The sequence below is a fragment of the Enterobacter soli genome (genome assembly GCF_964208575.1).
GTDB classification, from domain to species: Bacteria; Pseudomonadota; Gammaproteobacteria; order Enterobacterales; family Enterobacteriaceae; genus Enterobacter; species Enterobacter soli_A.
Genome location: NZ_CAXOFU010000011.1, coordinates 56,337 through 163,661, shown reverse-complemented (window position 1 = coordinate 163,661; position 107,325 = coordinate 56,337). Strand labels below are relative to the sequence as shown.

Below are 107,325 nucleotides of genomic sequence, written 5' to 3'. Positions count from 1 at the left end.
TTCGGCGATTTTCGGCCGGAAAAAAGGCCTCGCTGGACGCGCTGATTTTGATGAAAAACCTTCATCGCGATAAACGTGATAAAGCGTCCCTCGCATTGCCCGCGAGGGTGTGATGAGAGGAAAAAAATGCGCGTTGAAACTATGCTATGATTCATCAAGTAAAAAAATCACAACAGAATGAATCACATGAATAAACTTGATGCTTTTATCCAGCACGCTGTCAGCTCTGTACCCATCAGCGGAACATCCCTTATCTCCTCGCTATACGGCGATGCGCTTTCCCATCGCGGCGGCGAAATCTGGCTCGGAAGCCTGGCGGCGCTGCTTGAAGGGATGGGCTTTGGCGAGCGCTTCGTGCGTACCGCGCTGTTTCGCCTCAACAAAGAGGGCTGGCTCGACGTGTCGCGCATTGGCCGCCGCAGCTTCTATCGGCTCAGCGATAAAGGGCTGCGCCTGACCCGCCGCGCGGAAAGCAAAATCTACCGCGCGGAGCTGCCGGCCTGGGACGGCAAATGGCTGCTGCTGCTGTCCGAAGGGCTGGACAAAACCACGCTCGCGGACGTAAAGAAACAGCTGATCTGGCAGGGGTTCGGTACCCTTGCGCCGAGCCTGATGGCCTCGCCGTCGCAGCATCTGGCGGACGTGCAGTCGCTGCTCCACGACGCGGGCGTTGCCGAAAACGTCATCTTCTTCGAAGCGCACTCTCCGCTGGCGCTCTCCCGCGCCGCGCTGCGCTCCCGGGTGGAAGAGTGCTGGCAGCTAACCGAGCAAAACGCCATGTACGAAACCTTTATCGACTCGTTCCGCCCGCTGCTGCCGCTGCTGAAAGAGGCCGAGCCGGGCGATCTCACGCCGGAACGCTGCTTCCACATTCAGCTGCTGCTGATCCATTTTTATCGTCGCGTTGTGCTCAAAGATCCGCTGCTGCCCGAGGAGCTACTCCCGGCGCACTGGGCCGGACAGAGCGCAAGGCAGCTGTGCATCAACATCTACCAGCGCGTGGCGCCGGGGGCGCTGGCGTTTGTCAGCGAGAAAGGGGAAACCTCCGTAGGCGAACTGCCCGTGCCCGGCACGCTCTATTACCAGCGCTTTGGTGGCCTGAATATCGCATAAGGAGAAGGTATGCCTGTTTATCAAATTGACGGCCTGACCCCGGTTGTGCCGGAAGAGAGTTACGTACACCCGACCGCGGTGCTGATTGGCGATGTGATCCTGGGCAAAGGGGTCTACGTTGGCCCAAACGCCAGCCTGCGCGGCGACTTTGGCCGTATCGTGGTGAAAGACGGTGCCAACATCCAGGATAACTGCGTGATGCATGGCTTCCCGGAGCAGGACACGGTGGTGGAGGAGGACGGGCATATCGGCCACAGCGCCATCCTGCACGGCTGCGTTATCCGCCGCAACGCGCTGGTGGGCATGAACGCCGTGGTGATGGACGGCGCGACGATCGGCGAAAACAGCATCGTCGGCGCGGCGGCGTTTGTGAAGGCAAAAGCGGAAATGCCCGCAAACCATTTGATTATCGGCAGCCCGGCGAAGGCGATCCGCGAGCTAAGCGCCCAGGAAATCGAATGGAAAAAGCAGGGCACACGAGAGTACCAGGTGCTGGTGGAGCGCTGTAAGCAGACTATGCATCAGGTCGAGCCGCTGCGCGAAGAAGAGCCGGGCAGAAAACGGCTGGTGTTTGATGAGAATTTGAGACCGAAATCGGCAGGGTGACGGGTTCGCAACTGCCCATGCAGCGCGCAGGGCAGTTGCGCAAAATTCACTTCTTCTTGTTCAGCATCGCCTTTAAATCCGCGAACGGGTTATAGGTCGCTTCGCCCACATCCTTCTGCGCGTCTTCCCCGGCCACCACGGTGGTGCCGTACTGGTCGGCCTCGGTGTATTTGGAGTGCTCGTGGTCGTGGCAAAACAGGCACAGCAGTTCCCAGTTGCTGCCGTCTTCCGGGTTGTTGGTATGGTCGTGATCGATATGGTGAACCGTTAATTCACGCAGGTTCGAATAGACAAACTCCCGCGAGCAGCGTCCGCACACCCACGGGTAAATTTTCAGTGCTTTTTCACGATAGCCGCTTTCCAGCCGCGCGTAGTTTTTCGGGATCAGAGCCATTGCTGTGGTTACCTGCTAAAAAAGAAAGTCGTTAAATATATCCCATTGCGAAAGGCAGGAACATCACTAAAGGCCTTCCTCTTCCTGCGCCATTGACAGCGCGCTTGCGCTGGCCGGGTCGAACAGCGACAGGCTCTCGATCTGGTTGAGCATAATCACCTTTCTGAAATCCATCGCGCTGCGGGGATCCGAATCAAGGGTAACGTCGTGCTCGTCATACCATTTACTGTAGTTATTTTCGATGCGCAGGTTCATCGTCTTTTCGTCCCGGTAGCCGCTGAGCATCGGGATCAGCACGATGTTGGCCGTCTTCTCATATTCAAGGGTGGCGGTATGGATCATCCCCACATAAATTCGTCGGGATCGCAGCGTGACCAGCGCCAGCTCGCCTTGCTCCATGCACTGATAGAGCAGCTGCTCAATCCCGCTCGACTGCGCGAGGCGCTTGTAGAGCTTCTTGCGTCCTTCGCCGTCCAGCCGGGCGCTGCCCGCCCAGTTAGAGCGGTACAGACAAAACAGAATGGCGAAGGCCAGCATCACCACGACGGGCGCCTGGATGCCGAGAAAGCTCCAGTTCATGAAGTCCATTTGCCAGTCGGCGTATTTCTGCGAGGTGATGTGGAAAGTGTTATCGGTGGTGGAAAGGATCAACAGCAGCAGCCAGAGCAGGCCGGTGGCAATCACGCCCTGCAGAACGAAAATACAGCCGTACAGTGCCACCAGAAAATAGACGTCCCAGCCGAACGAGCGCTTGATTTTGAAGCGGGTGGAGAGGTCGCGGCTGGTGTACCAGTAGCCGCACACCATCAGCACCATAAAAATCGCGGTTCCCATATTACGCCCTCTTTAGCGCGTTAACATGGCGCAGAAAATCCTGCCGCACCTCGTTGCTTTTATAGTTCACCGAGGCGCTGCCGTCCTGGTCGATGATAATGCGATCGCCATCCTCGACGGCTTCAATAATTTCCTGGTGGCTCATGACCTGCAAAAGTGATTCAGGGCTTGAGAAAAGTGACATAAAAAATCGCCTCATCGCGGAGCATCCTTATTCATCAAAAGGATAAGCCTGGACGATGAGGCGACGGTTTGCCTTAAGGTTAACCCTAAAATCCCTCTCAGAGGTCAATCAGGCCTTGTTTGCGCTGGGTTTGCTGCTGGAGTAGATGAAAAACAGCGCAATGCCCAGGCAGGCGATGGCCGCGAGCCGGCTGGTGGAAAAGGGGATCGCCGGGTTGCCCAGCCAGCCAAAATTATCAATCAGCATACTCATGGCGAGCTGGCCCAGAATCACCGCCACCGTGGCCACCGCCGTGCCGATACGCTGTACCGCGAGCACCATAATCACGATGTACGGCACGCCGCACAGGGCCCCGAGAAGCTGCCATTTAGGAACGTCCATCAGCGTGTAAGCCTGTTTGGGCTCAAAGAAAAAAATCAGCAGCGCGGTGACCAGCGCCCCGACCGAGAAGGTCAGAAACGCGCTTTTAAATACCCCAACCCGGCTGCCGAGCTGCCCGTTTATCGCCGCCTGCACGCTCAGGGTTGCGCCGCCGATCAGCGCCAGAATAATCATTATCACGGTCATGTTTTTACCCCTGTGCAACCAGAATCAGCGCGGCAATGATGAACACCAGCGCGATAATGCGTTTAACGTCAATGCGCCTGTGGGGCGTTCCCAGCAGGCCGTAGTGGTCGATGATCAGGCTTTTAAAGACCTGGCCCGCCAGAATGCCAATCATGGTCATGGCGATGCCGATCGCCGGGGTGGCGATGGTCAGAATGACCACGTAAACCGGGCCCAGCACGCCGCCGAGCAGCTGCCAGGCGGGCTGCGCGAAAAACGACGGGCTGTTGCGCGGGCTGAAAAAGAGCATCAGCAAAAACGTCAGCGCGGTGCCGACGCCGAAGATGCTGAACGTGGCCCACAAATCACCCACTTTCCCGCCCAATGGCCCGAGCAGGCCGGCCTCAACGGACAGCCCCATACCGCCCGCGATTACCAGTAAAATCAAAATCAGCTGCATAGCACTCACTCTCTTATTTTTAAGGTGAGGAAGACTACGCCTGAACACCATTGAGAAAAATGCCATAATGCAGGAAACACCTTTGCAGGAAATGCATTAATGTACGATGCCGAAAACATCAGCATCCGCTCGCTGGCGATCTTCATTGCGGTCTATGAAGCGCAGAACTTTTCCGTGGTGGCGAGGCGGGAGGGGATTTCCGCCTCGCAGGTCTCTCGGGTGATCCATCAGCTGGAGGACGCGCTCGGCCAGCAGCTTTTTTACCGCAACACGCGCGCGATTATCCCGACGGAGAGCGGCCATCTTTTTGTACGTTACGCCCGGGCGATGGCGGGCAGCCTGGAGGAGGCGCGGCGGGAGCTGGACGAGCGGGCGAGCGAACCTTCGGGAACCCTGCGCATCAACGGCCCGGTGTTCTTCGGGCAGCGCCACATCGCCCCCGGGCTGGCCGGGCTATCCGCGCGCTATCCCCGGCTCAGCATAGAGCTGGTGCTGACCGATGATTTTATCGATCCGCACCGGGACGCCGCCGATCTGATCTTTCGCATCGGCACCCTGACGGACTCGGCGTTTCACGCCCGCGTTTTCGGCGAGCAGCGCTACTATCTGGCCGCGTCGCCGGAGTACCTGCGCAAATTTGGCGCGCCCGAGCGTCCGGACGATCTTCACGCCCACAAGTGCCTGGTCTATCGGGGAGCATACGGGCCGAACCGCTGGCTGGTCAGGCAGCCGGGCAGCGCCTGGGTTCACTATCCCGTCACGCCGCTCATGACGTCGAATAATGCGGAAACGCTGCTGGTAGCCGCGCTGGGCGGGATGGGGATTGTGCTTTTCCCCGACTGGCTGGTGAGTGAACGATTGCAGCGCGGCGAGCTGGTGGCGCTGATGCCGGACTATGACTGCTCTATCCACACGGAGCCTCAGAGCATTGCGGCGATCTACCCGAACACCCGGCATCCGCCCCTTAACGTCAGGGCGGCGATCGATCACTACGTGGAACAATTCGGTACGCCGCTCTACTGGCAGGTACCGAATTCTGCGGGGAGTTAGCGGCGCAGTTCGCCGCGGATGATCTCAGCGCCTGCCGACAGGGCCTTCAGCTTGCCCTGGGCAACCTGGCGGGAGAGCGGGGCCATTCCGCAGTTGGTGGACGGGTAAAGCTTATCGGCGTCGACAAACTGCAGCGCCTTGCGCAGGGTATCCGCCACTTCTTCCGGCGTTTCCACGGCGTTGGTAGCCACGTCGATGGCGCCTGCCATCACTTTTTTACCGCGAATCAGCTCCAGCAGATCCATCGGCACGCGCGAGTTGTGGCACTCCAGCGAAATGATGTCGATGTTTGAGGTCTGCAACTTCGGGAAGGCCTCTTCGTACTGACGCCACTCGGAGCCCAGCGTCTTTTTCCAGTCGGTGTTGGCCTTGATGCCGTAGCCGTAGCAGATATGCACCGCGGTTTCGCATTTCAGCCCTTCGATGGCGCGTTCCAGCGCGGCGATGCCCCAGTCGTTCACCTCATCAAAGAAGACGTTAAAGGCCGGCTCATCGAACTGAATAATATCGACGCCCGCAGCTTCCAGCTCGCGTGCTTCCTGGTTCAGGATTTTGGCGAACTCCCACGCCAGCTTTTCGCGGCTTTTGTAGTGCGTGTCGTAGAGGGTGTCGATCATGGTCATCGGCCCCGGCAGCGCCCATTTGATCGGCTTATCCGTCAGCTGGCGCAGATACTTTGCGTCGTCCACGAAGACCGGCTTTTGTCGCGCCACGGCGTCCACCACCGTCGGCACGCTGGCGTCGTAGCGGTTACGAATGCGCACCGTCTGGCGGTTTTCAAAATCAACGCCGCTCAGGTGCTCAATAAAGGTGGTGACAAAGTGCTGGCGGGTCTGTTCGCCGTCGCTGACGATATCAATCCCCGCGCGGATCTGCTCGTCCAGCGAGAGGCGTAGCGCGTCCTGTTTACCCGCCAGCAGCTCCTGGTCCTGCAGTTTCCACGGGGACCAGAGCGTTTCGGGCTGCGCAAGCCAGGTGGGTTTCGGCAGGCTGCCAGCGGTGGATGTCGGGAGCAATGTTTTCATTATTAAAGACCTTTATGTGCAAATAATTAAAGCGAGAAGTTATGAGACCACTGCTCAAGAAGCTGTTTACAGGGCTGAATAAAGTGTTCCTGCGTGAACTTGCCCTGCTGAACGGCAAGCTGGCTACGCTCTTCGCGGTCGTAAACAATTTTGGTTAACGAATGATCCTGCTGGTTTAAATCCGGCTGATAAAATTGGCCGGCAGTGAAATTCGCGTTGTAAATTTCCGGGCGATAGATTTTCTGGAATGTCTCCATGGTGCTGATGGTCGCAATCAGCTCCAGGTTCGTATAATCCGCCAGCAGATCGCCGGAATAATAAAAGGCGAAAGGGGCCACGCTGTATTCAGGCATGAAATAGCGCACCTTCAGCCCCATTTTGCCGAAGTACTGCTCGGTCAGCGACGAGCCGTCCGGCTGATACTCAATGCCCAGCACCGGATGGGTGTTGCCGGTGCGGCGGTAGGTGTCCTTGCTGGAGACGCTCAGGCAGATAACCGGCTGCTTTTTAAAATGGCGCTTATACGCATCGGATTGCAGGAAATACTTAAAAATATTGCCGTGCAGCTCGCCGAAATTGTCCGGAATGCTGAAGTCGGCGCGGTCTTTATTATGTTCCGGCAGCAACACGCTGAAATCGTAATCGCGAATGTAGGACGAGAAATTATTCCCGACGATGCCCTCGATGCGCTCGTCAGTTTTTTTGTCGACAATCGTCGGCTGCAGAATTTCAATCGCCGGGAAGCTTTTGCCGTTGCCGACGTGCATATCAACGGAAATAATTTCAAGCTCAACCGCGTAGCGATCGGCTTTAGGATTATCCCAACGCGCAAGGGCGTTGAAGCGGTTATTCATCATCACCAGCGTATTGCGCAGGTTTTCCTGACGCTTTTCCCCGCGCGCCAGGTTGGCAAAATTGGTGGTGGTGCGCGTGTTCTCAGAAGGGTTGTAGTGCTCATCGAAGCAACTGCGCTTAAGGGTAAATGTAAAAGACTGACTCATTTTGGTTATGTATCCTAAGTTCATGTTGCTAAGAAGTTATCAATGACTCCTTTATGACTGAGCCGGCGGCGAAGGGGAAGTGACTTAATTTCAATGCAACATGAGCTATCTTCATGAACCGCTCAAATCCAGGTATAATCCCTAAAATTTCTTATCGGTTTAGACACGAACATGACAAAACTCACCCTACAAGAGCAGATGCTGAAAGCGGGCTTAGTGACCAGCAAGAAGATGGCGAAAGTCCAGCGCACGGCGAAGAAATCACGCGTGCAGGCTCGCGAGGCGAGAGAGGCGGTTGAAGAGAACAAAAAGGCCCAGATCGAGCGCGACAAGCAGCTGAGCGAGCAGCAAAAGCAGGCGGTGTTAGCCAAAGAGTTTAAGGCGCAGGTGAAGCAGCTGATTGAAATGAACCGCATCACCGTGTCCAAAGGCAACATCACCTTCAACTTCACCGACGGCAATCTCATCAAAAAGATTGAAGTGGATAAGCAGACGCAGGCGCAGCTGATCAACGGCCGTCTGGCGATTGCCCGCCTGGTGATTAACGCCAGCGGCGACTGCCAGTACGCAATTATCCCGGCGGTGGTGGCGGATAAAATTGCCCAGCGCGATGCCGAGAGCATTGTGCTTAACAGCGCATTGAGTCAGGAAGCGGAAGACGAAGACGATCCGTATGCGGACTTCAAGATCCCTGATGATTTGATGTGGTAAATCGCGCTTAAAAAGGCGCGGCGCTCCGCGCTTTCACTTCCTCACCGCTCACCGGATGAACAAAATCCAGCCCGCTGGCGTGCAGCATCAGCCGCGGGGTGTGTCCGGTTCCGGGCAACGTCAGCCCGCCGTACAAATCACAGCCTAAAATAGGGTGCCCCAGATGCTGGCAGTGAATGCGCAGCTGATGGGTGCGCCCGGTTTCCGGGGTCAGCTCAACCCGGGTAAGCGGCAGGCCATTGTCTTGAATAAACCGCTCAACGACCCGATATCGGGAGCGGGCGGGCTTGCCGGTAACGTCACATATCGACACCCGCGGAAACAGCGCCGGATCGCTGCCAATCGGCGCGTCGATGATCCCTTCGTTGTTATCGAGATGCCCGCAAAGCAGGGCGCTGTAGGCCTTCTTCACGCTGCGCTGGCTAAACTGGCGGCATATCGCGGCGTTGATCGCTTTGTTAAGCGCCACCAGCATTAACCCGGACGTGCCGAAATCCAGGCGATGCACCAGCGTGCAGCCGGGGAAAATCTTCACCAGACGATGATGTACCGAATCGAGGTTTTGCGGATTTTTGCCCGACAAACTCAGTAAACCGGACGGTTTGTTGATGAGCGCCAGGTGGTCGTCCTGAAACAGGATCTCAATCTGCGCGTCGCAGGGTGGGGCAATAAAGGTATCGACAATAACAGACATCAGGCTGCCCGGCTGGAGAGTGGGAGCGGATGATAACGAAATGCGGGGAAAAGAAAAACCCTCCCACCGGGCGGTGAGAGGGGGAAATCTTAGGCTGCAACGAAACCGTCGATAGCGGCTTTCGCGTCAGACTGCGCTTTGGTCGCGACTTCTGGACCGTAAGCGATACCTTCTGCGAACACGAAGTTCACGTCGGTGATGCCGATGAAGCCCAGGAACACGGTCAGGTACGGCGTAACCAGGTCAGTTGCGGTATCTTTATGGATGCCGCCGCGGCTGGTCAGCACTACGGCACGTTTACCTTTCACCAGACCTTCCGGGCCGCTTTCGGTGTAGCGGAAGGTGACGCCAGCGCGGGCTACCAGGTCAAAGTAATTTTTCAGCTGAGTCGGGATATTGAAGTTGTACATTGGGGCGTTGATCACGATAACGTCGTGCGCCTGCAGTTCAGCAATCAGCTCGTCGGACAGGGACAGCGCTTCCTGCTGACGCGGGCTCAGCGGTGCATCGCTAGGACGCAGCGCGCCAACCAGCTCGCCGTCCAGCACAGGGATCGGGTTAGCGGCCAGGTCACGCACGGTGATTTCGTCCGCCGGGTGCTGTTCGCGCCACTGTTCAACGAAATAGTCGGACAGCTGACCAGACTGAGAGTACCCTGCCAGAATACTGGATTTCAAAACTAATACTTTGCTCATCGGTAATTCCTGTTTTGTATTTGATTGAAGGGGGTTGCCCCGTTGCTTGTTGACACTCTATTCACAATCCTGTCGCAGGGATAGCGCAATATATCGAATTCTATGTTCGAAATTTTTGAATAAGGCGGCGAAAGCCGCGATGTGGTACTCTATATCAATCATTAAAATGAGATTTTACCCGGCAGAGCACTGCCCATTAACGCTATGACAGAACAATCAAAATTCTCCTTCCCGATGCTCCTGAAGCAGCTTGATACGGTGATGCTGCGCGATAAACAGCGTTTTGCGCGCCGTCTGCACGGGGTAAAGAAGGTTAAAAATCCTGATGCACAACAGGCCATTTTCCAGGAGATGGCGAAAGAGATTGAACAGGCGGCAGGGAAAGTCGTGCTGCGTGAAGCGGCGCGCCCGGCGATTACCTACCCGGAAAATCTGCCCGTTAGCCAGAAAAAACAGGAAATCTTCAACGCCATTCGCGATAACCAGGTGGTGATCGTGGCCGGGGAAACCGGCTCAGGTAAAACCACCCAGCTACCGAAAATCTGTATGGAGCTGGGGCGCGGCCTGAAGGGGCTGATCGGCCATACCCAGCCGCGTCGTCTGGCGGCGCGTACCGTTGCCAACCGTATTGCCGAAGAGCTGCAAACGGAGCCGGGCGGCTGCATCGGTTACAAGGTGCGATTTAGCGACCACGTCAGCGATAACACCATGGTTAAGCTGATGACCGACGGTATTCTGCTGGCGGAAATCCAGCAGGACAGGCTGCTGATGCAGTACGACACCATCATTATCGATGAAGCGCACGAGCGCAGCCTGAACATCGATTTCCTGCTCGGGTATCTGCGCGAGCTGCTGCCGCGCCGTCCCGATCTGAAAATCATCATTACCTCCGCTACCATCGATCCGGAACGCTTCTCGCGCCACTTCAACAACGCGCCGATTATCGAAGTTTCCGGACGCACCTTCCCGGTAGAAGTGCGCTATCGCCCGATTGTCGAAGAGGCGGACGACACCGAGCGCGACCAGCTGCAGGCGATTTTCGACGCGGTTGACGAACTGGGTAACGAAAGCCCGGGCGACATCCTGATCTTCATGAGCGGCGAGCGCGAAATTCGCGATACCGCCGACGCGCTCAGCAAACGCGACCTGCGCCACACCGAGATTTTGCCGCTCTACGCGCGCCTGTCGAACAGCGAACAGAACCGCGTCTTCCAGGCGCACAGCGGGCGGCGTATCGTGCTGGCGACCAACGTGGCGGAAACCTCGCTGACGGTGCCGGGCATTAAATACGTGATTGACCCGGGCACGGCGCGTATCAGCCGCTACAGCTACCGCACCAAAGTGCAGCGCCTGCCGATTGAGCCCGTTTCTCAGGCCTCGGCGAACCAGCGTAAGGGCCGCTGCGGACGCGTGTCGGAAGGTATCTGCATTCGTCTGTATTCGGAAGACGATTTCCTGTCGCGCCCGGAATTTACCGACCCGGAAATTCTGCGTACCAACCTGGCGTCCGTTATCCTGCAAATGACCGCGCTGGGGCTGGGCGATATCGCCGCGTTCCCGTTTGTAGAAGCGCCGGACAAGCGCAACATTCAGGACGGCGTGCGCCTGCTGGAAGAGCTGGGCGCCATCACCACCGACGAGCAGGCCACCGCCTACAAGCTGACCCCGATGGGGCGCCAGCTCAGCCAGCTGCCGGTTGACCCGCGTCTGGCGCGTATGGTGCTGGAGGCGCAAAAGCACGGCTGCGTGCGCGAGGCGATGATCATTACCTCGGCGCTTTCTATTCAGGATCCGCGCGAGCGTCCGATGGACAAACAGCAGGCGTCCGACGAGAAGCACCGCCGCTTCCACGATAAAGAGTCGGACTTCCTCGCCTTTGTGAACCTGTGGAACTACCTCGGCGAGCAGCAGAAGGCGCTGTCGTCCAACCAGTTCCGCCGCCAGTGCCGGGTGGATTTCCTCAACTATCTGCGCGTGCGCGAGTGGCAGGATATCTACACCCAGCTGCGTCAGGTGGTGAAAGAGCTGGGGATCCCGGTGAACAGCGAGCCGGCGGAATACCGCGAAATTCATATCGCGCTGCTGACCGGCCTGCTGTCCCATATCGGGATGAAAGACGCCGACAAGCAGGAATTTACCGGCGCGCGCAACGCCCGTTTCTCTATCTTCCCGGGTTCCGGTTTATTCAAGAAGCCGCCGAAGTGGACGATGGTGGCCGAGCTTGTCGAAACCAGCCGCCTGTGGGGGCGCATTGCCGCCCGCATCGATCCGGAGTGGGTGGAGCCGGTTGCCCAGCACCTGCTGAAACGCTCGTACAGTGAACCGCACTGGGAGCGGGCGCAGGGCGCGGTGATGGCGACGGAAAAAGTGACCGTCTACGGCCTGCCGGTCGTGGCGGCGCGTAAGGTCAACTACAGCCAGATCGATCCTGCCCTGAGCCGCGAGCTGTTTATCCGCCATGCGCTGGTGGAGGGCGACTGGCAGACCCGCCACGCGTTCTTCCGCGAAAACCTTAAGCTGCGCGCCGAAGTGGAAGAGCTTGAGCATAAAACCCGTCGCCGCGACATCCTGGTGGACGACGAGGCGCTGTTCGAGTTTTACGACCAGCGCATCAGCCACGACGTGATTTCCGCCCGCCACTTCGACAGCTGGTGGAAAAAAGTCGGAAAAGAAACGCCCGACCTGCTCAACTTCGAAAAGAGCATGCTGATCAAAGAGGGCGCGGAGCAGGTCAGCAAGCTCGACTACCCGAACTTCTGGCATCAGGGCAACCTCAAGCTGCGCCTGACCTATCAGTTTGAGCCGGGAACTGACGCCGATGGCGTGACGGTTCACATCCCGCTGCCGCTGCTCAATCAGGTGGAGGAGAGCGGCTTTGAGTGGCAAATCCCCGGCCTGCGCCGCGAGCTGGTGATTGCGCTGATTAAATCGCTGCCGAAACCGGTGCGCCGCAACTTTGTGCCTGCCCCGAACTACGCCGAGGCGTTTTTAGGCCGCGTCACGCCGCTGGAGCTGCCGCTGCTGGATGCGCTGGAACGCGAGTTCCGCCGCATGACCGGCACCACGATTGACCGCGATGACTGGAACTGGGATCAGGTGCCCGATCACCTGAAAATCAGCTTCCGCGTGGTGGATGATAAAAACAAAAAGCTGCTGGAAGGCCGCTCCCTGACGGAGCTGAAAGAGGCGCTAAAAGGTAAAGTTCAGGAAACCCTCTCAGCGGTGGCCGACGACGGTATCGAACAGAGCGGGCTGCATATCTGGAGCTTTGGACAGCTTCCGGAAAGCTACGAGCAGAAGCGCGGCAACTACAAGGTGAAGGCCTGGCCTGCGCTGGTGGACGAGCGCGACAGCGTGTCCATCAAACTGTTTGATAACCCGCAGGAACAGCAGCAGATGATGTGGCGCGGCCTGCGCCGCCTGCTGCTGCTGAACATTCCGTCGCCGATTAAATATCTGCACGAGAAGCTGCCGAACAAGGCCAAGCTGGGGCTGTACTTCAACCCTTACGGCAAAGTGCTGGAGCTTATCGACGACTGTATCGCCTGCGGCGTGGACAAGCTTATCGATGAAGCGGGCGGCCCGGTCTGGACGGAAGAGGGCTTTGCGAAGCTGCACGAGAAGGTGCGCGCCGAGCTGAACGACACGGTGGTGGAGATCGCCAAACAGGTCGAGCAGATCCTGACCGCGGTATTCAATATCAACAAACGCCTGAAAGGGCGCGTGGATATGACCATGGCGCTGGGGCTGTCGGACGTTAAAGCGCAGATGGCGGGGCTGGTGTATCGCGGCTTTGTCACCGGCAACGGCTTTAAGCGTCTGGGCGATACGCTGCGCTACCTCCAGGCGATTGAAAAACGCCTTGAGAAGCTGGCGGTGGATCCGCACCGGGATCGCGCGCAGATGCTGAAAGTGGAAAGCGTGCAGCAGGCGTGGCAGCAGTGGCTCAATAAGCTGCCGCCAGCGCGCCGTGACGATGAGGACGTGCAGGCGATCCGCTGGATGATCGAGGAGCTGCGCGTGAGCTTCTTCGCCCAGCAGCTTGGGACGCCGTATCCGATTTCGGATAAGCGTATTTTGCAGGCAATGGAACAGATCTCACTTTAACTTTTTGATTTTAATCAGCTTGTATTGATTGAGCGCCAGCAATTCGTTTCTCGTGAAGCGATAGCTGTTTATCAATAACTACAGATGCTACAGCGACACCCTGTTCCGGCCGAAAATCGCCGAAGCGTTTCCGTAAGGCCGGGGCGAGGCGCAGGGACGCGCCGAGAGGGCATAGCCTGCATGGATGCAGGCTGGTGCCCGACCCGAAAGCCTGGAGGAATAAGCTGAGGGCATCGCGAAGCGACGATTTTCTTGCCGGGAGCCAGGTTGGTCAGGGAGGCGGCGGCGAGCCTCCCTGACACGTTCACAAGTATTGTGGTAACAGAGAAGCAGGGAACGTAAGGTGAACGGAATGACCGCCAGAGCCGCATGTTCCCCTCACCCTGACCCTCTCCCGGGGGGAGAGGGGATCAAATTCACCTGTTCACTATTGCCAGCGTAAACCCATCCCACCCTTTGATCCCCACCGTTTGCAGCGCCGTTGCCGTCAGACGCGGGTTATCCCCAATCATCTCGATAAACCGGCGCACGCCCTGAACCCGCGCGTCGTCGCTCTGGCCGTTAATCACTTCGCCGTCGCGCACCACGTTATCGCCAACGATCAGCGTGCCGGGGCGGGAGTAGTGCAGCGCCCACTCAAGATAGCCGGGGTTGTTCGGCTTATCGGCATCGATAAAAATCAAATCGAACGCAGGCACCTCGCCTAGCTGTTCGAGTGAGCGCAGCGCCGGGCCTTCAATAAGCGTGATGCGTTCCGTGAGCCCCGCAAGCTGAATGTTTTTACGCGCCACCCCGGCGTGTACCGGGTCGGCTTCCAGGGTGATTAACTCCCCGTCGGCGGGCAGCGCGCGCGCCATCCAGATGGAGCTGTACGCCCCCAGGGTGCCGATTTCAAGCACGCGGCGGGCCTGGGTCATGCGCACGAAAAGCGCCAGCAGCTGCCCCTGGTTGGCGGCGACGTCATGCTCGGGCAGCCCGGCGAGCTTATTATTTTCAAGAACCTTCTGGAGCACGTCATCCTGGGGGATAAGCTGGGAAATCATGTAATTATCTACGGCAGACCATTGTTGTTGCATAGATTGACTCCTTGGGGTTATCGCCGGGTGCGCATCACAGGCGCGCCGCCCGGCCTGTTTCAGGCGCTGACCCAACCGCCGCCAAGCGCCTTGTACAAATCAATTTGCGCCAGCAGCAGATTATTTTTCACCTGCACCACGCTGGTTTGCACCGAGAACAGCGTTCGCTGCGCGTCCAGCACATCAAGATAGGAAGAGTAGCCGTTGCGGTAGCGGTTTTGCGCGATCCGCAGAGTCTCCTGCGCGACGTCCTGCTGCGCCAGCAGCTCCGCGAGCTGCTCCTGATAGCGCGCGATGGCGTCCAGGCTGTCGTTGACCTCGCCGAAGGCGTTGCGCACCGTTTTCTCATAGCTATAAAGCGCCTGATTGCGCTGGGACTGGGAAATATCCACCTGCGCGTTCAGCGCCTGGCGGTTCAGCAGCGGGGCAAGAATGCTGCCGCCCACGCTCCAGAGCTGAAGCGGGTTATCCAGCAAACCGTGCAGCGCCGGATCCTGTATCGATCCGCCCGCGGTCAGGTTGATCGACGGCAGCAGGCTGGCGCGGGACGCGGCGAGCGTGGCGTCGGCGGCAATCAGCTGCCGTTCCGCCTGTGCAACGTCCGGGCGTCGGTTAAGCAGCGTCGAGGGCAGCTGAGAAGGGAGCTTCAGCGGCGTGAGGGTATCGAAGCTGGCGCTGCGCGCGACGCTGCCGGGATTGCTCCCCAGCAGCAGGCTGAGCGCGTTTTCCTGCTGGGCGATCTGGTGCTGCAAAACGGGAACCTGCGCCCGCGTTGAGCGCAGCTCGGAATCCGACTGCATCAGTTCGAGGCGCGAGCTGTAGCCGGTCTGGAACTGCCGCTGTGCCAGGTTAAACGCCTCTTCGCGGGACTTAAGCGTCGACTGCGTGACGCGAAGCTGTTCGTCCAGCGAAAGCAGGGTAACGTACCCCGAGGCCACCGAGGATGCCACGGTCAAATCGGCGGCGGCAGCGGCGGCCTTTTGCGCCTCAAGAGAGGCTTCTGCGGCGTTCGCGGTATTGCGGTTTACGCCCCAGATATCCACGTCGTAGCTCGCCGTCAGGCTGCCTTTGTACAGCGTGCTGTAAACAGGAAGCCCGGTCGCGGCGGACTGGGCCCGGGCGCGCGTTCCGGTCACGCCCGCGTCCAGCGACGGGAACAGGCTGCCGTTTGCGGCGTAGACCCGGGCCTGGTATTCATTAACGCGCTCCCGGGCGATGAGCACGTCGCTGTTGTTTTTCAGCGCCTGATCAACGTAGCGGTTCAGATCGCTGTCGTGAAAATACCGCCACCAGAGCTGCTCTGCCGGGCTGGCCGGGCCGGTTGCGGCGCGCCACTGCGCCGGGATCTGCAGCGAAGGGCTGGCGGGGGCAACGTCAACGGACTGGCAGCCTGCCAGCAGCGCGGCAAGCAGCGCCGCCGCCATCGGGCGGAGGATCATGGCTTCGCCTCCGCGGTGTCGATGGTCACCTGCACGGACATGCCCGGCCGCAGCAGGGCGGACTCTTCCGGCTTGCCGAGCACTTCAATGCGCACCGGAATACGCTGGGCGATTTTCACAAAGTTCCCGGTGGCGTTGTCCGGGGTGATGGCGCTGAACTCCACACCTGTCGCCGGGGAGATGCTCTCCACGCGCCCCTGGTAGGCTTTGTCGTTTAAGGCATCGACGGTGAACTTCACCGGCTGGCCGACGCGCAGGTTTGCCAGCTGGGTCTCTTTGATATTGGCGATCACCCAGTGCTGCGGCGGCACCAGGGTCGTCAGGTGCGTTCCGGCGGTAACGTAGGCGCCCAGACGCACGGCGATCTGCCCGAGCTGACCGTCGCGCGGTGCCAGAATGCGGGTGTTTTGCAGGTCGATCTGCGCCAGCTCGAGGGCGGCTTTGGCATTGTCCACGTCCGCCTCCAGCGCGCCGCGGTTCACAATCACGGTTTGCAGATCCTGACGCGACATCTCAAGCGTCGCTTTCGCCTGCTCGATATCCGCGCTGCCCTGGGCGGCGCTGGCGAGGGCGGCGTCGCGCTCGCGGATGGACAGGGAGCCGTCGGCGGTCAAATCCTTCACGCGCTTCAGGTCTGCCTGGGTTTTCAGGCTCTGGGCGCGGGCGTTTTTCAGCGCCGCGTCGTTACGCAAAATCACCGCCTCGGCGCTTTTTCGCTGCTGCAGGTTGTTGTTGAGGGCGGCAATTTTCATCGCCAGCTGCGCCTCGGCCTGATGCACCCGCTGGCGGTAAATCCGGTCGTCGATTTGCAGCAGCAGGTCGCCTTTTTTGACCTGCGCGAAATCCTGCACCTTAACCTCGGTGATATAGCCGTTAACCTGCGGGCTGATAAAGGTCGTCTGACCGCGCACGTAGGCGTTGTCGGTGAACTGCGCGTCGCGGGTAAAGGGCGGCAGCTGCCAGGCGTAGAGGATCACCAGCACCCCGACAATGCCGATTGCCGCGGCGGTAAAAACGGAAACAATGCGCACGTTTTTGCGGGTGTTGGCCTGCTCTTTGGCGGCGTCCTGCTGACTCATAGCGTCTCCCAAACCTTCATTTGTCGAAATCCCTCATTTATTTATTGCCGGTGGCGTTCTTCAGGGCCATACGGGCGGTGATGCGCAGGCGCAGCAAGCGCCACAAAATCCACACCAGCGTGGCGGTGGCGATGCTGGCGGTGAGTAAATACGTATCGTTGTAGGCCAGAATCGTGGCCTCAAGGCTGCTGACCGTTTGCAGCTGGGTGACGGCCTGCGTGCCGAGGAGCGCGCTGTCGCCGATCAGGCTTTTGTACATCTGGCTGTAGGCCTGGATCCGGTCATTCACCAGCGGATTAAGCGTGGTGAGCTGCTCCGCCAGCAGGCTGGAGTGGTACTTTTCGCGCCAGGTCTGGAAGGTGCCGAGAATGGCGGAGCCGAGCAGGCCGCCGATGTTCTGGCTCATGCCAAACAGCACCGAGAAGCTGACCAGGTTGCGCGGGTCGGCAATCACGCCGCCGATGCCCGCCAGCATTGCCGGCGCCAGGAAGAAGGCGCTGCCAAAGCCGAGCAGGAACTGGCTTATCATCAGCTGGTCGGGGCGGGTCAGGTTGTTCGACTGGCTGTCGAGCAGCGAGGCGACAATCATCAGCACCAGCGAGGTGATAATCGGCCAGGCGAGCTTCGTCGGCTTAATCGTCAGGCAGCTTGCGGTAATGCCGCAGACGATCCCGGCAAAAATCGACCACGCCAGGTGGGTCATCTGCTCGTTTTGCAGGCCGACGTACTGCAGCCAGCCGATGACCCCGGTGTTCTGCTCCGCCAGCACAATGCGGATCAGCAGCATGATCAGCCCCAGCCGGACAATACTGCCGCTCGACAGCCAGCGGGTGTTGAGCAGGGGGTTGGCGCGGTTATGTTCAAAGACGATGGCAGTCACAATCAGCACCAGCGAAAGCGCCAGCGACCAGCCGATCCACGGCGCTTCAAACCACCAGTCCAGGCGGCCCAGCGACAGCACCGCGCACAGCAGCGCCATGCCCGGCGCGAGCAGGATAAAGGTGACGAAATCTTTCTTCTCAAACACTTTTCGCCGATCGCCCGGCGGCAGCTTCAGCGCCATCACGCAGGCCAGCGACACCAGCGCCAGGCCAAGCTCAAAGAAGTACAGCCCGCGCCACTCGTCAAGCTGGAGCAGTTCGGTGGAGAACAGGCGGGCGAGGGGGATGGCGAGCGACGAGCCGGTAATGCCAATCGTCAGCGCTTTGAGGCGGTGTTTCGCGGGCCAGGCCTGGATTTGGTAGTAAATCCCCAGCGAGCTTAGCGCCGCCGCCACCATACCGTGGGCGGCGCGCACCATCAGGGCGGAGCTGAGATCGTTCACAAACAGGTGGAAAAAGGTCACCAGCACATACAGCACCAAAAACCCTTCGGTAAAGGCGCGCAGACCGTACTGCTGGCGGAACTTCACCAGCAGCAGGTTGATGGAGACGTTGGTCATCACGTACACGGCGGGCAGCCAGGCGATTTCGGTAGACCAGGCCGCAAAGGTCCCCTGTAAGTTTTGCAGGTTGGCGGTGACCACCGCGTTGCCCAGCGCCCCGGTCAGGCAGACCAGTAAACCCACTACGCCATAGGCGATACGCTTGGGCGTGCTGTGGATCGGCGTTGAGGGAGAACCCAGCAGGGCGGGTTTCTCGTGTGGCTGCCACTCGCGAGGAGCATAAGGATCGCGTTGAGGCAGGCGCATAACGTCGGTTACCTTTGGAAAAGTTGAATAGTTAGACGGCTAATGATTCTAAGTCTGACGCAAATGATAATTCAAGCGAATATGATTATGCATGTTAACCAGGTGTTTAGCACAATGGTATGGAAAAAAGCGCGACCCGGGGGACGGGTCGCGAAGCGTTTAGCGTTCGTTTGGCTGCGCGTGTAGCGCGGGCGTGCGCTTCACGCGGCTGGCGCAGAAGATGGCGACCAGCGAAATCGCCACGGTGACCGCCAGATACCAGGCCACCGGAACCCAGTCGCCGTCGTACTTCGCCAGCAGGCCGGTGGCGATAAGCGGCGCGGTGCCGCCAGCCAGCGCGGCGCCCAGCTGATACCCCAGCGTGATCCCGGTGTAGCGCACGTTGGCGCTGAAAATTTCAGAGCACAGGGTACCGAGTACCGCGGTGACCGGCGCCCACAGCACCCCGAAGGCAATCACCGTGGCAAGGACAATCCCCCACGTGGTGCCGGTGTTGAGCAGCATAAACCACGGCACGATAAACAGGCCGAGCACAAACACGCTCACGGCGTACATCCGCTGGCGGCCGACTTTGTCGGACAGCAGCCCCATCAGCGGGATCATAATCGTTGCCACCAGCGCGCCGAGGGTCACCGCCTCCAGCGCCTGGGATTTCTGGTAGGCGAGGGTGGTGGTGGCGTAGCTCACCACAAAGGTCGAGAAGATATAGAACGGCGCGGTTTCCACCACCTTCAGCCCGGCGGCGATCAGCACTTCGCGCCAGTGGTGTTTGAGGGTATCGCGCAGCGGGGCTTTGGCAACCTGGCCGGATTTTTTCACCTTTTTAAAATCAGGCGTTTCGTCGATGTCCTTACGGATCCACAGGCCAAGCAGCACCAGCACGGAGCTCAACAGGAACGGAATGCGCCAGCCCCAGGAGAGGAAATCCTCCTCGCTGAACAGGGTCATCAGCGACACGATAAAGGTCGCCATCAGCATCCCGATGGTCACGCCCGCCTGCGGAATGCTGCCGAAGAAGCCTTTGCGTTTTTCCGGCGCATATTCATAGGCCAGCAGCAGCGCGCCGCCCCATTCGCCGCCGATCCCCATGCCCTGGATCACGCGCATCAGGATCAGCAGGGCGGGCGCCCACATCCCAATCATGTCATAGGTCGGCAGCAGGCCAATCATGACGGTTGCACCCCCCATCAGCGACAGGGTTAACACCAGCGTTTTTTTGCGCCCGATACGGTCCCCGATGTGGGCGAAGAGTACCCCGCCAATAGGCCGGATGAAAAAGGTTAACGAGAACGACAGATAGGAGAGAATCAAACCAATGACCGGGTCGACCATCGGGAAGAAAATCTTGTTAAACACCAGCGCGGCGGCGGTGCCATAGAGAAAATAGTCAAACCATTCAATCGCGCTGCCGGTGAGGCTCGCAATGAGCACCTTCTTGTTTTTTCGTAATACCGTCGTCGTACTTTCATGTTGTGTCATGCCAATTAACCCCGCCACGTAGATGATGAAAGAGGTGTCACCCGGCGCGCTTCAGGTGCAACCTGCGAAATGTAAAAGGTTGTGAAATTGTTAAGCAACTTAGGGTTGGATGTTGATTTTGGCAAGCGGTCGGGGGGCGGGACTGGTCAGATCACGCTGAAATAAGCAGCGGTGGGTGCTTTTCTGGGTGCGATGAGTGGCATGATGTTTTGTGCGGTCAGGCATTAAAAGCATAAAATGCAGGTGCAACCCGCCGATTTTTGGATGTTTCTGGTTATTTCAGAAAGATGACGAAAAGCGCGCGTTTTTCGTGTCCTGGCTTTCAGAGTGCGCCTCTGTGTCGTCGGGTAAAAAAGGCTATCCTGAAGAGTACAGGCTAAGGAGAACACTATGACCCAGGCTAACTTTCCGAGTTTGCCGGACGTCACCCTCGCCGCCGTGAACACCGTGGGTCACTGGCTGGCGCAGGACGATCTCGGCGCGGGCGAAGCGGCACAGAACATCGATTTTGTCGTGCTGGCGGGAAATGCGGTGATCCCGACCATCGACGCCGCCTGCCGTTTCGCCTCAACACAACAGGTTCCGCTGCTGATAAGCGGCGGTATCGGCCACTCCACGGGCTACCTTTATGCCGCCGTTGCCCAACATCCGCGCTATCACCCCATCGCGACGGCGGGCAGAGCGGAGGCGAGCATTCTCGCCGACGTGGCGCGCCAGTTCTGGCAAATCCCGGAGCAGCACGTCTGGGTAGAGGATCAGTCCACCAACTGCGGGGAAAATGCCCGCTTTAGCTGGAACATGATGAAGCAGCGCCACGCTCGGGCAGAGCGCGTGCTGGTGGTGCAGGACGCCACTATGCAGCGGCGAACCGTGGCGACCTTTGCCCGGGTGTGCCGCGACGAGCGCGTTTCGCCCCGGTGGATAGCCCATCCGGGCGTCATCCCTGAATTGCAAAACAGCGATAAGGGGCTGGTATTTAGCGGCGGCGGAGAAGGGCTGTGGCCCGTCGATCGCTATCTGTCGCTGGTGCTGGGCGAGCTGCCGCGCCTGTACGACGACGTGAACGGATACGGCCCCGCCGGGCGCGACTTCATTAATCACGTCGAATTTCCCGCTGAGGTACTCGCCGCGTGGGAGGTGCTCCGGGGCGACGCTATCCTCACCGACGCCCTGACCAGCCGTTCACTTCTTTGATCCGCTGCCCGTTTGCGCAGGCTTTGGCGCAAACGGGCAAATAATGTTGCCGGGATGTAACGCCAAAAAGCGGCTGACCCGATTCTTTTATGAGATATCTCACAAAAACAGCGCCATAGGGTAGGCAACCTCGCCTGCGATTGTAGTTTTTAACAATAAATTTACTTGTTAAAAACAGTGCAATTACAGGAGCAGGACATGACAGTACCCGTACAACATCCTATGTATATCGATGGTCAGTTTGTTACCTGGCAGGGCGAGGCCTGGATTGATGTAATCAACCCGGCTACCGAAGAGGTCATATCCCGCATCCCCGACGGTCGCGCGGAAGATGCGCGCAAGGCGATTGAGGCAGCCGAGCGCGCCCAGGCCGACTGGGAAGCGCTTCCGGCGATCCAGCGCGCGGGCTGGCTGCGTAAAATCGCCGCCGGGATCCGCGAGCGCGCCAGCGAAATCAGCGCCCTGATCGTCGCCGAGGGCGGCAAAATCCAGCAGCTGGCGGACGTCGAAGTGGCCTTCACCGCCGACTACATCGACTACATGGCCGAGTGGGCGCGCCGCTACGAGGGCGAAATTATTCAGAGCGACCGCCCGGGCGAGAACATACTGGTCTTTAAGCGTGCCCTGGGCGTCACGACCGGCATTTTGCCGTGGAACTTTCCGTTCTTCCTGATTGCCCGCAAGCTCTCGCCCGCGCTGCTGACAGGGAATACCATCGTGATCAAACCGAGCGAATTTACCCCGAACAACGCCATCGCGTTTGCCAAAATCGTGGACGCGATCGGCCTGCCGAAAGGGGTGTTTAACCTGGTGCTGGGGCGCGGCGAAACCGTCGGCCAGGAGCTGGCGGGCAACCCGAAAGTGGCGATGGTCAGCATGACCGGCAGCGTGGGCGCGGGTGAGAAAATCATGGCCGCCGCCGCGAAGAACATCACTAAAGTGGGGCTGGAGCTGGGCGGTAAAGCGCCGGCTATCGTGATGGACGATGCGGATCTGGAGCTGGCGGTAAAAGCGATCGTCGATTCCCGCGTCATTAACACCGGGCAGGTGTGTAACTGCGCAGAGCGCGTGTACGTGCAAAAAGGGATTTACGACCGTTTCGTCAACCGTCTGGGCGAGGCGATGAAGGCGGTGCAGTTTGGCAACCCGGCAGAGCGCACGGACATTGCGATGGGGCCGCTGATCAACGCCGCGGCGCTGGAGCGCGTCGAGCAGAAGGTGGCCCGCGCGGTGCAGGAGGGGGCGAAAGTGGTGCTGGGCGGCAAGGCGGTTGAGGGCAAAGGCTACTACTACCCGCCAACGCTGCTGCTGGACGTGCGCCAGGAGATGGCCATCATGCACGAAGAGACCTTCGGCCCGGTGCTCCCGGTGGTGGTCTTCGACACCCTGGAAGAGGCGTTGAAGATGGCGAACGACAGCGACTACGGCTTAACCTCGTCGATTTATACCCAGGATTTGAACGTGGCGATGAAGGCGATTAAGGGGCTGAAGTTCGGCGAAACCTACATCAACCGCGAGAACTTCGAAGCGATGCAGGGCTTCCACGCGGGCTGGCGTAAATCCGGGATTGGCGGAGCGGACGGCAAACACGGCCTGAACGAGTATCTGCAAACCCAGGTGGTGTATTTGCAGTCGTAAAAAATATCTCGCACGAGCCGTGGGCGGTGAGGGGAATGATGATCCGAGTGGTTTGTTCCCCTCACCCTAACCCTCTCCCCGGAGGGGAGAGGGGATTGTAACGTGCGAACATGGTTATCTCGGGATCCCTCTTCCCGAAGGGGAGAGGGGATCCCATTTACAGCGCCGCGTATTTATCCAGCGTCCGCACCAGCTGCGTCACAAACCCATACTCGTTATCGTACCAGGCGACGGTTTTCACCAGCTGCACATCCCCTGCATCGGTCACTTCGGTTTGGGTGGCGTCAAACACCGAGCCAAAATGCGAGCCGATCACGTCCGACGAGACAATCTCTTCGTCGGTGTAGCCGAACGACTCGTTGTTCGCCGTGGCCTGTTTCAGCGCCTGGTGGATCTCTTCGACGGTGACCTTTTTATCCAGAATCGACACCAGTTCGGTCACCGAGCCGGTTTTGACCGGCACGCGCTGGGCGTGGCCTTTCAGCTTGCCGCTCAGCGCCGGGATCACCAGCCCGATGGCCTTTGCCGCCCCGGTGGTGTGCGGAATGATGTTTTCCGCCGCCGCGCGCGAGGCGCGCAGATCTTTGCCGCGCGGGCCGTCGACCAGCGCCTGAGTGCCGGTGTAGGCGTGAATGGTGGTCATGGTGCCGACCTTAATCCCGAAGGCGTCGTTCAGGGCTTTTGCCAGCGGTGCCAGGCAGTTGGTGGTGCAGGACGCCACGGAAATAATGGTGTCGCTGGCGTCAATGGTGTCGTCGTTGACGTTGAACACAATGGTTTTCATCTCACCCGCGGGGGCAGAAATCAGCACTTTTTTCGCGCCAGCCTCAAGGTGGGCTTTTGATTTCTCTTCAGAGGTATAAAAACCGGTGCATTCCACGACCAGATCCACGCCCGCGGCTTTCCACGGAATGTGCTTCGCCTCTTTTTCGGCGTAAACCGAAATGGATTTACCGTCGACAATCAGCGAATCTTCCGTGAAATCCACGCTCCACGGGAAGCCGCCATAGTTAGAGTCGTGTTTGAGCAAATAGGCCAGCACCTTCGGCGAAGTGAGATCGTTAATGGCGACCACGGTGTTGCTGTCCTGGGTTTCAAGAAGGCGGCGCAGTACAAGGCGTCCTATGCGACCAAATCCGTTAATACCAATTTTACTCATGGTTATCTCCTGGTTTGCTGTCGAAGCGACAGGGTGAACTCATCCAGGCTTAGACCATGACGCCCGCACAGGCAATTGAAGATGCTTCATGCGCAGGGAAGCAATTGAAAAACCGCGCAGAAAAGTTAATGAATTTTTAAGGAAAGCTGGTTATGTTGACGCGATACACGTTTTTACTCGGAAAATCCTATGCGTACAAAATATACGGGCCTGCAAATTGGCATTCACTGGCTGGTGTTTCTGTTGGTCATTGTGGCCTATTGCGCCATGGAGTTCAGGGGCTTTTTCCCGCGCACCGACCGTCCGCTTATCAATATGATCCACGTCTCCTGCGGGATCTCGATTCTGGTGCTGATGGTGGCGCGCCTGCTGGTGCGCCTGAAATATCCGGCCCCGCCGATCCAGCCCAAACCGAAGGCGATGATTACCGGGCTGTCTCACCTAGGGCATCTGCTGGTGTATCTGCTGTTTATTGCGCTGCCGATTATCGGCCTGACGATGATGTACTACCGCGGTAACGACTGGTACTCCTTCGGCATGGTGATGCCGCACGCCGCCGAAGCCAATTTTGACCGCGTCGATATGCTCAAGGAGTGGCACGGTTTTCTGGCGAACCTGGGCTATTTCCTGATCGGCATTCACGCCTTCGCCGCCCTGGCCCATCACTATTTCTGGAAAGACAACACGCTGCTGCGCATGATGCCCAACAAGCGTCGCTAGCGGGCATCCCGTGCGTCACCTGCGCAAGGTTCTGCTCGCCACCGGAACGGGGCATTTCGTCGAGTGGTTCGACTTTGGCCTTTACGGCACCCTGGCGGGCATTATCGGCCTGCATTTCTTCCACGCTGAAAACCCGACGATGGCCCTGCTGTCATCGTTCGCGGTGTTTGGCGCGGGCTTCATTATGCGTCCGTTCGGCGGGCTCTATTTCGGCTCGCTCGGGGATCGCATCGGCAGGCAGAAGGTACTGGCGACGGTTATTCTGCTCACCTCCGGCGCCACCTTTGTGATGGGGCTGTTGCCCGGCTATTCGCAGCTGGGCGTGACCGCCACGCTGCTGCTGGTGCTCACCCGGCTGGTGCAGGGGTTTGCTGCCGGGGGCGAGAGCGCAGGCGCCACCGCGTTTCTCGCCGAGTATGCCCCCGCGCACCGCCGGGGCTACTTTACCTGCTGGGTGGATAGCTTCGGCTTTATGGCGTTTGTTGCCGGCTCCGGGCTGGTGTTTCTGCTCACCGCCTGGCTGGGGGAGCGGGCGATGGCCGACTGGGGCTGGCGCATTCCGTTTCTGCTTGCCGCGCCGCTCGGGCTGGTGGGGCTCTATCTGCGAACCCGGCTGCAGGACACCCCTGAGTTCCTCGACGCGCTGAGAAGCGGCAGCACCGACGCCTCGCCGATTAAATCGGTGGTGACTCAGGCCAGAGCGCCGCTGCTGTTCTGCACCGGGTTTGTGCTGGTCAAGGCCGTCGGCCACTGGTCGCTTCAGACCTTTATTCCCCATTATCTGGTCAGCGAAATGGCCCATTCGCGCCTCAGCGCCTACGCCATCACCACGATGGGGCTGTTTGCCATTGCTGTGCTGGTGCCGCTGATGGGCTGTCTGTCGGATCGGGTGGGGCGTAAACCGCTGATGCTGGCGGGATGCGCCGGGCTTATCCTTTTTTCCTGGCCCGCGATGGTGCTGATGGCGCGGGGCGATATGGCCTCTGCGGTGCTGGCGATGGTCATTCTGGGCGTATGTATTGCGGCGTTTGACGGGGCGAGCAATGCGGCAATGGCGGAGCTGTTCCCCACGCGCGTGCGCTTTGGCGGAATGGCGATAGCCTGGAATCTGGCGGTGGCGTTTTTCGGCGGCATTACGCCCTGGTTTTCGGCGTATCTGATCGCGACAACCGGCAACCCGTTTTCCCCGGCGTGGTATGTGATGGGCGCTGCGCTGATCACCTTCCTGACGGTGCTTCGCGCCAGAGAAACGGCGGGCAAACCCTTACCACGCTAGGTGCCGGGCCAGCGGCGCTCCGCAGGCCCGGCTTCTTTTATTGCAGGTGCGCCAGCTCGGCGGCGGTCAGCGCCAGCGGCTGGGCCGACCCCGTTTCCGAGGCGGTCACGGCGGCTTCCAGCACCGCCATCACCGCCAGGGCTTCAACCGGGTGAACCGGGTTCTCAATGTCGCCGTTCAGCGCGTCGCGCACGTTAATGTAGTACTGACGCTGATCGCCTTTCGGCGTGTTAACCGGCTGCGGCTCGCCGCTGGCGTTGAACAGCACCATGTCATCGCTGTCTTCGCCCCAGCTTTCGCTGCCCGGAATAACGCCTGCCAGAAGCTGCGCCTCCTGCTGGTCGATGCGGGCTTTCACCACGCTCGCCTTATCGCCGTGCACGGTAAAGCGTGACGAGCCCCCGGCAACCAGCATGCTGCAGTGCAGAATGACCTTATGCTGCGGATAGTTGAGGACCACGTGCGCCCAGTCGTTGATCTCCGCGCCGTCGCGCAGGGTGGCGATGTTGCCCTGAACGGACTGCGGCAGGCCGAACAGCTGCAGCGTCTGGTCAATCAGGTGTGGCCCGAGATCGAACCACAGGCCGCTGCCCGGCACGTTTTGCTCTCTCCAGCGCACGCGCACTTCCGGGCGGAAGCGGTCGATGTGCGACTCAAAATGCTTCACCTTGCCGATCAGCCCCTGCTCGATAACCTGCTTAATGCCGAGGAAATCGCTGTCCCAGCGGCGGTTGTGGAACACCGAAAGCAGGCGCTGCTTCTCTTCGGCCAGCGCGATCAGGTCGCGGGCTTCCTGCATGTCGAGGGTGAACGGCTTATCGACAACCACGTGTTTACCCGCGTTCAGCGCCAGCGTCGCCAGCGGCGCGTGGGTAGCGTTAGGGGAGGCGATCACCACCAGATCGATGTCCGGGTGCTGAATGGCCTCTTCCGGCGTGGCGACGACGATAGCGTCCGGCAGATCGCGCTTCACTTTTTCCTCATCGCGGGAAGACACCACCGCCAGCTTCAGGCCGTCGACGGACTGGATCAGCGGGGCGTGGAAGGTTTTCCCCACAAATCCATAGCCGATCAGCGCAACGTTGATTGTCTTACCGTTTCGAGCGACAACTTTATTCATGACCATCTCCACATTATTGAGCGTCTGCAAGGGTGATATGCAGCGCGCCGGTGTCCCCAAGCTCGGCCCAGGGACGATCTAAAAACAATTGATGAATGTCGGCCAGGCCGGACACCAGATAGGGCTCGCACTGGTTGAGCTTCATGTGGTCGGCCACGATCCAGCCTTCGTTGCTTGCCGCCAGCATCGCCCGTTTGACTTCGGCATCGGCTTCTTTACTGGCGCTTAGCCCCAGCTGCGGGTGAATGGCGCAGGCGCCGAGAATGGCGATATCGGCCCGGTAGCGGGACAGCAGCGACAGGGTGGCGCTCCCGGCAAACAGGCGCTGCTTCTGGTCCCACCTGCCGCCGAGCAGGATCAGCTCGATGTCCGAACGATCGCTAAAGTGCTGGGCGATATCCAGCGAGGTTGTGATCACCGTCAGCGGCCCCTGGAGGAAAGTGGCCACCGCCATCACCGTGCTGCCCGCGTCGAGGAACAGCGTCGAACCGGCGGGCACGCATTGCGCGACCTTTTGACCCAGCAGTTGCTTGGTTTTGGGCAGAAGGGTGTTTCGGCTGTGGCGATTCATGGCAGAAAGATCGAGCGCGATGGCGCCGCCGTGATTCTTTTGCGCTAAGCCCTGATTTTCGAGGTCGGTAAGATCCCGGCGGATGGTGTCCGCAGAAACCCGCAGCTTTTCTGCAAGCTCGGTGATGCTGGCCTGACCTTGTTCAGTAATAATATCAAGGACATATTTTTGACGGGCGGTTTTGTGCATGGGAATGAATCCTGCAAAATGTTGCAATAGTTTGCATATTACAGCATTTTGCAGGGAAAGGAATCCCTCTCGTCTGGCTTAAACGAGAACGGAAGGGGCTGCGTGGCGTCGGGGTCGGGAGGGGTTGGCGGTCTCTCAGAGATCGTCGCGGGTGAAACCAACGACAATTTCCAGCGTGTTGCGGATCACGTCGCAGGCTTCTGGCTCCTGGGTGATTTCCAGGGCGTGGATCAGCTGCAGGATGATCTCTTTGTTAGAGAGATTATCGCCGGTAAGCAGAATACAGCGGATGGCGGAGCCTAACACTTCCACTTCGCCGCTCATGTGTTTGCCCGCGTTGAGAAAATGCTCCGCCAGTCCTTTGTCATGCAGTGCTTCGAATTGATACGTCTGCTGCCTCATTGCTTTGCCCATGCTGTTCACCGTGTGTGTAGGAATTAATGTTTCTTTATCGAGGTTGTCAGGCTGTCTTTTTTGAAAAGAGAGCGGATCCTGCCAACGTCGTAATCGCCAATGACGCTTCCCCGGTCATGCGAAACGTGGGTGACCTTTTCACGCACCTCGTTTTCTGCCGCGATCAGCGCTTTTTTACGTTCATCGTTTGTTTCAACGTTCGCCATTACGTGCAAGCGTTCTGCCAGGGATGCAAAGGTGATCGGCCCTTCCTCCTTGAGGATGGATAAAACCGCTTCACCAATTAAGTCATCTTTAAGTCGTTCAAATAGCGTTCTATGCATAGCGTTACTCTCACTCCGCTACCCGAAAGGGCATAGCCAGTAAGTTAAAATTCACGTCCGCTTCATCGCTCGAAGAAAAGGGCGATAAGGCCGTTGTAGTGGGCCACCTGTTCCTCGCATGAGGACTCTTCGATACGGCGCAACAGTTTTGTACAAATTGTCATTCTGCTCAGTTGTACATTTTCTTTCAAGATTTCACCCACGATTAACCCGAGCGTTTCCTGCTGGGTGGGAATGTTGTTCCTGTTAAAATACAGAGCAATAGCGCCTTCTGCTGTGGATGCTGCGTTGTTGCGTTTCATCATTTCCCACCGTTAAAAAACATTTTAGTAACATCGATGCAAATGAATTTATACCAGGAAGATAAATCTGTACAGCAAAAATGTACAAGTTTTTACTTTGCTCGAAACTTACCCCTGCTTCGCTATCCCTTTTCCAGATCTCTGCAATACTTAATCCATGCCAAAGAGGAGGGTATGCCATGCAGGACGGTTACTACTGGATAAAGTTTCGGGGCATTGTGCAAAAAGCCCGGTATTCAGACATTCTGATTAACGATGTTGAGAACGGCGGGACGTCGCGCGGCGTCTGGCATCTGATGGGGGAGGATATCGACGTCTGTTCGTCGGAGGAGGCGGTGGTGTTGTCCGGGATCATTTCCCCCGGACAAACGGGGCTGTAGCGGCAAAAATAAAGGCCCCGAAGGACCTTATTTTTATTTTCGACCCAGTAACAGGCCTAAAACAATACCGACCGCACCCGCTGCGACAAGGCCTGACAGGGGGTTGTTACGTACCACTTCCGCGACGTCAGAAACGGCATCGCTGGCCTGGGCCGCATATTTTTTTGCTGTGCCTTTCACCTGATGCTTCGGTGAATCAACAAAATCGCCGAACTGCTGCTGCGCGGAGCCAGCCAGTTCATCAAGTTTGTTTTTCGCTTTCTCGCCTGCGTATTCTGCATTTTTATCGGTGTCGAAATCAGACATTATTTCCTCCTTTGTTGATGATTTAAGGATAGACACAAAACGGGCCCCGCAGGGCATTTTAAGAGTTGTCTCTATCCCTGATGCGCGGCGGCTGGCAGGAAATAGGGGAGTGGGCGATTTAAGATTTGCATCAACTGTGCCGCTTTAAAGCGGCACATTTATGTTTATGGATTACTGGATGAAAATCTACACATACTGGGTGGATCGCGATAAAAGCGGCATGCCGGAATATATAAAACTCTGTATGCATACCTGGGCGTTAGCCATCCCGGGCGTCAGCATCGAAATTATTAATCACAAGAACATTCACGACTATCTTCCAGAAACGCTTCTCACGCCCTCTTTTTATGCCCTTTCACTTGCGATGCAATCTGATGTTGTTTCCGTCTGGGTATTGCTGTCGCGCGGTGGGGTATTTATGGATGCGGATACCATCATGACAAAAAATCCGTTCAGCGAAGGCGTTTTCCCTCAAAATACATTTTCTGCCTTTGGTTACCCGCAAAAAAAGAGTATTCACCTTGCGGTGATCGCTTCCCCACAGCAGAATAATCCCGTTCTCGCTCAGTGGGCATCGGAAATTACCCGACGACTGGCAAAGCCGCTTCCTGAACCGCTTCCCTGGCACTACGTCGGCAACGGTATTATTGATGAATTGCTGAAAAACGATCGATACGCATCCAGCGCGCATATTATCGACGCCGCCTCCAGCGGCAATATTATCGAGATCGACAGCCCTTATGAGCATCCACACCATCGCTACCTGGATTTTTATTTCACGGCCCCAAAAAAGACGGTGAGCGAAATTGTAGGAAAAGCCAGATGCGGATTAATTTCACTCCACAACTCATGGACTCCCGAGGCTTATCGGAAAGCGAGCCTCGCGGAGATTATGCAGTCGAAAAATAATATCCTGTTATCTCATCTGCTGATTAATCTCTGCCTGCCCCGGTAGCGATATACCGGGCGCTTTCGCAGCGCCGCGCTTCGACACCTGTACAGGCGATAACCCCACAAAACGTAACGTTTACAGGCAGGCGCATTAACAGATACCATACCCCCCTATAGTATATTCAGGAGGGCGTATGCCGCATTCCCCCGCAGATAAAAAACGAATTCTTACTCGCGTCCGGCGTATCCGTGGGCAGGTAGACGCCCTTGAACGCGCGCTGGAGTCCGGCGAACCCTGTCTTGCCATTCTGCAGCAAATCGCCGCCGTGCGCGGTGCGGCGAACGGCCTGATGGGCGAAATGGTCGAAATTCACCTCAAAGACGAGCTGGTTACGGGGGAAACAACTCCGGATCAGCGGGCAGCCAGAATGGCCGAAGTCGGCCATTTGCTGCGCTCTTATCTAAAATAAATTCACCGTCCTCACTAAAAGGGAAGTCAATATGAAATCTCGTGCAGCCGTTGCATTTGGTCCTGGCCAGCCGCTGAAAATTGTTGAAATTGACGTTGCGCCGCCGAAAAAGGGCGAAGTGCTGATCAAAATTACCCACACCGGCGTGTGCCACACGGATGCATTCACTCTGTCAGGTGACGATCCGGAAGGCGTCTTCCCGGCGGTGCTCGGCCATGAAGGCGGCGGCATCGTGGTTGAAGTGGGCGAAGGCGTTACCAGCCTCAAGCCGGGCGACCACGTGATCCCGCTGTACACCGCAGAGTGCGGCGAGTGTAAGTTCTGTAAATCCGGCAAAACCAACCTGTGTCAGGCGGTTCGCGCCACCCAGGGTAAAGGGCTGATGCCGGACGGCACCACGCGTTTTTCCTATAACGGCGAGCCGATTTATCACTACATGGGCACCAGCACCTTCAGCGAATACACCGTTTGCGCGGAAATCTCGCTGGCGAAGGTAAACCCGCAGGCGCCGCTGGATAAGGTTTGTCTGCTCGGCTGCGGCGTGACCACCGGTATCGGCGCGGTTCACAACACCGCGAAGGTCAAAGAGGGTGATACCGTGGCGGTGTTTGGCCTGGGCGGGATCGGTCTGGCGGTTATCCAGGGCGCGGTGCAGGCGAAAGCGGGCCGCATCATTGCGGTGGATACCAACCCGGAAAAATTCACCCTGGCGGGCGAAATGGGCGCCACCGATTTCATCAACCCGAAAGACTACGATAAGCCGGTTCAGGATGTGATTGTTGAACTGACCGACGGCGGTGTGGACTTCAGCTTTGAGTGTATCGGCAACGTTAACGTGATGCGCTCCGCGCTTGAGTGCTGCCACAAAGGCTGGGGCGAGAGCATCATTATTGGCGTGGCGGGAGCGGGCCAGGAGATCAAAACCCGTCCGTTCCAGCTGGTGACCGGGCGCGTGTGGCGCGGTTCGGCGTTTGGCGGCGTGAAAGGGCGCACCCAGCTGCCGGGGATGGTTGAAGATGCGATGCACGGCAAAATTCAGCTCGATCCGTTCATCACCCACCGTCTGCCGCTCGCTCAGATCAACGAAGCCTTTGACCTGATGCACGAAGGGAAATCCATTCGTACCGTCATACATTTCGGCGACAACTAATTATTCTGCCAGCGGTTTTTGCCGCTGGCGTTTCTTTAATAATCTTCTCTAAAGTGTGACCTGTCCGGCGCTTTTAGCCGTAATCTAATTTCCCGCCGTGCCGATGACTATTTTACAGGCGTGTTTTTACGCATCTTACCTATAAGAGAGTCGACGGTCATGGACAACACAACTTCGATGCAGGCGCAGCACAAGCTGAGCTTCTTGCATCACATCAGGCTGGTTCCGCTGTTTTCCTCCATTCTCGGTGGCATTATTCTTCTGTTTGCCTTGAGCTCAGGCCTTGCGGGGTATTTCCTGCTGCAGGCCGACAACGATCAGCAGGATGTGACGGCTGAAATTCAGGTGCGTATGGGGCTGTCGAACAGCTCAAACCATCTGCGAACCGCGCGTATCAATCTGATCCACGCGGGTGCGGCAAGCCGTATCGCGGAGATGGATGCGATGAAGCAGAACATCACCGAGGCGGAAACGCGTATTAAGCAGTCCCAGGAGAGCTTTACCGCCTACATGGACCGTGCGGTGCGTACCGCCGAGGGGCAGGCGCTGGATGCGGAGCTCAAGGCGCGCTACGACGCCTATATTGCGGGCATGCAGCCGATGGTGAAATTTGCCAAAAACGGTATGTTCGAGGCGATCATCAACCACGAAAACGAAACGGCGCGCCCGCTGGATGACGCCTACAACGCCGTTCTGCTGAAGGCGATTAAGATCCGCACCGACCGAGCCAATGCCCTGACGGCGCAGGCGCACGACCGCACGCGGCTGGGCCTGATGTTTATGGTGGGCGCGTTTGCGCTGGCGCTGGTGCTGACGGCGATGACCTTCGTTGTGCTGCGCCGCACGGTGATCCATCCGCTCCAGCGCGCGGCATCGCGTATCGAGAAGATCGCGAAGGGCGACCTGACGATGGCGGACGACGCAACGGGGCGCAGCGAGATTGGCCGCCTGACCCGCGATTTGCAAACCATGCAGCATTCTCTGGTGACCACCGTAGGCACCGTTCGCCAGGGCGCGGAGGAGATCTATCGCGGCACCAGCGAGATTTCTGCGGGCAACACCGATCTCTCGTCCCGTACCGAACAGCAGGCCGCGGCCATCGAGCAAACGGCGGCCAGCATGGAGCAGTTAACCGCCACCGTGAAGCAGAACGCCGATAACGCGCACCACGCCAGCAAGCTGGCAGAAGATGCCTCCGGCAAAGCCAGCCGCGGCGGCCAGATGGTCTCCGGCGTGGTGAAAACGATGGGCAATATCTCCACCAGCTCGAAGAAAATCTCCGAAATCACCGCGGTGATTAACAGCATCGCGTTCCAGACCAACATCCTGGCGCTGAACGCCGCGGTAGAAGCCGCGCGCGCGGGCGAGCAGGGCCGCGGGTTTGCGGTGGTGGCGAGCGAAGTGCGTACCCTGGCAAGCCGCAGCGCCAACGCCGCGAAAGAGATTGAAGGCCTGATTAACGAGTCCGTAACCCTGATTGACCAGGGCTCTGGCGAAGTGGTCGCGGCGGGGAACACCATGAATGAGATCGTCGAGGCGGTTAAGCGCGTCACCGATATCATGCTGGAGATCGCGGCGGCGTCGGACGAGCAGAGCCGCGGCATTGTGCAGGTCAGCCAGGCGATTTCCGAGATGGACAAAGTGACCCAGCAGAACGCCTCGCTGGTGGAAGAAGCCTCTGCGGCGGCGGCGTCCCTTGAGGAGCAGGGCGCGCGTCTGACCGAGGCGGTCGGGGCGTTTCGTCTGAACGGGGCGACGGCAAGCCGTGCGGTGGCGTCTTCGCCTGAGGTTAAGAGCGCGCCATTGCGCCCGGCTGCGGCGACGTCCGGGGATAACTGGGAAACGTTCTGAGTTGCCAGCAGCGCCGGGTGGCGCTTCGCTTACCCGACCTACCTGAACCTGTAGGCGGGCAAAAAAAAGGGACCTTTCGGTCCCTTTTTTCATCCGTTACTTCTTATCCGGTAACGCGTAGGCAATCACGTAATCACCACGATCCGGCGACTGACGCGCGCCGCCCGCGTTGATGATGATGTACTGCTTGCCGGTCTTCGGCGACACGTAGGTCATCGGGCCAGACTGGCTGCCCACCGGCAGGCGATCTTTCCAAATCTCTTTACCCGTGGCGGTATCAAACGCGCGCAGGTAGAAGTCCTGAGTACCCGCAAAGAACAGCAGGCCAGACTGGGTAGAGAGCGATGCCCCAAGCGTTGGCATCCCGATTGGGATCGGCATGTGCATACGGATGCCCAGCGGGCCGGTGTCTTCCACGGTGCCGACCGGAACCTGCCACACCAGCTTGCCGGTTTTCAGGTCAACCGCAGACATGGTGCCAAACGGCGGCTTCTGGCACGGAATGCCCAGCGGAGACAGGAAGCGTTCGCGCATCGCGCCGAACGGCGTACCGTCCATTGGCACAATACCCATTTCGATGCCGCTGGCGTTTTTCGCCACGTTAGCGCGCGGAACCATGTAGTTGGCCAGGCCCAGGCGCATATCGTTCACGAACATCAGGCTGTTGTTCGGGTCAACGGACACGCTGCCCCAGTTCATTCCGCCGAGGGAGCCAGGGAACTGGAGGGAGCGGTCGATACCCGGCGGGGTGAAGATCCCCTGATGGCGCATCTCTTTAAACTGGATGCGGCACAGCAGCATATCGACAGGGGTTGCGCCCCACATGTCGGACTCCGTCAGGGTCTGGTTGCCGATCATCGGCATGCCAACGGAATACGGCTGGGTAGGCGAGTAGCGTTCGCCCTCAACGTTACCGGCAGGCACCGGACGCTCTTCCACCTTGGCGACCGGTTTACCCGTTTCGCGGTTCAGCATGAAGATCATGCCCTGCTTGCTGGTCTGCACCAGAACAGGCGTCGTACCGCCTTTACCGTCCGGCAGATCGTACAGTAGCGGCTGGGAAGGCAGGTCAAAGTCCCACAGGTCGTGGTGAGTGGTCTGGAAGTGCCAGCGCACCTGTCCGGTGGTGGCATCGACCGCCACGATAGACGAGCTGTATTTATCGTCCAGCGCGGTACGTTCACCCGCCCAGAAGTCCGGCGTGGCGTTGCCGGTTGGCAGATAGATCAGGTTCAGTTTGGCGTCGTAAGACATCGCCGACCAGACGTTTGGCGTACCGCGGGTATAGGTCTGGCCTTCCGGCGGCTCGCCGGTCAGGTTCGGATTACCCGGATCCCACGCCCACGCCAGCTTGCCGGTGTGAACATCATAGGCGCGCACTACGCCCGGCGGTTCGCCCGTGGAGTAGTTGTCCGCGATGCGTCCGCCGACCACCACCACGTTCCCCGCCACCAGCGGCGTAGAGGTCTGCTGATAATAGCCCGGCTTCACTTCACCCATGCCCACGCTCAGATCGACAGTGCCATGGTCACCAAAGTCTTCGCAGACTTTACCGCTATCGGCGTTGATGGCGATCAGGCGCGCATCGGTGGTTGGCAGGAACAGGCGGCGAGAGCAGGCCGCAGGCTGCGCTGCGTTTTGTGACGCTGTCACGCTTGCGTGGTCTTCAAAATAGCCCAGACCGCGGCAGCGCTGCCAGTTTGGCGCGGTGGCTTTGGAGTCGTAGCGCCATTTTTCTTTACCAGAATCGACGTCCAGCGCCAGCACTTTGCTGTACGGGGTACAGACGTACAGGGTGTCGCCAACCTGAAGCGGGGTGTTCTGGTCTTCCGCGCCGGAGCCGTTGCTCTGCGGGATATCGCCCGTATGGGCAACCCAGGCCACTTTCAGATCGCTCACGTTCTGCTTGTTGATCTGGTCAAGCGCGGCAAAGCGGTCGCCGTGGGTGGTGTTACCCCAGTGCTCCCAGTTCTTTTGCTGCTCGCCGGGGGCGACGGGCTTAACCGGAACCGGCTCGTTGGCCGCGACCAGCGTTTGCGGCTTAAACATCCAGCCTAAGCTTGCCAGCATGGCTACGGCGAGCACGGCGGCGACGCCAAACGCCGGGCCTTTTTTCACGTCCGCGCTGCTATTTGCCGCGCGCAGGAATGGCCAGACAACGGCACACAGGAATGCCAGCACGGCGAAGGTGAACAGGCGAGAGAAAAGCGGCCAGAAGTCCCAGCCCGCGTCGCTCACCGCCCAGAACAGGGACGCGATAAACGCGATGGCGTAGAGGATAATCCCGCTGATACGGTTGATGAAAATCAGGATGGCGGCCACCACCATCACGACGCCCATGATCAGGAAGTACCACGTTCCACCCACTGTGGCGAGCTTAAAGCCCAACCCGCCAACCGCCAGACCGATGAGTGCCATCAGTCCGGCAAGGAGCCACTGGAGGATACGGGGTATCCCTCGCGGCGCGCTGCCTAAAGCCATTTCTGTCTCCTTAAATACGCCCGTCTTTTTCAGTTCCGTGCTGTGCGGCATCTGTACCAAATGGATAAATTCAAACGGGGATAATGATGTTTTTAACGGTTGACACCGTGTTAATTGCGTTGAAATTCACCTGATAAGATGTCAAATGAACCATTTGGTGAATTCGTGGCTATGATAAATCTGTTAAATTGTTTTGCGCAATTGTTAATGAATGATTTCGCATTATTTGATTAATGGCGATAAAAAACCCGCCATCGGGCGGGTGGGTAAGTAGAGAAGCGTGCGGCTTATCAGCCGGGCATGGATTTCCGAATGGCGCTCAACAGCGTCTGGGCGCCGGTCGACAGCGGCGTATCGACGCGGGTCAGAATCCCGATAGGCTCTCCGGCGCCCGGCGACGTCACCGGAAGCGCGGTCAGGGTGCCGTGACGCAAATCGTCCTTCACCGCGCCCGAAGGCACGAACCAGACGTAGTCAAAATCCACCGTGAGCTGGCGCGAAAGGGAGGCCGACAGGGTTTCGATACAGCCGGAAGGCAGCGTACAACCCTGCATTTGCAGCAAGGCTTCGGCGTTCTGGCGCGGAATGGTGCCTTTGGGAGACACCACCACGGGCCACTCCATCACGCGGCTTAAGGTCACGGTGTCATGCAGCAGCGGGTGATTGGGCCGCACCACCAGCTTGAGCGATTCCAGGAACAGCAGCTCATAGTTCAGCCCGGTCATCAGTTCGGGGTCGGACATCCGGCCAATCCCCAGATCCAGCTCGCCCGACTTTAGTCCCGCCAGCAGCATGGTGTTATTCATCGTCGCCACCTGGAGGGTGGTGTGCTTTTGCTGCTTGTGAAACTGGCCGATAACGGCGGGCAGAATGCCGAGCGCCGCGGTAGGCAGGGCGCCCACGCGAACGATGTCGTTAACCTGCTCCTCTTTTCGGTTAAGCGCCTGTCCGGCGGTATTGAGGGCATCCAGAACTTTCACGGCGTGGGTCAGGAACTGTTCGCCCACCAGGGTGAGCTGGGCGCCCAGGCGTCCGCGGTCGAACAGGCGGGTTCCGGTAAGCTGTTCCAGCTCGTTTAGCGTTTTAGACAGTGCTGGCTGACTCAGGTTGAGGGTTTCAGCCGCTCGCCCCAGCGTTCCCTGTTGAGCGACGGCTACAAATGTATGCAAATGGCGCAAGCGTATGCGCTGACTGAACAGACCGTTTTTTTCCATAGGCGATGTTAAAAACAGAGCGATGCGGGTGACAAGTTAAGTTGTTTAATTTTGATAACCAGATAGCAAAATATTTTTAACATTTGATCTGTTTGAGTTACAAGATTTTTTTGGAAATGCGGGGTGCGTCACTGCATCCAATTTATTGTATTCATTCCAGAAAGCGCAGCCTTTAACCACTCGCCTGTCCAGATCACAATTCGTAAATTCTTCCTGCCGACCTAAAAGAGCTTCTCTACACTCCAGGTAATATTCACTGGAGACATGACACCATGGCGAACAACATCACGGCTGATGATATTCGGGAACACTTTTCGCAGGCTATGTCGGCGATGTACCAGCAGGAAGTTCCGCAGTACGGCACCTTACTGGAGCTGGTGGCGGACGTTAATCTGGCCGTTCTGGAAAATAATCCCCTGTTACATGAACAACTGGCGAACGCAGACGAACTCGCGCGTCTGAACGTTGAACGCCACGGCGCGATCCGCGTAGGCACGGCTTTAGAGCTGTCGACCCTGCGCCGCATGTTTGCCATCATGGGGATGTTCCCGGTCAGCTATTACGATCTTTCCCAGGCGGGGGTGCCCGTCCACTCAACGGCGTTCCGCCCGATTGACGATGCGGCGCTGTGCCGTAATCCGTTTCGCATTTTTACCTCGCTGCTGCGCCTTGAGCTGATTGAAAACGTGGCGCTGCGCGAGCGCGCCGCCGCGATCCTCGCCCGCCGCAACATCTTTACGCCGCGCTGCCTCGAGCTTATCGACCTGTATGAGAGCGAAGGGCGCTTTACCGACGCCCAGGCGCGCGAGTTCGTGAAGGAAGCGCTGGAAACCTTCCGCTGGCATCGTCACGCCACCGTGGATCGGGAAACCTATCTGGCGCTGGCGAACGAACACCGCCTGATTGCCGACGTGGTCTGCTTCCCGGGCTGCCACATCAACCACCTGACGCCGCGCACGCTGGATATCGACCGGGCGCAGGAGCTGATGCCGAAATACGGCATCGAGCCGAAGATCCTGATTGAAGGGCCGCCGCGCCGCGAGGTGCCGATCCTGCTGCGTCAGACCAGCTTTAAGGCGCTTGAGGAGCCGGTGCTGTTTTCCGGTGAACATCTGGGCACCCACACCGCACGCTTTGGCGAGATTGAACAGCGCGGCGTGGCGCTGACCCCGAAAGGGCGCGCGCTGTACGACTCCCTGCTGGGGCAGGCGGGCACCGGCAAAGACAACCTCACGCACCAGCTTCACCTGCGCGACGTATTCAGCGCCTTCCCGGACAGCGAAATGTTCCTGCGCCGTCAGGAGCTGGCCTATTTCCGCTATCGCCTGACGCCTGCGGGCGAGGCGCATCGCCAGGCGTTTCGACCGGGCGACGATCCGCAGCCGCTGATTGAACGCGGCTGGGTGGTGGCGCAGCCGATCATCTACGAAGACTTCCTGCCCGTAAGCGCAGCGGGGATTTTCCAGTCAAACCTCGGCAACGAAACCCAGGCGCGCACCCACGGCAACGCCAGCCGCGATGCGTTTGAGGCCGCCCTTGGCTGTCCGGTGTACGACGAGTTCACGCTCTATCAGGAGGCGGAAGCGCGCAGCAAACAACGTTGCGGTTTGCTCTGAAAACGGTACTCTGCCGGGGTGTGATGGAAAAAGAAGGCCGGTATGCAAAATCCCTCCGCCCCTGTGGTTGAAACGCGCCAGGGCGCACTCGTAGGTTATACACAAGATAATGTTCACGTCTGGAGCGGCATTCCCTATGCCGCGCCGCCCGTTGGCAAATGGCGCTGGCGCTCACCGCAGCCGCCCGCCGCCTGGGAAGGGCTGCGCCAGGCCACGGCGTTTTCGCCCTCAAGCTGGCAAAGCAGCGAATACTGTCAGGAGCTGGGCGGCGGCGATCCCGGCCAGTTCTCGGAAGATTGTCTCTACCTTAACGTCTGGTCGCCCGCCGCGCGCGCCGCACCGCTTCCGGTGATGGTCTGGCTGCACGGCGGAGGCTTTACCATTGGCGCGGGCGGCCTGCCTCCCTACCACGGCGGGGCGCTTGCCCGGCGGGACGTGGTGGTTGTTACCCTGAATTACCGCCTGGGGCATCTGGGCTTTTTCGCCCATCCGGCGCTTGAGGGGGAAGAGGATCGCGTGGTGCACAACTTCGCGCTGCTCGATCAGATTGCCGCCCTGAACTGGGTGCGGGAGAACATCGCGGCCTTCGGCGGCGACCCGGACAACATCACCCTGTTTGGCGAATCCGCCGGGGCGCGCAGCGTGCTGTCGCTGCTGGCCTCACCGCTGGCGGGCGGCTTATTCCACAAAGCGATTGTGCAAAGCGGCTACACCCTGCCGGACACCCCGCGCGAACAGGCGCTGCAAAAGGGGCAAATGCTGGCGCGCCATTTTGGGCTGGAAAACGCCACCGCCGAGCAGCTTCGCGAAATCCCGCCGGACGCCTTCTGGCCCCTTGAGTCGCCGCTCAACGTAGCGCCCGCCCCGATCGTGGGCGACTGCGTATTACCGGAAGCGATGCTCGACGTCTTCTTCGCCGCCCGTCAGCATCCGGTGCCGGTGATGATTGGCTCGAACAGCGACGAGGCCAGCGTGATGGCGGTGTTCGGTATCGATCTCGCCGGGCAAATACAGAAGCTGCGCCGGGAGCGGCGATTTGGCCTCGGGCTCATCAAGCTGCTCTATCCGGGCGTGAAGGGGGACGAAGAGCTGGGCAGGCAGGTCTGTCGCGATATGGCCTTCACCACGATGGGCTTTGTGGTAATGCAGGCCCAGCAGCGGGCGGGGGCGCCGTGCTGGCGCTACTGGTTCGACTACGTTGCCGAGGCGGAGCACGCCACCTACGTCAACGGCGCGTGGCACGGGAACGAAGTGCCTTACGTGTTTGATACCCTCTGGCAGGTGGAGCCTTCCCGCCATTACGTGAACGAGCGCGATCTGGCGTTCGCCGCGCAGGTGGCTGACTACTGGGTGAATTTTGCCCGCCACGCCGGGGGCAGTCGCGACGCGCTTCAGGGGCCGACAAACTGGCCCGCCTGCCGCAAAGGGCGGGACGTATTGTTACGTATCGGAGTGAATAAACATGCAGGTTTCAGGCTCGAAAACCGCTTCATGCGCGCCCGGATGAGCCTCTTTAAGCGGGTGATGAAGCACCACGTTAGCCTCGACTGAGCAGGCAGGCGCGAAACGCCGCCAGCGCGCTGTCCTGGTCATGCGATTCACGCATCACCAGGCGGTAGCTCGCCCCGGTCCTGATGCTGGTATCATAAGGCCGCATCAGCCTTCCGGTGCGGATATCCTCCTCCACCAGCGTTTCGTCCGCGATGGCGATCCCAAGCCCCTGAATGGCGGCGGTGATCGCCAGATCCATCGTATCGAAGTGTTGATTTTTGAGCATGGCTTCCGGCGACAGGGGCTGCCGGGTCAGCCACAGCGACCAGTCGGTCTTGTCGCGGGTAGGGTGCAGAAAGGTCAACGACTCCAGCGCCGCACCCGCACGGAGCGGGCTGATAACCGGGGTTAGCGCCTCTTCAAACAATAAATCTCCGGCGCTCATGTGGGTGCCAAACACGATAGCCGCGTCGTAGGATTCGGTTTTGAAATTGACGTTGTGATCGGTGGTGGTGGTCAGGGCGATTTGCAGGTCGGGCTGGTCGCGCTCCACCTCCAGCAGGCGCGGGATCAGCCAGCGCATCGCGCAGGTTGGCGCCTTCAGGCGCACCACGGTCTGCTGGGCGCGGCCGTGCTCGGCAACCGTCAGCAGATGTTCAAACGCCGACTGCAATTCCGGAAGCAGGGCGCTGCCCTGAGGCGAAAGCCGCAGCCCGCGGGCGTGGCGCTCGAATAGCGGGAAGCCAAACCAGCTTTCCAGCGCGGCAATTTTACGGCTCACCGCGCCCTGAGTCAGGCACAGCTCCTTTGCCGCGTGGGTCAGGTTAAGGTGGCGGGCGGTTTTCAAAAACGCGTCAACGGCATTCAGCGGAAAGGTACGGCGCGACATCACAACACCTCAGGTATGCAATTTTCTCATGGCTATTATGACAACAATTCGTTTGTCGCCACAACCGACTTATTGTTTGAATAGTTATGCAATATTCATGAGAAGGGAAAAACGATGACTTTGAGAACCCCGGTGCAAACCCGTTCAAAATTGCCCGACGTTGGTACCACCATTTTTACCGTGATTGGTCAGCTTTCCGCCCAGCATAACGCCATCAACCTTTCTCAGGGCGCGCCGAATTTCTCCTGCGATCCTGCGCTGGTGGCGGGCGTGACCCGCGCCATGGAGGCCGGACATAACCAGTATGCCTCCATGACCGGGCTGCAGGCGCTGAAAGAGCGCATTGCCGAGAAAATTGCCACCCTCTACGGCACGCAATACGATCCCGGCCGCGAAGTGCTGGTCACCGCCAGCGCCAGCGAAGGGCTGTACTCCGCCATCAGCGGCCTGGTGCATCCCGGCGACGAAGTTATCTATTTTGAACCCTCTTTCGACAGCTATGCGCCCATCGTGCGCCTGCAGGGAGCGACGCCAGTCGCCATCAAACTGACCGTGCCGGATTTCGCCGTGAACTGGGATGAAGTGCGCGCCGCCATCACCCCCAAAACCCGGATGATCATCGTCAACACGCCGCACAACCCCAGCGGGCAGGTGTTCTCTGCGAATGACCTCCAGCAGCTGGCAGCGCTGACCCGCAATACCGACATCATTATTTTGTCTGACGAAGTGTACGAACACGTCGTTTTTGACGGGCAGCCGCATCACGGTATGGCAACGCACCCGCAGCTGGCGGAGCGTAGCGTGATTATTTCATCTTTCGGAAAAACCTATCACGTCACCGGCTGGCGCGTAGGCTACTGTGTTGCTCCCGCGGTGCTGATGGACGAGATCTGCAAAGTGCATCAATTTTTGATGTTCTCTGCCGATACCCCAATGCAGCACGCGTTTGCAGAACACATGACCGACCCGCAAACCTGGCTGTCGCTGGCGGCGTTTTATCAGCGCAAGCGGGATCTGCTGCAAACCCTGCTGGCCGAATCCCCGTTCCGCCTGCTGCCGAGCGCGGGGTCGTTCTTCCTGCTGGCGGACTACAGCCAGTTCAGTGACGAAAGCGACGCTGAGATGGTGAAGCGCTTGATCACCGAATGCGGTGTTGCCACCATTCCGCTGTCGGCGTTTTATGCCGACGGCACGGATAATAAATTGATTCGCCTCTCTTTTGCGAAAGATGAAGCGACGCTACGGGCAGGTGCTCAGGCCCTGTGTCGGGTTAAACCACGCTAAGGAATAAAACATGAAATTACGCGCGTTAGTTGTCGGCCTGGGTTTGCTGAGTACGTTCTCCACGTTTGCGGCCACGGAGCTGCGTTATGGCGTAGAAGCGGAATATCCGCCGTTTGAAAGCCGTAACGCCTCCGGCGAGCTGGTAGGCTTCGACATTGAGCTGGGAAACGCCATTTGCAAAGCCGCAGAGCTGCAGTGCAAGTGGGTCGAAACCTCGTTTGATGCCTTGATCCCAGGGCTGGTGGCGAAGAAGTTCGATGCCATTAACTCGGCGATGAACATCACCGATCAGCGCCGCAAGAGCATTGATTTCACCCAGCCGATCTACCGCATTCCGTCGCAGCTGGTAGGCAAAGCGGGCAGCGCGGTAGACGCCACGCCGGAAGGGCTGAAGGGCAAAACTATTGGCGTCTTGCAGGGTTCCATTCAGGAAACCTACGCCAAAGAGCACTGGGAGAAGCACGGTGTCACCGTGGTGTCTTATAAAGATCAGAATATGGCCTGGGGTGACCTGCTGAATGGCCGCATCGACGCCACGCTGGTGATGTCCGCAGCCGGGCAGGCAGGTTTCCTGAGCAAGCCGCAGGGCAAAGGGTTTGGCTTTATCGGCAAACCGGTGTCTGACGACACTATCCTCGGCAGTGGTATCGGCTTTGGGCTGCGTAAGGGTGATGACGCGACCCAGAAGCAGCTGAACGCCGCAATTGATAAAGTACGTGCCGACGGCACGATCGCTAAACTCGCTGATAAGTACTTCCCGGGTATCGATGTCAGCGTAAAATAACCGCCTCGCTTTGCCCCGGTAATCGATGTCTTACCGGGGTTTTTTATACATAACTTTACCCCTTTTTCGGGCCGTTCTGGTCGACAGAAAATATTTCTCAGTTTGTTCATATAATCACCTGCCAACAATTGGATTCTTAACCGTTTTTGTTTAGGCTGTGCGTTCTTTCTTGCCGTCATTTCGCCGAGCGCGAAACTCATTCACACGACCATAAGGACGTTTTCCCAGGCATGAATCGCAGACGTTTTTTAAAAGGCTCCCTGGCAATGGCTGCCCTGAGCGGGACTTCTGGCCTTGCTTCCCTGTTTTCCCAGGCAGCGTTTGCTGCGGACTCCGATATTGCTGATGGCCAGAGCCGTCGCTTCGACTTCACCGTACTGCAATCTATGGCGCACGACCTGGCGAAAACCCCGTGGGGCGGCGCACCGCGTCCTCTGCCGGACACGCTGGCCACCATGACGCCGCAGGCGTACAACGCCATTCGCTACGATGAAAAGCAGTCGCTGTGGAATAACATTGAGGGCCGTCAGCTTGACGTCCAGTTCTTCCATATGGGGATGGGGTTCCGCCGTCGTGTGCGCATGTTCTCGCTGGATCAAACCACGTCCCAGGCGCGTGAAATTCACTTCCGCCCGGAGCTGTTTAGCTACGGCGATACCGGAGTGGATACCAAACAGCTGGAAGGGCAAAGCGATCTCGGCTTCGCCGGGTTCCGCGCCTTCAAAGCGCCAGAGCTGGCGCGTCGCGATATCGTGTCGTTCCTCGGCGCGAGCTATTTCCGCGCGGTGGATGATACCTACCAGTACGGGCTGTCCGCCCGCGGTCTGGCGATCGATACCTTCACCGACACGCCGGAAGAGTTCCCGGACTTTACCGCCTTCTGGTTTGAAACGGTCAAGCCTGGCGACACCACCTTTACCGTCTATACGCTGCTGGACAGCCCAAGCATCACCGGGGCGTATAAGTTTGTGATCCACTGCGAGAAGAGCCAGGTGATCATGGAGGTGGAAAACCATCTCTATGCCCGCAAGGACATCAAGCAGCTCGGCATCGCCCCGATGACCAGCATGTTCAGCTGCGGCAACAACGAACGCCGCATGTGCGACACCATTCACCCGCAAATCCACGACTCCGACCGCCTGGCGATGTGGCGCGGAAACGGCGAGTGGATCTGCCGTCCGCTGAACAACCCGCAGAAGCTGCAGTTCAATGCCTACATGGACAAGAACCCGAAAGGCTTCGGTCTGCTGCAGCTGGATCGCGATTTCTCCCACTATCAGGACATCATGGGCTGGTATAACAAGCGTCCAAGCCTGTGGGTCGAGCCGCGCAACGACTGGGGCAAAGGCGCCGTCGGGCTGATGGAGATCCCAACCACCGGGGAAACCCTCGATAACGTGGTTTGCTTCTGGCAGCCGGAGAAAGCGGTGGAAGCGGGGGACGAGCTGGAGTTCAAATACCGCCTGTACTGGAGCGCACAGCCTCCGGTGCGTTCGCCGCTGGCAAATGTCTACGCGACCCGCACCGGCATGGGCGGCTTCCCGGAAGGCTGGGCGCCGGGGGAAAACTACCCGAAAGTATGGGCGCGTCGTTTCGCCATTGATTTTGTTGGCGGCGACCTGAAAGCGGCGGCACCGAAAGGTATCGAGCCGGTGATCACGCTCTCCAGCGGCGAGGCGAAGCAGATAGAAATCCTCTACGTCGAGCCGTTTGACGGCTATCGCATTCTGTTCGACTGGTATCCTACGTCGGACTCCACCGAGCCGGTGGATATGCGCATGTTCCTGCGCTGTCAGGGCGATGCCATCAGCGAAACCTGGCTGTACCAGTACTTCCCGCCGGCCGCGGATAAACGTAACTACGTTGATGACCGCATCATGCGCTAGCGATTATGCCGGGTAGCGCGTTCGCCTTACCCGGTCTGCAAATACGGTTTTACACGCCCGGTAAGCCACGCGCTGCCGGGCAAACCCGAGGCGCTATGACTTCTGAGATTATCCCCGTTTCACCCGACATCGAGCTGCGCGCGGTTGAAGAGCGCTACGCCGCCGAACTGCATCACCTCGTCATCAAAAACAGAGCCTGGCTGCAAACCGCCTTCGACTGGATCCAGCATACGGGGACGGAGGAAGACACGCGGCGCAACGTGCAGAGCAACCAGATGCTGCACCAGCGCGGGTACGCCAAAATGTTCCTGATTTTTCAGAACGACGAGCTGGTGGGCGTGCTGTCGTTCAACGCCATTGAACCGGCGAACAAAACGGGCTACATCGGCTACTGGCTGGACGAGGCGCATCAGGGGCAGGGCATTATTTCCCGCTCGCTACAGGCCTTTATGCGCTACTACGTAGACGCCGGAACGATTCGCCGCTTCGTCATTAAGTGCCGGATGCAGAACTCCAGCAGCAACCGGGTGGCGGTCCGCAACGGCTTTACCCTCGAAGGGTGCCTGCGCGAAGCGGAGTATCTCAACGGCCGCTTTGACGATGTGAATATGTACGCCAGAATCTTTTCCCTATAGCGCGCCGAGCAGGGGCGTGCGGGTTATCCGCTGAGTGCCGTTGATCACCTTTTCACCGCGCAGATGGATGTTCTCGCCGCCGAAGGCTTCGACAACCGCATCGTCGGTTATCTCGATACGATGCTCGATCAGCACATCTCCGCTGATCTGCGCCCGCCCCTGAATCACCACCCGATCGTCAATCAGAATTGGCCCGCCGCGCAGCCAGGCTCTGCCGCCAATCAGCACGTGGTGCTTGATCACGCAGTTGCCTTCGATAACGGCGTTCTCCGCCACCTGCGAACTGTAGCGCAGGGTCGGGATGGCATCGTCGTCGTGCCCGGCGATCAGGCGGGCGCTGCCGTACACTTTTGCGCAGTCGCAAACCCAGACGTTGTTAAGGTCGTTGCCTTCCAGAATGGCGTTGTCAAACACCTCGGCGCGGTGCTCGATAAACGCGAAGCTCACCAGCGCGTCGCCGTAGATTTGCGCCTGATGCACCACCCGCGACTGGCTGACCGTGGCGTTGCCGTAAATCTGCAAAATCTGCTCGCGATCCGGCGTTAGCCCCTTGGCGGCAATCACCTGGCTCTGGTGCAGCACCCGCGCGTTGCCGAAGATATGGCACTCGCCGCGGATATCCGAACGCTGCACGGTGACGTTGTCACTTATCCGTGCACCGTGGCTGATCTGCGCGCCGTCAATCCAGCAGCTGTCGCCAATCCAGGCGCGATGGCTAATTACACAGGGCTGGGTGAGCCGCGCGTTGCCCCGCACCTGCGCACCGGCAAACACCACGCTGTTTTCATCGTAGATCCAGCAGTCGCCCTCCTGCGACAGGGCGTTTTCATCCTCAACCCAGCCGCCGCGGGTGCCGCTGACGATATCGCTAAAGTCGGACGTAGCGATAATCTGGCGCAGCGACGCGGTGCATTTGCTCTCACCGTTTTGCCAGTGCCACAGGCGGGTTTCGTCACCAAGCCGATACTTTTTCATCGTTTTCTCTCTGATAGGCGTCTTACTAAACGTAGCAAACTTTGGCTTTTTCGAAACGCTGGCGCTCGGCAAAGAAAGTCCTTAAAATGGCATTTAAAATACATTTTAAAATTTCAAATAAATGGAATGCCTTAAGCTTCCTGAGGAAAACCAATGACCGCTGACGAAAACTACTTCACCGAGAAATATGGCCTGACCCGTACCCACTCTGAGGTGCTGTACAGCGCAGGGATTGTGAAGCCGGGGAAAACGCTGGATCTCGGCTGCGGCAACGGCCGTAACAGCCTCTATCTGGCGGCGAACGGTTTTGACGTCACCGCGTGGGATAAAAACCCGATGAGCATTGATAACATCGAGCGCATCAAGGCGGCGGAAGGGCTGTCGAACCTGCGCACGGCGATTAAGGATCTCAATAGCCTGAGTTTCGACGGCGAGTACGATTTTATTCTCTCTACCGTGGTGCTGATGTTCTTGGAGGCGAAAACCATCCCTGGTCTTATTGCCAACATGCAGCGCTGCACGACGCCGGGCGGCTACAACCTGATCGTGGCGGCGATGGATACCCCGGACTATCCGTGCACCGTTGGCTTCCCGTTTGCCTTTAAGCCGAACGAGCTGAGCAACTACTACGAAGGCTGGGACTTGCTCAAATACAACGAAGAGGTCGGTGAGCTGCACCGCACCGACGCCAGCGGAAATCGCATCAAGCTGCGCTTCGCCACCCTGCTGGCACGCAAGCCGGCTTAACGCGCGGCCAGCAGGCAGAGCTGCAGGGCGGTGTTGTAGGAGGCCTCGAACGACGACAGCGGTAAGAACTCAAACTTCGAATGGAAGTTGTGCGCGCCGGTGAAGAAGTTCGGGGTCAGCAGCCCTTTCGCCGACAGCGCCGCGCCGTCCGTGCCCCCGCGCATTGGCGTTGGTTTCGGGGTGATGCCGAGCGATTCCATCGCCTCAAACATCAGATCGATAGCGCGGCGATCGTCGCCAATCGCGTTGCTGATGTTGCTGTAGGTATCTTCGATGTGAAACGCCACCTTCGCCGTAGGGTGCTGTGCGGCAATCAGCTTCGCCACGTCGGCAATCTGCTGTTTGCGGGCGGCAAAATTCTCTTTATCGAAATCGCGGATGTTGGCCTTCAGCACCGCTTCGTTTTGCCCGGCCTGAATGCCGTTAAACCAGATATAGCCTTCGCGTCCTTCGGTGCATTCCGGCGTTTGCTGCCGGTCAAAGTGGCTGATAAAGTCGGTTGCCATTAATAGCGGGTTCACCAGCACGCCTTTGGCGGACATCGGGTGTGCCGTCACGCCGGTAAAGCGGATCTCTGCCGCCGCGGCGTTAAAGTTCTCATAAACAATTTCGCCCAGCTCGCAGCAGTCGATGGTCCAGGCAAAGTCGACGTCGAAGCGCTTAAGATCCAGCGCTTTGGCACCGTTCAGGCCGATCTCTTCGTCAGGCACAAACGCCACCACGATATCGCCATGCTGATGCTCCGCCGTCAGGTTTTCCAGCACCGTCATCACCACCGTTACCGCAGATTTATTATCGGCGCCTAATACGCTGGTCCCGTCGCTGAAAATAATCTCCTCGTTCGGATAAGCCTGAATTTCCGGGTGCTCTTTCACCCGCAGCCAGATCTCTTTTTCTTTATTCAGACAGAGATCTTCACCGGTAAAGGTTAATATTTGTGGATGAATATCCGGTGATAATCCCACGTCCACGGTATCAATATGGGTAATAAAACCGATGCGCGGCGCGCCCGGCACGTTGCCTTTTTTCACCGCCGTCACCGTGGCGAATTCATCAATCACGATGTCGTCTAAACCCAGCTGCTTCAGCTCCTGCGCCAGCTCGCGCGCCATGTCGTGCTGCCCCGGCGTGGAGGGCAGAGTTTTGACCTTAGGATCGCTCTGGCTGGTGATGGCGAGATAGCGGAAAAAGCGTTGGGTTAATTGTCTGGAAAGATCTGTAGCCATAGTGATTCCTTCTTTATTCGTGTTATCAGGTGTTTGCAATATCACTTTAATGTTATTTATGAATCGGCAAAAGTTTTAATTAGCCGTCGAATTAAAAAGACAGGAATAAATAATGAAAAGCAAACTCACAACATTAACGCTGGCGATTGCCGCGCTGACGGTCAGCTCCGCCGTGGGTGCCAAAACGCTGGTGTATTGCTCCGAGGGATCGCCTGAGAACTTCAATCCTCAGCTGTACACGTCCGGCACCAGCGTGGACGCCAGCGCGGTGCCGGTTTACAACCGCCTGGTGGCCTTCAAGCCCGGCACCACCGAGCTGGTGCCGAGCCTGGCGGAGCGCTGGGACGTCAGCGAAGACGGCAAGGTCTACACCTTCCACCTGCGCAAAGGGGTGAAGTTCCAGAGCAACAAATCGTTCAAGCCCACGCGCGACTTCAACGCCGATGACGTGATCTTCTCGTTCATGCGCCAGAAGGACGTGAATCACCCGTACCACAATGTCTCTAACGGCAGCTATTCCAACTTCGAAAGCCTGGAGTTTGGCAGCCTGATTACCGCGATAGATAAAGTGGATGACCATACCGTTCGCTTTACGCTGGCGCACCCGGAGGCGCCGTTTGTGGCGGATCTGGCGTGGTATTTCGCCTCGATCCTGTCAGCGGAATATGCCGACGCGATGCTCAAAGCCGGCACGCCGGAGAAGGTGGACATGGAGCCCATCGGCACCGGGCCGTTCAGGCTGGCGCAGTACCAGAAGGATTCGCGCATCCTGTTTACCGCCTTCCCGGACTACTGGCAGGGCAAGTCAAAGCTGGATCGTCTGGTGTTTACCATTACCCCGGACGCGTCGGTGCGCTTTGCGAAGGTTGAGAAAAACGAGTGCCAGGTGATGCCGTTCCCGAACCCGGCGGATCTGCCGCGCATGAAGGCCAACAAAGACATCAACCTGATGAGCAAAGCGGGGCTGAACACCGGCTTCCTGGCGTTCAACACGCAAAAGCCGCCGCTGAATAACGTGAAGGTGCGTCAGGCGCTGGCGATGGCGATCAACAAGCCGGCGATTATCGATGCGGTGTTCCACGGCACGGGCACGGCGGCGAAGAATCTGCTGCCGCCGGGCGTGTGGAGCGCGGACAGCGAGCTGAAGGATTACGACTATTCGCCGCAAAAAGCCAAAGCGCTGCTGAAAGAGGCCGGTTTTGCCAACGGCGTGAGCATCGATTTGTGGGCCATGCCGGTGCAGCGTCCGTACAACCCGAACGCGAAGCGCATGGCGGAGATGATTCAGGCCGACTGGGCGAAAATCGGCGTACAGACCAAAATCGTTACCTACGAATGGGGTGAATACCTCAAGCGCGTGAAGGGGGGCGAACACCAGGCGGCGCTGATGGGCTGGACCACGGCAACGGGCGACCCGGATAACTTCTTCGGCCCGCTGTTTACCTGTACCTCCGCGAACGGCGGGTCGAACTCGGCGAAATGGTGCTATAAGCCGTTTGATGACATTATCGCCGAGGCCAAATCGATAACCGATCGTGATAAACGCGTGGCGCTCTATAAAGAGGCACAGCAGATGATGCACGATCAAATGCCGGCGGTCATGATCGCGCACTCAACCATATTTGAACCGGTGCGTAAAGAGGTTACAGGGTACGAAATCGATCCCTTTGGCAAACATCTCTTCTGGCAAGTTGATATTAAAGAGTAACTTTTCACTGCCCGAAGCCGTTCGGGCAGTCTTTTCGCAATTTGTGCTCTCAACGTCATTTTTTGTCTCACCAGACACTTCAATCTTTTGCTATAACTTCAACTGCATACTTGCAGATAACATGGAAATTCCATCATGCGTACTCACACTTTATTTAAAGTTGCAGTGCTTTCTGGTCTGTTGGCGTTGGCGGGTTGCTCATCTAAAGTAGCGGCCCCCGAACAATACTCAGGCTTTTTAAAAGATTATTCTGGCTTGCAACAAACCACCTCCGCGACGGGCAAACCGACGCTGCGTTGGGTAGATCCTTCTTATAACGAAGCGAATTACGACAGCATTCTCTGGACACCGATTACCTATTATCCAACGCCTAAACCAACGACCCAGATTGGTCAAAGAACGCTTGATGAACTGCTGAACTACACCAACACCAAAATGAAAACGGCGATTGGTCAGCGTAAACCCGTCGTGACGACCCCGGGCAAACACAGCCTGATCTTCCGCGGGGCGATCACCGGCGTGAGCTCACAGAAAGAGGGGCTGCAGTTCTATGAAGTGGTGCCCGTTGCGCTGGTCGTCGCGGGTACGCAGATGGCAACCGGACACCGCACCATGGATACCCACCTGTACTTTGAAGGTGAACTGATTGACGCGGCGACCAACAAGCCGGTGATGAAAGTGGTGCGTAAAGGCGAAGGTAAAGAGCTGAATAACGAAAGCACGCCGATGACGTTTGCAACGCTGAAGCAGGTTGTTGACGACATGGCGACGGACGCCACGATGTTTGATGTACACAAGACGGCGAAGTAACGTCTTTCGGCCTTCATAAAAGGCAAAAGGGGGCCATCGCGGCCCCCTTTTTTAATTCCTGCTTCTACGCCGTGCGCAGTCTGCGGAACCAGGTCTCCGGCTTCATAAACATCACCATGTTGCCCCCCAGGATCAGAATCAGCCCGACAACCCCGTTCAGATGCCACACGTAGCCTTCGTACACCGTTGAAATCGACAGCGCCACCAGCGGGAACAGCAGCGTGCTGTATGCCGCTTTACCCGCGCCGATGCGACCGACCAGCGTGAAGTAGGCCCCAAAGGCAATCACCGAGCCAAACAGCGCCAGATAAAGCAGTGCGCCGATGTAGCTCACCGTCCACTCCGGCATAAAGCTATCGCCCCGGAACAGCGCGATGCAGCCCATCACCAGCGTGCCGTACAGCATCGCCCAGGCGTTGGTGGTCATGGTCTCCAGCCCGCTGCGCTGGTGGCGGATGCTGATCATATTGCCCAGCGAGAACCCGTAGGTGCCCAGCGCAGAAAGGCCAATGCCCGTCAGCAGCGATGCGCTCCAGCCGCTCGCCAGCAGATCGTCCCAGAACAGGGTGACGATGCCGATCAGGCCCAGCGCCGCCGCCGTCCAGAAACGCGCCGGAGGACGCTGCCCGAAGAAGATAAAGCTGTTGATGGCGTTATACAGCACCGCCATGCTGAAGATCACCGACTCCAGCCCGGTGTTGATATGCGAGGCGGCGGTGTAGAAGCACCAGAAGTTGAAGCAAAACACGCAGCAGCCCTGAAGGAGACAAAACAGGTGGTCGCGCAGCGCCAGCCTGCGCAGGCGGCGCAGGGCGATGAGCACAATCATCATGATGGCGCAGGCGACGGCGAAGCGCCAAAAAATCGACACCGGCGCGGGAACGGAGCCCTGCTGCAAAAAAATCGCGATCCAGGTCGTGCCCCAGATAACCACCACCAGCCCGTATAACAATGCGTTCATGTTTTCTCTCTTCTTAAAGCGCGGAAGCCGTCAGTGTGCCGACATCCCCGCAGGCGGGCTTTCACAGGCTTGCGGCAGACTTGCAAATTCTTGCGCTTTTTTCTCGCGCGGAGGCTGGCAACCGGGGACAACAATTCTTAGACTGAGGGTCTGATAAATCACTCGCTAACGGTTATGTCCCACGCTTACGACACCTTCGAAACACTTAGCCAACAAAATGCCGTGCTGCGGGAAACCGTCGCGCTCAACTCCGGTATTCAGCTGGCGGCCTGGTACAACAAGCACGACACCATCACCGTTAAAAGCAACCATCACACCCTTAGCCTGTACGTGGCCGACGGCTACGAGAGCTATCAAAAAACGCCGGGCGGCTGGAAGAACGGCGGCGGGCCGGATCGTTTCTGCCTGATGCCGAAAGAGAGTGAGTCGACGTGGGATATCCGCGACGATCTGTCGTTTGTGCATCTTTACTGCACCGACGAACACCTGCGTGACGTGGGGGAGAAAATCTGGGATCGCCGTCCGCTCTCGTTAACGCTCGACGAGAAAATCTTCGGCAGCGACCCCAAAATCACCGCCCTTTACCGCCAGTTTTTGCTGGGCTGCGACTGGCAGCAAAAAGCGAACCAGCTGACGCTGAGCACCGCCTCGACGCTGCTGCTGACGCACCTGCTGCAAAACTACTCGAACGTGCAGTGGAAGCTGCCGGTAGTGACCGGGGGATTGTCGCCGTTTGTGCTGCGCAACGTGCTGGCCTTCATTGAAGAGAACCTCTCGCAGCCCCTGACGCTCGCGGAGCTTGCCGCCCAGGCCGCGCTCAGCGAATACCACTTTGCCAGGATGTTCCGCCAGTCTATGCAGCAGGCGCCGCACCAGTACGTGATGCAGCGCCGGATGGAAAAGGCCAAAAACCTGGTGATGCATACCCGCCAGCCGCTCACCGATATCGCGCTGGCCTGCGGGTTTAACTCTGCCAGCCACTTCAGCAACCGCTTTCGCAGCGTGATGGGCGTGACGCCTTCTCAGCTACGCGCGGCGGGCGCGTAACAGCACCGTATAGCAAATCCCCCCGGCGACCAGCCCCCAGAACGCGGAACCAATGCCCAGGATCGTCACGCCGCTGGCGGTCATCAGGAAGGTGACAATCGCCGCGTCGCGCTCGGCCTCATGATTCAGCGCCTGATACAGGCTGCCGCTGATAGTCCCGAGCAGCGCCAGCCCCGCCAGCGTCTGGATCCAGCTGAGCGGCAGGGCGGCCATCAGCCCGGAGATTGAGCCGCCAAACAGACCCGCCAGCAGGTAAAAGATCCCCGCCGCGGCTGCCGCCAGCCAGCGTTTACTGGAATCCGGGTGCGCGTCCGGGCTTTGGCAAATCGCGGCGGTAATGGCGGCAATGCAGATGGAATAGACCCCGAACGGGGAAAACAGCAGCGCCAGCCCCCCGGTGGCGACAATCAGCGGCGACACCGCCAGCGGATAGCCGGAGGCCTTCATGGTGGCGAAGCCCGGCGCGTTCTGCGACGCCATCGTGACCAGGAAGAAGGGCAAGCCGATGCTGATCAGGCTCGTGAGCGTGAATTCAGGGGCGATAAACGTCGGTATCACAATCGAAAGGGTGACGTTATTCGTGACAACGTCACCGCCAAGCCAGGCCACCAGGCTGCCCACCAGCAGGGTGGCGACAATGGCGTAGCGCGGGGCCAGCGCTTTGGCGACCAGCCACGCGGCGATCATGCTGGCGCAGAGAACAAAGTGGCCGTCGAGATGGGTGAAAGCCTGTAAACCAAAGCGCAGCAGCACTCCCGCCAGCATGGCGGCGGCGAGGGAGTGCGGGATCAGCTTCATCAGACGGGCAAACAGCCCGGTCACGCCGCAGAGCAAAATAAGCGCGTTGGCAAACACGAAAATGCCGACGGTTTCGGCGAGGGTGACGTCGTGCAGGCTGGTGGCAAGCAGCGCGGCGCCGGGCGTCGACCAGGCGGTCAGCACCGGAGCTTTATACCGCCAGGAGAGCGCAAGGGTGCTGACGCCCATCCCCAGGCCGAGCGCGGTCATCCAGCCCGCAATTTGCTGGGCGTTTGCGCCCGCGGCGGCGGCAGCCTGCCAGACGATCGCCGCCGAGCTGGCGTAGCCCACCAGCACGGCGACAAAGCCGGCCAGCGCGGCGGGGAAAAGGTGTGTTGAACTGCGCATGAAAACTCCCTTGTGCGTTATAGCGTCCGCTGCAATGTAACACTGTGCGCTATAGCGTACAAGTGGTACACTTCGCTGCAACGGGAGGATTATCATGGACATTACTCAACACCTTGCATCCACGCTCAAAACCCTGCGCCAGGCGCGAGGCTGGAGCCTGTCTAAGCTCGCGGAAGAGACCGGCGTGTCGAAAGCGATGCTCGGGCAAATCGAGCGCAACGAATCCAGCCCGACGGTGTCGACGCTGTGGAAAATTGCCACCGGGCTTAACGAGCCGTTTTCCGCCTTTATCACCCCGGCGGCCAGCCCGGAAGCGGTGTTTGACCCGCAGCAGCAGGCGATGGTGGTTAAACCCTTGTTCCCCTGGGATGAGGCGCTGAAGTTCGATCATTTCTCGATAACGCTCGCGCCCGGGGCGATGAGTGAATCCACGCCCCACGAGGACGGGGTAATTGAGCACGTGGTGGTGATTAGCGGCGAGCTGGAGATGAATATCGACGGCGAATGGCGCACCGTGCAGGCGGATTCCGGCGTGAAATTTGCGGGCGACAAACCCCACGCGTACCGCAACAGCAGCGACCGGACGGTACACTTTCACTCCCTGATCCATTATCCCCGCTGAAGGCTCGCAAAACTGTTTCGCTGGCGCATACTTCTGACTACAATAGCCGCCATTTTGACCATAACGGATAACGACGAAGTATGCGCCTGCAATCCCATCATCTTGAACTTTTAAGCCCGGCCCGCGACGCCGCCATTGCCCGTGAAGCGATCCTTCACGGTGCCGATGCCGTCTACATCGGCGGCCCTGGCTTCGGTGCCCGCCATAACGCCAGCAACAGCCTGAGCGACATTGCCGAGCTGGTGCCGTTCGCCCACCGCTACGGGGCGAAAGTGTTCGTGACCCTGAACACCATTCTTCATGATGATGAGCTGGAGCCTGCGCAGCGTCTGATTACCGATCTCTACCAGACCGGCGTCGATGCCCTGATCGTTCAAGACATGGGCGTGCTGGAGCTGGATATTCCACCTATCGAGCTGCACGCCAGTACCCAGTGCGATATCCGCACCGTGGAAAAAGCGAAGTTCCTCTCGGACGTGGGCTTCTCCCAGATCGTGCTGGCGCGCGAGCTGAACCTGAACCAGATCCGCGACATCCACCAGGCTACCGACGCCACCATCGAATTCTTTATCCACGGGGCGCTATGCGTGGCCTATTCCGGCCAGTGCAACATCTCCCACGCCCAGACCGGGCGCAGCGCCAACCGCGGCGACTGCTCGCAGGCGTGCCGTCTGCCGTACACCCTGAAAGACGATCAGGGCCGCGTGGTGGCCTTCGAAAAACACCTGCTGTCCATGAAGGACAACGATCAGACCGCCAACCTGGGCGCGCTGATCGACGCGGGCGTGCGTTCCTTCAAGATTGAAGGGCGCTACAAAGACATGAGCTACGTGAAGAACATCACCGCGCACTACCGCCAGATGCTGGACGCCATCATTGAAGATCGCGGCGACCTGGCGCGCGCCTCCGCCGGGCGCACCGAGCACTTCTTTATTCCGTCGACCGACAAAACCTTCCATCGCGGCAGCACCGACTATTTCGTGAACGCGCGTAAGGGCGATATCGGGGCCTTTGACTCCCCGAAATTTATCGGCCTTCCTGTGGGAGAAGTGCTGAAAGTGGCGAAAGATCACCTCGACGTGGAAGCGACCGAGCCGCTGGCGAACGGTGATGGTCTGAACGTGATGATCAAGCGTGAAGTGGTCGGCTTCCGCGCCAACACCGTGGAGAAAACCGGAGAAAATCGCTATCGCGTCTGGCCTAACGAAATGCCGGCCGATCTCTACAAAGCGCGTCCTAACGCGCCGCTGAACCGCAACCTCGACCACAACTGGCAGCAGGCGCTGCTGAAAACCTCAAGCGAGCGCCGCATCGCGGTGGACATTGAGCTGGGCGGTTGGGAAGAGCAGCTGATCCTGACCATGACCAGCGAAGACGGCACCAGCGTAACGCATACCCTGGACGGTCTGTTTGAAGTGGCGAACAACGCTGAAAAAGCGCTCAACAGCCTGAAGGACGGCGTGGCGAAGCTTGGGCAGACTATCTATTACGCGCGCAGCGTTGAGGTGAATCTGCCCGACGCGCTGTTTGTGCCGAACAGCCTGCTGAACCAGTTCCGTCGCGAAACCGCCGAAATGCTGGACGCAGCCCGCCTGGCGAACTATCCGCGCGGTAGCCGCAAAGCGGTAGCCGTCCCTGCGCCGGTCTATCCGGATACGCATCTGTCGTTCCTGGCGAACGTCTACAACCACAAGGCGCGAGCGTTTTATCATCGCTATGGCGTGCAGCTGATTGATGCCGCTTATGAAGCGCACGAAGAGAAGGGCGATGTGCCGGTGATGATCACCAAACACTGCCTGCGCTTTGCGTTCAACCTCTGTCCCAAGCAGGCGAAGGGCAGCATCAAGAGCTGGAAGGCCACGCCGATGCAGCTGGTGAACGGTGACGAGGTGCTGACCCTGAAATTCGACTGCCGTCCGTGCGAAATGCACGTTATCGGCAAGATGAAGAACCACATCTTCAAAATGCCGCAGCCGGGCAGCGTGGTGGCATCGGTCAGCCCTGAAGATCTGATGAAAACCCTGCCAAAACGCAAAGGCAGCTAATTAGCGAAAGTGGGTCTCCGGTTTGCGCGACTTCTGCCATGCGTGGTGCTCGCGCAAACCTTCCGCCGCCTCCTCGGCAATCGTTCGTAATTCGTCGCTGTCCGCCTCGTGCCGAAGCTGATGGTCGACGCTCTTCACCCATAAATATTCATGCCCTTTATGTCCTGCCATGAGCTGACCCGAGAACAGCGCGCAGGTCAGTAAAATGATGGATAACCCTTTTTTAACCATTGTGTCACCACTGAATAATATTCACGGCAATAATGGCGATAATTTCTTTTGGTTATTATTCAAGAATTCAAATTCTGGAAAAGGAATTGTCAATCTCTGTGGGGCGGTGTGTCAGAACATAATCCGCGTCGCAACTGGGATTAATCTGAAATTATCATCAGCCCTTTCCGGGAATAGACGCCGCCGCGAGCGCCGGCTCTGGCGTAGGGCAGCCCAGCTGCGGCCCCGCAGGTCAAGTCTATATTTCCACCTAAAAATAGTAAGCAAAGATAAATATGATTCCAAGATTATTCTTATATAATGAGAACTTTCTGGCTAAGGACTGAAATTACTCAAAATGAAAAAAAAGATATCTGTAACTGTTGCAGTAATAGCTCTGGCGGTAACCGCGTGCGTCAACTATGCCTACAACGACAAGCCTGAGTTTATGGAGTCTGCAGAGTCGCGTGTGGGATCGTACCTGACGAGCGATTACGGAAAAGTCGCCTGCACCAGTACCAAAATTAACGAACAACGCTGGGAGCTGGACTGTCTGAATCAAAAACGCGGCAAGAGTTTCCAGTACGCCGTATATCCGGCTGAGCAAGCCCCTTACGACGTGTCGCGCTCTTTCTATCTGGAAGCGATTAACGACGACGCGAAGCAGAGCGCCGATCAGGGATTAATGCGTTATCTGCAAATTAATACCCAGGCCGCCGCCACGCAATCCTGATAATAAGCGTGGTTTATAGAATTGTTTACCCTTCGTTAAGTTTACGAATGGTAGGGTGGTATCAGTCCACATCCTGTCACGGACTGACGGGAACGTAGATACCAAAATACAAATCTATCCATGCAAGCATTTACCGCCATTATATGGCGGTTTTTTTTGCCTTAAATTCGGCAAACTGCCTGCGGTACTGCGCCGGAGAGAGGGAATAGTGCAGGCGGAAATGGTGGCGCAGCGTGGCGGACTGGCTAAACCCGGTCTGCTCCGCAATGCTGTCGATGCTGAGGCGGCTGTTTTCCAGATAATCCTTCGCCCGCAGCAGCCGTTCATTGAGCAGCCAGCGCGCAGGCGTGGTGCCGGTCGCATCCTGAAAGCGGCGCAGAAAGGTGCGCTCGCTCATGCCCACGCGGCGGGCGAGCGTTTCAACGCTGTGGGGCTGCGCCAGGTTCTGATGCAGAAAATCGAACAGCTGCCCCATGCGCTGGCTTTCCCGAAGCTGGGCCACCGGGCGGCTCAACTGCTGGGTTTGCGAACCATCCCGGTGCGGAGGAATGACCAGACGCCGCGCAACCTGGTTCGCCGCCTCCGTGCCGTAGTCCCGGCGAATCACGTGCAGGCATAAATCTATCCCCGCCGCGCTGCCCGCAGAGGTCAGCACGTCCCCCTCATCCTGATACAGCACATCTTCCACCACCTCGACCGCAGCAAAGCGCTGCTTCAGGGCGTCGATATAGCGCCAGTGCGTGGTCGCCCGCCGTCCGTCGAGCAGGCCGGCAGCCGCCAGCACGAACACGCCGGAACAGATAGAGAGCACCCGGCAGCCCCGGGCGTTGGCCTGACGCAGCGCCTCGCAGAGCGCGTCGGGAACCGGGGCGTCCAGGCCTCGCCAGCCGGGAACGACGATCAGGTCGGCCCGTTCGAGCAGGCTCAGATCGCCGTCGGTCAGGATGCGGATCCCGCCCGTGGCGCGCAGTTCGCCCTCATCAACCGACGCGACCGCGAACCGATACCAGTTTTCGCCCATTTCCGGGCGCGGAAGGCCGAAGATCTCAACCGCGACGCCAAACTCGAAGGTGCATAAACCGTCATACGCCAGCACCACCACCTGCGGGCGGGAACCCTGTCTTAAGTTTGTCATCATTTTGCGGTTTTCTGGCATGAGTCGATGCATTCAGTGGATGAATTTGTGAATAGAGTAGTGTTAACACAAACGCCAAACTGGAGAAAGAGTCATGAGCTATGTTACTGAATTTCCTGCCGCTGAGCCGCAGGAGGCCGTTGCCCATTTTCTACGCCGCCTGAGCGTGGAGACCGACTGCGCCGACGTCCACCACGCGCTGGTGAATCAGCAGCAGGACTTCGTGCTGCTGCACGTTGTCGGTAAAGCCGAGCAGTTTGCCCGCCGCCACGTGCCGGGGGCGATACACCTGCCGTGGAGCCAGATGAGCGCCGAGAGAATGGCGCAGTGGCCAGCCGATACGCTGTTCGTGGTTTACTGCGCCGGGCCGCACTGTAACGGTGCCGACCGCGCCGCGCTGAAGCTGGCCCGCCTAGGGCGCCCGGTGAAAATTATGCTCGGCGGCATTACCGGCTGGGAAGATGAAAACTTTGCCTTTGCCGGGGAGTGGGCCGCCGTCGCAGGCTGAACATGAATTTTTTTCAACACCCATGAAAATTTCTCGTTTGTCGCGACGCGGCGGGTATGACATCTTTTTTGGACATTTAGACATCCAGAAGTCTAAAGATTCAAATAATGAATTATCACTGCCGGCAATTATCGCCAGCAGATACAGGAGATTTTCATGCAACGACAACACGCCCCGTACCGCGCCGACGTAGTAGGCAGTTTTTTACGCCCGGATGCCATTAAGCAGGCTCGCCAGAAATTTGCCAGCGGCGAGATTGACGCCGGGCAGCTTCGCGCCGTCGAGGACGAGGCGATTCGCCATGTTGTCGAACAGCAGTGCGCCTGCGGCCTGCACGTCGTGACCGACGGCGAATTCCGCCGCGCCTGGTGGCACTTCGATTTCTTCGACGGTTTGCAGGGCGTGGAGCGCTACGACGCCAGCCAGGGCATTCAGTTCAACGGCGTGCAGACCAAAGCCCACGGCGTGCGCGTGACCGGCAAGCTTGGCTTTGGCGATCACCCGATGCTGGAAGATTTCCGCTATCTGAAAAGCATCAGCGGCAGCGCCCAGCCTAAAATGACCATTCCAAGCCCGAGCGTGCTGCATTTCCGCGGCGGGCGTAAGGACATCGACGCCACCGTCTACCCGGATCTGGATGCCTACTTCGACGATCTGGCCACCACCTGGCGCGACGCCATTCAGGCGTTTTACGCGGCCGGCTGCCGCTATCTGCAGCTGGATGACACCGTCTGGGCGTACCTCTGCTCCGACGACCAGCGCCGTCAGATCCGCGAGCGCGGCGATGACGCCGACGACCTGGCGCGCACCTATGCCCGCGTGCTGAACAAAGCGCTGGAAGGCAAGCCGGACGATCTCACCGTGGGGCTGCACGTTTGTCGCGGCAACTTCCGCTCCACCTGGATCTCGGAAGGCGGCTACGAGCCGGTCGCGGAAGTGCTGTTCGGCACGGTGAACGTCGACGCCTTCTTCCTGGAGTATGACAACGACCGCAGCGGTGATTTTGCGCCCCTGCGCTTCGTGCGCCCGGGCAAGCAGCAGGTGGTGCTTGGCCTTATCACCACCAAAAACGGTGAGCTGGAAAACCCGGAAGGCGTGAAGGCGCGTCTGGAAGAGGCGGCGAAGTACGTGGCGAAAGAGCAGATCTGCCTCAGCCCGCAGTGCGGCTTTGCCTCTACCGAAGAGGGCAACACCCTGAGCGAAAGCCAGCAGTGGGACAAAGTGCGTCTGGTCACGCAGATCGCCAGCGAAGTCTGGTAACCCCTCATGCACGGCGCTGCATTATTACGGTGCAGCGCTGTGCCATTCTGAGTCGTTTTCTCCCCGCACCGTTTTCTCCTCCCCGAAAACCCGCCGTTCTCATCCTGGCATCCTTTTTGCTCTGCTAAAGCTGACACCTTTTTCTGCGTCCCCGCCGTACCGGACGTTTTCGCACAGCTTTCTTTTCAGGAGTGAAAATATGCACCGTCGTACCTTGTTAAAAGCTTTTGCACTGTCGGCCTCCGCGATCGCCATGGGAGTGAGTTTCAGCGTACAGGCTGCCGATACCATCAAAGTGGGGATCATGCACTCTCTGTCCGGCACGATGGCGATTTCCGAAACGCCGCTGAAAGACGTCGCGCTGATGACCATCGACGAGATCAACGCTAAGGGCGGGGTGCTGGGGAAAAAGCTGGAGCCGGTCGTCGTTGACCCGGCCTCCAACTGGCCGCTGTTTGCCGAAAAGGCCCGCCAGCTGCTGAGCCAGGATAAGGCCGCCGTGGTGTTTGGCTGCTGGACGTCGGTGTCGCGTAAATCGGTGCTGCCGGTGTTCGAAGAGCTGAACGGGCTGCTGTTCTACCCGGTGCAGTACGAGGGCGAAGAGATGTCGCCGAACGTTTTCTACACCGGGGCCGCGCCTAACCAGCAGGCGATCCCGGCGGTGGAGTATCTGATGAGCGAAGACGGCGGCGGCGCCAAACGCTTCTTCCTGCTCGGCACCGACTACGTCTATCCGCGCACCACCAACAAGATCCTGCGCGCCTTCCTGCACTCTAAAGGCGTGGAGGATAAAGATATCGAAGAGGTCTACACGCCGTTCGGCCACAGCGATTACCAGACCATCGTCGCCAATATCAAGAAATTCTCCGCGGGCGGTAAAACGGCGGTGGTCTCCACCATCAACGGCGATTCCAACGTTCCGTTCTATAAAGAGCTGGCCAACCAGGGGCTGAAGGCGACCGACGTGCCGGTGGTGGCGTTCTCGGTGGGCGAAGAGGAGCTGCGCGGGATCGACACCAAACCGCTGGTGGGTAACCTGGCGGCGTGGAACTATTTTGAATCCGTGGATAACCCAACCAACAAGGCCTTTGTGGCGGATTACCGCGCCTATGCCAAAGCGCACAAGCTGCCGAACGCCGACACCGTGGTGACCAACGATCCGATGGAAGCCACCTACGTGGGCATTCATATGTGGGCGCAGGCGGTTGAAAAAGCGGGTACCACCGACGTGGACAAAGTGCGCGCGGCGATGGCGGGGCAATCCTTTAAGGCGCCGTCGGGCTTTACGCTGACCATGGACGCCACCAACCACCATCTGCACAAGCCGGTGATGATTGGCGAAATCGAAGGCAACGGCCAGTTCAACGTAGTGTGGCAGACCGAGGAGCCGGTTCGCGCCCAGCCGTGGAGTCCGTACATTGCCGGGAATGACAAAAAGCCGGATCAGCCGATGAAAACCGCCAGCAACTAAGCCACAGCCCTCAGGAGTAAAGCCATGAACGCCATGCGCATTTTCATCGCTATCATGTGGCTTGCCGGACTGCTGCCAGGGATGGCGCAGGCATCGGATGCCGATAACTTTGTCACCGCCAGCCGCAGCCAGCAGGCAACGATGCTGGCGCAGTGGGCCGCCTCGCCGGATCCGGCCCGGCTGCCGCTGCTGCGGGCCCTGCAAAAGGAGAGCCTGTTTGTTGACGGGCAAAAGCACGCCTTTATGCGCTCCGGCGATTCTCTGACCGCGCTGGGCGACGCCAGCGCCGCATCGGGGCAACCCAAAGCCGTTCGTCTGACCAACCGTCTGCGCGTTCTCGCGGCAACGGCGCTGGCGACGCACCAGCTTGTGAGTGACAGTGTCACGGAAAGGCGCGCCGCCGCCAGACAGCTTCAGCGTGACGTGCAGCCCGACATGGGCGATTTTCTGCAAAAGCGCCTGAACGGCGAAACGGACGACGTGGTGCGCCAGTCGCTGACGCTGGCGCTGGCGAACCTCCAGCTTGCCAGCCCGCAGGCGGACGTGCGCCGCAGCGCGGTGGAACGGCTGGGCCAGTCGGACGATCCCGACGTGCAGGCCAGGCTGACCCCCTTCACCCAGGCGCAAACCGAGCCGGATGCCGGCGTGCGCGCCGCCGCGCAGCAGAGCCTGGAAAGCATCCAGCACCGCCTGATGTGGGGGGATTTGCTCGGGCAGGCGTTTATGGGGCTGTCGCTCGGCTCCGTGCTGCTGCTGGCGGCGCTGGGGCTGGCGATCACCTACGGTCTGCTGGGCGTAATCAATATGGCCCACGGCGAAATGCTGATGCTGGGGGCCTATGCCACCTGGATGGTGCAGCAGGCGATGGCGCAGCTTGCCCCGCAGTGGCTGGCGCTCTATCCGGTGGTGGCGCTTCCGGTGGCTTTTGTGCTGACCGCGTCGGTCGGGATGCTGCTTGAGCGCACGGTGATCCGCCATCTGTACGGCCGACCGCTGGAAACCCTGCTCGCGACCTGGGGTATCAGCCTGATGATAATTCAGCTGGTGCGTATGACCTTCGGGGCGCAGAACCTCGAAGTGGCAAACCCGGCCTGGCTCTCCGGCGGGGTGCAGGTTTTCGCCAACCTGACGCTGCCGTGGAACCGCATCGTGGTGCTGGGCTTTGTCCTGCTGGTGCTGTTCTTCACCTGGCTCATCCTCAATAAAACCCGCCTGGGGCTGAACGTGCGCGCGGTGACGCAAAACCGCAGCATGGCGGCCTGCTGCGGCGTGCCCACCGGGCGCGTGGATATGCTGGCCTTCGGCCTGGGCTCGGGCATTGCCGGGCTGGGCGGCGTGGCGCTCTCGCAGCTGGGGAACGTTGGGCCGGAGCTGGGCCAGGGCTATATCATCGACTCGTTCCTCGTGGTGGTGCTCGGCGGCGTCGGGCAGCTGGCGGGCAGCGTGGCGGCGGCGTTTGGGCTGGGCATTTTCAACAAGATCCTGGAGCCGCAGATGGGCGCGGTGCTGGGCAAAATCCTGATTCTGGTGGCGATCATTCTGTTTATTCAGAAGCGTCCTCAGGGGCTGTTCGCACTCAAAGGGAGGGTTATTGACTGATGAGCCAGCCGCTTACCTTAACGCTGGCGCGTAAAGCGCCGCGAACCACGCAAATTATCGGAAGCCTGGTGATCGCCATCCTGCTGGTGCTGCCGTTTCTGGCCCTGTTGCCCGCCACGCATCCGCTGGCGCTGTCGACGTGGATGCTGACCCTGATCGGCAAAATCCTCTGCTACGCCATCGTCGCCGTGGCGCTCGATCTGGTCTGGGGCTACGCCGGGATGCTGTCGCTGGGCCACGGCATCTTTTTCGCCCTCGGCGGCTACGCGATGGGAATGTACCTGATGCGTCAGGCGGCGGGCGACGGTCTGCCCGCGTTTATGTCGTTCTTATCCTGGAGCGAGCTGCCCTGGTTTTGGTGGGGCACCCAGCACTTCGCCTGGGCGCTGGTGCTGATTGTGGCGATCCCCGGTCTGCTGGCGCTGGTGTTCGGCTGGTTTGCGTTTCGCTCGAAAATTAAGGGGGTCTATTTCTCGATCATGACCCAGGCGCTGACCTACGCGGGGATGCTGCTGTTCTTTCGCAATGAAACCGGCTTTGGCGGCAACAACGGCTTTACCGGCTTCACCACGCTGCTCGGCTTTTCCGTTACGGCGACGTCCACGCGCATCGCGCTGTTTTTAGCCACCGTGGCGCTGCTGCTTCTGGCGCTGGGGGCGGGCTTTGCGCTGGCAAAAAGCAAGTTTGGCCGCATTCTGACGGCGGTGCGCGACGCGGAAAACCGACTGACGTTTTGCGGCTACGATCCGCGCGGCTTCAAGCTGCTGGTGTGGACGCTCTCCGCGGTGCTGTGCGGGCTGGCGGGGGCGCTGTATGTCCCGCAGGTCGGCATTATCAACCCCGGCGAAATGTCGCCGACCAACTCCATTGAAGCCGCTATCTGGGTCGCGCTCGGCGGGCGCGGCACGCTGGTCGGCCCGGTGATTGGCGCGGCGCTGGTGAACGGCGCGAAAAGCGTCTTCACGGTGGCGATGCCGGAGTACTGGCAGCTGTTTCTGGGGCTGATTTTTATCGCCGTGACGCTGTTCTTACCGCGCGGCGTCTACGGTCTGTTTCGTAAGGGAGAGAAATAATGCAGCCAGCCGAAGGATTATTTACCCGCCAGCTTCCCGGCGATCGCTACCGGGATCAAACCGACCCGGTATTGCAGCTCGAGGCCATCAACGTCAATTTCGACGGCTTTCAGGCGCTGACCGATCTCTCGCTGAACATCGGCGTCGGGGAGCTGCGCTGCGTGATTGGGCCGAACGGCGCGGGGAAAACCACGCTGATGGACGTGATCACCGGCAAAACGCGGCCCCAGAGCGGGCGGGCGATTTACGATCAGACCGTCGATCTCACCGGCCTGGATCCTGCCGCCATCGCCCGCCAGGGGATCGGGCGTAAGTTTCAGAAGCCGACGGTGTTTGAAGCGCTCACGGTGTGGGAGAACCTCGAGCTGGCGATGAAGTGCGACAAGTCCGTGTGGGCGAGCCTGCGGGCCAAACTTACCGGCGAGCAGGCCGACCGCATCGATGACATGCTGGTGCTGTTACGCCTGAGCGCCGAGCGCGACCGCCGCGCCGGGCTGCTGTCCCACGGGCAGAAGCAGTTTCTGGAGATCGGCATGCTGCTGGTGCAGGATCCGCATCTGCTGCTGCTCGACGAGCCCGCCGCAGGCATGACCGATGCCGAAACCGAGTACACCGCCGAGCTGTTTCGCACCCTGGCGGGCAAGCACTCCCTGATGGTGGTGGAGCACGACATGGGCTTTGTCGAAACCATTGCCGACCACGTGACCGTGCTGCATCAGGGGCGCGTGCTGGCGGAAGGTTCGCTGCGCGAGGTGCAGGCGAACGAGCAGGTGATTGAAGTCTATCTGGGACGCTAAGGAGCCTTGATGCTACAGGTTAACGAACTGAATCAGTATTACGGCGGCAGCCATATTCTGCGCGGCGTGAGCTTTGAGGCGCAGACCGGAGAGGTCACCTGCCTTCTGGGGCGCAACGGCGTGGGCAAAACCACGCTGCTGAAATGCCTGATGGGGCTGATCCCGGTGAAAACAGGGGACGTCACCTGGCAGGGGAAAAAGATCACCCACAGTAAGCCGCACCAGCGGGTGCAGTCCGGCGTGGCCTACGTGCCGCAGGGGCGCGAAATTTTTCCGCGCTTAACGGTGGAAGAGAACCTGCTGCTGGGGCTGTCGCGCTTTTCCGCCCGCGAGTCGAAAAGCGTTCCCGACGATATCTGGCAGCTTTTCCCGGTGCTAAAAGAGATGAAGCACCGGCGCGGCGGGGATCTCTCCGGCGGACAGCAGCAGCAGCTGGCGATTGGCCGCGCGCTGGCGAGCCGCCCGCAGCTGCTGATCCTCGATGAGCCCACCGAAGGTATTCAGCCGTCGGTGATCAAAGAGATTGGCCTGGTGATACGCCAGCTTGCCAACCGGGGCGACATGGCGATTCTGCTGGTGGAGCAGTTTTACGATTTCGCCGCAGAGCTTGCCGACAGCTATCTGCTGATGTCGCGCGGCACCATCATTCAGCGCGGGCGCGGAGAAAACATGGAGCAGGAGGGCGTTCGCGGATTGGTTGCGATCTAAAATGTTATAATATAACATCCTCATTCTCATAAAACGGAGTGAGGGTTTTGTTTTGGCTACACATATTGGGAAATTTGCAATGACTCTGGGGGCGCTGCTGGTCAGCGGCCAGCTGTTCGCCCATTCACACGGCCACCAGATGACGGAAGCCGAACAGAAAGCGGCAAACGGCGTGTTCGAGGATAAAGACGTGAATGACCGCAGCCTGTCCGACTGGGACGGGGTCTGGCAGTCGGTGTATCCGTTCCTGCTGGACGGTTCGCTCGATCCGGTATTCAAACAGAAAGCGGAGAAGGACAAGAAGAAGTCCTTCGACGAGATCAAAGCCTATTACCGCAAAGGGTACGCCACCGACGTGGACACCATCGGCATTGAAAACAACGTGATGGAATTCCACAAGGGCAAGGCGGTGAGCAGCTGCCGCTATGACTACAGCGGCTACAAGATCCTGACCTACGCATCGGGCAAGAAGGGCGTGCGCTACCTGTTCGAATGTAAGGACGCGACGAGCGCGGCGCCGAAGTTTGTGCAGTTCAGCGACCATACCATCGGGCCGAAGGCGTCGTCACATTTCCACATCTTTATGGGCAACACCTCCCACGAGGCGCTGCTGAAAGAGATGGATAACTGGCCGACCTATTATCCAAACGAGATGTATAAAAAGCAGGTGGTGGAGGAGATGCTGCACCACTGAGCGGCCTGAGGAGCCGGGGGCGCTGCGCCGCCCGGCTCCTGGCGTCACGCCGTTTTGACCGATTCGCTCCACGCCGTTACGCTCATGCCGCGCAAAATCATCAGCCAGGCTGCCAGTATCGCCGCCATCATAATCACAAACAGCGACCAGTGCGGAAGATGGGTCAGAATGATCCCGGTGATCATCGGGTTCGCGGCGGCGCCGAGCCACCCCAGCGCCTGGGCGGAGAAATAGCTGGCCTTCATTCCCGGCGGGGCAATGTTGTCGATCAGCATGTATTCGCCCGGTGCATAAATAATCTCACCAATGGTAAAGATCGCGGCGGCCAGGCCCCAGTAGATCAGGTTCTCGCCGGAGAACATAAAGCCGCCGAGTCCCAGAATGAAGAACAGCGTGGCCACCGTCATTAACGGGCGAATGTTGCTGGCGGAGATCTTGCGCCCGAGGGCGTATTGCAGCGTCACCACCACCGCGGCGTTCACCGGTAGCACCACGGCGACCACCCTCTGGGCAAAATCGCTGTCGGCGTGGGCGGCCAGCACGTACTGGGAAATACAGCTGGCAAACGAGCCGCCGACGTAGGAGGCGAGCAGGCCGGAAAGGGTGAACCAGAACAGCGCCCGGTCTTTAAGCAGTATCGACGGTTGCCAGGGCGCCGTTTCCTGCGCGGTGTCCGAGGCGATGCTTTTCTGCACGTAGAACTGAATAAACACCAGCGGCAGCGCGGCGCAGAAGGCCGCCAGCCAGAACGGAAGCTGCAGGCTGTACATCACAAGCCAGGTGCCGATCGGCGGGCCCACCGTCCAGCCGATGTTGAGGAAGCTGTAGTTCAGGGAGAACACGCGCGCCTTTTCGCTGGAGGTCAGCACGTCCGAGAACCAGGCCTTCAGCACGGTCGAAAACACCGAATAGGCGCAGTTGATCAGCGAGAAGAACAGCACCACCAGCGTGACGCTGTCCACCAGCGGGATGGCGATAAAGCCGAGAATAAAGGCCGAAATGGAGAGAAGCATATAGCGCTTCTTATCAAACTTGTCGGCCAGAATGCCAAACCCCAGGCTGAACACCACGCCAATCGTCAGCGCGATGGTCAGCGCATAGCCGATATTTTCCACGCTCATGGAATATTCACGCGTCAAATAAATGGTCATAAACGGCAAGGTCGCCCCGCGACCAATTGTTAATAACAATGACGATGCCAGCAGCGCTGCGGTAGAGCGCCTGAGAGTTGGTTTCATTTTCCTGCCCGACAGTTGCTTATGATTTTTTGTAATGTCTTATCAGGATTATCACGCCATAAGGGGGCTTGTATAGCACCTAATTTATCCATCAGTGCTTCCATTGACTGCCAGAATTAATGATCTTTTCCTCAGTGCTTTTTTTCGTTACCTTGAATCTGTTTACAAAAATTTAATAATTGGGGATGGCGTATGACGCGGAAAGACGGGCTGCTGGCGCTGCTGGTGGTCGTAGTGTGGGGACTTAATTTTGTGGTGATCAAAGTCGGCTTGCACAGCATGCCGCCGCTGATGCTGGCGGGGCTGCGCTTTATGCTGGTGGCGTTCCCGGCGCTGTTTTTCGTTGCCCGTCCCAAAATCCCGTTTCGCCTGCTGCTGGGCTACGGCCTGACCATCAGCTTCGGTCAGTTCGCCTTCCTGTTCTGCGCAATCAAATTCGGTATGCCCGCCGGGCTGGCCTCGCTGGTGCTGCAGGCGCAGGCCTTCTTCACCATCATCCTCGGGGCGTTTGTCTTTGGCGAGCGTTTGCAGGGCAAACAGCTGGCGGGCATTACGCTGGCGGTCTTTGGCGTGTTGGTACTGGTGGAAGCGAGCCTCAACGGGCAGCACGTGGCGCTGCTGGGCTTTATGCTGACGCTGGCGGCGGGGCTGAGCTGGGCCTGCGGCAACATCTTCAACAAGCTGATTATGCAGCACGAGGCGCGACCGGCGGTGATGTCGCTGGTGGTCTGGAGCGCGCTGATCCCGATCGTACCCTTTATGGTGGCGTCCTTTATCTTCGACGGCCCGGCGCTGATGTTCGAGAGCCTGGTGAATATCGATCTGACGACCATTCTGTCGCTGGTCTATCTGGCGTTTGTCGCCACCATTATCGGCTACGGCATCTGGGGTTCGCTGCTCGGGCGCTACGAAACCTGGCGCGTGGCGCCGCTGTCGCTGCTGGTGCCGGTGGTGGGCATTGCCAGCGCGGCGCTGCTGCTCGGTGAAAAGCTCAGTTCGCTACAGCTGCTGGGGGCGGTGCTGATCATGGCCGGGCTGTACATCAACGTGTTTGGGTTACGCTTTCGCCGGACGGCGCAGGTGAGAAATTAAGGCATAAAAAAGCCCCGCATCCGCGGGGCAAAAACGAATCAGAGGTCGTGGTTGTAGTACGGCACGCCTAATTCGTCGGATTTGTCGCTACCAGCACCCATATGGTTAAAGTCGAACGGTGACTGGTTATTGGCAGACGGCAGCATCATCGTGTCGCGATTATTTTGCTGCGCTGCAACAGGGGTTTGCTCCGCAAATGTCTGGCCGGAGACCAGCACCAGTAAGGTGAGGGCGGCGGAGGCGGTAAATTTCATGATTTCCTCGGTTACGTCTATACAGGCGATGATTAACTACAGTGTTTTAGCGGATAAAGGTATCGGGATTCTCCCGGCATACTGGTAATTCGATACTTATGAGGCGGCACGTCGAAGTAGTTCTTAAACGTACGCGTTAAGGTCTGCTGTGATTCAAACCCGTATCGTTCCGCCAGATAAAGGATCGGTTCATTGCTTTCTTTGAGCTTCTGGGCAATTTCCGTCAGCTTGCGGCTGCGAATGTATTGTCCTAATGAATGACCGGTCTCTTTTTTAAACATCCGTTGCAGGTGCCATTTTGAGTAACCTGAACGCTCTGACACCTTTTCAAGGGAGAGCGGCGATTCCAGGTTATCTTCGATCCAGTCCAAAATGCTATGAATGGTGATAGCGTCAGTATTGCGTCTGGACATCGTCATACCTCTTTCTGTTTACGGCAGTATTTTCTTAAGCAAGTGCTCAAGCGTTGCCACTTCATCTGCCGTTAAGTTTTTTGTTAGTTCCTGGTGCAGTGTTTGTCCTACTAATTGATGACATTGCTCACACATCGCTGCGCCGTCGCTGGTGAGCTTCACCAGTACGCCGCGTTTGTCATTCGGGTTAGGGCTTCGTTCTATCCATCCTTTGCAGACGAGCCGATCCAGCATGCGAGTCAGGGCGCCGAGATCGACAGAAAGGACCTTTTTCAGCTCAACGGGCGTGATACACACTTCGCAGCGAATGGAACACAGCACTTTGAACTGTGTTGCGGTGATATCAAGCGGTGACAGGTACTCGTTGAGCAGACGGTCTTTTTTCTGATTAACCATGTGGATAAGACGACCCAGTGGGATTATGTCGTTAAAGAGATCACTGGTGCTTTTCACAATGGTTGCCCTGGCAAGTAGTTTAGTCACGGCAGATATTATTGCTCAGGCAAGTATAAGTCAACTGAATGGATCAGCCGATGCCACGAATTGCTAAAACGTTTCATGAACTTTTTTTAGTTGCTTTCAAATCAAAAACATAACTAACCGTTATCGTTCCCAGGTGAAAATAATGGTTACGTTGTGGCAATGGCTGAAACGCCGCGTTTCCCCCTATAATTGCGAGGATGAATATGGATAAGGACGACGACGCACTATGTTGGATTTGATTAAAGCAATAGGTCTCGGGCTGGTGGTGCTGCTGCCCCTGGCTAACCCGTTAACCACGGTTGCGCTGTTTTTAGGGCTGGCAGGGAACATGAACAGCAAAGAGCGCAATCAGCAGTCGATGATGGCCTCGGTGTACGTTTTCGCCATCATGATGGTGGCCTATTACGCCGGACAGCTGGTGATGAACACCTTCGGGATTTCTATTCCGGGCCTGCGTATTGCGGGCGGGCTGATTGTCGCGTTTATCGGCTTCCGGATGCTGTTCCCGGCGCAGAAGGCGCATGAATCGCCGGAAGCCAAAAGCAAATCCGAAGAACTGGAGACCGAACCTTCCGCCAATATCGCCTTTGTGCCGTTAGCCATGCCAAGCACGGCGGGGCCGGGGACGATCGCGATGATCATCAGCTCCGCCTCTACGGTGCGCGACGGCTCCACCTTCCCGGACTGGGTCGTGACGGTCGCGCCGCCGATCATCTTTGCCCTGATCGGCATTATCGTCTGGGGTTCGCTGCGCAGCTCCGGGGCGATTATGCGCTGGGTGGGCAAGGGCGGGATTGAGGCGATCTCCCGCCTGATGGGCTTCCTGCTGGTCTGTATGGGCGTGCAGTTTATTATTAACGGCGTGCTGGAAATTATTAAGACCTACCATTAAAACTGCGCCCGGCGGCGCTACGCTTGCACGGGCCTACGGGTTTTGTAGGCCGGGTAAGCGCAGCGCCACCCGGCACAATCCCGCAAAATGGTCACCCGTGCTGGCCCTGTTCCTCCATCGCTACCGGCCATTTGCGGAAAATCAGCACCGACCAGATAAACGCCGCCAGCGCCGGGATCGCACCGATGTAGCCAATCGATGCCATCGAGAAGTGGAGGCTGATCTGATTCCCTAACAGCGCACCCGCGCCGATGCCGATATTGAAAATCCCCGAGAAAAGCGCCATTGCCACGTCGGTCGCGTCCGGCGCGAGCGCCAGCACTTTCACCTGCATTCCCAGACCGATAATCATGATCGCCACGCCCCAGAAGAGGCTCAGCGTCGCCAGAGACATTTCGCTCTGCGCGGCGGGCATCAGCAGCACCAGACACGCCACCAGCAGGCCAATCGCGGTGCTCACCAGCAGCGAGGCGTGCTGGTTGCCAAGCTTGCCGAACAGCACGCTGCCGATAATCCCCGCGCCGCCCAGCACCAGCAGCAGAAGGGTGGCGAAGTTGGCGCTAAAGCCCGCGACCGTCTGCACGAACGGCTCAATATAGCTGTACGCCGTGTAGTGCGCGGTCACCACCACCACGGTGAGCAGATAGATGCTCATCAGCGCAGGGCGGCGGAACAGCAGCGGCAGGCTTTTCAGCGAGCCGGAGTGTTCGCTCGGAAGCGTCGGCAGCAGCTTCACCAGACACACCAGAGTAATGAGCGCGCCTGCGCCGATGGCGAAGAAGGTGGTACGCCAGCCAAAGTACTGGCCGACCACGCGGCCAATCGGCAGGCCGAGTACCATCGCCAGCGCCGTGCCGGTGGCGATCAGGCTCAGCGCCTGGGCGCGCTTGCCCGCCGGGGCAAGGCGGATCGCCAGCGAAGCGGTTATTGACCAGAACACCGCGTGGGCAAAGGCGATACCGATTCGGCTGATCACAAGCACCGTGAAGTTCCAGGCCATAAACGACAGCACGTGGCTGGCGATGAACAGCGCGAACAGCCCAATCAGCAGCTTGCGCCGCTCCATCTGGCTGGTCAGCAGCATAAACGGCAGCGACATCAGACCCACCACCCAGGCGTAGATGGTCAGCATGATCCCCACCTGCGCGGTTTCCATGTGGAAACTGTCGGCAATGTCAGACAACAGCCCAACGGGAACAAATTCAGTGGTATTAAAAATAAACGCGGCAATGGCCAGCGTGACCACTCGTAGCCACGCGACCTTGCGGGAAACTGTGTTTGTTGTCATAGGGATGTCTGGGATTCGTTGCTTGAAAGATGAGAAGAGGATCTTAAAGCGTTAAACGGCTAAAACTCAATCATTATGTGACGCAGATCTCAATATTTACCTTATGGCGGCGGTAGCGGCGCGCGCTGTTTTCCGTGAATATAAAGCACAACACAATAAAAACAGGCGGTAAGACAATGCAGGAGATTGATTTTTATCTGGTTGATGCGTTCAGCGAAACCTCGTTTGGCGGTAACCCGGCGGCGATATGCCCACTGAAGGCCTGGCTGCCGGACGAGACTCTGCTCAGGATGGCGCAGCAGCACAACCAGTCGGAAACCGCGTTTTTTGTCTGCCACAAGGGCGGCATCGAGCTGCGCTGGTTTACCACGCTGACGGAGGTCAATCTCTGCGGCCACGCCACGCTTGCCGCCGCCTGGGTGCTGTTCAACGAGCTGGACTACCCGGACTCGCGCATTCATTTTGACACCGCCTCCGGCAGATTAACCGTCAGCCGCGAGGGGGAGTGGATGACCCTCGACTTCCCGGCCTGTCCGACCGAGCCGCAGACGCCGCCAAAGGCATTGCTTTCTGCGCTGGGGATCGACCAGTATGTTGAGGCCCGCAAAGGGCGCGCCTGGGTCGTGGTGCTGGAAAACCGGCAGCAGGTCGAGGCGGTGACGCCGGATATTTCGGCGATGACCCCCGGCGAGCACAAGGTGGCCATCACCGCGCCAGGCGGCGACGGCTACGATTTTGTCAGCCGCTTCTTCTCGCCGGGCGTCGCGGTCTGGGAGGATCCGGTGACCGGATCGTCGCACACCATGCTGATCCCGTACTGGAGCGAAAAGCTGGGAAAAACCACCATGTTTGCCCGCCAGGTATCGGCCCGGGGCGGCGACGTGCGCTGTGAACTGAACGGTAATCGCGTGCTGATGAGCGGCAAGGCGTCGCTCTATCTCAAGGGCACCGTATTTTTGCGCTAAAGACGTATAACAACAGGGGAAAAGACAATGCAGGAAATTGATTTTTATCTGGTCGATGCGTTCAGCGACAAGACCTTTGGCGGCAACGCGGCGGCGGTATGCCCGCTGGAAGAGTGGCTGCCGGACGACATCTTGCTCAAAATGGCGCATCAGCACAACCAGTCCGAAACCGCGTTTTTCGTGCGAACCGATGCGGGCTTTGAGCTGCGCTGGTTCACCACGCTGCACGAAATCAACCTTTGCGGCCACGCCACGCTCGCGGCAGCGCATATCATTTTTGAATATCTTGACTATCCGCACACGGAAATCACCTTCTCGACGCGCTTCGTCGGCGATCTGACCGTCAAACGCAGCGGCGACTGGCTGACCCTGAACTTCCCGGCGTGGCAAACCGAGGCGGTGGAGAACCCGCCCGCGCTGCTGCTGAGCAGTCTGGGCCTTCGCGAGGCGAAAGAGGTTCGCGTCGGGCGCGATTATATGGTGGTGCTGGACAATCAGCAGCAGGTGGAAGCCATCGCCCCGAACATCGCGGCAATGATCCCGCTTGGAAAAATGGTCTGCGTGACGGCGCCGGGAGAGGAGTATGACTTCGTCAGCCGCTTCTTCTGCCCGGGCGAGGGCGTGCCGGAAGACCCGGTCACCGGGTCTACCCACAGCATGCTGATTCCGTACTGGAGCGACAGGCTCGGCAAAACGCAGCTGAACGCCCGTCAGGTGTCCTACCGGGGCGGCGATCTGCGCTGCGAATACCTCGGCGACCGGGTACTGATTGGCGGTAAGGCGACGCTGTACATGAAAGGCAAAATCTACCTGCGCGGGTAGGTTGTCGGGTGGCGGAGCGGCTCCGCCACCTCTCCATAAGTTAATACTATGAAATTCCCCGAAATGGCTGCGCTATGTTGAAGAAAAACAAGACAAGGAGCCTGCCATGTATTCCATTTCCTCTGAATCTGCACGTCACCCGGACATCCTGAAGCTGATTGCGGCGCTCGACCGCTATCAGAGCGAGCTTTACCCTGCGGAAAGCAACCATCTGCTCGATTTAAGCGAGCTGCCGCAAGAAACCCTGATCCTGATGATTATCCGCGACCCGCAGCTCACCGCCGTCGGCTGTGGCGCTGTGGTGCTGAACGGCGACGGCACGGGGGAAATGAAGCGGGTCTATATCGACCCGACCCACCGCGGGCAGCATCTGGGCGAGAAGCTGCTCGCGGCGCTGGAGGACGAGGCACTGAGCCGCCACTGTCATACCCTGCGCCTGGAAACGGGCATTAAGCAACACGCCGCCGTGCGTCTGTACGAGCGCTGCGGGTACGAGCTGCGTCCGGCGTTTGCCCCGTACAGCGAGGATCCGCTAAGCCTGTTTATGGAGAAGGCGCTGGTTGAGGACGTCCGTTTAGCAGCGCTATAAAGGCTTCGAGCTGGCGGGTCATCGCGCCGCGCCGCCACACCAGCCAGGTGGTGAGCCAGCGCCAGTTTTCCGCCAGCGGCCAGGCCTCAACCTGATGATGCCCCGGCATACTCTCCAGCATCGAGCGGGGCATCAGGGCAATCCCCGCGCCGGCAATCACGCAGGCGAGCATACCGTGATACGACTCCATCTCATGAATACGCCCCGGCGTGGCGCGGTCCGCGTGGAACCAGCTTTCCAGATGCCGACGGTACGAACAGTTGGCGCGAAAGGCGTACACGTCGCTGCCGCTCACGTCCGCGGCGCGGGTCACCGCCGCGTGTCCGGCGGCGGTAACCAGCATCATCTCTTCCCGGTAGACCGGCATCCCGTCCAGCTCCGGGTGCGACAGCGGCCCGTCAACGAAGGCGGCGCTGAGCGTGCCCTCCAGCACGCCATCGATCATCGTCCCGGACGGCCCGGTGGAGAGGGCAAACTGGATGCGCGGATAGCGCTGGTTAAACTGCGCCAGGCTTTCCGGAATGCGTACCGCCGCGGTGCTTTCCAGCGCCCCCAGCGCAAACAGCCCCTGCGGTTCATCGCCCGCCACCACCATCCGCGCCTCGTCAACCAGCGCCAGGATCTGCCTGCTGTAGCGCAAAAAGTTATGCCCGGCGGGCGAAAGCCGCAGGCGCTGGTTCTCGCGGATAAACAGCTCAACGCCGAGATCCGCCTCAAGCTGGCGAATGCGGGTGGTGAGGTTCGACGGCACGCGGTGCACCTTCTGCGCCGCCTGGGTAATGCTGCCGGTCTGGGCGACCGCGTTAAACATCTCAAGCTGAGTTAAGTCCATGCCATTCTCGATTCGTGAACAAGGTGGTCATTATTATTCATTTTTAAGAAATAGCAGAGTGGGCCACAATTAATCAACCGTTACCGCATGGAGATAATCATGAGCCATTCACCCGACACGCACGCACTGTCCGTTAATCCCGCCACCGGTGAAACCCTGGCGGCTTACCCGTGGGCGAGCGCCGACGATGTAGCGCACGCCGTTGCGCAGGCCGATGCCGGCTTCCGCCAGTGGCGTCGCGAGAGCGTTCAGCACCGGGCGCAGAAGCTGCGCGATCTGGGCGCCGCGCTGCGCAGCCGCGCCGAAGAGATGGCGCAGATGATGTCCCGGGAAATGGGCAAGCCGATTGCCCAGGCGCGCGGGGAAGTGACGAAATCCGCCAACCTGTGTGACTGGTATGCCGAACATGGCCCGTCGATGCTGCAAGCCGAGCCAACCCTGGTTGAAAATCACAACGCGGTGATTGAATACCGTCCGCTGGGGCCGATCCTGGCGGTCATGCCGTGGAACTTCCCGCTGTGGCAGGTGCTGCGCGGCGCGGTGCCGATTTTGCTGGCCGGGAACAGCTACCTGCTCAAGCACGCCCCGAATGTGCTCGGCTCGGCGTCGCTTATCGCCGATATTTTTGCCGATGCGCAGTTCCCGCAGGGGGTGTTTGGCTGGGTAAACGCCACCAACGAGGGCGTCAGCCAGGCCATTAACGACCGCCGTATTGCCGCGGTCACCGTGACCGGCAGCGTGCGCGCCGGCGCGGCGATTGGCGCCCAGGCGGGTGCCGCTTTGAAAAAATGCGTGCTGGAGCTGGGCGGGTCGGATCCGTTTATCGTGCTGAACGACGCGGATCTGGATCTGGCGGTGAAAGCCGCCGTCGCCGGACGCTACCAGAACACCGGGCAGGTGTGCGCCGCCGCGAAGCGCTTTATTCTGGAAGAGGGCATTGCCGAACGCTTCACCCGCCGCTTCGTGGACGCCGTTGCCGCGCTGAAGATGGGCGCGCCGGACGACGAAGAGAATTACGTTGGCCCGATGGCGCGCTTTGACCTGCGCGACGAGCTTCACCAGCAGGTGCAGGCTACCCTTGCCGAAGGCGCAACGCTGCTGCTCGGCGGCGAGAAGCTTGCCGGAGAGGGCAACTACTACGCCCCGACGGTGCTGGGGAATGTGACCCCGGAGATGACCGCGTTCCGCCAGGAGCTGTTTGGCCCGGTGGCGGCCATTACGGTGGCGAAGGATGCCGGACACGCTCTGGAGCTGGCAAACGACAGCGATTTTGGCCTGTCGGCAACGGTCTTTACCGGGAGCGACGCGCTGGCCGATAAATTCTCCCGCGAGCTGGAGTGCGGCGGGGTGTTTATCAACGGCTACAGCGCCAGCGACGCCCGCGTTGCCTTTGGCGGGGTGAAGAAGAGCGGCTTTGGCCGCGAGCTGTCGCACTTCGGCCTGCACGAGTTCTGCAACGTGCAGACGGTGTGGAAAGATCGCCTGTAATAGTCCGGCCGGGCAGCCAACGCCGCTGCCCGGCCATCTTCCCCCCGCGTCATGTTTCTGCAATGGTTCTGTCATTTTCGGTGCGTAGACTCCCTCGCGTCTAACGTATTGTTACAGAAGAAAATTATGAACCTAACGCAAATTTTCCGCCGTATTTGGCGGCGCATCATTCCCCGTCAGTTCGGCCTGCTGGCGGGGATCTTTTGCATTATCGGCCTGTTCTCCGCGCTGCAGCTCTCCTCGTCATTTCTCCTTACCGCCTCGCTGCGGGAGGCCCAGCGTAACGAACGGCTTAGCCAGCTGGCGTACCAGCAGCAGGGCAGGCTCGACAGGGCCCGCGTTTCGCTGCTGGCGGCAAGCGATCTGCTCAACCGCGCCGGCGTTTACTTTATGCAGGATAAAGAGACCGGCTCCGACGGCAGCTGGCACAGCCTGATGGACGACGCGCAAAAGGCGCTGGAGGCATCGCAGCAGGCCTGGAGCGCCTGGCTTGCCTTAAGTCCGCCGAAGGACGAGGCGCTGGTCAACAGCTATCAGCTGTTCTACGGGGCAATCAAAGAGCAGGCGGAAGGGCTGGTCAAAACCAACGCCATCGACGCCTTCTTTGCCGTCCCCGCCCAGGCTTTTCAGACCGACTTCAACGATAACTACGCCCGCTACCAGCAGATGAGTGAACGGCAGGCCGCGCAGGGGCGACAGTCGCTGATGGCGCAGCTTTCCGGGCTGCAAACCCTGTTCCTGCTTGCGCCGCTGGTGCTGCTGGCCATTGCCGTGGCGGTCTGGTTTGGCATGGCGAAATGGGTGATTGCGCCGCTGCGCCGCTTGATTCGCCATATTGACCGGCTGGCGGCGGGCGACCTGTCGGCGCATCCGCCCGCCGTGAAGCGCTTTAACCGGGAAATCGGCCAGCTTAGCGACAGCATTTCGACCATGCAGGGCGGGCTGCGTCAGCTGGTCACCCAGGTGAGCGACGCCACAACCTCGATGGTGGAGAACATTGGCGCCCTGGCGCAGGGAAATCAAAAGCTGTATCAGCAGTCGGTGCGCCAGGCGAAAGAGCTGGAAGACGTGACGGCGCATATCGCCGCGCTGGAAACCCACGTCGAGGGCAACACCGGCTACGCGAAGCTCGCCAGCTCCCGGGCGGACGAAGCGCGGCAGGCGGCGGCGGGGGGCGACCAGATGATGTCCAGGGTAAACGCCTCGATGCAGGCGATCGTCGAGCGATCGTCCGAGATGCGTGGGATCGTATCGATGATCGACAGCGTGGCGTTTCAGACCAACATTCTGGCGCTCAACGCCGCTATTGAAGCGGCCCATGCGGGCAACCAGGGGCGCGGCTTTGCGGTGGTTGCCCGGGAGGTGGGGCTGCTGGCGCGTAAGAGCAGTCATTCCACCCAAACCATTCAGGAGCTGATTAATTACTCCCTGCAAGGGATCGAGGACGGCTCTAAAGCGGTGAATCGTCTGGAGGATAATTTGCAGCAGGTGACCGGGCTGGTGGCGCACTTAAGCAGTCTGCTGAATGATATCTCCGCCGCCACCCTGAGCCAGGGGGAGAGCATTCATCAGATGACCCGCCAGCTTCATGCCCTGAACCAGGTTTCCCGCCAGACGGACGCGCTGGTTTCCGGGGCATCGCAAGCCTCCGAGCGTCTGCATCAGGCGTCCGGCGAACTACTTCAGGCGGTCTCCCGTTTTCGTCTTCCTGCCTGACGCAATACATAAGCCTCTGTTATACTCGCAGCCCGTTTTAGCCTGAGGGCAAGGAGCAAAGTGTGGCTGCGGTCATCCATAATGAGATGCTGGACGAAATTCTGGCGCAGGTACGCCCGTTACTGGGGCAGGGTAAGGTTGCCGATTATATTCCGGCGCTGGCCTCGGTCAGCGGCAACAAGCTTGGGATTGCCATCTGTACCGTAGACGGGCAGCGCTATCAGGCCGGGGATGCCGCCGAGCGGTTCTCCATTCAGTCGATTTCCAAAGTGCTGAGCCTGGTCGCGGCGATGCGCCAGTACGAGGAGGACGAGATCTGGCAGCGCGTGGGCAAAGATCCGTCCGGCCAGCCGTTTAACTCACTGCTTCAGCTTGAAATCGAACAGGGCAAGCCGCGCAACCCCTTTATTAACGCCGGGGCGCTGGTGGTGTGCGACATGCTGCAAAGCCGCCTGAGCGCGCCGCGCCAGCGGATGCTGGAGATCGTGCGTCAGCTGAGCGGCGTTCAGGACATCGCCTACGATCCGGTGGTGGCGCGCTCGGAGTTTGAACACTCGGCGCGCAACGCGGCGATTGCCTGGCTGATGAAGTCCTTCGGCAATTTCCACAACGACGTTGCCACCGTGCTGCAAAACTACTTCCACTACTGCGCGCTGAAAATGAACTGCGTCGAGCTGGCGCAGACCTTCCTGTTTCTTGCGCACCAGGGCCACGCGCCGCATCTCGATCAGGAGGTGGTTACGCCGATGCAGGCGCGGCAGATCAACGCCCTGATGGCGACCAGCGGCATGTATCAGAATGCCGGGGAGTTCGCCTGGCGCGTGGGGCTGCCGGCGAAATCCGGCGTGGGCGGCGGGGTGGTAGCCATCGTGCCGCACGAGATGGCGATTGCCGTCTGGAGCCCGGAGCTGGACGAGACCGGGAACTCGCTTGCGGGCGTGGCGGCGCTGGAGCAGCTGACCCACCGTTTAGGGCGTTCCGTTTACTGATGTCCACGTTCGATCCGTTATTCACCCGGCTGGCGCGTTCAACCTTTCGTTCGCGCTTTCGCCTCGGGCCCAAAGAGCGGCAATACTGCTGGGATAAAGGGGCAGACACCATCGACCAGCACGCCGCCGACTTTGTTTCCAAAAGGCTTGCCCCCGCGCAGCCTGCCAACGACGGCAAGCAAACCCCGATGCGCGGTCATCCGGTGTTTATCGCCCAACACGCCACTGCCACCTGCTGCCGGGGATGTCTGGCGAAGTGGCACAATATCCCGCAAGGTGTAACACTTGATGCACAGCAGCAGCGGTATATCGTCAGCGTGATCCACCACTGGCTGGTTTTGCAAATGAACTGCCAAAAATGACGAGTTATGCTTCTGCCGTATATGTGTTATAGATGCAGATCTGGTTATCCCGGCGCCTGCTGACCCCCGAAAATAATTGCGATAAGCGATTATATGGATCGATATTTCATGCCTTCTGCTCTCACGTCGTTCAAGCTTTTCCTGCCTGATAACCCTCTGCGAAACGCGGCGGGGATCTTCGTGCTTACCACCTTGTTTTATTTCGTGGGGGCGGAGCTGCGTCTGGTGGAAGCGTTATCCCTCTTCTGGCCGCTGAACGGCGTGATGGCGGGCGTCTTTGCCCGGTATGCGTATCTTAATCGTCTGCACTACTACGCGGTTTCATACGTGGCGATGCTGGTTTACGACGCGGTCACGACCAGCTGGGGCGTCGCCTCGCTGATTATTAATCTGTCGAACATGGTCTTTATCGTCACCGTCGCGCTGCTGGTTATCCGCGATAAACAGCTAATGAAGGGCAGGCCGGATCCCATTAACGCGCTGCGGCTGTTTAACTACTGCCTGGTTGCCGCCTTGCTCTGCGCGCTGCTGGGGGCGTTTGGCTCCGTGGGGATCGACAGTAATACCTTCTGGCCGCTGTTTGCCGACTGGTTTAGCGAGCAGTTCTCCACCGGCGTACTGATTGTGCCGTGCATGCTGACGGTGAAAATGCCCGGCGCGTGGTCACTGCCAAAACCGCATCTGGAAAAATGGCTTCCGGTGCTGGCGCTGATTGTCTCCGTCGTCGCCTCGGTGGTGATTGGCGGGGCCGGGAGCCTGGCCTTCCCGCTGCCTGCGCTGATCTGGTGCGCCGTGCGCTATTCGCTGCCCGCCACCTGTCTGCTGACCTTTATGACCGGGGCGGTGGAGGTGATCCTCGTGGCAAACTCCATTATTAACATTGCCGTGGCTGCGCCGCTCTCCACGCCGATGATGTTTTCTGCCCGTCTGGGGATCGCCACGATGGCGATTTGCCCGGTGATGGTGTCCGTGAGCGTGGCGGCGATTAACGCCCTGATCAAGCAGGTCTCCCTGCGCGCCGACTATGACTTTCTGACCCACGTCTATTCCCGTTCGGGCCTGTATGAGGCGCTGAAGCAGGAGGAAAGCCATCCCCATTCCCGCTTCCTGACGGTAATGCTGCTCGATATCGACTATTTCAAAAGCATCAACGACAGCTACGGTCACGAATGCGGGGACAGCGTGCTCGCTACCTTCGCCAGGCAGGTGCAGAAGGTGGTCGGGGAAGATGGGCTGGTGGCGCGTATGGGCGGGGAGGAGTTCGCGGTGGTGATCGGCTCCGCCGACTCTCGTCAGGGCTTTGATCTGGCTGAACGTATCAGGGTGTCTGTCGCAAATCATCCTTTCGTCTGGCGCGACCGGACGCTCTTTTTAACGGTGAGTATCGGTTTAGGCAGTGGAAACGCCGAGTCGCGGCGGCTGACCGAGGTGTTTAATAAGCTGATGGCGGAAGCGGACGACTATTTGTATCGTTCGAAAAAAGCTGGTCGAAACCGTACCAGCGCCCGTTTGCCGGACGAAATCATGGTGGCTGAACCCGAGCGTGGCGCATAGCGGGTGTAAACGTCACCATCCCAGGCAGAATGCGGCATGCGTGTTAACAAATTACTGATAAATTGCTTGCTACACATTTTTAAGGTCAATAAGATACAGCAAGAAATATATCGGAAAAATCTTAGTATGAACGGAACTGACTCACTCAGTAAACACGGTCGCTTACCAGGCAGTCGGTTCGTCAAGCGTATGTATCTGATGCGTATCCTCGGTACGTTTCTCTGCTTTATTCCCATTCTCTCGGTGTTGATTGAGCACCAGCGTTCAGTCTGGCTAATGCTTTTGCTGGCGGCGAACGCCTTTGTCTGGCCGACCTTCGCCTGGCTTCGCGCCCGCCGCGCGCCGGTGCCGCTGGCGACAGAGCATCAGAACCTGGTTATTGACGCGGGGGCGGGCGGCTTCTGGATCGCGATGATGGCGGTGAACCCGCTGCCGTCGGTGGTGATCGCCTCGATCCTGCTCGCAGACAGGCTGGCGGCGGGCGGCTACGTGCTGATGCGCAAAGCCGCCGTCACCCTGCTGGTGGTGTTTCTCATTACCTGGCTGACGCAGGGGATGGCGGCGGATATGGCCGTTTCTCAGCGCACCATGTTTGCCACCCTGCCGCTGGTGGCGATCTACCTGATTGCCCTCAGCGCGTTGACCGACAGCATCGCCCTGCGCCTGCGCGTTAAAAGCCGCGAGCTTGAGCGCATAGCGATGATGGATCCGCTGCTGGATATCGCCAACCGTCGCCTGCTGGAAAAGCGTATCGATCGCGAGCTGAAGAGACTCCGCCAGTCGTGCCGCGAGTCGGCGCTGATGTTTATCGATATCGACAACTTTAAGGACGTGAACGACAGGTTCGGGCACAAGGTGGGCGATGCGATGCTCGCCACCGTGTCGCAGATTTTGCATCTCGCCACGCGCCCGTCGGACACGCCGGCGCGTCTGGGGGGCGACGAGTTCGTGATCCTGCTGCCGGATACCACCCTTGACGAGGCCCACGTCGTGGCGACGCGCATTATGGATGCCGCTGCGGTAATGAAGGATGTGGCCCAGGAAGCGGTGCACTGCACGCTCAGCATCGGTATTGCGAGCGCCACCCGGGAGATGGAAAACGTAACCGACTGGCTGCAGGCCGCCGATAATGCCCTGTACCGGGCCAAGCGCGACGGCAAGAACAGGATATTCGCACACTGACAATGTCTCTGTTTAGGCTACGCTTTTAAGAAAACCAAGACGCCTCTGGAGACAGCATGAAAGCACCTGACATCCCTGCAAATGAAACGGATCGACTCAACTCTCTGCGCGAGTCCGGGCTGCTCGACATCGACAGTTCAGCGGCTTTTGACCGACTCACCCGGCTGGCGAAGCGCTTTTTTCAGGTTCCTCTCGCCATGGTCAACGTGGTGGAGGAGCACGAGCTGATCGCGCGGTCGATTGACGGCGAGGCCAGCAGCACCTATCCGCGCAATATCTCGTTTTGCGGCCACACCATTTTGAATGCCGCTCCGCTGGTGATCTCCGACACCCGGCAGGACGATCGCTTTGTCGATAACCCGCTGGTAACCGGGCAGCCGGGCATTCGGTTCTACGCCGGGATGCCGCTGCGCTTGCGCGATGGCGCAAGCGTGGGCTCCCTGTGTCTTATCGATTATTCACCGCGTGAATTCACGGCGGCGGATCTGTCGGTGTTAAGCGATCTTGGCGCGCTGGTGGAGGACGAATTCGCCGCCGTTAGCGCCGCGACAACCGACGAGCTGACGGGGCTGTTTAACCGGCGCGGCTTTAATCAGTTTGTGAACTTCGCCCTGTCCGTTGCCCGGCGCCGCGCCGAGCCGCTGACCCTGGGCTGGATCGATCTCGACAAGTTCAAGCTTATCAACGACACCTGGGGCCACGACGAGGGCGATAAAGCCCTGAAAGCGATGGCCGACCTGATGCGGGCCTCCTTCCGCGAGGCCGACCTGCTGGTGCGCTTCGGCGGCGACGAGTTCGCGGTGCTGTTTGCCGATACGGATGAGAAGGGGGCGTGGATCGCCATGCACTATCTGAGCGAGCAGGTCGCGCTATACAACGACCGCAGGCTTCACCCGTGGGCTTTGCAGTTTTCATGGGGTGTCAGCGAGTTCGACCACGCTCAGAACGATCTGCAGCAGTGGCAGAAAGAGGCCGATGAGAAGATGTACGCCATGAAGCGGGAGCACGGTGCGTCCCGTTAACATACAAAAAACCTATCGCTATCGATATTGCGTTAAATAATTGTTAATCGCAAAGTAAGGGGGATACCACATAAGGACAAACCATGACCCCCTCACTGCACATACACACTCTCTCCCGGGAAGAGATCCTCACCCACGTTGACGCGCTGGCCGACATTCTCGAAAACTGCGTCAACGGCGGCGCGTCCGTGAGCTTTATGCTGCCTTACTCGCACGAGAAGGCCCGCGCGTTCTGGCTGAACATCGCTGAAAGCGCGGGGCGCCAGGAGCGCACTGTGCTGGCCTGTCGCGACGAGCGCGGCGAAATCATTGGCACCGTTCAGCTCATTACCGACCAGCCAGAAAACCAGCCGCACCGCGCGGACGTCGCCAAGCTTCTGGTGCATGATAAAGCCCGGCGCAAAGGCGCCGCGATGGCGCTTATGGAAGCGCTGGAGGCGCAAGCGCGCAGGCAGGGGAAATCGGTGCTGGTTCTGGATACGTCCACCGGCAGCGGCGCGGAGGTGTTCTACCAGCGCGCGGGCTGGCAAAAGGTGGGCGAGATCCCGCGCTACGCCCTGATGCCCGACGGCGAAATGACGGCCACGTCGGTGTTCTATAAGTTCCTGTGATTTCTTTTCACAATGACGTTATGAATTGATCAAAACAGGGGTCTTGGTCGAAAAGTTTTGATAAGTTATTACACCAATCTTATCAGGCTGTATGACTAATCATAAAAGGACCCCATTGTGAACACACTCAACCGTCGTGATTTCCCCGGAGCTCTCTACCCAGAACGTATCATCCAGTTTGGTGAAGGCAACTTTTTACGGGCGTTCGTAGACTGGCAAATCGACCTGCTGAACGAACATACCGACCTGAACGCCGGCGTGGTGATTGTACGCCCGATCAAGAGCGATTTCCCGCCGTCGCTGAGCACGCAGGATGGCCTCTACACCACCGTTATTCGCGGCCTCAACGAGCAGGGTGACGCGGTGAGCGATGCGCGTCTTATCCGCTCCGTTAACCGTGAAATCAGCGTTTACGACCAGTACGACGCGTTCCTGGCGCTGGCACACAATCCGGACATGCGCTTTGTCTTCTCCAACACCACCGAAGCGGGCATCAGCTACCACGCGGGCGACAAATTCGACGATGCGCCGGCGGTAAGCTACCCGGCGAAGCTGACCCGTCTGCTGTTCGAGCGTTACACCCACTTTAACGGCGCAGCGGATAAAGGCTGGATCGTCATTCCGTGTGAGCTGATTGATTACAACGGCGAAGCGCTGCGCGAGCTGGTGCTGCGTTACGCGCAGGAGTGGGCGCTTCCGGCGGCCTTTATCCAGTGGCTGAACGAGGCGAACAGCTTCTGTTCAACGCTGGTCGACCGTATCGTCACCGGATATCCGCGCGATGAAGTGGCCGCGCTGGAAGCGGAGCTGGGCTATCACGACGGCTTCCTCGATACCGCCGAACACTTCTATCTGTTTGTGATTCAGGGGCCAAAATCCCTGGCCAGCGAGCTGCGCCTGGATAAATTCCCGCTCAACGTGCTGATTGTCGACGACATCAAGCCGTACAAAGAGCGCAAGGTTGCCATCCTGAACGGGGCGCACACGGCGCTGGTGCCGGTGGCGTTCCAGGCGGGGCTCGATACCGTGGGCGAAGCCATGAACGACGCCCAGGTGTGCGCGTTTGTGGAAAAAGCGATTTACGACGAGATTATCCCGGTGCTGGATCTGCCGCGCGACGAGCTGGAATCCTTTGCCAGCGCGGTAACCGGGCGCTTCCGCAATCCGTACATCAAGCACCAGCTGCTGTCGATTGCGCTTAACGGCATGACCAAGTTCCGCACGCGTATCCTGCCGCAGCTGCTGGCAGGGCAGAAGGCAACGGGTAAACTGCCGGCCCGCCTGACCTTTGCGCTGGCGGCGCTGATTGCCTTCTACCGCGGGGAGCGTAACGGGGAAAGCTATCCGGTGCAGGACAACGCGCACTGGCTCGAACGCTATCAGCAGCTGTGGACGCAGCATCACGACAAGCAAATCACTACAACCGAACTGGTGACCGCCGTTCTGAGCGTAACCGAGCACTGGGAGCAAGATCTGACTCAGGTTGACGGATTGGTACAACAGGTTGCGCGCGATCTGGATGCGATTATGCAAAAAGGGATGCGCGATGCGGTAACACCGCTCTGCTAACGCACGTCGGGGAACGGCCTGAAAGGGCCTTCCCCTGTTTTTTAGAAACTCATTAGTTACAACATACTATGTGCTCTTTTTTTAAAAAGAGGTCTTCGGCACCGTGCGGTTTAGGCTCAACAGGTCAGAAAAAGCAATGTTCCGTTAACAAGCTTGCAACTGTGAGAGGGATCACGTTTAATACCCGCGCGCTTTCCCTTTATGACACTGACTATGATCGTTCGCCCTAAACAGCACTGGCTACAGCTTATTTTCGTCTGGCACGGTTCGGTGCTGCCAAAGATTTACACCCGACTGCTGCTTAACTTCCTGCTTTCTATCGCCGTTATCCTGATGCTGCCGTGGTACACGTCGCTCGGCATCAAATTTACCGTCGCGCCGTTCAGCATTCTGGGCGTGGCGATCGCGATATTCCTCGGTTTCAGAAATAACGCCTGCTATTCGCGCTACGTCGAAGCTCGCCAGCTTTGGGGACAGCTGATGATAGCGGCACGCTCGCTGTTTCGCGAGGTAAAAAACACCTTGCCTGACGATCCGCACCTCGGCGAGTTTGTGCGTTTGCAAATTGCCTTCGCCCACTGCCTGCGCATGACGCTGCGCCGCGTGCCGATGGAGCAAAAGCTGGCGGAGTATTTGCCAGCTGACGATCTGCGCAAGGTGATGGCGTCAAATTCGCCCGCCAACCGCATTCTGCTGATCATGGGGGAGTGGCTTGCCGTCAGACGCCGGGAAGGGCAGCTTTCCGATATCCTGTTTCACAGCCTGAATAACCGTCTGAACGACATGTCGGTCGTGCTGTCGGGCTGCGAGCGTATTGCCACCACGCCCGTCCCGTTTGCCTACACGCTGATTTTGCACCGCACGGTCTACCTGTTCTGCATTATGCTGCCGTTCGCGCTGGTGACCGATCTGCACTACATGACCCCGTTCGTGTCGGCGCTGATTTCCTACACCTTTATTTCCCTGGATACGCTGGCCGAAGAGCTTGAAGATCCGTTCGGCACCGAGGACAACGACCTGCCGCTGGACGCCATCTGCAACGCCATGGAGCGCGACCTCCTGCAAATGAACGACGAACAGGATCTCCCGGAGCGGGTGACGCCGGACAGGCACTATCAGCTGACCTGACGGGCGTTCCACTCCTCGCGGGTGATCTCCCAAAGTTCGGAGTCGAGCAGGCCGCTGACGTAGGCTTTCTTTTCCGTCCTGATTAACCTCATGCCGCTGCTGGATGAGATGCGCTGAGAGCGGGTATTGTCTGCCGCTTTTGGCGCCCGCAGCACCGGTTTGTTTAGGGTGTTAAACCAGAAGTCCGTTGCGGCAATGCTGGCTTCGCGCATATAACCTTTTCCCTGCCATGCCGGCGCCAGCCAGAATCCCCGGTTGTTATCCTCCACGTCGTACAGGCAGATAAGCCCGATAAGATCGTCCGGCGCTTCACGGCGGCGTATCGTCCAGAACCAGGCAACCCCTTTTTCCACATCCGGCAGCGCCACGTTATTCACGTAATGTTCTGCGCCGTTGTCCGGGTAGGGCCAGGGAACCGTCGCCACCATATAGCGAACAATCTCCCAGCGCGGATACAGCTTTTGGATCTGCGGGGCATCTGCAGGGGTGAGCGGCGTAAGCAGCAAACGTTCGGTGGTTAACGTGGGAGTGGGCATCGGCAGATCTCCTTATTTAAGCGTTATGCTTTTGTTTGCCTTCTGGTATTTTCATGATTATCACAATCAGGACCGGTGCGCCGTAATTCCTTCACTACAAAAAGAGGTAGCCATGACGCTGAGACAGGCAAAACCGCAAGAGGCCGAAATACTCTGGGACGTTCGCAATCAGGCGATTCGCTCCGGCTGCAAAACCAGCTATGACGCGGACGTCATCGCCCGCTGGACGCCCGACTCGATGCCTGAAGCCTATCGGCAAATGGTGAAGGAGAACCCGTTTTACGTTGTGGAAGACGAAAAGGGCGACATCGCCGCGACGGGCTATCTCGATCTGAACACCCACAGCCTCGAAGCGATTTTCACCGTGCCCGCCGCGTCGGGAAAAGGGCTGGCGAAACAAATTATCAACGCCCTGAAAGCCGAGGCCAAAGTCCGCGGCATCACGCGCATCACGCTCTCTTCAACGCCTAACGCCCATACGTTTTACCAAAAGCAGGGCTTTATCACGAGTGGGGAGAATGTCCACTTCTCGCGGATGGCCCGCGCCGAGCTGCGCTGTTTCGATATGTATTTAGATCTGTAACGTGAGGGAAATATGGCAGTCACAGTAAGAGCATTACGTGAGGATGATTATGCCCAGTGGCGTCCGCTCTGGGACGGTTACACGCGGTTTTATGACTGCGTGCTCGACGAGTCGGTTACCGCTGCAACTTGGGAAAGGGCGCTAAATCCCGACTCTGCGATGTTCTGCCGGGTGGCAGAAAGCGAGGGGCGCGTGATTGGCTTCGCGCTCTGCATACTGCACGACGGCACCTGGTCGACGGCGCCCATTTGCTATCTTGAAGATCTTTTCGTCGATGAAAACGTTCGCGGTGCGGGCACCGGACAGGCGCTGATCGCGGCGCTGATGGAGGAAGGCAAGCGCGAAGGGTGGTCAAAACTCTACTGGGTCACGCGGGAAAATAACCCGGCGCGCAAACTCTACGATCGCTTCGGCGAAGCCGATGACTACGTTCGCTACCGTATTTCGCTCTAACCCCGCCTGAAAATAGCCTGTGTTTGTATCACACTGTATCTGAACCCGCGATACATACATTGGCTTGCAAAATGGCCGCATTCGAACATATCCGCCATACAAAAGCGTGTTGGTATAGACCCGTAAATTGACCTCAACCGGAGATACCAACATGTTTAATAAACTCGCTTACTCAGCCCTGGCGTTAACCGTTTCTCTCGGCACCGTGATGTCCTGTCAGGCTGAAGCCGCAGGGCAGGATTTCGCGGCGGCATTCAATCAGATCCACCAGATTAACGCCGGCGATCTCAACGTCGGCTATGTCGATATCGGCCCGAAAGACGGTCAACCCGTTATCCTGCTGCACGGCTGGCCGTACGACATTCACAGCTATGCGGAAGTCGCCCCCGCGCTGGCGGCGAAGGGCTACCGAGTGATTGTTCCGTCCCTGCGCGGCTACGGCACCACGCGCTTTCTCTCCGCGAAAACCCCGCGCAACGGCCAGCCGTCGGCGCTGGCAAAAGATATTGTGAACCTGATGGACGCGCTGAACATCAAACGGGCCGATTTTGCCGGATACGACTGGGGCGCCCGCACGGCGGATATCGTCGCGGCGCTGTGGCCGGAGCGCGTGAAGTCGCTGGTCTCGGTCAGCGGATATCTGATAGGCAGCCAGGCACTGGGCAAACAGCCGCTGCCGCCGAAAGCGGAGCAGCAGTGGTGGTATCAGTTCTACTTTGCCACGGCGCGCGGCGCGCAGGGCTACGCGAAAAACACCCATGATTTCGCCCGCCTGATCTGGACGCAGGCCTCTCCGGACTGGAAATTCAGCGATGAAACCTTCAACGCCAGCGCCAGGTCGCTGGATAACCCGGACCATGTTGCGGTCACCCTCAGCAACTACCGCTGGCGTTTAGGCCTGGAAAAAGGTGAACGCAAATACGATCGCTACGAGCAAAAGCTGGCGACGCTGCCGACCATCAGCGTGCCGACCATCACCATCGAAGGCGGCAACAACGGCGCGCCGCATCCGGCGCCTGAAGCCTACGCCGCGAAATTTACCGGCAAATACGAGCACCGCACCTTTGGCGCAACCGTAGGGCATAACCCGCCGCAGGAAGCGCCGCTGGATTTCGTCAAGGCGGTGGTGGACGCGGATAAGCTCTGATATGTGCTATTTTCAATACGTTATCCCTCTTTCAGGAGCGTGCGGTGGAGCATATTGATCATATCCTTGTCGTCGATGACGACAGGGATATTCGCGAGTTAGTGGTCGACTATCTGGTGAAATCCGGTTACCACGCCTCTGGCGCCGCCAACGGCAAAGAGATGCGCATGGTGCTGGAGAAACAGCACGTCGATTTGGTGGTGCTGGACGTGATGATGCCCGGCGACGACGGGCTCACGCTCTGCCGCCAGCTGCGCAGCGGTAAGCATAAAGATCTGCCGATTTTAATGCTCACCGCGCGCAGCGAAGATACCGACCGGATCCTCGGGCTGGAGATGGGCGCGGATGATTACCTGGTGAAACCCTTCGTGGCCCGGGAGCTGCTGGCGCGAATCAAAGCCATTCTGCGCCGCTTTCGCACCATGCCGCCGAACCTGCAGGTGACAGAAGCAGGGCGGCTCGTTGTTTTCGGCGACTGGCAGCTCGATACCGTCGCCCGGCACTTGATTGACGGCGAGGGCATGGTGGTGGCGCTCAGCGGGGCGGAATACCGGCTTTTGCGCGTCTTTGTCGATCATCCCCAGCGCGTGCTTACGCGAGATCAGCTGCTGAACCTGACCCAGGGACGCGACGCCGAGCTGTTTGAACGCTCTATCGATCTGCTGGTCAGCCGCGTGCGCCAGCGTCTGAACGAAGACGCGCGCAGCCCGGCGTATATCAAAACCGTGCGCAGCGAAGGCTACGTCTTTACCATGCCGGTCACCATCGTCGAGGCCAATGAATGAGGCTCTGGCCGCGCTCGCTGCTTGCGCGTCTGCTGGTCATCGTGTTTATCGGCCTGCTGCTGGCGAACGCCCTCAGCCTGACGCTGGTCATGTACGAGCGGATGCGCAGCGCCCGCGCGGTGATGCTCGGCAATCTGGAAAACGACGTAGCCACCAGCGTGGCGATCCTCGACAGGCTCCCGGCCAGCGAGCGCCAGGCCTGGCTTCCCCGGCTCGATCGCGGTAATTACCGCTATATCCTCAGCAACGGTGAACCGGGCGCGGCTCCGCAGGACAAACGCTCGCAGGACGCAATCCGCACGCTCAAGGCCACGCTTGAGGGACAGTATCCGCTGCGGTTTACCGCCGTTGCGGGGCCGATTTCCCATATACAGGCGCACCTGACCCTGCGCGACGGATCCCCGCTCACGATCGACCTGATCCCGCGGATGCCGCCCGTTGCCAGCTGGCTGCCGATAGTGCTTCTTCTCCAGCTGCTGCTGGTCGCCCTCTGTTCGTGGATAGCGGTGCGTCAGGTGGTGCAGCCGCTGTCGCGCTTCACCCGCGCGGTTGATACGCTCGACCCGGCGGCGAACACGCCGATGGCCGAGCGGGGGCCGGTGGAAGTTCACCGCGCCGCGCACGCCTTTAACGCCATGCAGTCGCGTATTCAGACCCACCTGCGCGAGCGGACGCAAATTCTGGCCTCTATTTCTCACGATTTACAAACCCCCATCACCCGCATGAAGCTGCGGGTAGAAATGGCGGAGCAGCCGGCGCTGCGCGATAAGCTGCTGAATGATTTAGACGCGATGTCGCGTCTGGTGCGGGAGGGCATAGCCTATGCCCGGTCATCAGAACCCCTGGAGGAAACGTCGCTAAAGCTGGAGCTGAACGCCTGGATAAACAGCATCGTCTGCGATTATCAGGATATCGGTAAAAACGTGCAGTTTCAGGCATCCGGTACGCGCCTGCCGCTCACCACGCGCCCGCAGGCGCTGCGCCGCGTCATGACCAACCTGCTGGATAACGCCCTGAAGTATGGCGATACGGCGGCGGTTGAGGTTCACCAGCCGGATGAAAAGCACGTCGCTATTCGCATCATCGATAGCGGGCCGGGCATTCCGGAGGCTGAACTTGAGGCGGTTCTGCAGCCGTTTTACCGGGTTGAAACGTCGCGCAACCGCGATACCGGCGGCACGGGACTGGGGCTGGCGATTGCCGCCCAGCTCACCGCGCAGCTTAACGGCACGCTGCAACTCGCCAACCGCCCGGCAGGCGGGCTGGAGGTCACGATCACCTTGCCCCGCGGCTAATTGTACGGCTTTGTATCCGGCAGGACGTGCGATACAGAGCCTGACAAATCCCGTCTTTTAGCACACATCCCCAACACATCCGCACGCTGAAATGACCTCACTGCAACGTCGCAGAGACTTAGTCATGTGAGGTCATTATGTTTCTGATAATCGCTTTTCTCGGCGGGATGGTGAGCCTGCTTAGCCCCTGTACGCTGCCCGTTATTCCGCTGCTGTTTGCCGGATTTCAGGGGCAGCGCCGCCATATGCTCGCGCTTTTTGCCGGGATGATCGTGATGTTTACCCTGGTGGCGATGCTGGTTACCGCCGCAGGGGAATGGATTGTAAGCGCCACCCAGATTGGCCGCTGGGCCGCGCTGGTTATTCTTGCCGCCGCGGCGCTGGGGCTGATCTTCCCGAACGTCGCGCAGCGAATCGCCGGGCCTGCGGTCAGGGCCGGTAATCTGCTGAACCAGCGCAGCATCGGGATGCGCGGGATGCCCGCCGCGTTTCTGGCGGGGCTGGCGGTCGGGTTGCTCTGGTCACCCTGCGCCGGGCCGATCCTGGGCGCAATTTTCAGTCTGAATATTGCCGGGCATTCGGCGTTTACCACGGGCGCGCTGCTGGCGGCCTACGGCGCCGGATGCGCCGCGATGCTGGGGCTACTCGGCGTGGGAGGGCGCAAGCTGATGGCGCCGCTGCGGGCAAAATCCGCGCTTATGGCGCGGCTGCGTCAGGGCGCGGGCGCGGTAATGCTGGCCGCCGTGGTCTTTAGCGCGACCGGGCTCACCTCCGCGCTGCAAGGGGCGAACGGCGTGGCGGACAGGCTGGAGCACTCCCTGCTCAGCCTGGCGAAACCCTCGCCCGTGAAGCTGCAGCCCGCCGTCGAGCAGGTGCCGAGCAGCCAGCTCCCTTCGCTGAGCGGCGGCACCGGATGGATAAACGGTGACCCTGTCACGCCGGAATCACTGAAGGGCAAAGTGGTGCTGATTGATTTCTGGACGTGGGACTGCATCAACTGCCAGCACACGCTGCCGTACGTGCGCGAGTGGGCGAACAAATACGCATCGCAGGGACTGGTGGTCATCGGCGTGCACACGCCGGAATACCCGTGGGAAAAACCGCTCTCCTCGGTGAAGGATGCGGTCAACAAGTGGCAACTTCCGTACCGCGTGGTGGCGGATAACAACTATCAAATCTGGAATGCGTTCGGCAACCAGTACTGGCCAGCGCATTATTACTTTGATACCAAAGGACAATTGCGCTACACCTCCTTTGGCGAGGGGAATTACGGCAAGCAGGAGCAGGTTATTCAGCAGCTTCTCAAAGAGGCCCGTTCATAATCCCGGGCGGCGTCGTCTTAATATCTTTTTTTAAGACGACCCGCCTTCACAATATGTGCTTTTAAAAATGTGTCTTTATTTCATGCATTCTTTGCGATTTGTGCGCTAATAATTTATTTGTTTTACATGTTTTTACAAGGATGGTAACTATATTGCCCGACCACTGCCTCAGGCGGTGCGAAAATATAATAAATGCATATGACAGGGTATATATAAAATGAAAATTACGCATCTGAGCATGCTCATTAGCGCAGCATTGCTCTGCACAACCGCGCACGCAGCAGAAATTTATAATAAGGACGGCAATAAGCTGGATCTGTATGGCCTGGTTTCCGCCGAGCATTATTTCTCAGATAATAGCAGCAGCGACTGGGATGGCGACCAGACCTATATGCGCCTGGGCTTTCGCGGCGAAACGCAAATTAACGACCAGGTTGTCGGCTACGGTCAGTGGCAGATGCATATCAACGCCAACGGCGCGGAATCTGAATCAAATAATCCCCGCACCCGCTACGCGTTCGCTGGCCTGAAGGTCAACGATTATGGCTCTATCGACTATGGGCGTAACAAGGGCGTGCTGTACGATTCGCTCGGCTTTACCGACATGCAGCCCGAGTTCGACGGCATGACCTATGGCTCTGACCAGTTCATGTTCAGCCGCAGCAACGGCCTGCTGACCTATCGCAACACGGACTTCTTCGGCGCCGTGGAAGGGCTTGATTTTGCGCTGCAATATCAGGGTAAAAATGACGGCGGCGGCGAGCCGGGCGTGCGTGACGTATTACGTCAAAACGGCGACGGTTTTGGCGCGTCCGTGACTTACGATATTGGCGCAGGCTTTAGTATTGCCGGATCCATGATGAGCGCCGACCGTTCAAATGAGCAGAATAATACCGCCGGTATTATGGGGCAGGGTAAACGCGCGGAAGCTTATTCCGGCGCAATTAAATATGATGCCAATAATATCTATCTGGCGGCTATGTTCACCCAGGCATATAACGCCTCGCGTTTTGGTTCGCATTCCAGCGACAGCGCATACGGCTATGCGAATAAATCGCAAATCATGGAATTCTACGCGGGATATCAATTTGATTTCGGCCTGCAACCTTTTGTCGCCTATGACGTGCTGAAAGGGAAAAAACTGGGCAAAGCCGCCACGGGAAATACCTATGGCGATGAAGATCTGATCAAATATGTTGATTTCGGCGCCACCTATAACTTAAACAAGAACATTAACGTATTTGTTGATTATATGGTTAACCTCGTCGATGAAGATAAATTCACCCGTGAAGCCGGGATCAACACCGACGATGTGGTCGCGGTAGGCGTGGTTTATCAGTTCTGATAAACGCCTTACGGCTCACGTCTGGCGACGATAAACAGTCGCGGAAACGCCAGCAGTATCTGCCCGTTTTCCTGGAGCGGATACTGCTCTTCCAGAAGCTGATGATAGCGCTTCAAAAAATTCTTCTGCTCACTCTCGTTTAACTCCTGCAGCCACGGACGCAATCCCGTTGCGCTCACCCAGTCGATAATGGCCTGGTGGGAACGCATCTTGTGGTAATAGGTGGTTCGCCAGATATCCACGTCGCATCCCGCGTCGGTCAAAATATCGTAATAGGCATGAACGCCCGGCAATGCCTCGCGCCCGCGATCCGGATAACCTTGCTCATAGGCCACCTCGCGCATCGCCACGTGCGTCGGCTCCAGCCAGTTGTCCGGCATCTGTATCGCCAGCACGCCGCTTAAGCGCAGAAGCGACACCAGGTGGGGCAGTAAATCGTAATGGTCGGGAACCCACTGCAGCGAAGCGTTGGCATAGAGAAGATCCAGCGGCTGCGAGGGCTTAAATTGTCGGATGTCGGACTCAACAAAGTGACAGTCCGGCAGGGCGGCGCGGGCTTCTTCCAGCATGGCCGGGGAGTTATCCACGCCGGTGACCTCTGCCGACGGCCAGCGGTGTTTTAACAGCGCCGTGCTGTTGCCGGGCCCGCAGCCGAGATCGGCGATTGACGACACCTCATCAAGCGGGACTCTGGCGAGCAGCTCAGCGGCGGGGCGCGTGCGTTCGGCGCCGTATTGCAGGTAAAGCGATGGATTCCAGTCGGCCATTTTGCGCATCTCCTGTTCGATTATTCAGCAAGAATAGCACAGGCAGATACCTGCGCCGCGGCAGGTATCTGACGGCAGATGTTACAAAATGCCTTTCAGGGCAACATGATAGAGCAGCATGATGGTTTTACCGTCGACGATAAGCCCGGTTTCAATGCCGCGTAGCGCCTCCTCAAGCGTCATCTCCAGCACTTCGATATCTTCCCCCTCCGCCTTGATTCCGCCGCCTTCACCGGCCCGGTCGCGCGGGTGATATTCCGCCAGATAGAAATAGAGCTTTTCGGTTACCGAGCCCGGGCTCATGTAGGCCTCGAACACCTTTTCGACGCTCGACACGCGAAAGCCGGTTTCCTCTTCCGCTTCGGCCCTGATGCGGCTCTCAGGATCCATGTTGTCCAGCAGGCCCGCCGCAGATTCAATAAGGTAGCCGCTATGGCCGTTGACGAACACCGGGAAACGGAACTGGCGGGTGAGAATGACCGTTTTTTTCTCGCGGTTGTAGAGCAGGATCGTCGCGCCGTTGCCCCGGTCGTAGACTTCGCGCTCCTGACGCTGCCATTCCCCGTCATGGCGCTGCAGGTCGAAGGTGTATTTCTTCAGGATGTACCAGTTATCGGAAAGGGTTTTGCTGTCGATGATGCGTATTTCTGCATGTTTGCACTGCATGATTGTCTCTCCATACGATGAGCTGTTATCATAATCAGCATGTTCGTGCATTTTCAAGATAAAACATGCAATATCAGGAAAACCGAGATGCTGACCAGTCAACGAAAGCAATTGATCCTTGAAAAGCTCGCCGCGCAGGGGCAGGTTCTCTCCCGGGAGCTGAGCGTGCAGTTTGACGTATCCGAAGACACTATTCGCCGGGACCTGCGCGAGCTGGCGGCAGAAGGGCGTTTACAGCGGGTTCACGGCGGCGCGCTGCCGTCTTCATCGGCGGTTGCTCCCTTTGCCGAACGTAAATCCGTCAAGCCAGACGCCAAGAAAAACGTGGCCCGCGCGGGGGCGCGGCTGATTTCCGAAGGTCAGGTGGTGATCGTGGACGGCGGGACGACCACCGCTGAACTGCTGACGTTTTTACCGCAGGATTTGCGCATTACCGTGGTAACCCACAGCCCGGGCATCGCGCTTGGGCTGGTCGAGCATCCGACAATTGAGGTTATCCTGATTGGCGGACGGTTATATAAACACTCGGTTGTGGCGGTGGGCGCAGCGGCCATTGAAGGTATCAACAACATCCACGCCGATATTTTCTTTATGGGCGTCACCGGCATTCACCCGGATGCCGGGTTAACCACCGGCGATTACGAAGAAGCGTGCATCAAACGTGCATTTTCCGGCAGAGCGGCGGAAACCATCGTGCTGGCCTCGCCGGAGAAAATTAACGCCGCATCGCCGTTTGCCATTGGCGACCTGTCGCTTATCAACACCGTAGTGGTTGAGCGCGACACCGATCCGGCCTGGGTGAAGGCGGTGCGGGAGAAGGGCGTTTCGGTGGTGACGACCTGAGATCGTGAGGCAGAGTTCGCCAGCAACCGATGACGTTTTGTTGCTGGCGGCAGCCAGGCGATCGTGAAAATGAATCGCGATAGCATTGTAATCCATTGAAAATAAAGCCATTTAAATTCAGCCCAAATCTTTCCCACCGTTAACACCATCGTACATCTGTGATTCACCTCTTATTTACATCATTTAAACCAATCGTTAACTGGATAAAAACGCCGCAGCCTCGTTATAGTAGTTTTGTAAAATAAAACTTAGTTGTACACAGTGCAACAACAGTGAGGCGGTTGACGATATCCGAATCTCAGGGCATCGCGTTCTCTCATTTATTTCATCTCTACATCGTTTTCCTGATAAACATAATGAAACCCTGCGAGGAAACAATGACCGATCAATTAACGAACTGCGCGAGCGATAACGACGCGCTGGAAAAAGAGACCATGCGGCGGGTTATCTGGCGCATTCTGCCTTTCCTCATAGTGAGCTACCTGGTGTCGATTATTGACCGGGGCAATATTGGTATGGCCGCGCTGCAGATGAACCAGGATCTGGGCCTGAGTAAGGCGGCTTTTGGGTTCGCCAGCAGCCTCTATTTTGTGGCCTATTTTATCTTTGAAGTGCCCAGCAACCTGGCGATGCAGAGAGTAGGGGCACGGCTGTGGCTCCCGCGCATTATGATCAGCTGGGGTCTGGTATCAATGTGTATGGCGCTGGTTCAGGATACAACCTCGCTGTATATCGTCCGTTTCCTGCTGGGTGCCGCCGAAGCGGGCTTTTTCCCGGGCGTGGTGCTTTATCTGACCTGGTGGATCCCGTCGCGCTACCGTGCGCGCATCATTGCCTCCTTTATGGTGGCCATTCCGCTGGCTAACTTTATCGGCTCGCCGCTTTCAGGGCTGATCCTTACGCTTGACGGCTGGCTGGGCCTGCGTGGCTGGCATTTGTTGTTTATTATTGAAGGGCTACCGGCGGTGCTGTTGGGGATAGCGGCATTTTTCGTCCTGCGCGACCGCCCGCATCAGGCTGCCTGGCTGAGCGATCGGCAGAAAGCGTGGCTGGAAAATACGCTTGAGTCAGAGCGCCAGCAGCAGAAACATATCGGGCACATCAGCACGTGGAAGCTGTTAAAGCATCGCCAAATCTGGCTGATGGCGCTGATTTACGCCGGCGCATCGTCTGCCGGCACCACGCTTAGCGTCTGGTCGCCGCAGCTGCTGAAGTCTTTCCATCTTGATAACCTGACCACCGGCCTGCTTAACGCCATACCTTATGGCCTGGCCTCCGTGCTGATGATCGTCTGGGGGCGCAGTTCGGACCGCACCAACGAGCGTCGCTGGCACACCGCATTGACCCTGTTTATGATTGCGGCGGGCGTCTTCGCGGCGTTTATTAATCTTTCGCTGCCGGCCACCATTATCATCCTCAGCACCATTCTGGTTGGCGCTTATTCCGCGAAGGGGCCGTTCTGGGCGCTGGCGTCTGGCTGGCTGAGCAGCACGTCGGCCGCCGCAGGGCTGGCGGCAATTGGCGCGATCGCCAACCTGATCGGCGGTGCCGTGATGGTGAATGCCTACGGCATTATTGATGAACGGACAGGAAGTCATACTCTGGCGATGTTGCCGCTTGCAGCTCTGTGTCTGGCGGGGGGCATTGCGGTGCTGGCAATGGGGCGCCGTTATTCGCGGCCAGCCAGCCAGGAAAAACAGGTCAGCCATTAATGCGCAAAGGCGGGATTATCCCGCCTTTTTTGATCATTCCTTCAGGCCGTAAAACGCTTCGCAGAAGGGCTTGCTGGCCCCTAATTTGAGCGACAGACGGTTGGCTGTTTCATACATCAGCTGGCGGATGCCGCTCTCTTTGCGATCTTCCGTCAAACGCGATGACGGCCCGGTCAGGGCCAGCGCCGCGATCATTTTATCGTGGACGCCAAACACCGGCATCGCGAAGGCCGAGGTATGCGGATCGCGCGCGCCGGAGGTGTAAAACGGCAGCGCTGAATCGTCCTCCTGCAACGCTTCGCCCATTCCCCAGTGCCGTAAAACCTTGCTGATAGCGGAGCCATCCAGCGGGAACTGGCTGCCGGGCAGGTTGCTGTGGCGTAATCCGTGCGACGCTTCGGCGCGGAACAGGCACAGGCGCTGTCCGCTCTCAATCACGTACCAGCTCGCGCTTTCGCTGGACGCCTGCGATAGCGTCTGCAATTCCGGCTGCACGATCCTGCCAAGCTGGAAAGATTGTTCATAGAGCTTGCCGAGATAGAGCAGCCGATGGCCGAGCGTATAGGTGCCATCGTCATGCCGGATGATGTAATTCATACGCTCAAGCGAATTCATCAGGCGATACACGGTTGTTTTGTGATATCCCGAAAGCTGGGCCAGCTCAGTCAGCGTCAGGCTGTCATTACCGGGATGGAAGCAATCAAGTAAAGCCAGCGCCTTTTCAACAGCAATTACGCCTTCATTCCCCATCGTTTTCTCCTTTTTGCCGAACAAAATTGTACCTGAATTTTGTGAGTAACTTCGTGTTTACATCACAAACAACTTCGCAACGCTGGCTAAAAGCGAAGCAATGCCCGTATAGTTGTTTTACATAGTACACGTTAGTTGTATCTAGTAAAACAAATGGAGAATACCCATGCCTGCATCCCAACAGAAACTGATAAATGTCGATATTGAACGCGTTGCCCCAGAAGAGGTCCGTCAGGCCGCCGAATTCCAGGCGGCCATTCTCGCTGACGTAGCCGGGCGCCGTGGCACATTACACGGTCGTATCAAGCCGCTTGCGCCACATATGTCGGTTGCCGGACCGGCTATTACCGTAGAGGTTCGTCCGGGCGATAACCTGGCAATTCACGCCGCGATGGCCATCGCCAAACCGGGTGACGTATTAGTGATCGACGGAAAAGGGGATTTGTCCTGCGCGCTGCTGGGAGAGATCATGGCAACCCAGGCGCAGGCCAGCGGTATCGCAGGTATCATCATCGACGGCGCCGTTCGCGACGCGGAAACCTTAAGCAAACAAAACTTTCCCGTTTTCGCCGCCGGCCTGAACCCGTGTGGCCCAACCAAGTTCATACCGGGCAGGGTGAATCATTCTATTTCCGTGGGTGGCGCAGCGGTGCAGGCAGGGGATTTGGTCGTCGGGGATATTGACGGCGTGGTCGTCATCCCGCGCGATGAGGTTCGCACCATTATCGATCTGGCAAAAGGGAAGCTGGAGATGGAATCAAAACGTCTGGTTGCCATCCGCGAGGGCGAACTTCGTCCGCACTGGCTGGAGAGCGCGCTGCGTCAGGCGGGAATGCTGAGCGCCGGGGAGACACTGCCATGAAGACTAAAGAAGTCGTACTGGTTACCGGCAGCGATTTGGCGGATGCGGCGCTCAGCATGCTGGAAGATTACGAGCTGGTATTTGCTGGCCGCCAGCCAACGGAAGAGCAGCTGATAGCCTTGTGCCAACAGCACAATCCGGTGGCGATACTGGTTCGCTACGGCAAAATCACGGCTTCGGTGATGGACGCCGCGCCGGCATTAAAGGTGATTTCCAAGCACGGCAGCGGCATTGATGTCATCGACGTGGAGGCGGCGACGGCGCGCGGAATTCAGGTTCGCGCCGCGCCTGGCGCCAACGCCGCTGCGGTTTCCGAGCACACCTGGGCGTTAATTCTGGCCTGCGCGAAGTCGCTCATTCCGCTTGACCGCCGCATGCGCGAAGGTTACTGGGACAAATCAACGCATAAATCCCTCGAGCTTGAAGGCCGAACGCTGGGGCTGATTGGCCTGGGCGCCATTGGCAGCCGCGTGGCGAAAATCGCCAGCGCCTTTGGAATGAAGGTTCAGGCATACGATCCCTATGCAAAATCGTTCCCGTCTGGATGTGAGCGCGTGGATGAGCTTAACGACCTGATCGGCCAGGCCGATATTTTGTCGCTACATTGTCCGTTGACGCAGCAAAACAGGGGAATGATCAACGCCGCTACGCTGGCGCTGTGCAAGCCGGGCGCCATACTGGTCAACACGGCGCGAGGCGGATTGATCGACGACGCGGCGCTGGCCGCGGCATTAAAAGCAGGAACCCTGAGCTGGGCGGCTCTCGACAGTTTTCATGTTGAACCATTAACTGCGCCGCACATTTGGGAGGAGATCGACAACGTCATTTTGTCGCCGCACGTTGGCGGCGTGAGCGACGCGTCTTACGTGAAAATGGGAACAGCAGCTGCGGGCAACATTTTGCAGGTGCTGCAGGATTCCGCGCAGACGGAAACGGCGTACTAAAACTGGAGCAGCTCCGGGGTGAACGGGGCTGCTGTGTTTTTGGTGGGGGCATTAGCGTGGTGGTCGGAGAAGATGCTGATTTGGTTAACGTCGTACAAAGTGGAAACTTTGCCACATGAGGCGCTATCAGAATCCTTTGATCTTGAGAGTAGACTTGACGTGCCGGATGTCGTAACTGGGACTAAAGATAACATTGGTGCGCATAATGTATATTATGTTAAATGATATAAATCGTGGTCACGTGCATGAGCACCTCTCTTTCAGATCGCTGAATCAGTTCGCTTGCTAAAGTTCAGTTGTGGCGGCACATCGCTAAGTTCAAGGCTTTCATTTATCTGGAAGCAACCAAAGAACTCATCTCATGGCTGATCAGACGACAAGAGGGACTCAAAGCCCCTCTTCTGTTCATTGTGCCTTAACGATAGACAAGCGTGCATGTCAGAGGTAACGGTCAGCGAAAATCTCGTACTCGTGGTTTACTTGTTCTTCGTCGATATCAGGACGGTTTTTTATCTCTACTTTTAGCTGCCGGAACATACCAACCCTGGCATAGTCCCGAGCTGCTCGATTGATTGCTTCAATATGATAATCGTCAACGACAAAATCGCCCTCCCGAACTGAATAGATAAGAAGAGGTCTGACTTTTTTATGTGGCTTACACGCGATTAACCATTCCGTACGAATACTTATTGCTTTGCAGTCAGCATTCAAATTGCTGGCGCGTAAGTAGGTTTCTATCAACCTGCCGGCCCGCTTGATATACATTGGCACGTTCGCTTCTACAAGTACCACCTCATCATCGTCGCAGCCGGTAGCACCGAGTATTAAGAGTAATAAGAACGCGTATTTGATAATTTTCATTTCGACCCCTCTCAAAAAAAGAGAGCTCCGCCCTCTTTCCAAATAAAAATTGACCGTTGTTAGTTTTTTTCTTTTGATGTGTATGAAGCCCGCGTTTGCGGGCTTTTTTTATAGCGGGTAACGTAAAATCGCGTGTAGGTCCGCACCAGATGGCAGATCTTCGCCGCGCACGGCTAACACCCTGGCTCCGGTAGCAATCGCCCTTTTAGCGATCTCGTCGATAATTCCGTAACCGTTTTCTCCCTCATCCAGCGAGAGCAAGCCGTCCTTGTTAATGGTCCCTTTTAACGAGCTTTCGATGTTAATTAAAAGCAGCTCTATAGCCCCGAAAGTTGCGGCGCGGGCGGCCTCCGAAAGTTCCTGAGTTACTCGCCGTTCACCTGCGCGGATTTCGAAACGTGTTTTAAGGGCATCTAACTGCGCCCGATAGTAGTTATCCAGTAACGGGCGAACCTGAGATACCAGGTCTGTCAGACCGATATGTTCGGCGTTGGTGAACAACGTTTCGTCGGTAAGGTTCGAGAGTGTATTCGTGGCACGATAGATAGAGGCCAGGGGTTCGGCAGCAACTAAAAAAAGCGGGTGATTGTTGATGGCTAACAGCGGGCGCAGGGCTTGATCTACTTTCCGGGTGTATTGCGCGAGCCGCACCTTATGATGCACAGCCCCATGATGATGATCGTTTAACACGGCTTCAGTCATTGCGTCGCGTCTGCATGTTGGCATGTTTGGCACTTCCACCTCTGCCGGCGGGACATCCGCAAAAAACTCGATCAGCCGTGCTTCGTTCACTGATAGCGCCAGAATATACGCTGAGTGCGGGAACGTGAGCGCGCGTAAAAGCGGCTTAAGGTAAAAGCGTTCGCTGACTTCAAGCTGATTAAGTAAGTTGTTCGCTAAGCGGTAAGTAGTGATACTTTCCGGTGTCGCCAGAATGGCAAGGCTTCGGGCGTGGCAATCCCAAAATTCAACATCTTCCAGTACCGAATAGAGTTCCTCTTCAAGCATGGCTAAACGGCGCTTATCAAGCCCTTTTTCTTCGACCTGCTGCAAAGCAGATTTTATGAAATTGCCTAACTGAATTTTGCTGGCCTCCAAATTCTGCCGGATCGGGGAGGTTTCGAGGTAAATAGAGATACAGGCATCAGAACGAATATCGGATAAACGAGAAAACTCGTCATGGCCAGGAATATCAACGTATAACATAATATGCCTCAAGAAATTTAATATTTAGATAATTGCCTCATCCATTTTGAGAGTAAGGTGATCTCAAATGGAGAAGTCATATATAAGTTAAGGGTTGTTATCATTTTCATTGAGCATGTTACTAAGGTAAAAAATCTAAATGTTGCGTAACTCCTTGATAAAATAATGTGGGAACAATTTTATCGAACAACAAGCACAGAGCATTCTGCGTGTCTTACTACTGCAGCGGTCGTAGAACCGAGCAGATATTTTGTAAATTTATCGCGCCGCGAGCTAATGATTATCAGGTCGGCTGAAAGCCTGGACGCCATTTCGAGAATTTGATCTTTCGGGGAGCCTGATGTTACATGAATGAAGGTTTTCACATCAGGTAACTCGAAGTTTCTTACTGTTTTTTCGAGAGTTTTTTTGGCTGTATTAACAAGTTCATCGATCGATGGGATATGGATTGAGTGACGCCCTCCCAGTGCGGGGTAGTAAGGAAAGGGTTGTACTACAGATAAAAAATGAATCTCACTGGTATTAAAACGTGATTCATTTTGCGTATGGGTAATAATAGTGTGAGCTAAATCACTCTCGGTTACATCAACAGGAACGAGTAATTTTCTGGTCATAAATCCTCCGTTCTTTATAACTTTTCAATTTATTTATCACATGTTGGGAAAACGATAATCTATATAGTCGCCTCTACGAGAGACGACTACATATTGCACGCTAAAAATAGACCTTTTTGGGTTAATTTAACTTAAACAGTTCTTAAACAAGGGAGAGAAAGATAATAAAGCGCGAAATAGATAAGTGTATTTCAAGTGATAGCTTTTGTTAGCATGATTTATATCAAATTAGGCAGGTTATTTTTATAATATGGGCACGTGAGTCAAAATTATAAAAAGTGTGATACGGATCGGGTGTTAATTAATAAGACTGGAAACAGGTGTATGGCAACACGAACTCATGGTCGCAGTTGCGGTGCCTCATACCAGGTGGCTGGTCGTCGATGCGGCTCTCCAGGCTCAGCTTGACGGCCTCGATGCTTTCAGACATGGCAAGAATGACCGTGTTTCACTCAACTGCCTGCTGGCTTGCCCCCTTCTCGCACCAGGCCTTCCGCAGCAGCGCCTGCGGAAAACATCAAACAATCCGATTTGTCGTTGCTGTTCAGCACTCTGACGGGATACCATATGAACATTCATAATGAAATACACCATTAATCTGTTGTTATAAAAAACATTATTAGCAAAAACATATTAAAAATGTAAGGTATCATCATAAAATGGATTTAGCTTTAGAAACTAAGACAAAAATTCAGGCCGCAAAGAAGTATAGAGATGACATTGATGGACTCCGTGCTGTTGCCGTGATGCTTGTTATATTATTTCATGCTGGCTTGTCATTTTTTCCATCTGGATTTATCGGAGTAGATATTTTCTTCACTATATCTGGATTCCTTATCACTGGAAAAGTTATTAGTGAAATTGAAAAGAAAACCTTTTCAGCTTCAGGATTTATCTCTGGTCGATTATGGCGATTGCAGCCTGCTCTTATCACAGTTATGCTGGCGACTATTGTCGTAGCATCATACTGCTACATTCCTGAGGATTATCTAGCCTTTACTAAAAGCGCTAAATATACGTCTTTGTTTTTATCAAATCAGTATTTTGATAAACTAAGTGCGACCTATGCATCTCCCGACGCGGACTATTTTCTTCTTTTACACACATGGTCTCTGGCGATTGAATGGCAATGGTATCTTTTATTTGCGCTCTTTGCGGCCATCCTTACCATAGCAATCAACAAGGCTAAAATTAGAATTACGCCGAAAACAATGCTTTATGGATGGCTGACACTAACTGTTATTGCAACTGTTGCCGTGATTATAATATCTCATTTTAATCACAAACAACATTATTACTCGCTAGCAATGCGTGCATTTGAGTTTCTTATTGGTGGTAGCGCAGCGCTTTTAAAGAATCGAATTCCTGCTTTTAATAAAACTTTAAATAATATACTTGCCGCGGGAGCTATTATTGCCATCGGTTGGGTTTCGGCAATAAACATTCCCGTTTCATTATATCCAAATGCATGGACCCTGCTTGTCTGTGCCGCTTCTTCGCTTTTGTTTTTAAGTCAAGGCTCGTTTGTAAGTCGTGTTTTACAGATGACCCCAGTTAACTACACAGGGAAGATATCTTACTCATTGTATCTATGGCATTGGCCAGTATTTGCAACGTTTAATTATCTTGGGCACCCTCTTTCTGGTTCTTCATTATATCTTGCGTTACTCATTACACTGGGTATGGCAATACTTTGCTATCATGGAATTGAAAACAAATTCCGTAGAGTGAAAATGCCTTTTCTGAAGAGCCTCGTCCTGCTGGTCGTTGCACCACTCGTGGTTTGCGTCACGCTGTATTCTGTCACTGAAAAATCTAATGGCCTACCGCAGCGTTTTAACGCTGAATATAATCATTCCTTCCAGCTACTCCATGATGCTTCAGACAAGGCCGCTTTAAGAACTGATTGTCACGGTGGAAAACAGATCCTGGCCGACTGCCATTTCGGCGATAATGACGGCTCTAAAAAGGTCTTTTTAATCGGCGATTCAAATGCTAACCATTTTTGGGGTTTTTATGACGTTTTAGGAAAAGATGCAAATGTGAAAATGTACTCTCTTTCCACATCTTCCTGTCTCGCTTTACCAGGCATATATCAATTCGACTGGTGGCAGTACAAAGATGTGAAATATGAGAAATGTCATGATAATACTAAAAAATATTATGACTATATAAAATCAAATCACTATGATTACGTGATTATTGGCCAGGTATGGAAAAATTATTTCGGCACCCACTTGATCAATAAAGATG

At 57.9% G+C, this 107,325-nt stretch carries 105 protein-coding genes (1 of these 105 cut by a window edge); 62 read left to right on the top strand and 43 right to left on the bottom strand.

The window, feature by feature from the left end:
- Nucleotides 1-177 precede the first annotated feature (177 nt).
- Complete coding sequence (gene paaX / locus AB6V08_RS13550; RefSeq protein WP_368543375.1) at nucleotides 178-1,113, top strand: phenylacetic acid degradation operon negative regulatory protein PaaX; 936 nt, start codon at nucleotides 178-180, stop codon at nucleotides 1,111-1,113.
- A gap of 9 nt (nucleotides 1,114-1,122) precedes the next feature.
- A complete protein-coding gene (gene paaY / locus AB6V08_RS13545) occupies nucleotides 1,123-1,719 on the top strand; it encodes a phenylacetic acid degradation protein PaaY (RefSeq protein ID WP_368543374.1) in 597 nt (198 codons plus the stop codon).
- Between the two features lie 46 nt (nucleotides 1,720-1,765).
- Here the strand turns inward: paaY and yajD are convergent, their stop codons facing one another.
- The 5 genes from yajD to AB6V08_RS13520 all read right to left on the bottom strand — a co-directional run bounded on the left by yajD (nucleotide 1,766) and on the right by AB6V08_RS13520 (nucleotide 4,137).
- Nucleotides 1,766-2,113 (bottom strand): HNH nuclease YajD, encoded by a 348-nt coding sequence (gene yajD / locus AB6V08_RS13540; protein WP_014070216.1) that lies wholly within the window; start codon nucleotides 2,111-2,113, stop codon nucleotides 1,766-1,768.
- Nucleotides 2,114-2,179: 66 nt separating this feature from the next.
- The gene (locus tag AB6V08_RS13535) at nucleotides 2,180-2,947 is read right to left on the bottom strand and encodes a hypothetical protein (protein ID WP_368543373.1); all 768 of its coding nucleotides are present in this window, start codon (nucleotides 2,945-2,947) and stop codon (nucleotides 2,180-2,182) included.
- A 1-nt stretch (nucleotide 2,948) separates the two neighbouring features.
- Nucleotides 2,949-3,146 (bottom strand): hypothetical protein, encoded by a 198-nt coding sequence (locus AB6V08_RS13530; protein WP_368543372.1) that lies wholly within the window; start codon nucleotides 3,144-3,146, stop codon nucleotides 2,949-2,951.
- A 93-nt stretch (nucleotides 3,147-3,239) separates the two neighbouring features.
- A complete protein-coding gene (locus AB6V08_RS13525) occupies nucleotides 3,240-3,698 on the bottom strand; it encodes a DMT family transporter (RefSeq protein WP_368543371.1) in 459 nt (152 codons plus the stop codon).
- A 4-nt stretch (nucleotides 3,699-3,702) separates the two neighbouring features.
- Entirely contained in the window at nucleotides 3,703-4,137 is a 435-nt protein-coding gene (locus AB6V08_RS13520; RefSeq protein WP_368543370.1) for a DMT family transporter, read from the bottom strand.
- Between the two features lie 99 nt (nucleotides 4,138-4,236).
- Between AB6V08_RS13520 and AB6V08_RS13515 the strand changes: the two genes are divergently transcribed.
- Complete coding sequence (locus AB6V08_RS13515) at nucleotides 4,237-5,187, top strand: LysR family transcriptional regulator (RefSeq protein ID WP_368543369.1); 951 nt, start codon at nucleotides 4,237-4,239, stop codon at nucleotides 5,185-5,187.
- Here AB6V08_RS13515 and AB6V08_RS13510 read toward each other — a convergent pair.
- Together AB6V08_RS13510 and AB6V08_RS13505 are read right to left on the bottom strand one after the other, a co-directional pair.
- The gene (locus AB6V08_RS13510) at nucleotides 5,184-6,212 is read right to left on the bottom strand and encodes a methionine synthase (protein ID WP_368543368.1); all 1,029 of its coding nucleotides are present in this window, start codon (nucleotides 6,210-6,212) and stop codon (nucleotides 5,184-5,186) included. The two genes, AB6V08_RS13515 and AB6V08_RS13510, sit on opposite strands and share 4 nt — an antisense overlap.
- A gap of 26 nt (nucleotides 6,213-6,238) precedes the next feature.
- On the bottom strand, nucleotides 6,239-7,213 hold the full coding sequence (locus AB6V08_RS13505) for a DUF1852 domain-containing protein (protein WP_368543367.1): 975 nt from the start codon (nucleotides 7,211-7,213) through the stop codon (nucleotides 6,239-6,241).
- Nucleotides 7,214-7,384: 171 nt separating this feature from the next.
- On the opposite strand from AB6V08_RS13505, the gene AB6V08_RS13500 reads away from it, so the two are divergent.
- Entirely contained in the window at nucleotides 7,385-7,924 is a 540-nt protein-coding gene (locus AB6V08_RS13500; RefSeq protein ID WP_368543366.1) for a DUF2058 domain-containing protein, read from the top strand.
- A gap of 7 nt (nucleotides 7,925-7,931) precedes the next feature.
- On the opposite strand, the gene AB6V08_RS13495 is transcribed toward AB6V08_RS13500, so the two are convergent.
- Both AB6V08_RS13495 and azoR read right to left on the bottom strand, forming a co-directional pair.
- Nucleotides 7,932-8,618: an RluA family pseudouridine synthase gene (locus AB6V08_RS13495; RefSeq protein ID WP_368543365.1), complete on the bottom strand. Its 687-nt coding sequence runs from the start codon at nucleotides 8,616-8,618 to the stop codon at nucleotides 7,932-7,934.
- An 89-nt stretch (nucleotides 8,619-8,707) separates the two neighbouring features.
- The gene (azoR, locus tag AB6V08_RS13490; protein ID WP_368543364.1) at nucleotides 8,708-9,313 is read right to left on the bottom strand and encodes an FMN-dependent NADH-azoreductase; all 606 of its coding nucleotides are present in this window, start codon (nucleotides 9,311-9,313) and stop codon (nucleotides 8,708-8,710) included.
- A 204-nt stretch (nucleotides 9,314-9,517) separates the two neighbouring features.
- On the opposite strand from azoR, the gene hrpA reads away from it, so the two are divergent.
- Nucleotides 9,518-13,420 carry an ATP-dependent RNA helicase HrpA gene (hrpA, locus tag AB6V08_RS13485; protein ID WP_368543363.1) on the top strand — a complete coding sequence of 1,301 codons (3,903 nt, stop codon included), beginning with the start codon at nucleotides 9,518-9,520 and terminating at the stop codon, nucleotides 13,418-13,420.
- A gap of 416 nt (nucleotides 13,421-13,836) precedes the next feature.
- Here hrpA and AB6V08_RS13480 read toward each other — a convergent pair whose 3' ends face one another.
- The 5 genes from AB6V08_RS13480 to AB6V08_RS13460 form a co-directional block, all read right to left on the bottom strand.
- Nucleotides 13,837-14,496, bottom strand: a complete 660-nt coding sequence (locus tag AB6V08_RS13480) for an O-methyltransferase (RefSeq protein ID WP_368543362.1) — start codon at nucleotides 14,494-14,496, stop codon at nucleotides 13,837-13,839.
- Nucleotides 14,497-14,555: 59 nt separating this feature from the next.
- A complete protein-coding gene (locus AB6V08_RS13475; RefSeq protein WP_368543361.1) occupies nucleotides 14,556-15,935 on the bottom strand; it encodes an efflux transporter outer membrane subunit in 1,380 nt (459 codons plus the stop codon).
- A complete protein-coding gene (locus AB6V08_RS13470; RefSeq protein WP_368543360.1) occupies nucleotides 15,932-17,014 on the bottom strand; it encodes an HlyD family secretion protein in 1,083 nt (360 codons plus the stop codon). The genes AB6V08_RS13475 and AB6V08_RS13470 overlap by 4 nt, the downstream gene beginning before the upstream one ends.
- A 37-nt stretch (nucleotides 17,015-17,051) precedes the next feature.
- Nucleotides 17,052-18,704: an MFS transporter gene (locus tag AB6V08_RS13465; protein WP_439649883.1), complete on the bottom strand. Its 1,653-nt coding sequence runs from the start codon at nucleotides 18,702-18,704 to the stop codon at nucleotides 17,052-17,054.
- Nucleotides 18,705-18,863: 159 nt separating this feature from the next.
- On the bottom strand, nucleotides 18,864-20,183 hold the full coding sequence (locus tag AB6V08_RS13460; RefSeq protein ID WP_368543358.1) for an MFS transporter: 1,320 nt from the start codon (nucleotides 20,181-20,183) through the stop codon (nucleotides 18,864-18,866).
- 390 nt (nucleotides 20,184-20,573) lie between these two features.
- Between AB6V08_RS13460 and AB6V08_RS13455 the strand changes: the two genes are divergently transcribed.
- Entirely contained in the window at nucleotides 20,574-21,377 is an 804-nt protein-coding gene (locus AB6V08_RS13455; RefSeq protein ID WP_368543356.1) for a YdcF family protein, read from the top strand.
- Nucleotides 21,378-21,575: 198 nt separating this feature from the next.
- Nucleotides 21,576-23,015 (top strand): aldehyde dehydrogenase, encoded by a 1,440-nt coding sequence (aldA, locus tag AB6V08_RS13450; RefSeq protein ID WP_368543354.1) that lies wholly within the window; start codon nucleotides 21,576-21,578, stop codon nucleotides 23,013-23,015.
- A gap of 157 nt (nucleotides 23,016-23,172) precedes the next feature.
- On the opposite strand, the gene gap is transcribed toward aldA, so the two are convergent.
- Nucleotides 23,173-24,174 carry a type I glyceraldehyde-3-phosphate dehydrogenase gene (gene gap / locus AB6V08_RS13445; protein ID WP_368543352.1) on the bottom strand — a complete coding sequence of 334 codons (1,002 nt, stop codon included), beginning with the start codon at nucleotides 24,172-24,174 and terminating at the stop codon, nucleotides 23,173-23,175.
- A 189-nt stretch (nucleotides 24,175-24,363) separates the two neighbouring features.
- Between gap and cybB the strand changes: the two genes are divergently transcribed.
- Together cybB and AB6V08_RS13435 are read left to right on the top strand one after the other, a co-directional pair.
- Nucleotides 24,364-24,894 carry a cytochrome b561 gene (cybB, locus tag AB6V08_RS13440; protein ID WP_368543350.1) on the top strand — a complete coding sequence of 177 codons (531 nt, stop codon included), beginning with the start codon at nucleotides 24,364-24,366 and terminating at the stop codon, nucleotides 24,892-24,894.
- A gap of 10 nt (nucleotides 24,895-24,904) precedes the next feature.
- A complete protein-coding gene (locus AB6V08_RS13435) occupies nucleotides 24,905-26,170 on the top strand; it encodes an MFS transporter (protein ID WP_368543348.1) in 1,266 nt (421 codons plus the stop codon).
- Nucleotides 26,171-26,207: 37 nt separating this feature from the next.
- Here AB6V08_RS13435 and AB6V08_RS13430 read toward each other — a convergent pair whose 3' ends face one another.
- From AB6V08_RS13430 to ycgZ, 5 genes are all read right to left on the bottom strand, one after another.
- Complete coding sequence (locus tag AB6V08_RS13430; RefSeq protein WP_368543346.1) at nucleotides 26,208-27,290, bottom strand: oxidoreductase; 1,083 nt, start codon at nucleotides 27,288-27,290, stop codon at nucleotides 26,208-26,210.
- A gap of 13 nt (nucleotides 27,291-27,303) precedes the next feature.
- Complete coding sequence (locus AB6V08_RS13425; protein ID WP_368543344.1) at nucleotides 27,304-28,050, bottom strand: DeoR/GlpR family DNA-binding transcription regulator; 747 nt, start codon at nucleotides 28,048-28,050, stop codon at nucleotides 27,304-27,306.
- Between the two features lie 135 nt (nucleotides 28,051-28,185).
- Nucleotides 28,186-28,464 (bottom strand): biofilm development regulator YmgB/AriR family protein, encoded by a 279-nt coding sequence (locus AB6V08_RS13420; RefSeq protein ID WP_368543342.1) that lies wholly within the window; start codon nucleotides 28,462-28,464, stop codon nucleotides 28,186-28,188.
- A gap of 23 nt (nucleotides 28,465-28,487) precedes the next feature.
- Nucleotides 28,488-28,787 carry a hypothetical protein gene (locus AB6V08_RS13415; protein ID WP_368543340.1) on the bottom strand — a complete coding sequence of 100 codons (300 nt, stop codon included), beginning with the start codon at nucleotides 28,785-28,787 and terminating at the stop codon, nucleotides 28,488-28,490.
- Between the two features lie 62 nt (nucleotides 28,788-28,849).
- Nucleotides 28,850-29,089: a regulatory protein YcgZ gene (ycgZ, locus tag AB6V08_RS13410; RefSeq protein ID WP_368543338.1), complete on the bottom strand. Its 240-nt coding sequence runs from the start codon at nucleotides 29,087-29,089 to the stop codon at nucleotides 28,850-28,852.
- 179 nt (nucleotides 29,090-29,268) lie between these two features.
- Between ycgZ and AB6V08_RS13405 the strand changes: the two genes are divergently transcribed.
- Entirely contained in the window at nucleotides 29,269-29,469 is a 201-nt protein-coding gene (locus tag AB6V08_RS13405; protein WP_368543336.1) for a hypothetical protein, read from the top strand.
- A 33-nt stretch (nucleotides 29,470-29,502) separates the two neighbouring features.
- Here the strand turns inward: AB6V08_RS13405 and AB6V08_RS13400 are convergent, their stop codons facing one another.
- Nucleotides 29,503-29,775, bottom strand: coding sequence for a YqjD family protein (locus tag AB6V08_RS13400; RefSeq protein WP_368543334.1), 273 nt, complete (start codon nucleotides 29,773-29,775; stop codon nucleotides 29,503-29,505).
- Between the two features lie 178 nt (nucleotides 29,776-29,953).
- Here AB6V08_RS13400 and AB6V08_RS13395 point away from each other — a divergent pair, with 178 nt between their 5' ends.
- From AB6V08_RS13395 to AB6V08_RS13380, 4 genes are all read left to right on the top strand, one after another.
- Nucleotides 29,954-30,730: a capsular polysaccharide synthesis protein gene (locus tag AB6V08_RS13395; RefSeq protein ID WP_368543332.1), complete on the top strand. Its 777-nt coding sequence runs from the start codon at nucleotides 29,954-29,956 to the stop codon at nucleotides 30,728-30,730.
- Between the two features lie 130 nt (nucleotides 30,731-30,860).
- Nucleotides 30,861-31,136 (top strand): metal/formaldehyde-sensitive transcriptional repressor, encoded by a 276-nt coding sequence (locus tag AB6V08_RS13390; protein WP_368543330.1) that lies wholly within the window; start codon nucleotides 30,861-30,863, stop codon nucleotides 31,134-31,136.
- A gap of 31 nt (nucleotides 31,137-31,167) precedes the next feature.
- The gene (locus AB6V08_RS13385; protein WP_368543328.1) at nucleotides 31,168-32,286 is read left to right on the top strand and encodes an S-(hydroxymethyl)glutathione dehydrogenase/class III alcohol dehydrogenase; all 1,119 of its coding nucleotides are present in this window, start codon (nucleotides 31,168-31,170) and stop codon (nucleotides 32,284-32,286) included.
- 159 nt (nucleotides 32,287-32,445) lie between these two features.
- A complete protein-coding gene (locus AB6V08_RS13380; RefSeq protein ID WP_368543326.1) occupies nucleotides 32,446-34,137 on the top strand; it encodes a methyl-accepting chemotaxis protein in 1,692 nt (563 codons plus the stop codon).
- 96 nt (nucleotides 34,138-34,233) lie between these two features.
- Here AB6V08_RS13380 and AB6V08_RS13375 read toward each other — a convergent pair whose 3' ends face one another.
- Together AB6V08_RS13375 and AB6V08_RS13370 are read right to left on the bottom strand one after the other, a co-directional pair.
- A complete protein-coding gene (locus AB6V08_RS13375) occupies nucleotides 34,234-36,618 on the bottom strand; it encodes a glucose/quinate/shikimate family membrane-bound PQQ-dependent dehydrogenase (protein ID WP_368543324.1) in 2,385 nt (794 codons plus the stop codon).
- A 290-nt stretch (nucleotides 36,619-36,908) separates the two neighbouring features.
- Nucleotides 36,909-37,832: a LysR substrate-binding domain-containing protein gene (locus tag AB6V08_RS13370; protein ID WP_368543322.1), complete on the bottom strand. Its 924-nt coding sequence runs from the start codon at nucleotides 37,830-37,832 to the stop codon at nucleotides 36,909-36,911.
- Nucleotides 37,833-38,104: 272 nt separating this feature from the next.
- Between AB6V08_RS13370 and hglS the strand changes: the two genes are divergently transcribed.
- Nucleotides 38,105-39,448, top strand: coding sequence for a 2-oxoadipate dioxygenase/decarboxylase HglS (gene hglS / locus AB6V08_RS13365; protein WP_368543320.1), 1,344 nt, complete (start codon nucleotides 38,105-38,107; stop codon nucleotides 39,446-39,448).
- 42 nt (nucleotides 39,449-39,490) lie between these two features.
- Nucleotides 39,491-40,999 (top strand): carboxylesterase/lipase family protein, encoded by a 1,509-nt coding sequence (locus tag AB6V08_RS13360; RefSeq protein ID WP_368543318.1) that lies wholly within the window; start codon nucleotides 39,491-39,493, stop codon nucleotides 40,997-40,999.
- Here the strand turns inward: AB6V08_RS13360 and AB6V08_RS13355 are convergent.
- Nucleotides 40,986-41,828: a LysR family transcriptional regulator gene (locus tag AB6V08_RS13355; RefSeq protein WP_368543316.1), complete on the bottom strand. Its 843-nt coding sequence runs from the start codon at nucleotides 41,826-41,828 to the stop codon at nucleotides 40,986-40,988. The genes AB6V08_RS13360 and AB6V08_RS13355 overlap by 14 nt on opposite strands.
- 114 nt (nucleotides 41,829-41,942) lie before the next feature.
- On the opposite strand from AB6V08_RS13355, the gene AB6V08_RS13350 reads away from it, so the two are divergent.
- From AB6V08_RS13350 to rimL, 4 genes are all read left to right on the top strand, one after another.
- Entirely contained in the window at nucleotides 41,943-43,112 is a 1,170-nt protein-coding gene (locus AB6V08_RS13350) for a pyridoxal phosphate-dependent aminotransferase (protein ID WP_368543314.1), read from the top strand.
- A gap of 10 nt (nucleotides 43,113-43,122) precedes the next feature.
- Nucleotides 43,123-43,896 (top strand): ABC transporter substrate-binding protein, encoded by a 774-nt coding sequence (locus AB6V08_RS13345; protein ID WP_368543312.1) that lies wholly within the window; start codon nucleotides 43,123-43,125, stop codon nucleotides 43,894-43,896.
- Between the two features lie 230 nt (nucleotides 43,897-44,126).
- Nucleotides 44,127-45,782: a glucan biosynthesis protein D gene (locus tag AB6V08_RS13340; RefSeq protein ID WP_368543310.1), complete on the top strand. Its 1,656-nt coding sequence runs from the start codon at nucleotides 44,127-44,129 to the stop codon at nucleotides 45,780-45,782.
- Between the two features lie 95 nt (nucleotides 45,783-45,877).
- Nucleotides 45,878-46,417: a 50S ribosomal protein L7/L12-serine acetyltransferase gene (gene rimL, locus AB6V08_RS13335; protein ID WP_368543308.1), complete on the top strand. Its 540-nt coding sequence runs from the start codon at nucleotides 45,878-45,880 to the stop codon at nucleotides 46,415-46,417.
- Here the strand turns inward: rimL and ydcK are convergent.
- Nucleotides 46,412-47,392: a YdcK family protein gene (ydcK, locus tag AB6V08_RS13330; protein ID WP_368543306.1), complete on the bottom strand. Its 981-nt coding sequence runs from the start codon at nucleotides 47,390-47,392 to the stop codon at nucleotides 46,412-46,414. The two genes, rimL and ydcK, sit on opposite strands and share 6 nt — an antisense overlap.
- A 153-nt stretch (nucleotides 47,393-47,545) precedes the next feature.
- On the opposite strand from ydcK, the gene tehB reads away from it, so the two are divergent.
- On the top strand, nucleotides 47,546-48,139 hold the full coding sequence (gene tehB, locus AB6V08_RS13325; protein WP_368543304.1) for a tellurite resistance methyltransferase TehB: 594 nt from the start codon (nucleotides 47,546-47,548) through the stop codon (nucleotides 48,137-48,139).
- On the opposite strand, the gene pepT is transcribed toward tehB, so the two are convergent.
- Nucleotides 48,136-49,365 carry a peptidase T gene (pepT, locus tag AB6V08_RS13320; RefSeq protein WP_368543302.1) on the bottom strand — a complete coding sequence of 410 codons (1,230 nt, stop codon included), beginning with the start codon at nucleotides 49,363-49,365 and terminating at the stop codon, nucleotides 48,136-48,138. The two genes, tehB and pepT, sit on opposite strands and share 4 nt — an antisense overlap.
- Nucleotides 49,366-49,477: 112 nt before the next feature.
- Between pepT and AB6V08_RS13315 the strand changes: the two genes are divergently transcribed.
- Both AB6V08_RS13315 and AB6V08_RS13310 read left to right on the top strand, forming a co-directional pair.
- Nucleotides 49,478-51,073, top strand: a complete 1,596-nt coding sequence (locus AB6V08_RS13315; RefSeq protein WP_368543300.1) for an ABC transporter substrate-binding protein — start codon at nucleotides 49,478-49,480, stop codon at nucleotides 51,071-51,073.
- Nucleotides 51,074-51,208: 135 nt separating this feature from the next.
- Nucleotides 51,209-51,883 carry a DUF3313 domain-containing protein gene (locus tag AB6V08_RS13310; RefSeq protein WP_368543298.1) on the top strand — a complete coding sequence of 225 codons (675 nt, stop codon included), beginning with the start codon at nucleotides 51,209-51,211 and terminating at the stop codon, nucleotides 51,881-51,883.
- A gap of 64 nt (nucleotides 51,884-51,947) precedes the next feature.
- Here the strand turns inward: AB6V08_RS13310 and AB6V08_RS13305 are convergent, their stop codons facing one another.
- Nucleotides 51,948-52,844 (bottom strand): DMT family transporter, encoded by an 897-nt coding sequence (locus AB6V08_RS13305; protein WP_368543296.1) that lies wholly within the window; start codon nucleotides 52,842-52,844, stop codon nucleotides 51,948-51,950.
- 174 nt (nucleotides 52,845-53,018) lie between these two features.
- Here AB6V08_RS13305 and AB6V08_RS13300 point away from each other — a divergent pair, with 174 nt between their 5' ends.
- Nucleotides 53,019-53,891 carry a helix-turn-helix transcriptional regulator gene (locus AB6V08_RS13300; RefSeq protein ID WP_368543294.1) on the top strand — a complete coding sequence of 291 codons (873 nt, stop codon included), beginning with the start codon at nucleotides 53,019-53,021 and terminating at the stop codon, nucleotides 53,889-53,891.
- On the opposite strand, the gene AB6V08_RS13295 is transcribed toward AB6V08_RS13300, so the two are convergent.
- Complete coding sequence (locus AB6V08_RS13295; RefSeq protein ID WP_368543380.1) at nucleotides 53,871-55,133, bottom strand: benzoate/H(+) symporter BenE family transporter; 1,263 nt, start codon at nucleotides 55,131-55,133, stop codon at nucleotides 53,871-53,873. The two genes, AB6V08_RS13300 and AB6V08_RS13295, sit on opposite strands and share 21 nt — an antisense overlap.
- On the opposite strand from AB6V08_RS13295, the gene AB6V08_RS13290 reads away from it, so the two are divergent.
- The gene (locus AB6V08_RS13290) at nucleotides 55,132-55,659 is read left to right on the top strand and encodes a helix-turn-helix domain-containing protein (protein WP_368543292.1); all 528 of its coding nucleotides are present in this window, start codon (nucleotides 55,132-55,134) and stop codon (nucleotides 55,657-55,659) included. The two genes, AB6V08_RS13295 and AB6V08_RS13290, sit on opposite strands and share 2 nt — an antisense overlap.
- An 80-nt stretch (nucleotides 55,660-55,739) precedes the next feature.
- Entirely contained in the window at nucleotides 55,740-57,704 is a 1,965-nt protein-coding gene (locus AB6V08_RS13285; protein ID WP_368543290.1) for a U32 family peptidase, read from the top strand.
- Here the strand turns inward: AB6V08_RS13285 and AB6V08_RS13280 are convergent, their stop codons facing one another.
- The gene (locus tag AB6V08_RS13280; protein WP_368543288.1) at nucleotides 57,705-57,935 is read right to left on the bottom strand and encodes a DUF2554 family protein; all 231 of its coding nucleotides are present in this window, start codon (nucleotides 57,933-57,935) and stop codon (nucleotides 57,705-57,707) included.
- A gap of 337 nt (nucleotides 57,936-58,272) precedes the next feature.
- Here AB6V08_RS13280 and AB6V08_RS13275 point away from each other — a divergent pair, with 337 nt between their 5' ends.
- Nucleotides 58,273-58,647 carry a hypothetical protein gene (locus AB6V08_RS13275; RefSeq protein WP_368543286.1) on the top strand — a complete coding sequence of 125 codons (375 nt, stop codon included), beginning with the start codon at nucleotides 58,273-58,275 and terminating at the stop codon, nucleotides 58,645-58,647.
- 139 nt (nucleotides 58,648-58,786) lie between these two features.
- Here AB6V08_RS13275 and ftrA read toward each other — a convergent pair whose 3' ends face one another.
- The gene (ftrA, locus tag AB6V08_RS13270) at nucleotides 58,787-59,803 is read right to left on the bottom strand and encodes a transcriptional regulator FtrA (protein ID WP_368543284.1); all 1,017 of its coding nucleotides are present in this window, start codon (nucleotides 59,801-59,803) and stop codon (nucleotides 58,787-58,789) included.
- 73 nt (nucleotides 59,804-59,876) lie between these two features.
- Between ftrA and AB6V08_RS13265 the strand changes: the two genes are divergently transcribed.
- The 8 genes from AB6V08_RS13265 (at nucleotide 59,877) to zinT (ending at nucleotide 67,892) form a co-directional block, all read left to right on the top strand.
- Nucleotides 59,877-60,290 carry a rhodanese-like domain-containing protein gene (locus AB6V08_RS13265; RefSeq protein ID WP_368543282.1) on the top strand — a complete coding sequence of 138 codons (414 nt, stop codon included), beginning with the start codon at nucleotides 59,877-59,879 and terminating at the stop codon, nucleotides 60,288-60,290.
- 156 nt (nucleotides 60,291-60,446) lie between these two features.
- Nucleotides 60,447-61,550, top strand: a complete 1,104-nt coding sequence (locus tag AB6V08_RS13260; protein ID WP_368543280.1) for a cobalamin-independent methionine synthase II family protein — start codon at nucleotides 60,447-60,449, stop codon at nucleotides 61,548-61,550.
- Nucleotides 61,551-61,749: 199 nt separating this feature from the next.
- The gene (gene urtA / locus AB6V08_RS13255; protein WP_368543278.1) at nucleotides 61,750-63,021 is read left to right on the top strand and encodes an urea ABC transporter substrate-binding protein; all 1,272 of its coding nucleotides are present in this window, start codon (nucleotides 61,750-61,752) and stop codon (nucleotides 63,019-63,021) included.
- Nucleotides 63,022-63,045: 24 nt separating this feature from the next.
- Entirely contained in the window at nucleotides 63,046-64,620 is a 1,575-nt protein-coding gene (urtB, locus tag AB6V08_RS13250; protein ID WP_368543276.1) for an urea ABC transporter permease subunit UrtB, read from the top strand.
- The gene (urtC, locus tag AB6V08_RS13245) at nucleotides 64,620-65,693 is read left to right on the top strand and encodes an urea ABC transporter permease subunit UrtC (RefSeq protein WP_368543274.1); all 1,074 of its coding nucleotides are present in this window, start codon (nucleotides 64,620-64,622) and stop codon (nucleotides 65,691-65,693) included. Before urtB ends, urtC begins: the two co-directional genes overlap by 1 nt.
- A complete protein-coding gene (gene urtD, locus AB6V08_RS13240) occupies nucleotides 65,693-66,490 on the top strand; it encodes an urea ABC transporter ATP-binding protein UrtD (RefSeq protein ID WP_368543272.1) in 798 nt (265 codons plus the stop codon). The genes urtC and urtD overlap by 1 nt, the downstream gene beginning before the upstream one ends.
- Nucleotides 66,491-66,499: 9 nt before the next feature.
- Nucleotides 66,500-67,198, top strand: a complete 699-nt coding sequence (gene urtE / locus AB6V08_RS13235) for an urea ABC transporter ATP-binding subunit UrtE (RefSeq protein WP_368543270.1) — start codon at nucleotides 66,500-66,502, stop codon at nucleotides 67,196-67,198.
- Between the two features lie 52 nt (nucleotides 67,199-67,250).
- Complete coding sequence (zinT, locus tag AB6V08_RS13230) at nucleotides 67,251-67,892, top strand: metal-binding protein ZinT (RefSeq protein WP_368543268.1); 642 nt, start codon at nucleotides 67,251-67,253, stop codon at nucleotides 67,890-67,892.
- Between the two features lie 44 nt (nucleotides 67,893-67,936).
- Here zinT and ydeE read toward each other — a convergent pair whose 3' ends face one another.
- A complete protein-coding gene (gene ydeE, locus AB6V08_RS13225; RefSeq protein ID WP_368543266.1) occupies nucleotides 67,937-69,130 on the bottom strand; it encodes an efflux MFS transporter YdeE in 1,194 nt (397 codons plus the stop codon).
- A 192-nt stretch (nucleotides 69,131-69,322) separates the two neighbouring features.
- Here ydeE and eamA point away from each other — a divergent pair, with 192 nt between their 5' ends.
- Nucleotides 69,323-70,222 (top strand): O-acetylserine/cysteine exporter, encoded by a 900-nt coding sequence (gene eamA, locus AB6V08_RS13220; protein ID WP_368543264.1) that lies wholly within the window; start codon nucleotides 69,323-69,325, stop codon nucleotides 70,220-70,222.
- 38 nt (nucleotides 70,223-70,260) lie between these two features.
- On the opposite strand, the gene marB is transcribed toward eamA, so the two are convergent.
- Genes marB through marR form a run of 3 tightly spaced genes read right to left on the bottom strand, consistent with a single transcriptional unit; the run spans nucleotide 70,261 to nucleotide 71,342 of the window.
- Entirely contained in the window at nucleotides 70,261-70,476 is a 216-nt protein-coding gene (gene marB / locus AB6V08_RS13215) for a multiple antibiotic resistance protein MarB (RefSeq protein WP_368543262.1), read from the bottom strand.
- Between the two features lie 32 nt (nucleotides 70,477-70,508).
- Entirely contained in the window at nucleotides 70,509-70,889 is a 381-nt protein-coding gene (gene marA, locus AB6V08_RS13210; RefSeq protein ID WP_001303241.1) for an MDR efflux pump AcrAB transcriptional activator MarA, read from the bottom strand.
- 18 nt (nucleotides 70,890-70,907) lie between these two features.
- A complete protein-coding gene (gene marR, locus AB6V08_RS13205; RefSeq protein ID WP_368543260.1) occupies nucleotides 70,908-71,342 on the bottom strand; it encodes a multiple antibiotic resistance transcriptional regulator MarR in 435 nt (144 codons plus the stop codon).
- A 256-nt stretch (nucleotides 71,343-71,598) separates the two neighbouring features.
- On the opposite strand from marR, the gene AB6V08_RS13200 reads away from it, so the two are divergent.
- Entirely contained in the window at nucleotides 71,599-72,264 is a 666-nt protein-coding gene (locus tag AB6V08_RS13200) for a MarC family NAAT transporter (RefSeq protein WP_368543258.1), read from the top strand.
- A 91-nt stretch (nucleotides 72,265-72,355) separates the two neighbouring features.
- Here the strand turns inward: AB6V08_RS13200 and AB6V08_RS13195 are convergent, their stop codons facing one another.
- On the bottom strand, nucleotides 72,356-73,552 hold the full coding sequence (locus AB6V08_RS13195; RefSeq protein ID WP_368543256.1) for a sugar transporter: 1,197 nt from the start codon (nucleotides 73,550-73,552) through the stop codon (nucleotides 72,356-72,358).
- A gap of 176 nt (nucleotides 73,553-73,728) precedes the next feature.
- Here AB6V08_RS13195 and AB6V08_RS13190 point away from each other — a divergent pair, with 176 nt between their 5' ends.
- The 3 genes from AB6V08_RS13190 to AB6V08_RS13180 all read left to right on the top strand — a co-directional run bounded on the left by AB6V08_RS13190 (nucleotide 73,729) and on the right by AB6V08_RS13180 (nucleotide 75,928).
- Nucleotides 73,729-74,517 (top strand): PhzF family phenazine biosynthesis protein, encoded by a 789-nt coding sequence (locus AB6V08_RS13190; protein ID WP_368543254.1) that lies wholly within the window; start codon nucleotides 73,729-73,731, stop codon nucleotides 74,515-74,517.
- A 27-nt stretch (nucleotides 74,518-74,544) separates the two neighbouring features.
- Entirely contained in the window at nucleotides 74,545-75,339 is a 795-nt protein-coding gene (locus AB6V08_RS13185) for a PhzF family phenazine biosynthesis protein (protein ID WP_368543252.1), read from the top strand.
- A 106-nt stretch (nucleotides 75,340-75,445) separates the two neighbouring features.
- Complete coding sequence (locus AB6V08_RS13180) at nucleotides 75,446-75,928, top strand: GNAT family N-acetyltransferase (RefSeq protein ID WP_368543250.1); 483 nt, start codon at nucleotides 75,446-75,448, stop codon at nucleotides 75,926-75,928.
- Here AB6V08_RS13180 and ptrR read toward each other — a convergent pair.
- Nucleotides 75,882-76,760 (bottom strand): putrescine utilization regulator PtrR, encoded by an 879-nt coding sequence (gene ptrR / locus AB6V08_RS13175; protein ID WP_368543248.1) that lies wholly within the window; start codon nucleotides 76,758-76,760, stop codon nucleotides 75,882-75,884. The two genes, AB6V08_RS13180 and ptrR, sit on opposite strands and share 47 nt — an antisense overlap.
- A 99-nt stretch (nucleotides 76,761-76,859) precedes the next feature.
- Between ptrR and sad the strand changes: the two genes are divergently transcribed.
- The 10 genes from sad (at nucleotide 76,860) to AB6V08_RS13125 (ending at nucleotide 88,381) form a co-directional block, all read left to right on the top strand.
- Nucleotides 76,860-78,248, top strand: coding sequence for a succinate-semialdehyde dehydrogenase (sad, locus tag AB6V08_RS13170; RefSeq protein ID WP_368543246.1), 1,389 nt, complete (start codon nucleotides 76,860-76,862; stop codon nucleotides 78,246-78,248).
- A 126-nt stretch (nucleotides 78,249-78,374) separates the two neighbouring features.
- Entirely contained in the window at nucleotides 78,375-79,964 is a 1,590-nt protein-coding gene (locus AB6V08_RS13165) for a methyl-accepting chemotaxis protein (RefSeq protein ID WP_368543244.1), read from the top strand.
- Nucleotides 79,965-80,026: 62 nt separating this feature from the next.
- Entirely contained in the window at nucleotides 80,027-80,953 is a 927-nt protein-coding gene (glsB, locus tag AB6V08_RS13160) for a glutaminase B (protein WP_368543242.1), read from the top strand.
- On the top strand, nucleotides 80,953-81,315 hold the full coding sequence (locus AB6V08_RS13155; RefSeq protein ID WP_368543240.1) for a DUF4186 domain-containing protein: 363 nt from the start codon (nucleotides 80,953-80,955) through the stop codon (nucleotides 81,313-81,315). The genes glsB and AB6V08_RS13155 overlap by 1 nt, the downstream gene beginning before the upstream one ends.
- A gap of 108 nt (nucleotides 81,316-81,423) precedes the next feature.
- On the top strand, nucleotides 81,424-82,869 hold the full coding sequence (locus tag AB6V08_RS13150) for a GGDEF domain-containing protein (protein ID WP_368543238.1): 1,446 nt from the start codon (nucleotides 81,424-81,426) through the stop codon (nucleotides 82,867-82,869).
- Between the two features lie 189 nt (nucleotides 82,870-83,058).
- The gene (locus tag AB6V08_RS13145) at nucleotides 83,059-84,051 is read left to right on the top strand and encodes a diguanylate cyclase (protein WP_368543236.1); all 993 of its coding nucleotides are present in this window, start codon (nucleotides 83,059-83,061) and stop codon (nucleotides 84,049-84,051) included.
- Nucleotides 84,052-84,107: 56 nt separating this feature from the next.
- Complete coding sequence (locus AB6V08_RS13140) at nucleotides 84,108-85,073, top strand: sensor domain-containing diguanylate cyclase (RefSeq protein WP_368543234.1); 966 nt, start codon at nucleotides 84,108-84,110, stop codon at nucleotides 85,071-85,073.
- An 83-nt stretch (nucleotides 85,074-85,156) separates the two neighbouring features.
- Nucleotides 85,157-85,684, top strand: a complete 528-nt coding sequence (locus AB6V08_RS13135) for an N-acetyltransferase family protein (protein WP_368543232.1) — start codon at nucleotides 85,157-85,159, stop codon at nucleotides 85,682-85,684.
- A 117-nt stretch (nucleotides 85,685-85,801) separates the two neighbouring features.
- A complete protein-coding gene (locus tag AB6V08_RS13130) occupies nucleotides 85,802-87,253 on the top strand; it encodes a tagaturonate reductase (protein ID WP_368543230.1) in 1,452 nt (483 codons plus the stop codon).
- 213 nt (nucleotides 87,254-87,466) lie between these two features.
- Complete coding sequence (locus tag AB6V08_RS13125; RefSeq protein WP_368543379.1) at nucleotides 87,467-88,381, top strand: bestrophin family protein; 915 nt, start codon at nucleotides 87,467-87,469, stop codon at nucleotides 88,379-88,381.
- Here AB6V08_RS13125 and AB6V08_RS13120 read toward each other — a convergent pair.
- On the bottom strand, nucleotides 88,369-88,917 hold the full coding sequence (locus AB6V08_RS13120; protein ID WP_368543228.1) for a GNAT family N-acetyltransferase: 549 nt from the start codon (nucleotides 88,915-88,917) through the stop codon (nucleotides 88,369-88,371). The genes AB6V08_RS13125 and AB6V08_RS13120 overlap by 13 nt on opposite strands.
- A 112-nt stretch (nucleotides 88,918-89,029) precedes the next feature.
- On the opposite strand from AB6V08_RS13120, the gene AB6V08_RS13115 reads away from it, so the two are divergent.
- The 7 genes from AB6V08_RS13115 to ompC all read left to right on the top strand — a co-directional run bounded on the left by AB6V08_RS13115 (nucleotide 89,030) and on the right by ompC (nucleotide 95,847).
- Nucleotides 89,030-89,500, top strand: a complete 471-nt coding sequence (locus tag AB6V08_RS13115; RefSeq protein ID WP_368543226.1) for an N-acetyltransferase family protein — start codon at nucleotides 89,030-89,032, stop codon at nucleotides 89,498-89,500.
- A gap of 12 nt (nucleotides 89,501-89,512) precedes the next feature.
- Nucleotides 89,513-89,953: an N-acetyltransferase family protein gene (locus AB6V08_RS13110; RefSeq protein ID WP_368543224.1), complete on the top strand. Its 441-nt coding sequence runs from the start codon at nucleotides 89,513-89,515 to the stop codon at nucleotides 89,951-89,953.
- A 151-nt stretch (nucleotides 89,954-90,104) separates the two neighbouring features.
- Nucleotides 90,105-91,100: an alpha/beta fold hydrolase gene (locus AB6V08_RS13105; protein WP_368543221.1), complete on the top strand. Its 996-nt coding sequence runs from the start codon at nucleotides 90,105-90,107 to the stop codon at nucleotides 91,098-91,100.
- Nucleotides 91,101-91,144: 44 nt separating this feature from the next.
- Entirely contained in the window at nucleotides 91,145-91,885 is a 741-nt protein-coding gene (locus AB6V08_RS13100) for a response regulator (RefSeq protein ID WP_368543217.1), read from the top strand.
- Nucleotides 91,882-93,180 carry an ATP-binding protein gene (locus AB6V08_RS13095; RefSeq protein WP_368543215.1) on the top strand — a complete coding sequence of 433 codons (1,299 nt, stop codon included), beginning with the start codon at nucleotides 91,882-91,884 and terminating at the stop codon, nucleotides 93,178-93,180. Before AB6V08_RS13100 ends, AB6V08_RS13095 begins: the two co-directional genes overlap by 4 nt.
- 137 nt (nucleotides 93,181-93,317) lie before the next feature.
- Entirely contained in the window at nucleotides 93,318-94,502 is a 1,185-nt protein-coding gene (locus AB6V08_RS13090; RefSeq protein WP_368543212.1) for a cytochrome c biogenesis protein/redoxin, read from the top strand.
- Nucleotides 94,503-94,719: 217 nt separating this feature from the next.
- The gene (ompC, locus tag AB6V08_RS13085; RefSeq protein WP_368543208.1) at nucleotides 94,720-95,847 is read left to right on the top strand and encodes a porin OmpC; all 1,128 of its coding nucleotides are present in this window, start codon (nucleotides 94,720-94,722) and stop codon (nucleotides 95,845-95,847) included.
- An 8-nt stretch (nucleotides 95,848-95,855) separates the two neighbouring features.
- Here ompC and tam read toward each other — a convergent pair whose 3' ends face one another.
- Nucleotides 95,856-96,614: a trans-aconitate 2-methyltransferase gene (tam, locus tag AB6V08_RS13080; protein WP_368543206.1), complete on the bottom strand. Its 759-nt coding sequence runs from the start codon at nucleotides 96,612-96,614 to the stop codon at nucleotides 95,856-95,858.
- An 81-nt stretch (nucleotides 96,615-96,695) separates the two neighbouring features.
- Nucleotides 96,696-97,280, bottom strand: coding sequence for an NUDIX domain-containing protein (locus AB6V08_RS13075; RefSeq protein ID WP_368543203.1), 585 nt, complete (start codon nucleotides 97,278-97,280; stop codon nucleotides 96,696-96,698).
- A gap of 87 nt (nucleotides 97,281-97,367) precedes the next feature.
- Between AB6V08_RS13075 and AB6V08_RS13070 the strand changes: the two genes are divergently transcribed.
- Both AB6V08_RS13070 and AB6V08_RS13065 read left to right on the top strand, forming a co-directional pair.
- Nucleotides 97,368-98,123, top strand: a complete 756-nt coding sequence (locus AB6V08_RS13070) for a DeoR/GlpR family DNA-binding transcription regulator (RefSeq protein WP_368543201.1) — start codon at nucleotides 97,368-97,370, stop codon at nucleotides 98,121-98,123.
- A gap of 377 nt (nucleotides 98,124-98,500) precedes the next feature.
- Nucleotides 98,501-99,835, top strand: coding sequence for an MFS transporter (locus tag AB6V08_RS13065; protein WP_368543199.1), 1,335 nt, complete (start codon nucleotides 98,501-98,503; stop codon nucleotides 99,833-99,835).
- Between the two features lie 33 nt (nucleotides 99,836-99,868).
- Here the strand turns inward: AB6V08_RS13065 and AB6V08_RS13060 are convergent, their stop codons facing one another.
- Nucleotides 99,869-100,585: an IclR family transcriptional regulator gene (locus AB6V08_RS13060; protein WP_368543197.1), complete on the bottom strand. Its 717-nt coding sequence runs from the start codon at nucleotides 100,583-100,585 to the stop codon at nucleotides 99,869-99,871.
- 166 nt (nucleotides 100,586-100,751) lie between these two features.
- On the opposite strand from AB6V08_RS13060, the gene AB6V08_RS13055 reads away from it, so the two are divergent.
- Both AB6V08_RS13055 and AB6V08_RS13050 read left to right on the top strand, forming a co-directional pair.
- Nucleotides 100,752-101,447: an RraA family protein gene (locus AB6V08_RS13055; protein ID WP_368543195.1), complete on the top strand. Its 696-nt coding sequence runs from the start codon at nucleotides 100,752-100,754 to the stop codon at nucleotides 101,445-101,447.
- Entirely contained in the window at nucleotides 101,444-102,391 is a 948-nt protein-coding gene (locus AB6V08_RS13050; RefSeq protein ID WP_368543193.1) for a hydroxyacid dehydrogenase, read from the top strand. The genes AB6V08_RS13055 and AB6V08_RS13050 overlap by 4 nt, the downstream gene beginning before the upstream one ends.
- A gap of 438 nt (nucleotides 102,392-102,829) precedes the next feature.
- Here AB6V08_RS13050 and AB6V08_RS13045 read toward each other — a convergent pair whose 3' ends face one another.
- From AB6V08_RS13045 to uspF, 3 genes are all read right to left on the bottom strand, one after another.
- Nucleotides 102,830-103,252 (bottom strand): hypothetical protein, encoded by a 423-nt coding sequence (locus AB6V08_RS13045; RefSeq protein WP_368543191.1) that lies wholly within the window; start codon nucleotides 103,250-103,252, stop codon nucleotides 102,830-102,832.
- Nucleotides 103,253-103,360: 108 nt separating this feature from the next.
- Entirely contained in the window at nucleotides 103,361-104,458 is a 1,098-nt protein-coding gene (locus tag AB6V08_RS13040; RefSeq protein ID WP_368543189.1) for a baeRF11 domain-containing protein, read from the bottom strand.
- A gap of 179 nt (nucleotides 104,459-104,637) precedes the next feature.
- Nucleotides 104,638-105,072, bottom strand: coding sequence for a universal stress protein UspF (gene uspF, locus AB6V08_RS13035; RefSeq protein ID WP_368543187.1), 435 nt, complete (start codon nucleotides 105,070-105,072; stop codon nucleotides 104,638-104,640).
- Between the two features lie 659 nt (nucleotides 105,073-105,731).
- On the opposite strand from uspF, the gene AB6V08_RS13030 reads away from it, so the two are divergent.
- A protein-coding gene (locus AB6V08_RS13030; RefSeq protein ID WP_368543185.1) for an acyltransferase family protein crosses the window boundary here: on the top strand, nucleotides 105,732-107,325 show its 5' portion. Its footprint extends 428 nt past the window's final position; 1,594 of the gene's 2,022 nt are visible here — the first part of the coding sequence; its start codon is at nucleotides 105,732-105,734; its stop codon lies beyond the right edge, outside the window.

Excerpts from the sequence above, each read along its gene's own strand:
- AB6V08_RS13305 (WP_368543296.1), bottom strand. The coding sequence starts at position 52,844 with ATGAACGCATTGTTATACGGGCTGGTGGTGGTTATCTGGGGCACGACC.
- marA (WP_001303241.1), bottom strand. The coding sequence starts at position 70,889 with ATGTCCAGACGCAATACTGACGCTATCACCATTCATAGCATTTTGGAC.
- AB6V08_RS13360 (WP_368543318.1), top strand. The coding sequence starts at position 39,491 with ATGCAAAATCCCTCCGCCCCTGTGGTTGAAACGCGCCAGGGCGCACTC.
- tehB (WP_368543304.1), top strand. The coding sequence starts at position 47,546 with ATGACCGCTGACGAAAACTACTTCACCGAGAAATATGGCCTGACCCGT.
- cybB (WP_368543350.1), top strand. The coding sequence starts at position 24,364 with ATGCGTACAAAATATACGGGCCTGCAAATTGGCATTCACTGGCTGGTG.
- yajD (WP_014070216.1), bottom strand. The coding sequence starts at position 2,113 with ATGGCTCTGATCCCGAAAAACTACGCGCGGCTGGAAAGCGGCTATCGT.
- AB6V08_RS13145 (WP_368543236.1), top strand. The coding sequence starts at position 83,059 with ATGTATCTGATGCGTATCCTCGGTACGTTTCTCTGCTTTATTCCCATT.
- AB6V08_RS13535 (WP_368543373.1), bottom strand. The coding sequence starts at position 2,947 with ATGGGAACCGCGATTTTTATGGTGCTGATGGTGTGCGGCTACTGGTAC.
- AB6V08_RS13095 (WP_368543215.1), top strand. The coding sequence starts at position 91,882 with ATGAGGCTCTGGCCGCGCTCGCTGCTTGCGCGTCTGCTGGTCATCGTG.
- ydeE (WP_368543266.1), bottom strand. The coding sequence starts at position 69,130 with ATGAAACCAACTCTCAGGCGCTCTACCGCAGCGCTGCTGGCATCGTCA.
- urtB (WP_368543276.1), top strand. The coding sequence starts at position 63,046 with ATGAACGCCATGCGCATTTTCATCGCTATCATGTGGCTTGCCGGACTG.
- AB6V08_RS13480 (WP_368543362.1), bottom strand. The coding sequence starts at position 14,496 with ATGCAACAACAATGGTCTGCCGTAGATAATTACATGATTTCCCAGCTT.
- AB6V08_RS13400 (WP_368543334.1), bottom strand. The coding sequence starts at position 29,775 with ATGTCTGATTTCGACACCGATAAAAATGCAGAATACGCAGGCGAGAAA.
- AB6V08_RS13265 (WP_368543282.1), top strand. The coding sequence starts at position 59,877 with ATGAGCTATGTTACTGAATTTCCTGCCGCTGAGCCGCAGGAGGCCGTT.
- ydcK (WP_368543306.1), bottom strand. The coding sequence starts at position 47,392 with ATGAAAAAGTATCGGCTTGGTGACGAAACCCGCCTGTGGCACTGGCAA.
- AB6V08_RS13060 (WP_368543197.1), bottom strand. The coding sequence starts at position 100,585 with ATGGGGAATGAAGGCGTAATTGCTGTTGAAAAGGCGCTGGCTTTACTT.
- paaY (WP_368543374.1), top strand. The coding sequence starts at position 1,123 with ATGCCTGTTTATCAAATTGACGGCCTGACCCCGGTTGTGCCGGAAGAG.
- AB6V08_RS13140 (WP_368543234.1), top strand. The coding sequence starts at position 84,108 with ATGAAAGCACCTGACATCCCTGCAAATGAAACGGATCGACTCAACTCT.
- AB6V08_RS13465 (WP_439649883.1), bottom strand. The coding sequence starts at position 18,704 with ATGCGCCTGCCTCAACGCGATCCTTATGCTCCTCGCGAGTGGCAGCCA.
- aldA (WP_368543354.1), top strand. The coding sequence starts at position 21,576 with ATGACAGTACCCGTACAACATCCTATGTATATCGATGGTCAGTTTGTT.
- uspF (WP_368543187.1), bottom strand. The coding sequence starts at position 105,072 with ATGACCAGAAAATTACTCGTTCCTGTTGATGTAACCGAGAGTGATTTA.
- AB6V08_RS13300 (WP_368543294.1), top strand. The coding sequence starts at position 53,019 with ATGTCCCACGCTTACGACACCTTCGAAACACTTAGCCAACAAAATGCC.
- marB (WP_368543262.1), bottom strand. The coding sequence starts at position 70,476 with ATGAAATTTACCGCCTCCGCCGCCCTCACCTTACTGGTGCTGGTCTCC.
- AB6V08_RS13375 (WP_368543324.1), bottom strand. The coding sequence starts at position 36,618 with ATGGCTTTAGGCAGCGCGCCGCGAGGGATACCCCGTATCCTCCAGTGG.
- AB6V08_RS13525 (WP_368543371.1), bottom strand. The coding sequence starts at position 3,698 with ATGACCGTGATAATGATTATTCTGGCGCTGATCGGCGGCGCAACCCTG.
- urtE (WP_368543270.1), top strand. The coding sequence starts at position 66,500 with ATGCTACAGGTTAACGAACTGAATCAGTATTACGGCGGCAGCCATATT.
- AB6V08_RS13280 (WP_368543288.1), bottom strand. The coding sequence starts at position 57,935 with ATGGTTAAAAAAGGGTTATCCATCATTTTACTGACCTGCGCGCTGTTC.
- AB6V08_RS13065 (WP_368543199.1), top strand. The coding sequence starts at position 98,501 with ATGACCGATCAATTAACGAACTGCGCGAGCGATAACGACGCGCTGGAA.
- ptrR (WP_368543248.1), bottom strand. The coding sequence starts at position 76,760 with ATGGACTTAACTCAGCTTGAGATGTTTAACGCGGTCGCCCAGACCGGC.
- AB6V08_RS13295 (WP_368543380.1), bottom strand. The coding sequence starts at position 55,133 with ATGATAATCCTCCCGTTGCAGCGAAGTGTACCACTTGTACGCTATAGC.
- AB6V08_RS13045 (WP_368543191.1), bottom strand. The coding sequence starts at position 103,252 with ATGAAAATTATCAAATACGCGTTCTTATTACTCTTAATACTCGGTGCT.
- ftrA (WP_368543284.1), bottom strand. The coding sequence starts at position 59,803 with ATGCCAGAAAACCGCAAAATGATGACAAACTTAAGACAGGGTTCCCGC.
- AB6V08_RS13125 (WP_368543379.1), top strand. The coding sequence starts at position 87,467 with ATGATCGTTCGCCCTAAACAGCACTGGCTACAGCTTATTTTCGTCTGG.
- AB6V08_RS13275 (WP_368543286.1), top strand. The coding sequence starts at position 58,273 with ATGAAAAAAAAGATATCTGTAACTGTTGCAGTAATAGCTCTGGCGGTA.
- AB6V08_RS13055 (WP_368543195.1), top strand. The coding sequence starts at position 100,752 with ATGCCTGCATCCCAACAGAAACTGATAAATGTCGATATTGAACGCGTT.
- AB6V08_RS13075 (WP_368543203.1), bottom strand. The coding sequence starts at position 97,280 with ATGCAGTGCAAACATGCAGAAATACGCATCATCGACAGCAAAACCCTT.
- AB6V08_RS13315 (WP_368543300.1), top strand. The coding sequence starts at position 49,478 with ATGAAAAGCAAACTCACAACATTAACGCTGGCGATTGCCGCGCTGACG.
- AB6V08_RS13070 (WP_368543201.1), top strand. The coding sequence starts at position 97,368 with ATGCTGACCAGTCAACGAAAGCAATTGATCCTTGAAAAGCTCGCCGCG.
- AB6V08_RS13090 (WP_368543212.1), top strand. The coding sequence starts at position 93,318 with ATGTTTCTGATAATCGCTTTTCTCGGCGGGATGGTGAGCCTGCTTAGC.
- AB6V08_RS13430 (WP_368543346.1), bottom strand. The coding sequence starts at position 27,290 with ATGAATAAAGTTGTCGCTCGAAACGGTAAGACAATCAACGTTGCGCTG.
- AB6V08_RS13165 (WP_368543244.1), top strand. The coding sequence starts at position 78,375 with ATGAACCTAACGCAAATTTTCCGCCGTATTTGGCGGCGCATCATTCCC.
- AB6V08_RS13420 (WP_368543342.1), bottom strand. The coding sequence starts at position 28,464 with ATGGGCAAAGCAATGAGGCAGCAGACGTATCAATTCGAAGCACTGCAT.
- AB6V08_RS13105 (WP_368543221.1), top strand. The coding sequence starts at position 90,105 with ATGTTTAATAAACTCGCTTACTCAGCCCTGGCGTTAACCGTTTCTCTC.
- urtA (WP_368543278.1), top strand. The coding sequence starts at position 61,750 with ATGCACCGTCGTACCTTGTTAAAAGCTTTTGCACTGTCGGCCTCCGCG.
- ycgZ (WP_368543338.1), bottom strand. The coding sequence starts at position 29,089 with ATGAAACGCAACAACGCAGCATCCACAGCAGAAGGCGCTATTGCTCTG.
- sad (WP_368543246.1), top strand. The coding sequence starts at position 76,860 with ATGAGCCATTCACCCGACACGCACGCACTGTCCGTTAATCCCGCCACC.
- pepT (WP_368543302.1), bottom strand. The coding sequence starts at position 49,365 with ATGGCTACAGATCTTTCCAGACAATTAACCCAACGCTTTTTCCGCTAT.
- AB6V08_RS13345 (WP_368543312.1), top strand. The coding sequence starts at position 43,123 with ATGAAATTACGCGCGTTAGTTGTCGGCCTGGGTTTGCTGAGTACGTTC.
- hrpA (WP_368543363.1), top strand. The coding sequence starts at position 9,518 with ATGACAGAACAATCAAAATTCTCCTTCCCGATGCTCCTGAAGCAGCTT.
- AB6V08_RS13190 (WP_368543254.1), top strand. The coding sequence starts at position 73,729 with ATGCAGGAGATTGATTTTTATCTGGTTGATGCGTTCAGCGAAACCTCG.
- AB6V08_RS13425 (WP_368543344.1), bottom strand. The coding sequence starts at position 28,050 with ATGCACAAAACCGCCCGTCAAAAATATGTCCTTGATATTATTACTGAA.
- azoR (WP_368543364.1), bottom strand. The coding sequence starts at position 9,313 with ATGAGCAAAGTATTAGTTTTGAAATCCAGTATTCTGGCAGGGTACTCT.
- AB6V08_RS13405 (WP_368543336.1), top strand. The coding sequence starts at position 29,269 with ATGCAGGACGGTTACTACTGGATAAAGTTTCGGGGCATTGTGCAAAAA.
- urtC (WP_368543274.1), top strand. The coding sequence starts at position 64,620 with ATGAGCCAGCCGCTTACCTTAACGCTGGCGCGTAAAGCGCCGCGAACC.
- AB6V08_RS13415 (WP_368543340.1), bottom strand. The coding sequence starts at position 28,787 with ATGCATAGAACGCTATTTGAACGACTTAAAGATGACTTAATTGGTGAA.
- AB6V08_RS13500 (WP_368543366.1), top strand. The coding sequence starts at position 7,385 with ATGACAAAACTCACCCTACAAGAGCAGATGCTGAAAGCGGGCTTAGTG.
- AB6V08_RS13475 (WP_368543361.1), bottom strand. The coding sequence starts at position 15,935 with ATGATCCTCCGCCCGATGGCGGCGGCGCTGCTTGCCGCGCTGCTGGCA.
- AB6V08_RS13530 (WP_368543372.1), bottom strand. The coding sequence starts at position 3,146 with ATGAGGCGATTTTTTATGTCACTTTTCTCAAGCCCTGAATCACTTTTG.
- AB6V08_RS13515 (WP_368543369.1), top strand. The coding sequence starts at position 4,237 with ATGTACGATGCCGAAAACATCAGCATCCGCTCGCTGGCGATCTTCATT.
- AB6V08_RS13110 (WP_368543224.1), top strand. The coding sequence starts at position 89,513 with ATGGCAGTCACAGTAAGAGCATTACGTGAGGATGATTATGCCCAGTGG.
- AB6V08_RS13380 (WP_368543326.1), top strand. The coding sequence starts at position 32,446 with ATGGACAACACAACTTCGATGCAGGCGCAGCACAAGCTGAGCTTCTTG.
- tam (WP_368543206.1), bottom strand. The coding sequence starts at position 96,614 with ATGGCCGACTGGAATCCATCGCTTTACCTGCAATACGGCGCCGAACGC.
- gap (WP_368543352.1), bottom strand. The coding sequence starts at position 24,174 with ATGAGTAAAATTGGTATTAACGGATTTGGTCGCATAGGACGCCTTGTA.
- AB6V08_RS13460 (WP_368543358.1), bottom strand. The coding sequence starts at position 20,183 with ATGACACAACATGAAAGTACGACGACGGTATTACGAAAAAACAAGAAG.
- AB6V08_RS13285 (WP_368543290.1), top strand. The coding sequence starts at position 55,740 with ATGCGCCTGCAATCCCATCATCTTGAACTTTTAAGCCCGGCCCGCGAC.
- AB6V08_RS13195 (WP_368543256.1), bottom strand. The coding sequence starts at position 73,552 with ATGACAACAAACACAGTTTCCCGCAAGGTCGCGTGGCTACGAGTGGTC.
- ompC (WP_368543208.1), top strand. The coding sequence starts at position 94,720 with ATGAAAATTACGCATCTGAGCATGCTCATTAGCGCAGCATTGCTCTGC.
- AB6V08_RS13050 (WP_368543193.1), top strand. The coding sequence starts at position 101,444 with ATGAAGACTAAAGAAGTCGTACTGGTTACCGGCAGCGATTTGGCGGAT.
- AB6V08_RS13155 (WP_368543240.1), top strand. The coding sequence starts at position 80,953 with ATGTCCACGTTCGATCCGTTATTCACCCGGCTGGCGCGTTCAACCTTT.
- AB6V08_RS13115 (WP_368543226.1), top strand. The coding sequence starts at position 89,030 with ATGACGCTGAGACAGGCAAAACCGCAAGAGGCCGAAATACTCTGGGAC.
- AB6V08_RS13495 (WP_368543365.1), bottom strand. The coding sequence starts at position 8,618 with ATGTCTGTTATTGTCGATACCTTTATTGCCCCACCCTGCGACGCGCAG.
- AB6V08_RS13470 (WP_368543360.1), bottom strand. The coding sequence starts at position 17,014 with ATGAGTCAGCAGGACGCCGCCAAAGAGCAGGCCAACACCCGCAAAAAC.
- AB6V08_RS13505 (WP_368543367.1), bottom strand. The coding sequence starts at position 7,213 with ATGAGTCAGTCTTTTACATTTACCCTTAAGCGCAGTTGCTTCGATGAG.
- AB6V08_RS13185 (WP_368543252.1), top strand. The coding sequence starts at position 74,545 with ATGCAGGAAATTGATTTTTATCTGGTCGATGCGTTCAGCGACAAGACC.
- AB6V08_RS13120 (WP_368543228.1), bottom strand. The coding sequence starts at position 88,917 with ATGCCCACTCCCACGTTAACCACCGAACGTTTGCTGCTTACGCCGCTC.
- hglS (WP_368543320.1), top strand. The coding sequence starts at position 38,105 with ATGGCGAACAACATCACGGCTGATGATATTCGGGAACACTTTTCGCAG.
- AB6V08_RS13390 (WP_368543330.1), top strand. The coding sequence starts at position 30,861 with ATGCCGCATTCCCCCGCAGATAAAAAACGAATTCTTACTCGCGTCCGG.
- AB6V08_RS13350 (WP_368543314.1), top strand. The coding sequence starts at position 41,943 with ATGACTTTGAGAACCCCGGTGCAAACCCGTTCAAAATTGCCCGACGTT.
- AB6V08_RS13355 (WP_368543316.1), bottom strand. The coding sequence starts at position 41,828 with ATGTCGCGCCGTACCTTTCCGCTGAATGCCGTTGACGCGTTTTTGAAA.
- AB6V08_RS13455 (WP_368543356.1), top strand. The coding sequence starts at position 20,574 with ATGACCCAGGCTAACTTTCCGAGTTTGCCGGACGTCACCCTCGCCGCC.
- AB6V08_RS13260 (WP_368543280.1), top strand. The coding sequence starts at position 60,447 with ATGCAACGACAACACGCCCCGTACCGCGCCGACGTAGTAGGCAGTTTT.
- AB6V08_RS13290 (WP_368543292.1), top strand. The coding sequence starts at position 55,132 with ATGGACATTACTCAACACCTTGCATCCACGCTCAAAACCCTGCGCCAG.
- AB6V08_RS13520 (WP_368543370.1), bottom strand. The coding sequence starts at position 4,137 with ATGCAGCTGATTTTGATTTTACTGGTAATCGCGGGCGGTATGGGGCTG.
- AB6V08_RS13385 (WP_368543328.1), top strand. The coding sequence starts at position 31,168 with ATGAAATCTCGTGCAGCCGTTGCATTTGGTCCTGGCCAGCCGCTGAAA.
- AB6V08_RS13370 (WP_368543322.1), bottom strand. The coding sequence starts at position 37,832 with ATGGAAAAAAACGGTCTGTTCAGTCAGCGCATACGCTTGCGCCATTTG.
- AB6V08_RS13310 (WP_368543298.1), top strand. The coding sequence starts at position 51,209 with ATGCGTACTCACACTTTATTTAAAGTTGCAGTGCTTTCTGGTCTGTTG.
- AB6V08_RS13135 (WP_368543232.1), top strand. The coding sequence starts at position 85,157 with ATGACCCCCTCACTGCACATACACACTCTCTCCCGGGAAGAGATCCTC.
- AB6V08_RS13180 (WP_368543250.1), top strand. The coding sequence starts at position 75,446 with ATGTATTCCATTTCCTCTGAATCTGCACGTCACCCGGACATCCTGAAG.
- AB6V08_RS13340 (WP_368543310.1), top strand. The coding sequence starts at position 44,127 with ATGAATCGCAGACGTTTTTTAAAAGGCTCCCTGGCAATGGCTGCCCTG.
- rimL (WP_368543308.1), top strand. The coding sequence starts at position 45,878 with ATGACTTCTGAGATTATCCCCGTTTCACCCGACATCGAGCTGCGCGCG.
- AB6V08_RS13510 (WP_368543368.1), bottom strand. The coding sequence starts at position 6,212 with ATGAAAACATTGCTCCCGACATCCACCGCTGGCAGCCTGCCGAAACCC.
- AB6V08_RS13395 (WP_368543332.1), top strand. The coding sequence starts at position 29,954 with ATGAAAATCTACACATACTGGGTGGATCGCGATAAAAGCGGCATGCCG.
- AB6V08_RS13150 (WP_368543238.1), top strand. The coding sequence starts at position 81,424 with ATGCCTTCTGCTCTCACGTCGTTCAAGCTTTTCCTGCCTGATAACCCT.
- paaX (WP_368543375.1), top strand. The coding sequence starts at position 178 with ATGAATCACATGAATAAACTTGATGCTTTTATCCAGCACGCTGTCAGC.
- urtD (WP_368543272.1), top strand. The coding sequence starts at position 65,693 with ATGCAGCCAGCCGAAGGATTATTTACCCGCCAGCTTCCCGGCGATCGC.
- eamA (WP_368543264.1), top strand. The coding sequence starts at position 69,323 with ATGACGCGGAAAGACGGGCTGCTGGCGCTGCTGGTGGTCGTAGTGTGG.
- AB6V08_RS13200 (WP_368543258.1), top strand. The coding sequence starts at position 71,599 with ATGTTGGATTTGATTAAAGCAATAGGTCTCGGGCTGGTGGTGCTGCTG.
- AB6V08_RS13040 (WP_368543189.1), bottom strand. The coding sequence starts at position 104,458 with ATGTTATACGTTGATATTCCTGGCCATGACGAGTTTTCTCGTTTATCC.